100 protein-coding genes and 5 pseudogenes (1 of these 105 only partly in view) are annotated in these 115,343 nt (G+C 37.8%); 75 read left to right on the top strand and 30 right to left on the bottom strand.

Going from position 1 to position 115,343, the window contains the following annotated elements; translation table 11 throughout:
- Window positions 1–112 precede the first annotated feature (112 nt).
- On the top strand, window positions 113–1,498 hold the full coding sequence (gene glmU / locus IGK72_RS00260) for a bifunctional UDP-N-acetylglucosamine diphosphorylase/glucosamine-1-phosphate N-acetyltransferase GlmU (RefSeq protein WP_016627290.1): 1,386 nt from the start codon (window positions 113–115) through the stop codon (window positions 1,496–1,498).
- Window positions 1,499–1,938: 440 nt separating this feature from the next.
- Window positions 1,939–3,396: pseudogene (locus IGK72_RS00265) on the top strand (bifunctional metallophosphatase/5'-nucleotidase); the annotation flags it as partial.
- A 54-nt stretch (window positions 3,397–3,450) separates the two neighbouring features.
- Here IGK72_RS00265 and IGK72_RS00270 read toward each other — a convergent pair.
- Window positions 3,451–4,133 (bottom strand): IS6-like element IS1216 family transposase gene (locus IGK72_RS00270; protein ID WP_010713561.1). Its coding sequence is split into 2 segments (ribosomal slippage): window positions 3,451–4,107 and window positions 4,110–4,133, totalling 681 coding nucleotides; the frame shifts between segments, so codons are not numbered across the junction.
- Between the two features lie 141 nt (window positions 4,134–4,274).
- Between IGK72_RS00270 and bsh the strand changes: the two genes are divergently transcribed.
- Together bsh and IGK72_RS00280 are read left to right on the top strand one after the other, a co-directional pair.
- Window positions 4,275–5,249: a choloylglycine hydrolase gene (gene bsh, locus IGK72_RS00275; RefSeq protein ID WP_002355428.1), complete on the top strand. Its 975-nt coding sequence runs from the start codon at window positions 4,275–4,277 to the stop codon at window positions 5,247–5,249.
- 443 nt (window positions 5,250–5,692) lie between these two features.
- Entirely contained in the window at window positions 5,693–5,887 is a 195-nt protein-coding gene (locus tag IGK72_RS00280) for a hypothetical protein (RefSeq protein WP_002358658.1), read from the top strand.
- Between the two features lie 12 nt (window positions 5,888–5,899).
- Here the strand turns inward: IGK72_RS00280 and IGK72_RS00285 are convergent, their stop codons facing one another.
- Together IGK72_RS00285 and IGK72_RS00290 are read right to left on the bottom strand one after the other, a co-directional pair.
- Entirely contained in the window at window positions 5,900–6,529 is a 630-nt protein-coding gene (locus IGK72_RS00285) for an IS6 family transposase (protein ID WP_002358659.1), read from the bottom strand.
- Window positions 6,530–6,560: 31 nt separating this feature from the next.
- Window positions 6,561–6,746, bottom strand: coding sequence for a hypothetical protein (locus IGK72_RS00290; RefSeq protein WP_002358660.1), 186 nt, complete (start codon window positions 6,744–6,746; stop codon window positions 6,561–6,563).
- Between the two features lie 29 nt (window positions 6,747–6,775).
- Here IGK72_RS00290 and IGK72_RS00295 point away from each other — a divergent pair, with 29 nt between their 5' ends.
- The 3 genes from IGK72_RS00295 to IGK72_RS00305 all read left to right on the top strand — a co-directional run bounded on the left by IGK72_RS00295 (window position 6,776) and on the right by IGK72_RS00305 (window position 9,234).
- On the top strand, window positions 6,776–7,105 hold the full coding sequence (locus IGK72_RS00295; RefSeq protein WP_002358661.1) for an LPXTG cell wall anchor domain-containing protein: 330 nt from the start codon (window positions 6,776–6,778) through the stop codon (window positions 7,103–7,105).
- Window positions 7,106–7,232: 127 nt separating this feature from the next.
- A complete protein-coding gene (locus IGK72_RS00300; RefSeq protein WP_002335374.1) occupies window positions 7,233–8,171 on the top strand; it encodes a 2-dehydropantoate 2-reductase in 939 nt (312 codons plus the stop codon).
- A gap of 25 nt (window positions 8,172–8,196) precedes the next feature.
- A complete protein-coding gene (locus tag IGK72_RS00305) occupies window positions 8,197–9,234 on the top strand; it encodes a PTS sugar transporter subunit IIC (RefSeq protein ID WP_002362381.1) in 1,038 nt (345 codons plus the stop codon).
- A 304-nt stretch (window positions 9,235–9,538) separates the two neighbouring features.
- Here IGK72_RS00305 and IGK72_RS00310 read toward each other — a convergent pair.
- Window positions 9,539–10,424 (bottom strand): annotated as a pseudogene (locus IGK72_RS00310) (IS256 family transposase); the annotation flags it as partial.
- Window positions 10,425–10,583: 159 nt separating this feature from the next.
- Here IGK72_RS00310 and IGK72_RS00315 point away from each other — a divergent pair.
- The 4 genes from IGK72_RS00315 (at window position 10,584) to IGK72_RS00330 (ending at window position 16,180) form a co-directional block, all read left to right on the top strand.
- A complete protein-coding gene (locus IGK72_RS00315; RefSeq protein WP_002358664.1) occupies window positions 10,584–10,856 on the top strand; it encodes a DUF3892 domain-containing protein in 273 nt (90 codons plus the stop codon).
- 1,068 nt (window positions 10,857–11,924) lie between these two features.
- A complete protein-coding gene (locus tag IGK72_RS00320; protein ID WP_171903211.1) occupies window positions 11,925–12,740 on the top strand; it encodes a PRD domain-containing protein in 816 nt (271 codons plus the stop codon).
- An 86-nt stretch (window positions 12,741–12,826) separates the two neighbouring features.
- On the top strand, window positions 12,827–14,698 hold the full coding sequence (locus IGK72_RS00325) for a beta-glucoside-specific PTS transporter subunit IIABC (protein ID WP_070416031.1): 1,872 nt from the start codon (window positions 12,827–12,829) through the stop codon (window positions 14,696–14,698).
- 21 nt (window positions 14,699–14,719) lie between these two features.
- On the top strand, window positions 14,720–16,180 hold the full coding sequence (locus IGK72_RS00330; RefSeq protein WP_002358669.1) for a glycoside hydrolase family 1 protein: 1,461 nt from the start codon (window positions 14,720–14,722) through the stop codon (window positions 16,178–16,180).
- Between the two features lie 201 nt (window positions 16,181–16,381).
- Here IGK72_RS00330 and IGK72_RS00335 read toward each other — a convergent pair.
- Window positions 16,382–16,705, bottom strand: a pseudogene (locus tag IGK72_RS00335) (DUF3955 domain-containing protein); the annotation flags it as partial.
- 391 nt (window positions 16,706–17,096) lie between these two features.
- Here IGK72_RS00335 and IGK72_RS00340 point away from each other — a divergent pair.
- Window positions 17,097–18,965, top strand: coding sequence for a MucBP domain-containing protein (locus IGK72_RS00340; RefSeq protein WP_070416030.1), 1,869 nt, complete (start codon window positions 17,097–17,099; stop codon window positions 18,963–18,965).
- A gap of 187 nt (window positions 18,966–19,152) precedes the next feature.
- Here the strand turns inward: IGK72_RS00340 and IGK72_RS00345 are convergent, their stop codons facing one another.
- A complete protein-coding gene (locus IGK72_RS00345; RefSeq protein WP_002382837.1) occupies window positions 19,153–20,022 on the bottom strand; it encodes a helix-turn-helix domain-containing protein in 870 nt (289 codons plus the stop codon).
- 89 nt (window positions 20,023–20,111) lie between these two features.
- Between IGK72_RS00345 and IGK72_RS00350 the strand changes: the two genes are divergently transcribed.
- Both IGK72_RS00350 and IGK72_RS00355 read left to right on the top strand, forming a co-directional pair.
- Window positions 20,112–21,011 (top strand): MFS transporter, encoded by a 900-nt coding sequence (locus IGK72_RS00350; RefSeq protein ID WP_002397635.1) that lies wholly within the window; start codon window positions 20,112–20,114, stop codon window positions 21,009–21,011.
- 77 nt (window positions 21,012–21,088) lie between these two features.
- Window positions 21,089–21,349 (top strand): hypothetical protein, encoded by a 261-nt coding sequence (locus IGK72_RS00355; protein WP_253182198.1) that lies wholly within the window; start codon window positions 21,089–21,091, stop codon window positions 21,347–21,349.
- A gap of 222 nt (window positions 21,350–21,571) precedes the next feature.
- Here IGK72_RS00355 and IGK72_RS00360 read toward each other — a convergent pair whose 3' ends face one another.
- A complete protein-coding gene (locus tag IGK72_RS00360) occupies window positions 21,572–22,390 on the bottom strand; it encodes a MurR/RpiR family transcriptional regulator (RefSeq protein WP_002358531.1) in 819 nt (272 codons plus the stop codon).
- 156 nt (window positions 22,391–22,546) lie between these two features.
- Between IGK72_RS00360 and IGK72_RS00365 the strand changes: the two genes are divergently transcribed.
- Genes IGK72_RS00365 through IGK72_RS00375 form a run of 3 tightly spaced genes read left to right on the top strand, consistent with a single transcriptional unit; the run spans window position 22,547 to window position 25,242 of the window.
- Complete coding sequence (locus IGK72_RS00365; protein WP_002358533.1) at window positions 22,547–23,254, top strand: N-acetylmannosamine-6-phosphate 2-epimerase; 708 nt, start codon at window positions 22,547–22,549, stop codon at window positions 23,252–23,254.
- The gene (locus IGK72_RS00370; RefSeq protein WP_002382840.1) at window positions 23,247–24,749 is read left to right on the top strand and encodes a PTS transporter subunit EIIC; all 1,503 of its coding nucleotides are present in this window, start codon (window positions 23,247–23,249) and stop codon (window positions 24,747–24,749) included. The genes IGK72_RS00365 and IGK72_RS00370 overlap by 8 nt, the downstream gene beginning before the upstream one ends.
- 10 nt (window positions 24,750–24,759) lie before the next feature.
- Window positions 24,760–25,242 (top strand): PTS sugar transporter subunit IIA, encoded by a 483-nt coding sequence (locus IGK72_RS00375; protein ID WP_002397631.1) that lies wholly within the window; start codon window positions 24,760–24,762, stop codon window positions 25,240–25,242.
- A gap of 624 nt (window positions 25,243–25,866) precedes the next feature.
- On the opposite strand, the gene IGK72_RS00380 is transcribed toward IGK72_RS00375, so the two are convergent.
- A complete protein-coding gene (locus tag IGK72_RS00380) occupies window positions 25,867–26,547 on the bottom strand; it encodes an IS6-like element IS1216 family transposase (RefSeq protein ID WP_010713561.1) in 681 nt (226 codons plus the stop codon).
- Window positions 26,548–26,614: 67 nt separating this feature from the next.
- Here IGK72_RS00380 and IGK72_RS00385 point away from each other — a divergent pair.
- A pseudogene (locus tag IGK72_RS00385) lies at window positions 26,615–27,340 on the top strand (5'-nucleotidase C-terminal domain-containing protein); the annotation flags it as partial.
- Between the two features lie 135 nt (window positions 27,341–27,475).
- The gene (locus IGK72_RS00390; RefSeq protein ID WP_070415994.1) at window positions 27,476–29,155 is read left to right on the top strand and encodes a peptide ABC transporter substrate-binding protein; all 1,680 of its coding nucleotides are present in this window, start codon (window positions 27,476–27,478) and stop codon (window positions 29,153–29,155) included.
- Window positions 29,156–29,201: 46 nt separating this feature from the next.
- Here IGK72_RS00390 and IGK72_RS00395 read toward each other — a convergent pair whose 3' ends face one another.
- The gene (locus tag IGK72_RS00395; protein ID WP_002356070.1) at window positions 29,202–29,426 is read right to left on the bottom strand and encodes a DUF896 domain-containing protein; all 225 of its coding nucleotides are present in this window, start codon (window positions 29,424–29,426) and stop codon (window positions 29,202–29,204) included.
- Between the two features lie 14 nt (window positions 29,427–29,440).
- Window positions 29,441–30,427 (bottom strand): LLM class flavin-dependent oxidoreductase, encoded by a 987-nt coding sequence (locus IGK72_RS00400; protein ID WP_023895204.1) that lies wholly within the window; start codon window positions 30,425–30,427, stop codon window positions 29,441–29,443.
- A gap of 218 nt (window positions 30,428–30,645) precedes the next feature.
- Between IGK72_RS00400 and ruvA the strand changes: the two genes are divergently transcribed.
- From ruvA to IGK72_RS00425, 5 genes are all read left to right on the top strand, one after another.
- Complete coding sequence (gene ruvA, locus IGK72_RS00405; protein WP_002359241.1) at window positions 30,646–31,260, top strand: Holliday junction branch migration protein RuvA; 615 nt, start codon at window positions 30,646–30,648, stop codon at window positions 31,258–31,260.
- Window positions 31,261–31,272: 12 nt separating this feature from the next.
- Window positions 31,273–32,289 carry a Holliday junction branch migration DNA helicase RuvB gene (gene ruvB / locus IGK72_RS00410; protein ID WP_002381340.1) on the top strand — a complete coding sequence of 339 codons (1,017 nt, stop codon included), beginning with the start codon at window positions 31,273–31,275 and terminating at the stop codon, window positions 32,287–32,289.
- Between the two features lie 141 nt (window positions 32,290–32,430).
- A complete protein-coding gene (locus tag IGK72_RS00415; protein WP_023895203.1) occupies window positions 32,431–33,105 on the top strand; it encodes an N-acetylmannosamine-6-phosphate 2-epimerase in 675 nt (224 codons plus the stop codon).
- A gap of 178 nt (window positions 33,106–33,283) precedes the next feature.
- Window positions 33,284–35,623 (top strand): alpha-glucosidase, encoded by a 2,340-nt coding sequence (gene ygjK / locus IGK72_RS00420; RefSeq protein WP_023895202.1) that lies wholly within the window; start codon window positions 33,284–33,286, stop codon window positions 35,621–35,623.
- Between the two features lie 547 nt (window positions 35,624–36,170).
- Window positions 36,171–37,088: a helix-turn-helix domain-containing protein gene (locus tag IGK72_RS00425; RefSeq protein WP_023895201.1), complete on the top strand. Its 918-nt coding sequence runs from the start codon at window positions 36,171–36,173 to the stop codon at window positions 37,086–37,088.
- Window positions 37,089–37,130: 42 nt separating this feature from the next.
- On the opposite strand, the gene IGK72_RS00430 is transcribed toward IGK72_RS00425, so the two are convergent.
- Window positions 37,131–37,784 (bottom strand): Crp/Fnr family transcriptional regulator, encoded by a 654-nt coding sequence (locus IGK72_RS00430; RefSeq protein ID WP_002356081.1) that lies wholly within the window; start codon window positions 37,782–37,784, stop codon window positions 37,131–37,133.
- A 273-nt stretch (window positions 37,785–38,057) separates the two neighbouring features.
- Here IGK72_RS00430 and IGK72_RS00435 point away from each other — a divergent pair, with 273 nt between their 5' ends.
- The 8 genes from IGK72_RS00435 to IGK72_RS00470 all read left to right on the top strand — a co-directional run bounded on the left by IGK72_RS00435 (window position 38,058) and on the right by IGK72_RS00470 (window position 42,952).
- Entirely contained in the window at window positions 38,058–38,951 is an 894-nt protein-coding gene (locus IGK72_RS00435) for an SDR family oxidoreductase (RefSeq protein ID WP_002359245.1), read from the top strand.
- A 12-nt stretch (window positions 38,952–38,963) separates the two neighbouring features.
- A complete protein-coding gene (gene amaP / locus IGK72_RS00440; RefSeq protein ID WP_002381343.1) occupies window positions 38,964–39,536 on the top strand; it encodes an alkaline shock response membrane anchor protein AmaP in 573 nt (190 codons plus the stop codon).
- Window positions 39,537–39,548: 12 nt separating this feature from the next.
- Window positions 39,549–39,740 (top strand): DUF2273 domain-containing protein, encoded by a 192-nt coding sequence (locus IGK72_RS00445; RefSeq protein ID WP_002356087.1) that lies wholly within the window; start codon window positions 39,549–39,551, stop codon window positions 39,738–39,740.
- Window positions 39,741–39,752: 12 nt separating this feature from the next.
- A complete protein-coding gene (locus tag IGK72_RS00450; RefSeq protein ID WP_002396760.1) occupies window positions 39,753–40,265 on the top strand; it encodes an Asp23/Gls24 family envelope stress response protein in 513 nt (170 codons plus the stop codon).
- A gap of 58 nt (window positions 40,266–40,323) precedes the next feature.
- Window positions 40,324–40,884 carry an Asp23/Gls24 family envelope stress response protein gene (locus IGK72_RS00455; protein WP_002356090.1) on the top strand — a complete coding sequence of 187 codons (561 nt, stop codon included), beginning with the start codon at window positions 40,324–40,326 and terminating at the stop codon, window positions 40,882–40,884.
- Between the two features lie 23 nt (window positions 40,885–40,907).
- Complete coding sequence (locus tag IGK72_RS00460; protein WP_002356092.1) at window positions 40,908–41,150, top strand: GlsB/YeaQ/YmgE family stress response membrane protein; 243 nt, start codon at window positions 40,908–40,910, stop codon at window positions 41,148–41,150.
- Window positions 41,151–41,516: 366 nt separating this feature from the next.
- On the top strand, window positions 41,517–42,752 hold the full coding sequence (locus IGK72_RS00465) for an MFS transporter (RefSeq protein WP_002356101.1): 1,236 nt from the start codon (window positions 41,517–41,519) through the stop codon (window positions 42,750–42,752).
- A 20-nt stretch (window positions 42,753–42,772) separates the two neighbouring features.
- A complete protein-coding gene (locus IGK72_RS00470) occupies window positions 42,773–42,952 on the top strand; it encodes a hypothetical protein (protein ID WP_002381345.1) in 180 nt (59 codons plus the stop codon).
- Window positions 42,953–43,107: 155 nt separating this feature from the next.
- Here IGK72_RS00470 and IGK72_RS00475 read toward each other — a convergent pair whose 3' ends face one another.
- Window positions 43,108–44,592, bottom strand: a complete 1,485-nt coding sequence (locus tag IGK72_RS00475; protein ID WP_002359246.1) for a helix-turn-helix domain-containing protein — start codon at window positions 44,590–44,592, stop codon at window positions 43,108–43,110.
- Window positions 44,586–46,073, bottom strand: a complete 1,488-nt coding sequence (locus tag IGK72_RS00480) for a helix-turn-helix domain-containing protein (RefSeq protein ID WP_002396763.1) — start codon at window positions 46,071–46,073, stop codon at window positions 44,586–44,588. The genes IGK72_RS00475 and IGK72_RS00480 overlap by 7 nt, the downstream gene beginning before the upstream one ends.
- A gap of 710 nt (window positions 46,074–46,783) precedes the next feature.
- Between IGK72_RS00480 and fss1 the strand changes: the two genes are divergently transcribed.
- The 7 genes from fss1 (at window position 46,784) to IGK72_RS00515 (ending at window position 61,146) form a co-directional block, all read left to right on the top strand.
- Window positions 46,784–52,879 carry a fibrinogen-binding MSCRAMM adhesin Fss1 gene (gene fss1, locus IGK72_RS00485; RefSeq protein WP_165548390.1) on the top strand — a complete coding sequence of 2,032 codons (6,096 nt, stop codon included), beginning with the start codon at window positions 46,784–46,786 and terminating at the stop codon, window positions 52,877–52,879.
- Between the two features lie 273 nt (window positions 52,880–53,152).
- A complete protein-coding gene (locus IGK72_RS00490; RefSeq protein WP_023895197.1) occupies window positions 53,153–54,067 on the top strand; it encodes a diacylglycerol/lipid kinase family protein in 915 nt (304 codons plus the stop codon).
- 81 nt (window positions 54,068–54,148) lie between these two features.
- The gene (locus tag IGK72_RS00495; protein ID WP_002379861.1) at window positions 54,149–55,654 is read left to right on the top strand and encodes a helix-turn-helix domain-containing protein; all 1,506 of its coding nucleotides are present in this window, start codon (window positions 54,149–54,151) and stop codon (window positions 55,652–55,654) included.
- A gap of 344 nt (window positions 55,655–55,998) precedes the next feature.
- Complete coding sequence (locus IGK72_RS00500) at window positions 55,999–56,238, top strand: hypothetical protein (RefSeq protein WP_002356115.1); 240 nt, start codon at window positions 55,999–56,001, stop codon at window positions 56,236–56,238.
- Window positions 56,235–59,267: a glycosyl hydrolase family 28-related protein gene (locus tag IGK72_RS00505; protein WP_023895196.1), complete on the top strand. Its 3,033-nt coding sequence runs from the start codon at window positions 56,235–56,237 to the stop codon at window positions 59,265–59,267. The genes IGK72_RS00500 and IGK72_RS00505 overlap by 4 nt, the downstream gene beginning before the upstream one ends.
- A gap of 176 nt (window positions 59,268–59,443) precedes the next feature.
- Window positions 59,444–60,205, top strand: a complete 762-nt coding sequence (locus tag IGK72_RS00510; protein ID WP_070416002.1) for a formate/nitrite transporter family protein — start codon at window positions 59,444–59,446, stop codon at window positions 60,203–60,205.
- 155 nt (window positions 60,206–60,360) lie between these two features.
- Window positions 60,361–61,146, top strand: coding sequence for a hypothetical protein (locus tag IGK72_RS00515; protein WP_430619607.1), 786 nt, complete (start codon window positions 60,361–60,363; stop codon window positions 61,144–61,146).
- 58 nt (window positions 61,147–61,204) lie between these two features.
- Here the strand turns inward: IGK72_RS00515 and IGK72_RS00520 are convergent, their stop codons facing one another.
- Window positions 61,205–61,825, bottom strand: a complete 621-nt coding sequence (locus IGK72_RS00520; protein WP_002383467.1) for a helix-turn-helix transcriptional regulator — start codon at window positions 61,823–61,825, stop codon at window positions 61,205–61,207.
- A 316-nt stretch (window positions 61,826–62,141) separates the two neighbouring features.
- Between IGK72_RS00520 and IGK72_RS00525 the strand changes: the two genes are divergently transcribed.
- From IGK72_RS00525 to serS, 4 genes are read left to right on the top strand one after another with little or no spacing between them, the layout of a single operon-like run.
- Window positions 62,142–63,248, top strand: a complete 1,107-nt coding sequence (locus tag IGK72_RS00525; protein WP_002383466.1) for a PTS sugar transporter subunit IIC — start codon at window positions 62,142–62,144, stop codon at window positions 63,246–63,248.
- Window positions 63,235–63,930 (top strand): L-serine ammonia-lyase, iron-sulfur-dependent subunit beta, encoded by a 696-nt coding sequence (gene sdaAB, locus IGK72_RS00530; protein WP_002387470.1) that lies wholly within the window; start codon window positions 63,235–63,237, stop codon window positions 63,928–63,930. Before IGK72_RS00525 ends, sdaAB begins: the two co-directional genes overlap by 14 nt.
- A 14-nt stretch (window positions 63,931–63,944) precedes the next feature.
- On the top strand, window positions 63,945–64,838 hold the full coding sequence (gene sdaAA / locus IGK72_RS00535) for an L-serine ammonia-lyase, iron-sulfur-dependent, subunit alpha (protein ID WP_002356122.1): 894 nt from the start codon (window positions 63,945–63,947) through the stop codon (window positions 64,836–64,838).
- A 26-nt stretch (window positions 64,839–64,864) separates the two neighbouring features.
- Window positions 64,865–66,136 (top strand): serine--tRNA ligase, encoded by a 1,272-nt coding sequence (gene serS, locus IGK72_RS00540; RefSeq protein WP_002356123.1) that lies wholly within the window; start codon window positions 64,865–64,867, stop codon window positions 66,134–66,136.
- A 36-nt stretch (window positions 66,137–66,172) separates the two neighbouring features.
- Here the strand turns inward: serS and IGK72_RS00545 are convergent, their stop codons facing one another.
- Window positions 66,173–67,123, bottom strand: a complete 951-nt coding sequence (locus IGK72_RS00545) for an alpha/beta hydrolase (protein ID WP_002394609.1) — start codon at window positions 67,121–67,123, stop codon at window positions 66,173–66,175.
- A gap of 130 nt (window positions 67,124–67,253) precedes the next feature.
- Complete coding sequence (locus IGK72_RS00550; RefSeq protein ID WP_002356125.1) at window positions 67,254–67,733, bottom strand: arginine repressor; 480 nt, start codon at window positions 67,731–67,733, stop codon at window positions 67,254–67,256.
- Window positions 67,734–67,951: 218 nt separating this feature from the next.
- Between IGK72_RS00550 and IGK72_RS00555 the strand changes: the two genes are divergently transcribed.
- From IGK72_RS00555 to IGK72_RS00580, 6 genes are all read left to right on the top strand, one after another.
- Window positions 67,952–68,464 (top strand): arginine repressor, encoded by a 513-nt coding sequence (locus IGK72_RS00555; protein WP_002387472.1) that lies wholly within the window; start codon window positions 67,952–67,954, stop codon window positions 68,462–68,464.
- 296 nt (window positions 68,465–68,760) lie between these two features.
- Complete coding sequence (gene arcA, locus IGK72_RS00560; protein ID WP_002356129.1) at window positions 68,761–69,987, top strand: arginine deiminase; 1,227 nt, start codon at window positions 68,761–68,763, stop codon at window positions 69,985–69,987.
- A gap of 25 nt (window positions 69,988–70,012) precedes the next feature.
- Window positions 70,013–71,035 carry an ornithine carbamoyltransferase gene (argF, locus tag IGK72_RS00565; RefSeq protein ID WP_161299076.1) on the top strand — a complete coding sequence of 341 codons (1,023 nt, stop codon included), beginning with the start codon at window positions 70,013–70,015 and terminating at the stop codon, window positions 71,033–71,035.
- 105 nt (window positions 71,036–71,140) lie between these two features.
- Window positions 71,141–72,073: a carbamate kinase gene (gene arcC, locus IGK72_RS00570; protein ID WP_002356132.1), complete on the top strand. Its 933-nt coding sequence runs from the start codon at window positions 71,141–71,143 to the stop codon at window positions 72,071–72,073.
- 24 nt (window positions 72,074–72,097) lie between these two features.
- Window positions 72,098–72,790, top strand: a complete 693-nt coding sequence (locus IGK72_RS00575; protein ID WP_002356133.1) for a Crp/Fnr family transcriptional regulator — start codon at window positions 72,098–72,100, stop codon at window positions 72,788–72,790.
- A gap of 47 nt (window positions 72,791–72,837) precedes the next feature.
- A complete protein-coding gene (locus IGK72_RS00580) occupies window positions 72,838–74,289 on the top strand; it encodes a YfcC family protein (RefSeq protein ID WP_002356134.1) in 1,452 nt (483 codons plus the stop codon).
- 90 nt (window positions 74,290–74,379) lie between these two features.
- On the opposite strand, the gene IGK72_RS00585 is transcribed toward IGK72_RS00580, so the two are convergent.
- Both IGK72_RS00585 and IGK72_RS00590 read right to left on the bottom strand, forming a co-directional pair.
- Window positions 74,380–75,060, bottom strand: coding sequence for a type 1 glutamine amidotransferase domain-containing protein (locus IGK72_RS00585; RefSeq protein WP_002359260.1), 681 nt, complete (start codon window positions 75,058–75,060; stop codon window positions 74,380–74,382).
- On the bottom strand, window positions 75,057–75,392 hold the full coding sequence (locus IGK72_RS00590) for an ArsR/SmtB family transcription factor (RefSeq protein ID WP_002356136.1): 336 nt from the start codon (window positions 75,390–75,392) through the stop codon (window positions 75,057–75,059). Before IGK72_RS00590 ends, IGK72_RS00585 begins: the two co-directional genes overlap by 4 nt.
- A 179-nt stretch (window positions 75,393–75,571) precedes the next feature.
- On the opposite strand from IGK72_RS00590, the pseudogene IGK72_RS00595 reads away from it, so the two are divergent.
- The 3 genes and pseudogenes from IGK72_RS00595 to IGK72_RS00605 all read left to right on the top strand — a co-directional run bounded on the left by IGK72_RS00595 (window position 75,572) and on the right by IGK72_RS00605 (window position 80,858).
- Window positions 75,572–76,587, top strand: a pseudogene (locus IGK72_RS00595) (NADP-dependent oxidoreductase).
- A 210-nt stretch (window positions 76,588–76,797) separates the two neighbouring features.
- Entirely contained in the window at window positions 76,798–79,305 is a 2,508-nt protein-coding gene (locus IGK72_RS00600; protein WP_010710971.1) for an EndoS/ChiA family endoglycosidase, read from the top strand.
- 284 nt (window positions 79,306–79,589) lie between these two features.
- Window positions 79,590–80,858 carry a RidA family protein gene (locus IGK72_RS00605; RefSeq protein ID WP_070416003.1) on the top strand — a complete coding sequence of 423 codons (1,269 nt, stop codon included), beginning with the start codon at window positions 79,590–79,592 and terminating at the stop codon, window positions 80,856–80,858.
- A 49-nt stretch (window positions 80,859–80,907) separates the two neighbouring features.
- On the opposite strand, the gene IGK72_RS00610 is transcribed toward IGK72_RS00605, so the two are convergent.
- A complete protein-coding gene (locus tag IGK72_RS00610) occupies window positions 80,908–81,351 on the bottom strand; it encodes a MepB family protein (RefSeq protein ID WP_002379245.1) in 444 nt (147 codons plus the stop codon).
- A complete protein-coding gene (locus IGK72_RS00615) occupies window positions 81,348–82,760 on the bottom strand; it encodes a PLP-dependent aminotransferase family protein (protein ID WP_002370633.1) in 1,413 nt (470 codons plus the stop codon). Before IGK72_RS00615 ends, IGK72_RS00610 begins: the two co-directional genes overlap by 4 nt.
- A 97-nt stretch (window positions 82,761–82,857) precedes the next feature.
- On the opposite strand from IGK72_RS00615, the gene IGK72_RS00620 reads away from it, so the two are divergent.
- Together IGK72_RS00620 and IGK72_RS00625 are read left to right on the top strand one after the other, a co-directional pair.
- The gene (locus IGK72_RS00620) at window positions 82,858–83,823 is read left to right on the top strand and encodes an ornithine cyclodeaminase family protein (RefSeq protein WP_430608869.1); all 966 of its coding nucleotides are present in this window, start codon (window positions 82,858–82,860) and stop codon (window positions 83,821–83,823) included.
- A 1-nt stretch (window position 83,824) separates the two neighbouring features.
- Window positions 83,825–84,613, top strand: coding sequence for a PhzF family phenazine biosynthesis protein (locus IGK72_RS00625; protein WP_002389645.1), 789 nt, complete (start codon window positions 83,825–83,827; stop codon window positions 84,611–84,613).
- A gap of 47 nt (window positions 84,614–84,660) precedes the next feature.
- Here the strand turns inward: IGK72_RS00625 and IGK72_RS00630 are convergent, their stop codons facing one another.
- The 4 genes from IGK72_RS00630 to IGK72_RS00645 form a co-directional block, all read right to left on the bottom strand.
- Entirely contained in the window at window positions 84,661–85,206 is a 546-nt protein-coding gene (locus IGK72_RS00630; RefSeq protein ID WP_002385445.1) for an ATP:cob(I)alamin adenosyltransferase, read from the bottom strand.
- Between the two features lie 167 nt (window positions 85,207–85,373).
- On the bottom strand, window positions 85,374–85,751 hold the full coding sequence (locus tag IGK72_RS00635; RefSeq protein WP_002379241.1) for a hypothetical protein: 378 nt from the start codon (window positions 85,749–85,751) through the stop codon (window positions 85,374–85,376).
- Between the two features lie 9 nt (window positions 85,752–85,760).
- Window positions 85,761–88,112: a C39 family peptidase gene (locus tag IGK72_RS00640; RefSeq protein ID WP_430608872.1), complete on the bottom strand. Its 2,352-nt coding sequence runs from the start codon at window positions 88,110–88,112 to the stop codon at window positions 85,761–85,763.
- 102 nt (window positions 88,113–88,214) lie between these two features.
- On the bottom strand, window positions 88,215–88,544 hold the full coding sequence (locus tag IGK72_RS00645) for a hypothetical protein (RefSeq protein ID WP_002399673.1): 330 nt from the start codon (window positions 88,542–88,544) through the stop codon (window positions 88,215–88,217).
- Window positions 88,545–88,870: 326 nt separating this feature from the next.
- Here IGK72_RS00645 and IGK72_RS00650 point away from each other — a divergent pair, with 326 nt between their 5' ends.
- Window positions 88,871–89,005 carry a hypothetical protein gene (locus tag IGK72_RS00650; protein WP_261990867.1) on the top strand — a complete coding sequence of 45 codons (135 nt, stop codon included), beginning with the start codon at window positions 88,871–88,873 and terminating at the stop codon, window positions 89,003–89,005.
- Between the two features lie 29 nt (window positions 89,006–89,034).
- Window positions 89,035–89,487: a hypothetical protein gene (locus tag IGK72_RS00655; RefSeq protein WP_231594490.1), complete on the top strand. Its 453-nt coding sequence runs from the start codon at window positions 89,035–89,037 to the stop codon at window positions 89,485–89,487.
- An 81-nt stretch (window positions 89,488–89,568) separates the two neighbouring features.
- Here IGK72_RS00655 and guaA read toward each other — a convergent pair whose 3' ends face one another.
- Together guaA and coaA are read right to left on the bottom strand one after the other, a co-directional pair.
- Entirely contained in the window at window positions 89,569–91,131 is a 1,563-nt protein-coding gene (guaA, locus tag IGK72_RS00660; protein ID WP_002356158.1) for a glutamine-hydrolyzing GMP synthase, read from the bottom strand.
- 311 nt (window positions 91,132–91,442) lie between these two features.
- A complete protein-coding gene (gene coaA, locus IGK72_RS00665; RefSeq protein ID WP_002356160.1) occupies window positions 91,443–92,366 on the bottom strand; it encodes a type I pantothenate kinase in 924 nt (307 codons plus the stop codon).
- Window positions 92,367–92,520: 154 nt separating this feature from the next.
- Between coaA and IGK72_RS00670 the strand changes: the two genes are divergently transcribed.
- Both IGK72_RS00670 and IGK72_RS00675 read left to right on the top strand, forming a co-directional pair.
- Window positions 92,521–93,108 (top strand): SGNH/GDSL hydrolase family protein, encoded by a 588-nt coding sequence (locus tag IGK72_RS00670; RefSeq protein ID WP_002356161.1) that lies wholly within the window; start codon window positions 92,521–92,523, stop codon window positions 93,106–93,108.
- A gap of 14 nt (window positions 93,109–93,122) precedes the next feature.
- On the top strand, window positions 93,123–93,731 hold the full coding sequence (locus IGK72_RS00675; protein WP_002356162.1) for a class I SAM-dependent methyltransferase: 609 nt from the start codon (window positions 93,123–93,125) through the stop codon (window positions 93,729–93,731).
- A gap of 32 nt (window positions 93,732–93,763) precedes the next feature.
- On the opposite strand, the gene add is transcribed toward IGK72_RS00675, so the two are convergent.
- On the bottom strand, window positions 93,764–94,795 hold the full coding sequence (gene add, locus IGK72_RS00680) for an adenosine deaminase (RefSeq protein WP_430619608.1): 1,032 nt from the start codon (window positions 94,793–94,795) through the stop codon (window positions 93,764–93,766).
- A gap of 141 nt (window positions 94,796–94,936) precedes the next feature.
- Here add and IGK72_RS00685 point away from each other — a divergent pair, with 141 nt between their 5' ends.
- From IGK72_RS00685 to deoD, 13 genes are all read left to right on the top strand, one after another.
- Window positions 94,937–95,944 carry a substrate-binding domain-containing protein gene (locus IGK72_RS00685; RefSeq protein WP_002356164.1) on the top strand — a complete coding sequence of 336 codons (1,008 nt, stop codon included), beginning with the start codon at window positions 94,937–94,939 and terminating at the stop codon, window positions 95,942–95,944.
- Window positions 95,945–96,084: 140 nt separating this feature from the next.
- On the top strand, window positions 96,085–97,386 hold the full coding sequence (locus IGK72_RS00690) for a pyrimidine-nucleoside phosphorylase (RefSeq protein ID WP_002356165.1): 1,302 nt from the start codon (window positions 96,085–96,087) through the stop codon (window positions 97,384–97,386).
- A 27-nt stretch (window positions 97,387–97,413) separates the two neighbouring features.
- Window positions 97,414–98,076, top strand: a complete 663-nt coding sequence (gene deoC / locus IGK72_RS00695) for a deoxyribose-phosphate aldolase (protein ID WP_002359333.1) — start codon at window positions 97,414–97,416, stop codon at window positions 98,074–98,076.
- A complete protein-coding gene (locus IGK72_RS00700; RefSeq protein ID WP_002383839.1) occupies window positions 98,045–98,509 on the top strand; it encodes a cytidine deaminase in 465 nt (154 codons plus the stop codon). Before deoC ends, IGK72_RS00700 begins: the two co-directional genes overlap by 32 nt.
- Window positions 98,510–98,604: 95 nt before the next feature.
- The gene (locus IGK72_RS00705; RefSeq protein WP_061100545.1) at window positions 98,605–99,678 is read left to right on the top strand and encodes a BMP family lipoprotein; all 1,074 of its coding nucleotides are present in this window, start codon (window positions 98,605–98,607) and stop codon (window positions 99,676–99,678) included.
- Window positions 99,679–99,731: 53 nt separating this feature from the next.
- Complete coding sequence (locus IGK72_RS00710; protein WP_002356169.1) at window positions 99,732–100,817, top strand: BMP family lipoprotein; 1,086 nt, start codon at window positions 99,732–99,734, stop codon at window positions 100,815–100,817.
- A 205-nt stretch (window positions 100,818–101,022) separates the two neighbouring features.
- Entirely contained in the window at window positions 101,023–102,591 is a 1,569-nt protein-coding gene (locus IGK72_RS00715) for an ABC transporter ATP-binding protein (RefSeq protein ID WP_002381361.1), read from the top strand.
- Window positions 102,584–103,717 carry an ABC transporter permease gene (locus IGK72_RS00720; RefSeq protein WP_023895177.1) on the top strand — a complete coding sequence of 378 codons (1,134 nt, stop codon included), beginning with the start codon at window positions 102,584–102,586 and terminating at the stop codon, window positions 103,715–103,717. The genes IGK72_RS00715 and IGK72_RS00720 overlap by 8 nt, the downstream gene beginning before the upstream one ends.
- Entirely contained in the window at window positions 103,717–104,670 is a 954-nt protein-coding gene (locus IGK72_RS00725; protein WP_002356172.1) for an ABC transporter permease, read from the top strand. Before IGK72_RS00720 ends, IGK72_RS00725 begins: the two co-directional genes overlap by 1 nt.
- 275 nt (window positions 104,671–104,945) lie before the next feature.
- Window positions 104,946–105,539, top strand: a complete 594-nt coding sequence (locus tag IGK72_RS00730) for a TMEM175 family protein (RefSeq protein WP_002371759.1) — start codon at window positions 104,946–104,948, stop codon at window positions 105,537–105,539.
- A gap of 301 nt (window positions 105,540–105,840) precedes the next feature.
- The gene (gene deoB / locus IGK72_RS00735; RefSeq protein WP_002356179.1) at window positions 105,841–107,007 is read left to right on the top strand and encodes a phosphopentomutase; all 1,167 of its coding nucleotides are present in this window, start codon (window positions 105,841–105,843) and stop codon (window positions 107,005–107,007) included.
- A 16-nt stretch (window positions 107,008–107,023) separates the two neighbouring features.
- Complete coding sequence (locus IGK72_RS00740; protein WP_002356180.1) at window positions 107,024–107,842, top strand: purine-nucleoside phosphorylase; 819 nt, start codon at window positions 107,024–107,026, stop codon at window positions 107,840–107,842.
- A 17-nt stretch (window positions 107,843–107,859) separates the two neighbouring features.
- Entirely contained in the window at window positions 107,860–108,567 is a 708-nt protein-coding gene (gene deoD / locus IGK72_RS00745; RefSeq protein ID WP_002359338.1) for a purine-nucleoside phosphorylase, read from the top strand.
- A 37-nt stretch (window positions 108,568–108,604) separates the two neighbouring features.
- Here the strand turns inward: deoD and IGK72_RS00750 are convergent, their stop codons facing one another.
- Window positions 108,605–109,543 (bottom strand): iron-hydroxamate ABC transporter substrate-binding protein, encoded by a 939-nt coding sequence (locus tag IGK72_RS00750; RefSeq protein WP_002361532.1) that lies wholly within the window; start codon window positions 109,541–109,543, stop codon window positions 108,605–108,607.
- 231 nt (window positions 109,544–109,774) lie between these two features.
- On the opposite strand from IGK72_RS00750, the gene IGK72_RS00755 reads away from it, so the two are divergent.
- The 4 genes from IGK72_RS00755 (at window position 109,775) to IGK72_RS00770 (ending at window position 113,905) form a co-directional block, all read left to right on the top strand.
- Entirely contained in the window at window positions 109,775–110,581 is an 807-nt protein-coding gene (locus IGK72_RS00755) for an ABC transporter ATP-binding protein (RefSeq protein WP_165548396.1), read from the top strand.
- Window positions 110,578–111,588: a FecCD family ABC transporter permease gene (locus IGK72_RS00760; protein WP_002379896.1), complete on the top strand. Its 1,011-nt coding sequence runs from the start codon at window positions 110,578–110,580 to the stop codon at window positions 111,586–111,588. The genes IGK72_RS00755 and IGK72_RS00760 overlap by 4 nt, the downstream gene beginning before the upstream one ends.
- Window positions 111,585–112,589 (top strand): FecCD family ABC transporter permease, encoded by a 1,005-nt coding sequence (locus IGK72_RS00765; RefSeq protein ID WP_002392918.1) that lies wholly within the window; start codon window positions 111,585–111,587, stop codon window positions 112,587–112,589. The genes IGK72_RS00760 and IGK72_RS00765 overlap by 4 nt, the downstream gene beginning before the upstream one ends.
- Before the next feature lie 113 nt (window positions 112,590–112,702).
- On the top strand, window positions 112,703–113,905 hold the full coding sequence (locus tag IGK72_RS00770; protein ID WP_031324301.1) for an iron-containing alcohol dehydrogenase: 1,203 nt from the start codon (window positions 112,703–112,705) through the stop codon (window positions 113,903–113,905).
- A 56-nt stretch (window positions 113,906–113,961) separates the two neighbouring features.
- On the opposite strand, the gene gpmA is transcribed toward IGK72_RS00770, so the two are convergent.
- Together gpmA and IGK72_RS00780 are read right to left on the bottom strand one after the other, a co-directional pair.
- The gene (gene gpmA / locus IGK72_RS00775; protein WP_002359343.1) at window positions 113,962–114,648 is read right to left on the bottom strand and encodes a 2,3-diphosphoglycerate-dependent phosphoglycerate mutase; all 687 of its coding nucleotides are present in this window, start codon (window positions 114,646–114,648) and stop codon (window positions 113,962–113,964) included.
- A 174-nt stretch (window positions 114,649–114,822) separates the two neighbouring features.
- Window positions 114,823–115,343: the 3' portion of a recombinase family protein gene (locus IGK72_RS00780; protein ID WP_023894795.1), read on the bottom strand. 55 nt of this gene lie beyond the right edge of the window; the window shows 521 of its 576 coding nt (coding positions 56–576); its start codon lies off the right edge, out of view; it ends in the stop codon at window positions 114,823–114,825.

Raw genomic sequence — 115,343 nt, forward strand, 5'->3', positions numbered from 1 at the left:
GTCTACCTTTTAAATGCCTTATTTTGTTGAAAAAGACAAAAGAGTAAGATAAACTAGAAAAGGTATAATGAGGACGATTTAGAAGAAAATCAAACAATTTAGTTAATTTGAGGTGGCAAACGTGGAAAATAGATACGCAATTATTTTAGCAGCTGGTAAAGGAACACGCATGAAATCTAAACTTTATAAAGTATTGCATCCAGTTGCTGGTAAACCAATGGTCGAACATATTTTAGATCAGGTAGAACAAACAGAACCAACAGAAATCGTGACGATCGTTGGACACGGGGCGGAAATGATTAAAAGCCATTTAGGCGAACGTAGTCAATATGCCTTACAAGCTGAACAATTGGGAACTGGGCATGCAGTCATGCAAGCACAAGAGTTATTAGGTGGTAAACAAGGAACGACATTAGTTATTACAGGGGATACGCCGTTATTAACTGCGGAAACCTTGAAAAATTTATTCGATTACCATCAAGGTAAGAATGCAAGTGCGACTATTTTAACAGCGCATGCGGAAGACCCAACAGGCTATGGTCGAATTATTCGTGATCATGTGGGCATTGTTGAACGAATCGTGGAACAAAAAGATGCCAGTGAAGAAGAAGCACGTGTTCAAGAAATTAATACAGGAACCTTCTGTTTTGATAATGAATCATTGTTTGAAGCGTTAGCGAAAACAGATACAAACAATACACAAGGGGAATACTATTTAACAGATATCATTGAAATTTTGAAAAAAGAAGGCAAAGCTGTCGCTGCTTACCAAATGGCAGACTTTGACGAAGCAATGGGTGTAAATGATCGTGTTGCTTTATCCACTGCTAATAAAATTATGCATCGTCGTTTAAATGAAATGCATATGCGAAATGGTGTTACATTTATTGATCCAGACACAACGTATATTGATGAAGGCGTGGTAATTGGTTCAGACACAGTCATTGAAGCGGGAGTCACTATCAAAGGAAAAACAGTGATTGGCGAAGATTGCTGGATTGGCGCACATTCAGAAATCGTTGATAGTCACATCGGCAATCAAGTGGTTGTTAAACAGTCTGTGATTGAAGAAAGTGTGGTTCGCGAGGGGGCCGATGTGGGTCCGTATGCACATTTACGTCCTAAAGCAGATGTGGGGGCAAACGTACACATTGGTAACTTCGTGGAAGTAAAAAATGCAACAATCGATGAAGGAACAAAAGTGGGCCATTTAACATACGTTGGTGATGCAACATTAGGCAAAGATATTAATGTCGGTTGCGGCGTTGTTTTTGTTAATTATGATGGCAAAAATAAACACCAAACAGTCGTGGGTGATCACGCGTTTATTGGCTCTGCAACGAACATTGTTGCGCCAGTCACGATTGGTGATCATGCGGTGACTGCTGCTGGTTCAACCATCACAGAAGATGTCCCTTCAGAAGATTTGGCGATTGCCCGGGCACGTCAAGTGAATAAAGAAGGCTATGCTAAAAAGTTACCTTACATGAAGGATTAACCTCAAATAAAAAAGAACGCTCTTTTGCTTAAGCAAAAGAGCGTTCTTTTTCCTCCTTAAAGACTAGACCAATTGCTGCTAATATTTGTTTAGAAGCATTCAAGGACTAGACCAATGCTGTTTATTCGGTATTTTTAGTTATTTTTTTCAAAAAAATAGTTTTTGTTCTGCTTTTCCAATATAAAAAGACTTTCTTTTTTATAAAGTTCGTGTTTTGGTCAAAATTACTATTTTTTTCACAAACAAATCCGCTGTATTGTCCAAAAATAAAAACAATTTACAGGAAAAACATCTTATTTTAACGGAATTTACTGTTTTTTATTTAACGGATATATTATGATAGGAAAAGAAGAGCAGCGTTATGGGGGAAGGCTCTTTTTGTTGTTTGTTACTTTGACAATTGTTTGTTGCAAATGGGTTGAAACACAAGGAGGAAATTTGTGAAAAAGTTGAGCTTTAAAAAAGTGAAGTGGGGCATGCATTTTTTAATGGCTGTTGCGTTGATAGCGCCAAGCGTTACTAGTACGGCATATGCAGTAGAAACAACGAGTCAACAAAGTTCAGAAGCAGTAACAAGTACCACCGATTCAAGTAGAAAACAAGAACCAGTCATCACACAGGAAACAACAGACATCAAACAAGAAGCACCAAATCAGGCTACGAGTGACAGTGTCAAGCAGTCACAAGAAACCACGGCACCAGCAGAAACGACGAATTTAGAAACGTCAACCGCTGAAAAAGAAGAAACGAGCACGCCACAAAAAATAACAATTTTAGGTACGTCAGATGTTCATGGTCAATTATGAAATTGGTCTTATGAAGATGATAAAGAATTACCAGTTGGTTTGTCCCAAGTAAGTACAGTTGTCAACCAAGTCAGGGCACAAAACCCAGCAGGCACCGTTTTAATTGATAATGGCGACAATATTCAAGGCACTATTTTAACAGATGACTTGTATAATAAAGCGCCTTTAGTGAATGAAAAGACCCATCCAATGATTACCGCCATGAATGTGATGAAGTATGATGCAATGGTTTTGGGAAATCATGAGTTTAATTTTGGTTTACCGTTAATCAAAAAAATTCAACAAGAAGCCACTTTTCCAATCTTGTCTGCGAATACCTACAATAAGGAAGATGGTCGTCGTTTTGTTGAAGGGACTACCACGAAGGAACTTGATTTTAATCAAGATGGGCAGCCAGATTTAAAAGTTGGGATTATCGGCTTAACAATCCCGCACATTCCTTTGTGGGATGGCCCTCGTGTTACTTCGCTTAATTTTTTACCTTTGAAAGAAGAAGCAGAAAAAGCAGTTGCTGAGTTGAAAACTAACGATCAGGCTGACATTATTGTTGCTTCGATTCATGCGGGACAACAAAATAGTGATCCGGCTGCCAGTGCCGACCAAGTAATTGAAAATGTCGCGGGGATTGATGCGTATATTCTAGGTCATGACCACCTTTCTTTTACCAAACAAGGAGCAGCGCCGAATGGAAAAACTGTACCGGTAGGGGGACCGAAAGATACGGGGACAGAAGTTGTCAAAATTGATCTTTCAGTTGCTAAAAATGCCGATAAGTGGGAAGTGCAAGAAGGTACAGCAACGATTGTACCAACAACGAATGTTCCAGCAGATGAAGCAGTTAAGGCAGCGACAAAAGAATACCATGAAAAAACGCGAGCGTTTATTCAGGAGGAGATCGGCACAGCAACAGCTGATTTTTTACCAAAACAAGAAATTAAAGGAATTCCCGAAGCACAATTACAACCAACAGCGATGATTTCTTTAATTAATAACGTTCAAAAAGAAGTAACAGGCGCACAATTAAGTGCGGCAGCGCTGTTTAAATACGACAGTAAATTACCTGCGGGGAAGATTTCCTATGCTACGATTTTTGGTTCTGTTGCAAAGTTTTAAATAAAGAATAAAATCCCTTACGGTATCTATGATTTAAGCTGGGATTCCCAATAATACCTTGATTTCAGTACAGACCGAAAACCCGAAGAGAGTACCTTCTTTTCGGGTTTTCTTATATAATCCTCGAATGGCTTCCATGCCTTTAATCGTGGTAGAGGCAGTGCGTAAACTTCGATAGAATTTATTGCGTCTCTTTACTGGACGATGGTCTTGTTCAATCAAATTATTCAGGTATTTAATGGTACGATGTTCTGTCCCTTGATAAAAGCCGTATTCTTTTAGTTTCTTAAAGGCACTTGTAATAGAGGGGGCTTTATCTGTGACTACAACCTTCGGTTCATCAAACTGCTTCACTAACCGCTTAAGAAAAGCATAGGCTGCTTGTGTGTCCCGTTTTTTACGTAACCAAATATCCAAGGTTAAACCATCTGCATCGATGGCTCGATACAAATAATGCCATTTTCCTTTAATTTTGATGTACGTTTCATCCATTTTCCATGAATAAAAGGATTGTTTATTTTTCTTTTTCCAAATTTGATAGAGTAGTTTGCCATATTCTTGCACCCAACGATAAATCGTCGTATGAGAAACGTTAATGCCACGATCATATAAGATTTCTTGAACTTCACGATAGCTAAGGTTATAACGAAGATAGTAGCCCACGGCTACAATAATCACATCCTGCTGAAATTTTGCTTTCCTTTAAAATGATTCACCGTCATTCCTCCTGCTATCTTTTTCTATTATTCTACCTTATTTGATAGTAGATTTAAAACTTTGCAACAGAACCATTTGATAAAAAAGAGTATTGGGTGTACTATTTTAGTGACTGAATTAGTATATAGGAGGAATTGATTATGTGTACAGCAATTACTTATGTATCAAAAGATCATTACTTTGGAAGGAATTTTGATTATGAAATTTCTTATAATGAGGTGGTTACTATTACGCCGAGAAATTATAAGTTTTCATTTCGAGAAGTTGGAAATTTAGATCATCATTTTGCAATAATTGGAATTGCTGCTGGGATTGCTGATTATCCGCTTTATTATGATGCAATAAATGAAAAAGGATTAGGAATGGCTGGATTAAACTTTTCAGGCTATGCAGATTATAAAAAAATTGAAGAAGGAAAAGAAAATGTTTCTCCATTTGAGTTTATTCCTTGGGTATTGGGCCAATGCTCTACTGTAGATGAAGCAAAAAAATTATTGAAGAATCTTAATTTAGTAAATATTAATTTTAGTGATGAACTTCCGTTATCCCCTCTCCATTGGCTGTTGGCTGATAAAGAGCAATCTATTGTGGTTGAAAGCACGAAAGAAGGCTTACGTGTATTTGATAATCCTGTAGGCGTATTAACAAATAACCCAACATTTGATTACCAATTATTTAATTTAAACAATTATCGTGTACTTTCAACTAGAACTCCAAAAAATAATTTTTCAGATCAAATAGAGTTAGATATTTATAGTAGAGGAATGGGTGGTATTGGGTTGCCAGGAGATTTATCATCAGTATCTAGATTTGTAAAAGCAACTTTTACTAAGTTAAATTCTGTATCAAGAAGTTCAGAATATGAAAGTATTAGCCAATTTTTTCATATTTTAAGTTCTGTCGAACAACAAAAAGGATTGTGTGATGTTGGTGATGAAAAATATGAGTATACGATTTATTCTTCATGTTGTAACCTGGAAAAGGGAATTTATTACTATCGTACGTATGACAATAGTCAAATTACTGCTGTGGATATGAATAAGGAAAATTTAGAGAAGGATAGCTTAATTGTTTATCCAATGGTGGAAACACAACAAATTAACTATGCTAATTAATTTGTTGTAATTCTTGTTTTTATAAGTATTTTCGAAATGAGTTTAAATAAACGGGAATAATAGAAGAGTAGATTTAAGTTATTGATAACTACTAGGTAATTGATGATAAATTAAACAAATTAGATGCTTTAAGGAAAGATGACAAAAAAAGTACAGTATTACATGAAAAAGTGGATTTTTGAGAAAAAAAGGGTTTAACAATTAATATCAAAAACAACTATTCTTATAAAACGAATAGTTGTTTTTTTGTATTCATATTTTCTATAAAAAAATGAATAGTAAACGCTTGTAATTTTTTAATAAGAAGAATAGCTTGTTATAAGAGTAACTACGATTGTCCGCATAATTTTTTTGAAGTGTAAAAAAAATATAGAGTTATAAATGTGATAGGTGTATTAGTATTTATTTAAAAGACTAAAAAATGTGAAGGAGTTTGAATCGAAATGAAAAAAGTATGTGCTATTTTAATGATTTCTGCGTCAGTTTTAGGAATGGTGCCCAGTAATGTACCAATTTTTACAGCAGAAATAAATTATGCGCATGAAAATGAATTACAAATGAATCCGTTTGTTATAGCGTTTGTCGATAAAGTGAAGGGTTCTGTTGCAAAGTTTGAAAATCAAACGCGCCCTCTCTGAACTCCAAATATCTTAGGCTGGTATTCCCATTAATACCTTGATTTCAGTAGACACCGAAAAGCCGAAGAGCGTTCCATTTCTTCGGTTCTTTTTATATATTCCTCGAATGGTCTCCATGCCCTTAATCGTGGAAGAGGCTGTACGGAGACTTTGATAAAATTTATTCCGTCGTTTAATAGGTCGATGGTCTTGTTCTATTAAATTGTTAAGATACTTCACAGTTCGGTGCTCTGTCTTAGTATATAAACCCACACTCTGTAACTTTCTAAAGGCGGAGCCAAGAGAAGGTGCTTTATCGGTCACAATTGCTTGCGTATCCCGTTTCTTTCGTAACCAGATATCTAAGGTTAAGCCGTCCGCATCAATTGCACGATAAAGATAATGCCAACGTCCCTTAATTTTGATATAGGTTTCGTCCATTTTCCATGAATAGAAGGATTGTCTATTTTTCTTCTTCCAAAGATCATAGAGGACTTTGCTGTACTCTTGCACCCAACGATAAATCGTAGTATGACAAACATTTATTCCACGATCATATAACAATTCCTGAACTTCACGATAGCTTAGATTGTAACGCAGGTAGTAACCAACAGCGACAATAATGACGTCTTTTTTGAATTGTTTGCCTTTAAAATGATTCATTACTCTGTCTTCTCTGTCTTTTTTCTCAATTTTACACTAAAATAGATTTTTTGGAAAACTTTGCAACAGAACCTTTTTTTGCAATAGAATTACTAATGGGAAAACAAATTAATGCGATAACCAGACCGATAGCAATTTCGTGAAAAATAATTGTTATTAAGAATAAAACTATACTAGATATGAATAAACTTAAAACATGTATTTTATCTTCTTTCATAGGATCCTCCCGTTATTGTCATACAATAGTTGTTTGATTTATATTTTAAATTATCAATAAAAGAAAAGCTAGGAAAAAAGCATTCAAACGAAAACCCAGTTAATACAGATACAGGCGTTGTGATTGTCGCAGTTGAAGATAGTAAACCGATTATTCAATTAGCAGACGGAACAACAAAGAAAGTTGAAGCTAAAGAAATTGGAGCAGACGTTCAAAAAGACGGAACAGTAACGGTTAAAGGTTCAGACGGAAGAATGAAAGTTTTACCAAAAACAGGAGAAACAGAAAATATTGCATTGTCTGTCCTAGGTTCATTAATGGTATTAGGATCAGCATTCATTTTTAAAAAGAGAATCTAATTAAGTATTTATAAAAGCATGGTCGCAAGTTTTACACTCTCCTACTTGAAGTTTCCGAATGAAAACTCTATAATGAGAAATGTGAAAATGTTCACTTATTATAAATTAAGTTTGGAGGCTTTTATTTATGAAAATTGCAATTGCAGGGGCCGGCGCGATGGGTTCCCGGTTCGGACTGATGTTGAAACAAGGTGGTAACGATGTTTTGCTAATCGACGGCTGGCAGGAGCATATCAATGCCATCAAAGAAAACGGATTGAAGGCTAATTATAATGGCGAAGAAATTACTGTTAAAGTCCCAATTGTTAATCAGAATGAGGTGCCCACTGGTGAGCAATTTGATTTGATTATCTTATTCACGAAGGCAATGCAGTTGGAAAAAATGCTGCAGGATGTTAAACCATTAATTGCTGATCACACAGAAGTTTTGTGTCTTTTAAACGGTATCGGTCATGAAGACGTAATCGAAAAATTCGTACCGATGGAAAAAATCTTTATCGGCAACACCATGTGGACTGCTGGTCTAGAAGGTCCCGGCAAGGCTAAATTATTTGGCAGCGGGTCTGTTGAATTGCAAAATCTAGGTATTGGCCAAGAAGAATCAGCGAAAAAATTGGCGGAAACTTTGTCCGCGTCTGGTTTAAATGCCAAATATTCCGACAACATTCATTATTCAATTTATCGTAAAGCTTGTGTCAATGGTACGATGAATGGCTTATGCACGATTTTAGACGTCAATATGGCGGGGCTTGGTGCAACCAAACCTGCTCATGACATGGTAGTGACTATTGTTAACGAATTTGCAGCTGTTGCTGCCAAAGAAAACGTCAACTTAGACATTCCCGAAGTAATCGAACATGTAGAAACTTGTTTTGACCCGACTACGATTGGTATGCATTTCCCATCGATGCACCAAGACTTGATAAAAAATAACCGTTTGACCGAGATTGACTACATCAACGGAGCCATTTCTCGTAAAGGTAAAAAATATGGAGTAGTAACTCCTTACTGTGATTTCTTAACGCAACTGGTTCATAGTAAAGAAGAAATTCTAGGAGCAAAATAGTAATCATTAGAAAGAGGATGAGAAAATGGAAGAAAAATTAACTCCAAAAATATTTTTAAATAAAGTATTAGCGGGTACCGCAACGGGGATCATCGTAGGGTTGATTCCTAACGCGGTATTGGCAGCAATTTTGAAATTATTTGGTGAAAATACCTTAGCAGTAACGATCACACAAATGGCAGTTATTTTCCAACTAGCTACTCCACTATTGATTGGCGCTTTGATTGCGGTGCAGTTTGGCTTCAAACCAATGCAAATGTTAGTAGTTGCCGGTGCAGCTTTCGTTGGCTCCGGTGTTGTGAAATTCAATCCTGACACAGCTACTTATATCGGTGCTGGTACCGGAGACATCATCAATACCATGATTACTGCATCAATCGCTGTCGGCATGATCTTGTTGATCGGCGAAAAATTTGGGTCCGTGGCAATTGTTGCAACACCAATCGTTGTTGGTATCGGCGCTGGTCTAATCGGCTATTATTTATATCCTTACGTAACCAAGATTACTGCCGCTATCGGTGACTTAATTAATACCTTTACTACTTTGCAACCAATTTTGATGTCAATCTTGATTGCATGTTCCTTTGCTTTCTTGATTATCTCACCGATCTCTACAGTTGCCATTGGTATGGCAATTCAATTGAACGGTGTTTCTGCTGGTGCAGCCGCTATGGGTGTTGCCGCAACAACAGTTGTCTTGGTAGTTAACTCTTGGAAAGTCAACAAACCAGGGGTTACTTTGGCCATCGCATTGGGTGCTATGAAAATGATGATGCCAAACTTGTTTAGGAAACCAATTATCTTGGTGCCATGTCTATTCACCGCTATCATCTCAGCAATTCCAGTAGCGTTATTCTCAGTCTCAGGGACTCCTGCTTCTGCTGGTTTCGGTTTGGTAGGGTTGGTAGGTCCGTTGGCTTCATTGGACGCCGGTTTGAGTATTATTCTAATATTAATCAGCTGGTTTGTTGTACCAATCGTAGCTGCTTTCGTAGGTCAAATCTTATTTGAAAAAATCTTGAAATTGTATGATCGTAAAGATGTTTTCGAATTTTTAGGATAGTCAACTAGAAAAAGTGTGAGCCTTGTGCTCACGCTTTTTTGTGCAATTGAAGTTGGTGAATCTCAGCGAAAAGAGAAAGGTACCTTAAATAGTGTGTTTCTGGTCAATAGCACAATGAAATATCTAAATACATTATGAACTGCTTTTCGTTTTATGAAGAGCAGTTTGTGCTATTTGAGAAATTGCTCAATTTAATCATTAAGTAGTTTCATCAATGGTGACTATGCTACTGCAATTCTTGTTGTACCAACCGGGAGCGTCAATAATTTTGTGTAAATAACTCGTCCTTCTGCAAAATAATGGGTTACTCAGTAAACATTGAAGCTAATGTATCCGTCACTTGTTGGAAGCCTTTATGGCTTCTATTTAAGAATTTTTGATTGTATGTATCAAAGATGGATACTAGGAAACGCTCTAGTGATTCTTCATTTTGAAACTGCTCTTTTCTGCGGCTGTATTTCTTGATTTGTTTATTGAAAGATTCGATTAAATTAGTTGAGTAAATGCTTCGGCGGATACCAGGCGGAAACTCATAAAAAGTCAATAAATCTTGATTTTTTATCAGTGACTGCGTCACTTTAGGATAAGTTTTCTGCCACTTCTCAATCATACTCCCTAAAAAGGTATTTGCCTCTTCCTTTGAGCTAGCTTGATAAACAGCCTTAAAATCATCACAGATTTCTTTTCGATCTTTGACACGTACTTTATGAGCAATATTACGGGAAACGTGAACACAGCAATGTTGGTATTTAGCTTTAGGATAAATCTGGTGAATCGTATCTTTCATGCCTTTTAAGCCATCGGTAATAAACAGTAAGACATCATGAACCCCTCTGGAGTAAATGTCCTGTAACAACTCATTCCAAACGTAGGTCGATTCAGTCGGAGCAATCGCATAACTTAGTACTTCTTTAGTGCCGTCTTCTCGTATACCAATGGCAATATAGATTGCTTCTTTGGAGACGGTTTGCCGTTTTAAAGGAATATAAGTAGCATCCATGAAAATAGCGACATACTTATCATTTAGAGTTCTAACTTTAAATGCATTTACTTCTTCAGTCTGCGATTTCCGACATGGTAATACCTTTTCGGAAGAGGTGAATGACGGTCTCCTCTAAGGTATCATTCGTCCGTCTATAAGCAGGAACAGTCTGTTGCTTGAACTCGCCGTTGCGGTCGCGCGGAATTCTGTGAATGTGTTGTGGTAACTCTATTCTACAGAAGGGACTTCCTTTTTTCTATTTACACAAAATATTTTACACTCTCTTAAAATATCCACATTTTTAAACTTTGTTATTTCAATTATGTAGTGTATTATTGATATATAAAACAGGAGGGAATGTTGTATAATGGCCAGAGCTACAAGAATTAGGATGAATGATTCAAAAGGTTTTTCAAATGATGTTACAGAAATTAAAGATATTTATTTGACTGGTGTCAAAAAACCCGCATATTACTCAAAAGAATCAATTTATGATTTTATAAAAGGCGGAAATACTGTTGATGTTAACATTCCTCCATATCCTAAATTAATCCTTGCAATGAGAAATGGACAGCGATATGTTCGATCTGAACCGAATGATACACCAAATGATAATTTGCTAAAATTGCCTAGAGATTAATTTTCATGACTACGGTTAATCACGTAGTCTTTTTTCATTTTAATGATTAATAGTACTAACCTAAGAAGATTTAAATACCTTTAAAAAGCAGAAACATTAGTGGGATGTCATTTATTCAAACAATAAATAATTTGAGTGCTAATATTTTTAAAGATTCTATTATAAAATATGAGATAGCTTAATTATAATAATTTAGTTTACATAAGAGCGCTTAGCCTAAGTAGTAGTTATACCCAGCGATAGAAGTACTTGATTTGTGAAAAGGCGTTGGTATAATTAGTAGCCTTAGTTGTAGCAACACTTTTGGTCTTTAATATATTGCGAAATAGAATCAATTAAATATCAAATGATTATATAATCATTTGATATTTAATTGATAATTATAGATAAGCGATATTTATTAACCAAAGGAGTTTTCTATGAATAGAAATAAAAATCTTTTCATTTATATAGGTATAATTTTTCTACTTGGAATTTTTGGTATCATATTATTCAGAGGGACTATGTTTTCTTATCAGAAAAATGTAAGTAATTTTTCTGTAATTCATCCAAATTCTATAAATAATTTGCGTGAAGGAAGCATTATTTATATTGGTAGAAAAACTTGCCCTACTTGTGTTTCGTTTGTCCCTAAATTAACTGATACCATAGGGAAAAAAAGAATATGGCTCCTATACTAGAAATACGGACAGATTGTTCGCTATAATCTAGTAAAGGAGCCCCTGAGACATATCTAAATAAACGGTAGGAACAGACGATTTCCCATGCTTCGAGGATCGGAGTTAAACACTTCTGTCCAATCCTCACTAATCGTATACTGTCCAAAACATTTAGGTAAATACAGGTTGAATGTACTATGTTGTACCCAATATTTCCTTGTAATAGGTGGAATGTAAGGGTTGACATTTAAAAATTTATATAGTAACATGGGTTCACAGATGCAGGAGTGTTACTGATCCATAGTCAGGCACCACCAAGTTAAAAAACGAAGTGATTCTTAAGTTATTCATGAAAGAAGCTTGGTTTTAGGATTTGGTGTTTTTTTTTGTCTTTCAGGAGGTGAGAATAATGATCGTAGTAAAAACACTGAATAATAATATTGTTTTAGTTCAAGATCAAATGGGAAATGAAAAAGTTTTATTTGGTACAGGAATAGGGTTTAAAAAGAGACAAGGGGATTCAATCGATGAAAGTTTAATTAGCAAGATTTTTACTCCGAATGCAGAGGAACAAACGGATCATAAAATTGACAATTTTCAACCTGAAATTCTAAGCGTTTCTGCTAGAATTATTGAATCAGGTGAACTAATTCTAAATCAAAAATTCGGTACAGGCCTACTATTTTCTTTAGCAGATCACCTGACATTTTCAATATATTCTATCCAAGAAAATGATAATCCTATCAAGTGGGAAGTTCCTCATTTATACTATAAGGAATATCAAATAGGTAAAAAAGCATTGGAAATTGTTCAAAACGAAATGGGCGTAACCTTACTGCCAGAAGAAGCTTCTTTTATTGCTCTGCATTTTGTCAATGCACAAATCGATCAGCCAAATATGGTCGATACCTTACAAATTACTGAGGTTATCAAAAAAATTGTTAAAAGTGTGCAGACAATCTTTGACACTATTCTGGATAAAACGACTGCCGATTATTCACGATTTATTACTCATATTCGTTATTTCATTATTCGACAAAAAAATAGTCAAGAATCTTTAAAAATGGATAAACAGATTAGAGAACTTATTCAAGAAAGGTATATGAAAAGTTATGCTTGCGGACTGATTATTAAAGAGATGCTAGAGAGGGACTATCAGTGGAAAATCTCAGAAGATGAATTGGTTTACTTAGTGATTCATATTGAAAGAATTAAAACAAAATAACATAAAGGTGTGTTATCTGAACAGAGCATAAGCCTAAACGGAATTTTTTCGTTTGGGCTTTTTCTCGTTCTTAGGAGGGAAAGAATATGGAAAATCAACTGTTAGCGCAACAAATAATTACTCTCATAGGTGGGAGCGAAAATATTTCTCAAAATTGGCATTGTATTACACGTTTGAGATTTAATCTGTTGGATGATGCAAAGGTTAACATGAAAGAAATTAATCAATTAAATGGGGTGATAGGCAGTCAGTTTAGTGGAGGTCAATATCAAATAATCATCGGTGCTAAAGTAGCAGAGGTCTTTCAGGAAATTGATAAGCAATTAGCGAACTCAAATAAAGAAAAGACAACGGATAACAAGAAAAAAATGAATGTCTTAGATACTATTTTTGATGTCATTAGCGGTATTTTTACCCCTTTAATGCCCGCAATTATTGGTTCTGGTTTAATTAAAGGGTTGATGGCTCTGTTTGTCGTTTTTGGCTGGTTGTCTGTGGAAAGTTCATCATATGCAGTATTAAATGTATTATCTGATGGAGTCTTTTATTTCTTGCCATTTTTAGTAGCTATGACTGCAGCGCGTAAATTTAAGACCAAAGAATCATTAGCAGTGGCTTTAGCGGGAATGTTAATGTATCCAACATTAGTAAATGGTGCAGCAGATGGTGCAAGCCCACTATCAATGTTTGGACTATCGATTCCATTAAATAACTATTCTTCTACTGTACTGCCTATTATTTTAGGTGTTTTGTTATTGAGCGTTGTGAATAAATGGATGGATAAAATTGTTCCTAAAACGGTTAATATTGTATTTAGTCCAATGTTATCGTTATTGATTACAGCACCGATTTTATTAGCATTCGTTGCTCCGCTAGGTAATTTTTTAGGTAAATATTTGGAACAAATCTTTACAACTTTATTTAATGTCACAGGACCGTTAGCAGGACTGTTAATGGGAGGACTAATGCCTCTAATTGTTTTGACAGGAATGCACTATGCTTTTTTCCCTGGAACATTTGCCAGTCTTCAAAAGTTTGGGTATGACATTATGTTGCTACCGATGAATTTGGTCGCCAATAGTGCACAAGCTGGGGCTGTTTTAGGGGTCTCTCTCAAATCAAAAAGGGCAGAAACCAAGTCTTTGGCATTTTCAACGTTTATTCCAGCAGTCTTTGGCATTACTGAACCTGCAATTTATGGAGTTACTTTACGCTTGAAAAAACCTTTCTATGCTTCTTTAATTGGAGGCGGGGTCGGCGGAACAATTTTTGGTTTTTTAGCTGTAAAAGCAACCGCATTTTCAATTCCTGGTATTACAGCATTACCAACCTATATTATGAAAAACTCCAATAATTTTATTTATGCTGTGATCGGTTACATTGCAAGTTTTGTTGTTTCTTTCGTTTTGACTATGCTTTGGGGATTTGAAGAAGATGAAAAGGAGGAAACAACGGATAAAAAGACATCTAGTCTAAAGTCAATTCCACAAGAATCGAACCAACCTATTGAGATTTTTTCGCCTATGAAAGGGAGTTTAATTCCTTTAGAAGCTGTTTCTGATGAGACTTTTTCTAGTGGAATGATGGGAAAAGGGGTAGCAATTAAACCATTAGGGGATACGATCTATGCTCCTTTTGATGGTGAGATCACCATGACCACTCCAACAAATCATGCGATCGGGTTGCGTTCGGTTAAGGGGGCGGAAGTGTTGATTCATGTAGGGATCGATACGGTAAATTTACAAGGAAAATATTTTGAGCGATTTGTTTCAGAGGGAGAAACGATAAACAAAGGGCAACCTTTGCTTAGGTACAACCTGAAAGAAATTGTTGATAAAGGGTACGATGAAACAACAATGGTTATTGTCACTAATAGTGCAGAATTTCTAGATATTATTATTACAGGCGATGAAAATGTAGAATCAAAAACATCAAGATTAATGATGTGTATTCAATAAATAAAAAAGGAGAAATAAAGTATGAACGCAAATCAAGGATTTAAAAAGGGATTTTTATGGGGCGGCGCTACAGCGGCCAATCAAATTGAAGGAGCCTATTTAGAGGGAGGAAAAGGATTGTCTACTTCCGACTTTGCAGCATATAAAGATCCTTATGCTTCTGGGACGGTGAACAATTTTACGTTTAATGTTACGTCAAGTGAATTAGAAGAGTATACAAAGCATTCTGAGAAGTATCTATTTCCAAAACGTTGGGGGATTGATTTTTATCACCATTATAAAGAAGATATTGCGTTGTTTGCTGAGATGGGGTTTAAGTGTTTCAGACTATCGATTTCATGGGCGCGAATTTTTCCTACTGGTTTAGAAAATGAACCGAATGAAGAAGGATTAGCATTTTATGATGCGGTCTTTGATGAGTGCGCTAAGTATGGTATCGAACCTCTAGTAACAATGTCTCACTATGAAATGCCAATTGAGTTAACCAAAAAATATAATGGCTGGATTAGCCGAGAACTGGTCTCTTTATTTGAAAAATATGCAAAAGTTATTTTAGAAAGATACAAAAACAAAGTCCGTTATTGGATTACATTTAATGAAATGAATATGAATTTAAACAGTTTATACACTGGAGCTGGAGTTCTGGAAGATTTGGTGGAAAATTCGTTAGAAGCTGCTTACCAAGCATCTCATCATCAGTTTTTGGCTAGTGCATTAGCTGTAAAAGCGGCGAAAGCAATTGTCCCTAATGTTGAAATTGGCTGTATGATCAATCAAATCGAAGCATATGCTCATACGACGAAGCCAGAAGATCAGTTACAGGCAGTAAAATCTAATCAACTGAATATGTTCTATCCAGATGTTCAAGCGCGTGGCTATTATCCAAGTTATATTTACAGTTATTTTGCTGAAAATAATTTGACAATTGATATTGAACCAGAAGATGCTGAAATTTTAAAAAACGGTACAGTAGACTTTGTTGCGATCAGTTACTATATGTCTCACGTGGCTGAAGCAAGAGAGGATGCATCTAAGTTAGCGGGAACATTTGACAGTCCAATTAAAAATGAGTATTTAGAGTTATCACAGTGGGATTGGCCAATCGATCCAATTGGGTTGAGAATTTCTTTAATTAAGTTGTATGATCGTTTTCAAAAACCATTATTTGTATGTGAAAATGGATTGGGAGCAAAGGATGTATTAACCGAAGATAAGAAGATTCATGATGATTATCGAATTGACTACATGAGTAAGCATGTTCAGCAAATGCGTGAAGCAGTGAAAGAAGGCGTTGATTTGATGGGGTATACTCCTTGGGGGTGCATTGACTTAATTAGTTGTGGGACATCGCAAATGTCAAAACGATATGGGTTTATTTATGTCGATCAAGATGACACAGGAAAAGGCAGTTTAGAGCGTTATCGCAAAGATTCATTCTACTGGTATAAAGAAGTGATTGCTTCTAACGGAGAAAAAGTATAAGTCCTGAAAAGTAGCAAGAAGAAAAAGAAAAATGACTTTGAAAAAATATAGGTAGGAAAATTTTTTATCTCATACGTAAAGCGATTGGGACAAACATCCATGAGAGCGATCGATCTCATGAGTGTTTGTCCCAAATCCTTTTTGCCTATGTTTTTGATAGAAAAAATTCGATTAGATCAAACGTTTTTTCCGCTCTTTTATTTATTTTGTTTGCTCTGCCTTTATCCGAACAAGCTCTATGATAAATCTAATCCCTGTGACTAAAAAGACAATCATTCCCGCAAAAAGGAAAAGAAATCCAATCGGTAAAAGGTAAAAATTTTCGTGTAAAATGCCAGCTGCATCAACATATTCTACTGAATTCATTTTGATGAAAAAACAGGCAAAACCAAAAAATAGTAGAAAACTCCCAATCAATGTGGTAATCATATTTAGTTTTGCTCGTCTTGTCTTACTGCCATCCTGGATTAACTTTTCAGTCATATTATTCACATTACTTCCTCCTAAAATCAATTCATCAAGCGAAGTGCGTCTTCTTTTTGTTAATGGATAAACGTATGATCTAATTTATATTCATTGATCCACCCCGTTCTCTCATTTTTCACTTTTAACAGCTATTTAGAATTTCTTTCGACTTTTTTGTTCGGAGTATTGACATAGGAGCCATTTGCCATTTAACAACAAATTATTTTGCCACTTAAAAAGAAAAGTGACAGATGCATTTTCAACTAAAAACAATTGAGGTCAGAAACTTAAAAGTTTTTGACTTTTTCTTTATATATTTAGAACAATCTTTTGTAAATTATGGGTATACTTTAATTTAGGGGATAATAGTGATATTCAAATAAATTACTACTATCTTAAAGTTATTATGTCTATTGCTCTTTATGTTGTTTTTTAAGGTAGTTTTTATAATTTGAAAAAATTTCTTAATTTGTGTATATTCTATGTAATTAGGGTTAAAAACAAAATAAAATATAATTTCAAGGAGGAAGAAATGATAAAAAAAATACTTTTCGGAGTAGTATGTATTTTTGCGTTTGGGGGAATGGCAATCACTGCATTTGCAGATGATACTCTGCCTATCTATGGTTCACGTATTTGGTTTGATTTAAATGGCAATGGAATACAAGACCAAAATGAACCGTCAGCACCTGCTATTCATTTTGATAAACTAGCCTTTACAAATAAGGATTTGACGGTAGGATTTGATTATCCAGGAAATAATCATTTGAATGCTGGATCTACTACAACCCCTATTAATTCTGCTACAGCTGTTATTGAGCCTAAGTCAGCATGGGTAAAGCAGAATTTAAATAAAGATTGGTCGGAAATAACAGATAAAGCTATGGAAACAGATGATTGGACGGAGTACGAAAGTGTTTCAAAGCAATTTTCTGATGCTAATCCGCTTATGGATAATGCAGAAGTACCATACAGAACAGGTTTTGGGAACCTAAATTTAGCTAACTGGATTGCTCAAAATGTACCCGAAGATAGCTCATACATTAATTACATTTACATTAATCCTAGTCAACTACCAAAATGGTTAACTATTACTGAATCCAATAAAGCAAGTATTGTTAATAGTTCACAATTTTCAGCAGATGGTTTCTATTACTTTGATAATAAAGCTCCTCTCCAAACAGTCAGTGGTTACTACAATTTAGATGGAACATTTACTGAAAGTAATGATACTCAAAATCCGTATGTTCACAGTTATGCAATAGCAAATCTAGGATTAATTCCTCATGCTTCTATAAAACTTGATATGACAACAGAACAAAAAATAAGTAATCCAAATAAAGAAATTACTGTAACCTACACAGTTAAAAATGACGGTACGAGTGATCTTGAAAACATAACTTTATCCGATATCGATTTTCCAGCATTTAATTTGAAAAGTGGAGAAGAAAAGACTTTTAGTGTGGCACAAATACCTAATCAGCAAGGAATTATAAATACAACTGTGCAAGGAGATCTTAATTATTACTATGATCAAGTTTACTTAAACCCCGATACAGGAGAGACTTCAACCACTCCACAAAAACCCATGCATCTATTGACAGTTAATGATGATAAACAGGTAACGGTGACTTACCCGACTACAAAACAGTCAACAATAACAATTCGTTATATGGATGAAGAGGGAAATCAATTAATTGATCCTATTACTAAGACAGATATTGTAGGTAAGGAGTATTCTACTGAGCAAAAAACATTTGACGGTTATCAATTTGAAAAGTTAACAGGAAATGCTTCTGGTGTATTTACAGAGAGTGATCAAGAGATCGTTTATGTATATAAGAAAATTGTAACTCCTCCTGTAAAACAATCAACGATAACAGTTCGTTATATGGATGAAGAGGGAAATCAATTAATTGATCCTATTACTAAGACAGACATTGTAGGTAAGGAGTATTCTACTGAGCAAAAAACATTTGACGGTTATCAATTTGAAAAGTTAACGGGAAATGCTTCTGGTGTATTTACAGAGAATGATCAAGAGATAGTTTACGTATATAAAAAAATTGATGTGTTAAAAGAAGAGAATAAAGCTCAAATTAACAAAACATCGAATACTGAATTTAAAGAAGAAAATAAGGTAAATGATAGCGTTAAAATGGACAATACTTCTACAGGAAAAAAGATTGATAAATCTTTGCCTAGAACAGGATTTAATAATAATTTAGTATTAAATACATTGGGTTCGGCTTTGCTTGTAGTTAGTTTTGTTGGTTTTACTGTTGTATTTGTTATTAAAAGGCTAAAGCAAGACAAATAAGGGATTAATAATTTTTTTAATTACAAACAACGTAATAGTACCCCAAGTATTAGATACCATGTCTAATTATTTGGGGTATTTTTTTACGACTATACAAAAAAATCCAATACTAATTCTAGAACATTGAATATCAAGGTAGTGCTATACTCTTCAAAAAATTCGATTTTTTAAATTAGTTCTTATCTACTTAATTGACAATAGAGGTATGATTTTTAAAAAAAATTTCTAGTTCTGTTGCGTATTGGGACAAACCAGTAAGTGTTAAAACTTTGTAGATAGCTGTTAATTCTTCCATAGGAATCTGCTTATTTTGTCTGGCTAATAGCAATAAAGTAAAGTAGTGACCAAGAGTTTTTTGAAAAAAATTCTCTGGAAAAGAGGTTTCTCTATTGATGAATTCAAGATAGTTAGAAGCTAATTTATCTTGATTTGATTCAATACATATACTAATAAAGTTTAAGAGAATTGTTAAAATAATACATCGATTAGAAAGCGTATAAGAAGTAAGTTCTTTTTTTAAGATACTGTTAATGAATAATTGATTACTTTCAATAGTATAAACTCGGAGTGCATTTCCATAAACAGATAATTTTAATTTATTCCAAGTTGGTAGCGTGAATAAATAGTTTTGTAATAATTGTTTAGTATCAGGAGGCATAGAAATTAAACTATCGGAGAGCCCAGCAATTGATAAATCGAGGAGTGCTAAAAGTAATGCTTTTTGTTTTTTTGACATCACTTGATTATGATCAACCGATTTTTTTAAGCGGTGTAATTTAGGTATATCTTGTTTTAAGTGAGCCTCACTCCATGCTAAATGAATTAATTGTTCATAAGAGATGTCTGTGGCACCTTTTTTTTCAAGTGAAATAAAAAAATCTATTACATCGATTTTGTTTTGTTTCAAAATAGATAGTAAATCCTCAGCTGCAATCTTATGATACCCCTTTTCAACCTTGGCATAATAGGAAGTTGAAAGAATGGGTTGGCACATTTCACTTTGTGTTAGGCCCCGATTTTTTCGTTCGATTTTCAGTTGTTTTCCAATAGTGTTCATAAAGTTCCTCCTTTTTAGTCAAATACGACAATTTCCCTGTTGTTTTTTCCTTTTTTCTTATAATAACTGCTAGGAGGGGGAGAAATCAAATGAATGTTTTCAGAAAAAATAAAATTTTTCGTCAACTCTCGTTGGCAAATGTTTTATCTATTGCAGGAGATTCGTTATTTTATTTGGCACTAGTTACGTACGCTAGTCAGTTAAAACAATATTCTCTAATTATTTCAATTATTGCTTTATTAGAAACACTACCTAATTTACTAGAAAGTCTTTCAGGTTACTTTTCAGATCAGACAAAGTATCGTTTTCAATGGCTTATAGTGAGTGGGTTTATTCGTGGGATACTATATTGTTTTGTAGGTATTTTGTTTGCCAGTTCATGGCAAGCATGGCTTATTATCTGTGTGACAATTAGTATTAATTTTGTGTCTGATTGTTTTGGAACATTCAGCAACAGTTTAAGAATTCCGATTATTCGTAGAATTTGTACAAATGACGAGTTAGAGGAAGCGTTGGGCTTAACTAACAGTTTTGGTCAAATCATTCGTTTTATTGCACAATTTTTAGGGGCGGCACTGCTAGCACTTGTTTCATACTCTGGACTAGCGTATCTTAATGCAATAAGTTTTTTCTTAGTCAGTGTGATTTTTTTGTTTATTCAAAAATCTATGGATACCTCTTCTGTTGCAACAAATGAAGAAGATGGCGCAAGGAAGAAAATAGAAAGACAATCGTATTGGCATTCTTTGAAAAAGGCAATCAATCAAATCAGATATCAACCCAAGCTATTTCAAATGGTTTTTCAAGTGGGAATTATCAATGGCTTATTGGCTGCATTTTTACCGTTATTACAAATCATATTCGTAGAAAAAACAAAAATGATCATTGGTAACTATAGCTTTACCGTTGCGTTAACTGGAGCAGTACTAACACTTTCTTTAGCCATGGGAGTCTGTTTGGAGTACCTTTATTTAAAAAAGTTCAGTTAGCTACTGTTGTTTTATGCTTGAATCTTTTTATTATCATTTTTCTAATTAGTTGTTTTTATGAGAATTTTGTTGTTATTTTGAGTGGATTGGCCATTATTGGCTTTTTGGTTGGTGTAAGTACGCCCAAATTGTCTGGCTGGTTAATGACTTCTGTAGGTTCCCAACAATTAGCTATTTCTGTTGGGTTAATTAATTCTATCTTGGTGATGATGGCGCCATTGGTTATGAGTATTTTTTCTTTGATTTCTAGTTTTCATAGAATACAGGCTTTGATTATTTATTTATTGTTATTAAGTGGTGGTTGTTTAATGCTATCTTATATAACTAACAGAAAATGAACTTTCTCGGCTAACCGTATACAAAATAAAAAAACGATTCGTTTTTATGTCCATATACCCCCTATTATTAAGACAAATAGTATAGTGAGCTTATTATATTGTAGGATATCTATCAAAATAATTTGAGGAATAATGCTAAATAAATAGAGGCAACAAGATACATATTACATATTGTTTATGTAGTATAATCTTGTTGCTTTTTTAATAACTAATTCTAAATTATCACTCAATTCTTTTATCAATAATTGAACGTAAGACTTTTTCTCTTAAATCCAATGAATTAATCTTGTTATTTTGTTCATATTCATGTACTAACAGATCACAAATATAAAGTTGTGAAATTTTTCCAGCTAAAGAACCACCATTTAAAAATTCTTCGATTGCTGTTTGTAAAACTAAATCTGCAGATTTTCCTATCGGTGAATGAATATAATTCGTTATAGCAAGTATTTTTGCTCCATTATTTTTTGCAATTTTTAATGAGTCATAAGTATCTTTTGTTTTTCCAGATAAAGAAAAGATAATAACTAAATCTCTATCTGTTAACAAAGAAGCAACTTGAGCTTGATAATGAGGATCTAATACAGCTTTAGCTTGTATTCCTACCCTCAAAAACATACTTTCCAAATCAAGACTAGTATTTCCACTAGATCCTACACCAAAAATATATAGGCTGCTTGCTTGATTAATAAGTTGGATTGCTTTTGTTAATTTTTCTTCATTAATTAAACAAGAAGTAGACTGAAGTACTTCAATCAAACTTTTAGCAACTTCATCGTGGTATTTACCACTAGATGGTTGTTCTTTTTTTTTGCTAAAATCTTCTTTAGCAATTTCAATTTTTAGATCAGAAAAACCAGAAAATCCAAGTTTTTGACAAAAGCGAATGATTGTTGCATCGCCAACATTCGCTTTTGTTTTAATATCATTCATAGTACTGTAAATAATAGATTCTCCAGAGTTAAGAATAAAATCAGCAACTTTTCGTTCAGATTTTGTTAATAAGGGATAATGTTCATTAATTAAATAAATGTAATTCATAAAATCTCCTCTAGAATGTAATTTTTGTTTATTATACACTATAAAAATTAAAAAACTCCAAAATTCTCCATTTTTCTTGACAACAATGTAAGCGGATGCTAAACTTTTTTTGGAGTAAAAATCCTAAAAAAATATAAAAGTGGAGGTTTGTGGAGTTTGAACAAAGCAAAATTCTTAGAAGTAATTTCAGGCGGTTTAATTGTTTCGTGTCAGGCGCTACCTGGTGAACCATTTTATACAGAGGAAGGAGGTTTAATGCCATATTTTGCATTAGCAGCTAAAAATGCTGGAGCTGTTGGTATACGTGCAAATTCTGTTCGAGATATTAAGGAAATCAAAGAGAAAGTTTCTTTACCGATTATTGGCATAATAAAAAGAGATTATCCTCCTGAAGAGCCATTTATTACAGCAACTATGAGAGAAGTAGATGAATTAGTTGCAATTGGTGTGGAGGTAATTGCTTTGGACTGTACTTTACGTAAACGTCATGACGGATTATCTATTAATACTTTTATAGAAAAAGTAAAGAAAAAGTATCCTCAACAACTATTAATGGCTGATATTTCTACTTTTGAGGAAGGAAAGAATGCTTATCAAGCTGGTGTGGATTTTGTTGGTACAACCTTAAGTGGCTATACAAAGGAGAGCAAAAAACAAAATGGCCCAGATATGAAATTAATTAAACAATTAGTACAAGAAAATATTTGTGTTATTGCTGAAGGGAAAATTCATACACCTGAACAAGCAAGACAAATTAAAAAGCTGGGTGTTGCAGGAATTGTCGTTGGTGGTGCAATTACACGACCACAAGAAATTGCTAAAAGATTTGTCGATGCATTGAATAAGGAGGAAAAAGATGTTTAAGAAGTTTTCACAATTAGGTCGCGCATTTATGTTACCGATTGCAATCTTACCAGTAGCAGGTTTACTTTTAGGCCTTGGTGGTGCTTTAACAAATGAAAGTGCAATGAATGCGTATCCAATTTTAGAACAGCCATGGATCCATACAGTATTAAGTATTATGAGTTATGCAGGAAATGCTGTCTTTACTAATTTAGCATTGATTTTTGCTATAGGTATTGCTGTAGGGTTAGCAAACGGGGATAAAGGAACAGCAGGTCTAGCCGGTGGAGTATCTTACTTAGTGTATACAGCAACGATCAGCGGCTTTCTTGCGTTATTTTCTGCTAAAGATGCAACTCTTGATACTGGTGTTGTTGGATCTATTATAATTGGCGGAACTGTTGCATTTCTACACAATCGATATCGGAAAATTGAACTACCGCAATTTTTGGGCTTTTTTGGCGGATCGCGTTTTATTCCAATCATTTCTAGTTTAGCGGCAATTATTATCGGTTCTTTCTTTTATTTAATTTGGCCACCAATTCAAAATGGATTAGCAGTAGTTGGAGAACATATTGCACAAATGGGAAGTCTAGGTACTTTTTTGTATGGATTTTTACTTCGTTTGACTGGCGCAGTAGGATTACATCATACTATTTATCCACTTTTTTGGTATACGTCTTTAGGAGGTACAGAAAGTGTAGCTGGAGTTACTGTTTCTGGTGCACAAAATATTTTCTTTGCGCAACTAGCTGATCCAAACCATACAGGACTATTTACTTATGGTACTCGTTTCTTTGCAGGTAGATTCGCGACAATGATGTTTGGTTTACCAGCAGCTTGTTATGCTATGTATCGTGCTATACCTAAACAAAATCGTAAAAAGAATGGTGGACTTTATTTTAGTGGTGGCTTGACTTCATTTTTAACAGGGATTACTGAACCAGTTGAATATATGTTTTTATTTGTAGCCCCATGGTTATATATAATTCATGCATTCTTAGATGGTCTATCTTTTTATTTTGCTGATATTTTAAATATCCGAGTAGGAAATTCATTTTCTGGTGGATTAATTGATTTCTTATTATTTGGTGTACTCCAAGGAAACGATAAGACAAATTGGCTGAAATTAATTCCTTTCGGAATTGCTTGGGCAATTGTTTATTTCTGCGTATTTACTTTCTTCATTAAGAAATTTAAAGTAGCTATTCCTGGAATGGGAGAAGAGTTGCCAACGACTGCTGAAAATAAATTAAATAAAAAAACATCATTAAATGATGAAGCTCAAATAATCATTAAAGCTCTTGGTAGTAAAACCAATATTGAATCCGTTGAAGCTTGTGCTACTCGTTTACGTGTAGCTGTTGTAGATGGCCGAATGGTTGACAAAGAAACTATTAAACAACTAGGTGCTACTGCTGTTTTTGAAGTGAATGGTGGTATTCAGGCAGTTTTTGGCGGTAAAGCTGATTTACTTAGTCAAGAAATTAATCAAATTTTAGAAATTGAGAATTAGGAGATATCTTATGTTTAATCTATTTAAAAATAAAAAACAAGAAGGAATTTCCATTACTGCTCCTTGTTCAGGGAGGATTATTCCTATTTCAGAAGTAAATGATCCAATATTTTCAAAAAAAGTACTTGGAGAAGGATTTGCAGTTGTTCCCGAAGGTAACAAAATATATGCTCCTTTGACTGGAGGAATTGAAGCTGTTTTTCCAACAAAGCATGCAATTAGTATAAAAAGCGATGCAGATATTGAGTATTTAATTCATATTGGTATAGATACAGTTGAATTGGAGGGTAAACCTTTTTCAATTTTTGTTAATGCAGGAGAGAAGGTTACTACCGAAACATTATTAGCCGAAGTTGATTTTGATCAAATTAAACAAGCAGGAAAAGATCCATCTGTCATAGTTGTTTTTACTAAACCTGAACAAGTTAATGAAGTCATCTTAAATAGTTATACAACTATATATGGTGATTCATGTGGTAAAATTATACTTTGACGTAGAGTTAAGTATGTTATCGGATTAAATTTAAATGAATAAAAGGTGATTATAGACTGTGAGTTATAGAATTTAAGTAAATTATATTAACAAAACACCCTACTATTATATAAATCAGTAGGGTGCTTTCTACTTATCGGAACTTTAGTATATTCAAAAATATTAACATAAGAAAATCTTTTTTTGATTTTCTTGTGTTAGAATATGCAATTTTAACTTTTACGATTTTGTGATAATTTTGAATAAATCAATTAGGAATAGAAGTAAAAAATACAAATTAAGAATTATACTATTACAATAAAAGTTTAAACTTACTGTATCAGTATGCACAATTGATTTTTACTGAAAAGTCACAGTTAAGTTACTGTGACTTTTGTTGAGTATATTACATAGAATAACAGATAAATTAGTTGTGGATTCTTTTATTTAAGTATTTGGAAAAGAGCGGACTGGATTAGAGGGTGTTTTTTCACACTAATCAAGACTTACATAACAAATGGATTTAATTATTTCAATCACCAATAAATCAAAACAAAACTTGGCTGCAATTTTGTTCAATATAAGTGAACGGGTTCTGTTGCAAAGTTTTAAATAAAGAATAAAATCCCTTACGGTATCTATGATTTAAGCTGGGATTCCCAATAATACCTTGATTTCAGTACAGACCGAAAACCCGAAGAGAGTACCTTCTTTTCGGGTTTTCTTATATAATCCTCGAATGGCTTCCATGCCTTTAATCGTGGTAGAGGCAGTGCGTAAACTTCGATAGAATTTATTGCGTCTCTTTACTGGACGATGGTCTTGTTCAATCAAATTATTCAGGTATTTAATGGTACGATGTTCTGTCCCTTGATAAAAGCCGTATTCTTTTAGTTTCTTAAAGGCACTTGTAATAGAGGGGGCTTTATCTGTGACTACAACCTTCGGTTCATCAAACTGCTTCACTAACCGCTTAAGAAAAGCATAGGCTGCTTGTGTGTCCCGTTTTTTACGTAACCAAATATCCAAGGTTAAACCATCTGCATCGATGGCTCGATACAAATAATGCCATTTTCCTTTAATTTTGATGTACGTTTCATCCATTTTCCATGAATAAAAGGATTGTTTATTTTTCTTTTTCCAAATTTGATAGAGTAGTTTGCCATATTCTTGCACCCAACGATAAATCGTCGTATGAGAAACGTTAATGCCACGATCATATAAGATTTCTTGAACTTCACGATAGCTAAGGTTATAACGAAGATAGTAGCCCACGGCTACAATAATCACATCCTGCTGAAATTGCTTTCCTTTAAAATGATTCACCGTCATTCCTCCTGCTATCTTTTTCTATTATTCTACCTTATTTGATAGTAGATTTAAAACTTTGCAACAGAACCGCACAATTTTACTAGATGATGCTGGCCAACCAAAACTTGGCGCAAATGGTGGTTTCCTACATGTTTCAAGCTCCATTCGTATCCACTATGATTCCACAAAACCAGGTACTCGCTTGGCTAGTGACGAAGGCAATGAAACAGGACAAACGATTGTCGGTAGTCGCGTATTAGGAATAGAAATTAAAAATCGGCAAACACAAAAGTTTGAACCATTGGATGAGAAGAAACAATACCGGATGGCTACCAATGATTTCTTAGCTGCTGGTGGTGATGGTTACGATATGCTAGGTGGTGAACGAGAAGAAGGGATTTCACTAGATGCTGTCTTAATTGAATACTTAAAAAGTGCAACCAGCTTGCGGTTGTATCGTGCAGCAACGACGATTGATTTAGCACAATATAAAGAACCATTCCCAGGCGAACGAATTGTTTCTATTTCGGAAGAAGCTTACAAAGAGTTAATCGGTGGAGGAGAGACGCCAAAACCAGATCCAAAACCAGACCCGAAACCAACACCAGAAACACCAGTAGCAACCAATAAACAAAACCAAGCGGGAGCAAGACAGAGCAATCCATCCGTAACAGAGAAGAAAAAGTATGGCGGCTTTTTACCTAAAACGGGTACAGAAACAGAAACGCTTGCATTATATGGTTTACTGTTCGTTGGACTTTCTTCTTCTGGCTGGTATATTTATAAACGACGTAACAAAGCTAGTTAGTCATTTTTTAAGAACCGTCCTTCGGGATTGGTTCTTTTTTTATTTTAATGCTTGCCATTTGTTTTTAATTTTAGTATTATAAGAATATTCTAAAAATTAAAAAATGAAGAGTTTTTTCTGTGAAGGGAGAAAGGCATGAAAAGTAAACGTATAAAAGGACTTATCGGGTTAAGTTTAACAACGCTGTTAGTTTTAGCTGCTTGTGGTGGTGATGGGGGAGCTGGCGCCGAAAAAGCAAAGGGCGGATCAGAGAAAACTGCCGCTAAACAAGAATTTAAAGTAGTAGTTCAACAAGAAATGCCTTCTGCAGATTTATCTTTAGGAACAGATACAATTAGTTTTACGGCACTGAATAATGCGTATGAAGGAATTTATCGTTTAGATGATAAAAGCAAGCCGCAACCAGCAGGGGCTAAAGAAAAAGTGCAAGTCAGTGATGATGGTCTGACGTACACAGTGAAACTAAGAGAAGAAGCAAAATGGTCCAATGGTGATCCTGTCACAGCTGCCGATTATGTTTTTAGTTGGCAACGTACAGCAGATCCTCAGACTGGCGCTGAGTATGCTTATTTTCTAGAAATGATTGAAAACGGCGCAGATATTGTAGCTGGTAAGAAACCAGTTTCTGAATTAGGCATTAAAGCAAACGGAGGTTACGAGCTAGAAATTAAACTGGCAAAACCAACACCATATTTTGATTATTTACTGGCCTTTCCACTATTTTTCCCGCAACATCAAGCAACCGTAGAGAAATATGGCAAAGATTACGCTGCTTCCAGTGAAAAAGCAGTCTATAATGGTCCGTTTGTCTTAGCTAACTTTGAAGGGGCTGGTTCAGATACCAATTGGACTTTGGAAAAAAATGAAAACTATTGGGATAAAGACAATGTCAAATTAGATAAAATCAATTTTGATGTTGTCAAGGAGGCGCCAACTGCCTTGAACTTATTCCAAGATGGTCAAGCAGACGATGTTATTTTAAGTGGCGAATTGGCCCAGCAAATGGCGAAGGATCCAGAATTGGTTATCGAAAAAGAAGCACGAACCAGCTATTTGGAATTTAATCAGCGAGATAAAAATTCACCGTATAATAATGTGAATTTACGCAAAGCAATTTCAGCAGCGATTGATCGCAACGCATTAGTAGATAAAATTTTAGGCGACGGCTCAGTAGTCGCTACCGGCTTAATTCCAGAAGGGATGTCGTATTCGCCGACAGATGACACAGATTTTGCTGATGAAAATAAAAAAATTGTTGAATATAGCCCAGAAAAAGCAAAAGAATATTGGGCAAAAGCGAAGAAAGAATTGGGCATAACAACACTCAAAATGGATATTGTTGCCGATGATGTCGATTCTACGAAAAAGTTAGCGGAATATATTCAAGGTACGTTAAAGGATACTTTAGAGGGCATTGATGTAACAGTGAGCCCAGTGCCGTTTTCAGTTCGAATTGATCGAGGTAGTCGCGGCGATTTTGAGACAATCTTAGGTGGTTGGGCTGCGGATTACGCAGATCCAAGTAGTTTCTTAGACCTTTTTGTTACTGGTAATAACTATAATCGCGGGCGTTTTTCAAGTAAAGCCTACGATGAGTTGATCGAGGCTTCAGCTACAAGAGATGCTTCAGATCCTGAAAAACGTTGGGAAGACATGGTTAAGGCTGAGAAGTTATTGATTGGTGAAGAGACCGCTTTAGCACCACTTTATCAAAAGGCGACTGCCCATCTACGCAGTAAAGAAGTGAAAGGCGTCGTTGCCCATGGTGCGGGCGCACAATATGATTATAAGTGGACATATGTGACAGAAGAGTAGTTAAAAAGAGACACAGAATAGTCAAATCGACTGTTCTGTGTCTCTTTTAATCAAAATATTTCTGCTGTTCTTCTTTTAATTTTTCTGGGGTCACATCTTCACCAGTAGGATCATAAATAGTGACGCCCATTAATGTTTTATTGAATTGTTCACGAATGGTCCGCAAATATTCCTGTCGCAAATCGACACGAAGAGCTTGTTCTTCAGATGTTAAACCTTGTTCACGCTCTTTTTGTGCAAGCGTATTAATTCTTTTTAAAACCTCTAACATTTCTCATTTCCTTTCTATAATAATTCTTTTGCTAGGCGTTCAAACGATTGAAAGCGCATTTGTTTGTCATAACCTGGGGTGATTAGCATCGCTTCTGTCAACCCTAGTTCTTCTTGTTGGTGGAAAAACTCCGCAACTTCTTGGCTACTGCCAATGACAAAGCGTTGTTTATTTTGTTCTAAAACCAGTTTGTCCATTTCACTGTAAGGGAAAGCTAGGGCTTCTTCTGGCGATAAAAATTTATTTGGAAGCCCATGTTCGGTGGCAAAGATATAATGCTCGAAACTAGCCGCATGGTATTCTGCTTCTTCTTTCGTGTCGGCGGCGAAAGTGAAATACGCAGCGCTCACTTGCGGCTCTTGCTGTTCAGTTACTGGTCGGAAATGCTTGTAATATGCGGACAATACTTCTTTGGGCAAATGTCCATGAATAAACTGCGCAAAGGAAAAATTAATGCCATATTCACCAGCTGAACGTGCGCTTTCTTTGCTAGCACCTAGTAACCAGGGTTGTGGTAATAGAACTTCCCGCGGAACAGCTGAAATTTTAGAATATAAATGATCTTCAGGAAATTCCTCTCTTAAAAAGAGTAAAATTTCAGGTAATTTATCAAATTGGTCTAGCTGTGGTGGCTGACCATTATTTAACGCCAACGTAGTTAAAGGGCTGCCACCAGGCGAGCGGCCCATGCCTAAATCGATTCGATCAGGATATAAAGCTGCTAACGTTTTAAACGTTTCTGCGACTTTAAATGGCGCATAATGCATGGTCATGATGCCACCCGCGCCAACACGAATTTTTTCGGTGGCACTAGCAATATGTGCAACTAAAATTTCTGGCGTTGCACTGGCAAAGGCGTCTGAACCGTGATGTTCGGCATACCAAATTCTTGTGTAACCAAGTTTTTCCGCTAATTGAGCGAGCTCTTTGGCTTCTTGTAATGTGTCGCTTGCTGATTGATTTTTAGGAACCGTTAATTGATCTAAGATACTTAATTTCATGTATGTAGTCTCCTTTTTAGTTATTTTTTTGAAGCTACCGCTATTATCACGCAAGCATGTCAAAAAAAACAGTACGCACTTTTTAATTCCCTAGTGAGCGAAAAGTAACAAATAGATGTAGCCAAGGTCGATGATAAAAAATTCTCCGCTATGGCTTTTTGATGCTTTGTGTTAAAATGGAACATATGTACGCAATCAGCAATTGGAAAGGTGACAACATGTACGAATATATTATTGGAAAAGTAACGTTTGTTAGCCCATACTATATTGTCGTTGAAACAAATGGCATTGGCTATCAGATTTCAGTCGATAACCCGTACCGCTATTCAGGAAAAATGGATACGGACATTAAACTATATCTTCACCAAGTCGTGCGGGAAGATGCACAGCTATTATTTGGTTTTGGCAGTTTAGAAGAAAAACAATTGTTCTTAAAATTAATCAGTGTCTCTGGAATTGGCCCTAAAAGTGGTTTAGCTATCATGGCTTCTGTGGCTGATCATGGTGGTTTAATCAATGCAATTGAAGGGGAAGATGTTACATATTTAACGAAGTTCCCAGGTGTTGGCAAGAAAACAGCCCAACAAATGATTTTAGATTTAAAAGGAAAACTAGGCGAATTAGAGTCTTCCGAAGCAGCGGTGGCTGCCATGACCGCAACCGAAGCGGTGACAACAAGCAATCAAGCATTGGCAGAAGCGTTAGAAGCATTAAGTGCCCTAGGCTACAGTGACCGAGAGATTAAGCGTATCACTAAGCAATTGGAAGCGTTAGGTGAGACAACGACAGATGTTTATTTGAGCAATGCGTTAAAATTCATGATGAAACGCTAAGGAGGAATAACGATGACAGAAGAAGAACGGTTGCTTTCAGCTGCAAGTCAAGAAGCAGAAGCTTCAATTGAAAAATCGTTACGTCCACAATTTTTAGCACAATATATTGGTCAAGACAAAGTAAAACAAGAACTAACGATTTATATTGAAGCGGCGAAAAATCGGAATGAAGCGTTGGATCATACCCTTCTTTATGGTCCGCCAGGTTTAGGGAAAACGACAATGGCGATGGTCATCGCCAATGAAATGAATGTGAACATTCGTACCACAAGTGGACCAGCCATCGAACGGGCGGGAGATTTAGTCGCTATTTTGAACGAGTTAGAGCCTGGTGATGTGTTATTTATCGATGAAATTCATCGTTTGCCGCGAGTTGTGGAAGAAATGCTGTATTCCGCAATGGAAGATTTTTACATTGATATCATGGTTGGTCAAGGAACCACGGCACATCCCGTTCATTTTCCATTACCGCCTTTTACTTTAGTGGGCGCTACCACACGGGCAGGGATGCTTTCAGCACCATTACGAGATCGTTTTGGGATTATTTCTCACATGGAGTATTATCAAGAGCAGGATTTAAAAGAAATCGTTCTCCGTTCCGCAGATATTTTTCAAACGGAGATTTTTGAGGAAGGTGCCTTTGAAATTGCGCGCCGCTCAAGAGGAACCCCCCGAATTGCTAACCGTTTGTTAAAACGTGTCCGTGATTTTGCCCAAGTCCAATCAGATGGCAAAATCGACCGAGCGATTGCAGACAAAGCGTTAACCTTACTGCAAGTGGACCATCAAGGCTTGGATTATGTCGATCAAAAATTGTTGAAAACAATGATTGATTTATACGGCGGCGGTCCGGTTGGTTTAAGTACCTTGTCTGTAAATATCGGTGAAGAAACCGAAACGGTGGAAGATATGTATGAACCCTATCTTATTCAAAAAGGTTTCATTAAACGAACACCACGAGGACGAATTGCAACGCCATTTGCGTATGCACATTTTGGGTATGATTATTTAGAGGGTCGTAAAAATTAAAAATAAGTCAAAAGAAAGCAAGCCTTAACCGCTTGCTTTCTTTTGTTTCACGTGAAACGTTTGTTCTTATTTAGAAGAGTGGCATATTTCAGCTGTTGTAGTTATACTGTGTTTGTAATCGCTTTTAAATTGGAGGGATCAATGTTGAATAAAGAAATCAAAGGGGCATTAATTGTTTCTTGCCAAGCGTTGGCAGACGAACCGTTGCATAGTTCTTTTATCATGTCTAAGATGGCTTTGGCCGCTAAACAAGGAGGGGCTAAAGGTATTCGAGCAATCCGGAAAGAGGTTGATTTACCAATCATTGGGATTATTAAACGAGATTATCCTGATGCAGAAGTATATATTACTGCAACTATGCGTGAGGTAGATGAATTAATGGCTGTTCAGCCAGAAATTATCGCTCTCGATGCAACCCATTCGAAACGACCAAATGGCGAAACGTTAGCCACATTTTTCAAAAGAATAAAAGAAAAGTATCCTAACCAAGAATGGATGGCGGATTGTTCCACACTGGAAGAGATGATTGAAGCGGCGGAGTTAGGTTTTGATTATATTGGCACAACGTTAGTCGGCTATACGCCGCAAAGTGAAAATCAGCGGATTGAACAAAATGATTTTGAACTGTTAAGAGAAGCAAAGAAGCATTTTACTACACCAATTATTGCAGAAGGAATGATTGATACGCCAGCAAAAGTCCAACGTGTTCTGGAGCTAGGTGCTTATAGCGTGGTGGTGGGATCTGTTATTACACGACCGCAAAAAATTACTGAAAAATTTGTGGAAGCTACGAAAATAAAACAGAATCAAGCATAAACTAAATACACTATCGATACACTCGTTATTTTTTGATCAATACACTTCGATACGGTCGCTTTTTTTCTAGAGAAAGTTGAATCTTTCAATAATAAAAAGGGATACACTCCGTTTGGCATAGTCCTTGCTGATAATAAATCAGTGTATAAAGCGCTATCATTTTTATAGGAGGGGTTTTATGAAGGGTTTATCAAAAAAGAAACGGGTGTCTACTTGGTTAGCGTTAGGAATCACCGTAGTCAGCTGTTTTGCGTTAAGCGGGGAAGTGCAAGCAAGTGTTGAAAGAACAAAAGTTGATGAATTTGCAAATGTTTTAGATGTGAGTGCATCACCAACCGAACGGACGAATGGCGTATACGATACCAATTATTTTAATAATTTTTCTGATTTAGGTGCATGGCATGGCTACTATTTACCTGAAAAAAGCAATAAAGAGCTACTGGGTGGTTTTGCGGGGCCATTGATTATTGCGGAAGAATATCCAGTAAACTTGGCGGCAAGTTTAAACAAATTAACGGTCAAAAATAAAAAAACGGGAGAAACCTATGATTTAAGCCAAAGCAATCGCATGGACCTGTCTTATTATCCTGGGCGCCTAGAGCAAATCTATGAATTAGACGATCTAACGATTCATTTAGCTTTAATTTTTGTCAGCAATCGAACGGCGCTTATCCAAACGACACTTGAAAACACTGGTGAAGAGCCCTTGTCACTTGAAGCAAGCTGGACAGGTGCGGTCTTTGATAAAATTCAAGAGGGAACGGAAACCTTAGATATTGGAACTCGTTTAACTGCTAAAGACAATGACATTCAAGTGAATTTTGGTGAAGTCAGAGAAACGTGGAATTATTTTGCTACGAAAGACACAAAATATACGATTCATCATGCGGATAAAGTTTCAACAAAAATTGATAATCGGAATTATACAGCAACCGCTGAACCAATTGAATTGAAGCCTAAACAAACGTACAACACCTATACGACAGAAAGCTATACTTTTACAAAAGAAGAAGAGGCAAAGGAACAACAACAAGCACCCGAATATACCAAAAATGCGGCGCGCTATTTCAAAGAGAACAAGCAAAGATGGCAAGGATATCTAGATAAAACGTTTGATCAAAAGAAAACAGCAGAATTTCCTGAATATCAAAATGCGCTAGTCAAATCGATTGAAACGATTAATACCAATTGGCGAAGTGCGGCAGGTGCCTTTAAGCATGACGGGATTGTTCCGTCCATGTCTTATAAATGGTTTATTGGTATGTGGGCTTGGGATTCGTGGAAAGCGGATGTAGCAACGGCTGATTTTAATCCCGAGTTAGCTAAAAATAATATGCGGGCCTTGTTTGATTATCAAATTCAAAAAGATGATACCGTACGTCCACAAGATGCAGGAGCGATCATTGATGCTGTCTTTTACAATCAAGACAGTGCGCGTGGTGGTGAAGGTGGCAACTGGAATGAACGAAATTCTAAACCACCATTGGCTGCATGGGCAGTTTGGCATATTTATCAAGAAACCAAAGATAAGGAATTTTTAAAAGAAATGTATCCCAAACTTGTGGCTTATCATAATTGGTGGTATACCAACAGAGACCACAATAAAAATGGGATAGCAGAATATGGAAGCATGGTCAGTGATGCTCACTGGCAAAAAGACGACAAGGATCAAATCATTAAAGATAAAAATGGCCAACCTAAAGTGGATGATGATGCTGTTATTGAAGCAGCCGCGTGGGAAAGTGGCATGGATAACGCTACACGGTTTGACAAAGAAGGTGTGGGCAAAGGCGATGATGGAGTTAAAGTTTTTGAAAACAAAAATAAAGGAAAAGTAGTGGGGTATTCGATTAATCAAGAATCAGTGGATTTGAATGCGTATCTCTACGCTGAAAAGGGCTATTTAGCTTCGATAGCAGAAGAACTAGGCAAAAAAGAGGACTATAAGAACTATCAAAAAGAAGCGAAGAAACTAAAAAAATATATTCAAGAAAATATGTTTGATGAAAAAACGGGCTTCTTCTATGACTTACAAATAAATGAAGACGGCTCGAAAACAAAATTGTTAGTCAATCGTGGCAAAGGAACAGAAGGCTGGTTGCCGCTCTGGGCAAAAGTAGCGACCAAAGAACAGGCGGCGGCAGTTAAGAAAAACATGATGAATCAAGAAATGTTCAATACCTTTATGCCATTCCCAACGGCATCCAAAGACAATGAAAAATTTGCTGCAACGAAATATTGGCGGGGACCAGTTTGGCTTGATCAAGCCTTGTTTGGTGTAGAAGCTCTTCAAAACTATGACTATACAAAAGAAGCAAAAGAAATGACACAAAAACTCTTCTTACATGCCGAAGGATTGATGGGAGAAGGACCTATTCATGAAAATTATGATCCACTGACAGGGAAGGGGCTAAGTACGAAAAACTTTAGTTGGTCAGCGGCAGCGTACTATTTACTGTATAAAAACACCTTATTAAGTAATAACCCCACAACGCAAACCGCTTTTGAAATAAAATAGAAAAACAGCTCTTGAGAAAATATCTCTCAAGAGCTGTTTTTTTCTTCACTTGCTACAATCTGTTTCCCTCTGATTTAATTAAAGGTAATTTATTTGTTTAAATAAATATATTCCATATAATTAAATAAAACATCTAAAAATAAACGATATGTACTTTTATAAAAAATGTTATTTAATAAAAATGAAATAGATATTCAACGAAATTGATTGTACAATGGTTAATGAAGAGTGGGTTTAACGGAATAGTGTAATAAGGAATAAGCTGATATCAAAACCAAACATATGCAAAACCTCCTTCTCTGTTAGCTATATTGACTTCTATTATAGAACATTTCTTTTGGTTTTTTCAAGGGAAGTTAAGTATATAAGTTTTTATGATTATCAAAATATTACAATATTATAATTACGGAAATAATAAAAATGAATATTTTGAAATATTTATTAATGTTTTCGCTGATTTTGTTTAATTTGTACAGGTATTGTTGGATCTTTAAATTAATAAAAAAATAATATTTAATATTATTTTTATTATAAAAGGGGGGATATTATGGATGTGCTAGGTGCTCTAAAATATTTTAGAAAAAAGAAAAAAATTGCTCAGAAAGATGTTTTGCCAAAAAAGGGGAAACAAACCTATCGAAGAATCGAAATTGGTGAAGCCAAGCTAAGTTACGAGGATTTAATGACGGCATTACAGTCATTGGGGATTACTTTTAATGAATTTTTTTTTATGGTATCTGATACGAGAATCATGGCTTCTTCAGAAGTCAAACATCAAATTGAATGTTGTCAAATGGGGTTGAACAATACAAGTGAAAAAAAGAATCTGATTCATTATTTTTATCAATTAGAGCGCAATCCTCATAAAAATGCGTTGGAAATGTCTATTTACACAGATATTAAATTAACGTTTAGTAATGATTGGGAGGAAATTCCAGAATTTGATGAAACCGATCGAATGGTAATTCTCGCGCTTATCTCTAGCAAAAGCTACTATACATACTACGATTATCAAATGGTGACTAATCCTGCCGCCTTGTTTTCTGAAAATGAAGTCCTTCAGATTCTTGATCAGATGTTTCCTGTCAAAGATGCTGAATTACGTGATACCCAAACATTAAATGTCGCCTATGGTTTTTACCTAAATATCATTACTGGGGAACTTTATAAGAAAAATTATGCGAAAGCTCGGGAATATTTAGCGCTAGTGAGTGTTACCACGATTCCTGCTGAGATCTACTATATTCATTTTAACTTACGTTACTTAAAAAACCTTACGTATTATCTGTACACTGGCAAAATGAGATATTATAAAGAAGTAATCGCCGTTATTGATATGATTGAAAGCTTTGGCGATGTACGTTTGGCGGAAGGCATGAAAAAAGAAATGCTTCAGCTGACGGCTGGTCGGACATTTAATTTAGAAAAAGGTCAGTTTCCATTGAATATTGTCACTGAAAAATAAAAAGCACCCCCCGCAAGGTCAAACTTGCGGGGGGTGCTGATGTTAAACAATAATGTTATCTCTAATCATATCTAAATCTTTAATCAAAATTTTGCGGTTACGTAGTTCAATTGCCCCTAACTCTTTTAGTTGCTGCATCATCCGGTTAACGCTACTAGCAGAAGTTATCCCGCAAAAATGCGCAATTTCTTCATTGGTCACCACGAAATCAATTAAAATACCTTCCTCTGTTTCTACGCCAAATGAATCGTACATTTCATAGATTTGTGTACAAACGGCCCCAAATTTGCCATTCATCAACATTTGCTGCATCTTTTTCATGGAATGCATTAAACGGTCCCGATAGTATTCTTTGACATACATTTGCAAGTCTTTACTATTATTGATATCCCGCCAAAATTGAACACGGTCGATTTGGTAAAGTTCTGCTTGTGGAGATTCGATGCGAATATTAAAAGGTGCATCAATAAATTCTGAATATTCATCACGTAGCAATGAAACAATTTCCAAATTGTTGATATAACGTAAATTAAATTCACGACCGTCTTTGGAAATAACGCTAGTTTTGATGATGCCACTTTTTAAAATATAGGCATAACGATCTTGCAGTCCTTCATAAGTTAAATAATTTTTCTTCTTTTTTACAACGACTCGAAAGGAATGTTCATCTAAGTAGTCTTGTAAAACATTTCTCATTGGCGGTAACTCCTCAATTATCTCTAAATATTTTTGTTTTTGCCTGTTGGGCTTCTTTCTTATTTAAGCGAATTGGACATCATATGTCAATAACAAATGTTGATAAAAAAGGTCAATTAAACGCTATTTTGAAAAATAAAATCAGCTTTTAGATAATTTTGCCAAAAATTTCGCTTAATGAGTATTAAAAATATTTTTTTTATTTTATGTGCTCAAATATTTTTCAAAAAGAAAAAATTGTATTAAGGTAATAGTAGAAAGGGAGGAGATTTAATGACAGAACCAAACTTAAAAGACCCAAGAAAGTTATTTTATAGTGATGGATTTCCGCAACAAGATCAAGAAACTCCCGCATTACAGGACAAAATGGTCCCTAAACCAGATTGTGGGGAAGACAGCTATGTCGGAAATCACAAATTAGAAAATCGTCGGGTATTAATTACAGGCGGTGATTCTGGGATTGGACGAGCTGCGGCGATTGCTTTTGCTCGCGAAGGCGCAGATATCGCCTTACATTTTTTCCCAGGTGAAGAAAAAGACGCCGAAGAAGTGGCGCACTATATACGAGAAGCTGGCCGAAAAGTCGTTCTTTTGCCAGCAGATTTAAGAGATAAACAGGCACCTGAAGAATTGGTTGCACAAGCTCGTGAATCTTTAGGCGGCTTGGATACCCTCGTTTTAAATGCAGCCCAACAAATTTCCTGTGCTGCTATTGAAGAATTGCCAATGGAACAAGTGATAGACACTTTCCATGTCAATATTATTGCGATGTTTGGCATTGTCAAAGCAGCAGTGCCTCACTTGCCTGCCGGAAGTAGCATTGTGACAACGACTTCCGTCCAAGCTTTTAATCCCAGTGAGCATTTGTTGGATTATGCAGCAACGAAGGCATCAATTGCCAACTTTACCGTTGGTTTAGCAAAACAACTGGCACCAAAAGGCATTCGGGTAAATGGCGTGGCTCCAGGACCAATCTGGACACCGTTACAGTTAGATCATGGACAACCAATTGAAGAGTTGCCAGAATTTGGGCAACATTCTTTACTGGAACGTGCGGGTCAGCCTGCTGAATTAGCCCCTGTTTATGTTTTCTTGGCGTCCAATGATGCAAGTTATGTTACGGCTCAAGTTTATGGCGTAACTGGTGGAGAAGCAATTAATCTTTAGGAGGGATGTTCCGTGAATAAAGTTGTTAAAATACTTTTGCTTCTAGGTTCACTGATTTTAATGGCATTATTTGGCGCGGTGGCCATCACCACTTGGTCAGCCGATACAGCTTGGCAACCACCAGATAATGTCCAATGGTTCTTGCAAGACAACGAGTACGCACGTCAAGCAATCTTTTGGGTAGCGCTGGTTTTACTAGGAATTATGCTCTTTCTATTTTTATTCATTCTTTTATTCCCAAGAAGAAAAGGCACGTTTGAATTAAAAGAAGAGCAAGGAAAGTTAGTGTTACACCGTAAAGCAATCGAAGGATTTGTACGCTCTAGCTTGCAAGACAGTGACTTTCTGGAAGCACCAACCATTCGTGTAAAGGCGACAAAACGACGCATTAAGGTCAATGTTAAAGGCACACTGAAACGAACGGCAGATTTAATTGGACAAACAGAAGCTTGGTCAAAAACAATGGAAGAACGGCTTGCTCGTTTGGTGGGAACTGGTCACAAGATTACGATTGATGTTCATTTTGAAGATATTCAATCAATGAAACGACCACAACAACAGCAAACACAAGCACGTGTGGAGTAGGAGGGATGTACAATGGTTGAATGGATAAAACAATATGCCGTTCCGTTAATTGGTGGCCTAGTCGGCTTGGTTTTTGCAATCTTGTTTCTGTCAATCGGCTTCTTTAAAACATTGTTAGTAGTACTCCTGACAGGACTAGGTATTTGGCTAGGTTTGTATTTGGAACAGACAGGCATTGTCAAAAATTATTTTCATCATAAATAGGAGGTTTTGGCTATGGAAAATGCAAATGTATCGATTGTTAAAGGTGAGTTGACGTTTGAGGATAAAGTAATCCAAAAAATTATTGGCATTGCTTTGGAAGAAGTCGACGGTTTGTTAACTGTGGACGGCGGTTTTTTCTCGAATTTACGAGATAAAATGATTAACAGTGAAGATGTTACAACAGGCATTCACACCGAGGTCGGCAAAAAACAAGTCGCAGTGGATATGGACATTGTAGCCGAATACGGGAAAGATATCGAGACCATTTATGATCAAATGAAAGAGGTTATTACTCGCGAAGTCCAACAAATGACTCACTTGGAAGTAATCGAAGTCAATGTCAACGTAGTAGATATCAAAACACAAGCAGAGTACCAAGAAGAAAGTGAAACGGTCCAAGATAAACTTGGCAACGCCGCTGAAGCGACAGGTAGTTTTATGTCAAAACAAACCAACAAAGCCAAACATGCGGTAACTAAAGGCAAGACAAAAGTCAAAGAAAACACGGTACCTCGTGTTCAATAATGGGTTATTATTTTATTAAAAATAAAGCAATAATAGAAGAAACTAGGAGGAATGAACCATGAGTAACGAAAAATTCAATAATGTACCAAAACCAGCAGGAAACGGACCACACACACCAGAAGATCATGCAATCAAAGGTGAATTAACATTTGAAGATAAAGTCGTTCAAAAAATTATCGGTTTAGCCTTAGAAAATGTCGATGGTCTATTAACAGTCGATGGCGGCTTTTTCTCAAATATTGCTGAAAAATTAGTAAACACAGATAACGTCACAGCGGGTATTGATACCGAAGTTGGTAAAAAACAAGTCGCTGTTGATATGGATATCGTGGTAGAATACGGCAAAGATATTCAAGACATTTACGAAAAAATGAAAGAATTAATCAGCCGTGAAGTGAAAAAAATGACCCACTTAGATGTGATTGAAGTGAATGTTAACGTAGTTGATATCAAATCAAAAGAAGAATACGAAGAAGATAGCGAAACGGTTCAAGATAAAGTCACAGGCGCTGCCAAAAGTACCGGTGAATTTGCTTCTGAACAAACAGAAAAAGCAAAAAAAGCTGTGAATAAAGGAACAGAACAAGTCAAAGAAAATATGGAACCACGTGTAGAATAAACGGTTAAAGGGAGGAAACAATCATGGGCTTTATTTGGGCATTAATTGTCGGTGGTGTCATTGGGGCAATCGCTGGAGCAATTACTAAAAAAGGATCATCGATGGGCATTATTGCCAATATCATTGCAGGGTTAGTTGGTTCAACAATTGGTCAAGCCATTTTAGGCACATGGGGACCAAGCTTAGCTGGGATGGCTATTGTGCCATCGATTATCGGGGCAGTGATTTTAGTTGCCATCGTTTCATGGATTTTAGGACGAAAATAGAGAAAGTTTAAAAAAATAGGGCATAAGTCGTTTCGACTTATGCCCTATTTTTCTTTTTCTATGTATGAGGAAGTTTCGTATGAAAAGTAAATTTTGAGCAATTAGCCAAGAGCTTATTTTAATTAAAATCATTAGTCATTTTGGCTTTTCAACAAAAATCAACAACATTTGTTGAAGTTATTTGTAGATAACGTTTATCATTCACAAATTTACATTTTTTTGTAACGGATATCTCGTATAGTAATAACTGCAAATGAATTTCAGAAAATTTTTTGATAAGTCATCAAAGTGAGGGGATAGCGGTCTTTTATTGAAAAATAGCAACACAAAATAAACAGAACAAAAGAGAGAGGAATTCAAAGAATTATGACAGAACAAACACCAACAAAGCTTTTGAATAAAGGCTTTATCAGTATTACAGTGATTAATTTCATTGTCTATCTTGTTTATTATTTATTAATGGTTATTATTGCGGTGATTGCGCAAGATAGCTTACACGCTACTTTAGGTCAAGCGGGTTTGGCCTCAGGAATTTACATCATCGGGACATTGCTTGCACGACTTTTCATGGGAAAACTCCTTGAACTGATTGGGCGCAAACAAGTCTTACGTTATGGGGCTTTGTTTTATCTTTTAACGACTGTTGCGTATATGTATATGCCAAGTATGGGCATTCTTTATCTGGTCCGTTTTTTAAATGGGTTTGGTTACGGAACCGTTTCGACAGCGACCAACGCAATTGTTACCGCCTATATCCCTAAAAACAAAAAAGGGGAAGGGATCAATTATTATGGTTTGAGTACTAGTTTAGCAGCCGGCATTGGGCCATTTATTGGGATGTTATTGTTAAATGTTTCCAACTTCCATGTCATTATTAACTTTTCAATTATTTTAATTTTGTTAACAACCATTGCTTGCTTCATTTTCCCAGTGAAAAATATTGAGTTAACACCTGAACATCGTGAAGCTTTATCTAAATGGAATTTTGATAGTTTTGTTGAAAAGAAAGTTTTATTTATTACATTTATCGCCTTTTTAATGGGTCTTGCTTATTCAAGTGTCTTATCTTTCTTATCTTCTTATGTCAAAGTAATCGATTTAGTTGACGTCAGCACCTTCTTCTTTATCGTCTATGCGGTCGTGATTACCTTAACACGTCCATCGACAGGTCGGATTTTCGATGTCAAAGGGGAACGCTACGTCATGTATCCGAGCTACATTTTCTTAACACTAGGCTTATTCTTATTAAGTATGACTACGTCTGGTTGGATGTTATTAGTTTCAGGTGGGTTAATTGGCTTAGGTTATGGTACTTTCATGTCAAATGGCCAAGCGGTTTGTCTTCAAGAAAGCCCAAGTCCTCACCGTATCGGGATTGCTTTATCGACTTATTTCATCGGTTTAGACCTTGGATTAGGGGTTGGTCCGTACGTTTTAGGTGAATTACGTAACTTTATGTCATTCCAACAAATGTACTTCTTAGCAGGCTGTATCCCAATCGTTTGTACCATTTTATATATGGTCTTCCACAAAGCTAAAAATGATGCCAAAGATTTGTCTCTTGAAACGATTGAAGAGATTGAACACGGCTCAGAACTATAAATGGACAAGGAGTGATTTCAATGCCTAACGATGAACGGATTTTAAATGTTTTACAACAAACACTAACGGAAATTCAACGCATGAACACGCGTTTAGCTAAAATTGAAACAGAGTTAGCCGATGTCGATCAACATCACGCGACTTTGGATCATTACTTGCAAGAGCTAGAATTGGTGACAGAAAATAACAACGTCATGTAAAATGAGTAGTTAGTAAATGAATGTTCTACGTTTCGGTATCACTAGAGTGGAACATTGAAAATTTTCGTAAAAAACGCCAAAAGGTAGCAGAAAAGCTGCTACCTTTTGGCGTTTTTTGTAATTTTTATCACTTAAAATGTTTCACGTGAAAACTTTTAAAAGTGGCGTGGACTTTGTTTGGTGACAATTTGTGTATTTAAATTTTCTAAGCTTTGCGCTAGTTCACCAATGCTAGCGGAAAAATCAACATAATAAGTGGGAACCGTTGATTTGACACTAACTTCTGAAAAGATATCTGTAATAATTACATCGAAAGGCTTTTCTGGTGAAGCGACAAAAATTAATTTTTTATCCACGGCTTTACTTAGCTTTTCATAAAGGGTATCTAAAATTAAGTTACTTTGATTGGTCCTTACTAAGACACGAATTGGTGGTAAAGATTTCGTTTTCAGTGTACAAAAAAGAATAAACAAGCAGTCAACTAACAATTTTTCATTGCCAATCAATGTCGGAAGCATTTCAATTGTAAGGCGCTTCACATCTTTGTAGAGACTTGGATTTTTTTGAAGTGCTTCTTTTAAAAAGCTTTCTTGCACAAATGGATTGGCAATCGTGACAAAGGTCTTAAAAAAGACACTTAAATTTTGGATAGAAGTATATAGATAAAGATACTCGTGAAATGTCAATTTAATTTGATAAAAAGACGTTAGTTGATAAATGATCTCTTTAATGGGTGAGCCTAATAGCTGGACCATATGCATCCGTGCTGCTGGAATTTCCAAGACATCTTGTGTGGCGTAGCTGACACTAATCGTCAATAAGAAAAAGGCAAAAAGGCCTTCTTTTTGTATAAATTTTGTTGGAACTTGGTGTAAGGCTTCTTCTTTAAAAAACAATTCAAATTCACTCAGATTAACAAAGGGATTAACAATCGCTTCTTCCTCCACGAAAGTTTCTTTGATAAAAAAGCCCTCTTTCCAACGCGCTAAAATCACAGCAGAAAAAATTAAGTCTTTTGTAAAATCTTGTGTTGTATTGAAAGAAACAGAGTGTTTTAAACGTCGAAAGAGACTATGGACTTCTTTTTTAGTAATCGTGTGCAACGGCCAATCCCCTTCAGAGTAATTGTTCCAAAAAAGCATCATAAAGAAAATCCGGATATCTTTTTCTTTGCCCACCAACACATTGGTACGTTTTAAATTGATTTCAATCTGATATTTTTGGAGCCATTGGTTTAATTGTCCAATTTTTCGCGTAAAGGTTGATGAAGAAATTTCTAGGACTTTTTCAAAATGTTTGCTATCAATTGCATTATGGTTAAAGGCATAGGTCAGTACTTGATACGCGAAACTTTTTTTGACAAAGTAGGGCATCAAAAACGACAGTTGGAAATAGGGTGCAAACCAAAATGTGATTTCTTTGGCGTTTGCTGATAAAGAAAATAAGTTCTCCCAGCCGTTTTTTTCAATTTCTGTTTGGAGCAAAGCCACAGATTGTAGAATAGTATTTTGTTGCATTTTTAATTGAGTCGCTAAAGTAGAAATCGCCAATGTTTGTTCTTCTGCTTCACGACGTTCGAGTAACTCTTCTAAAAGAGCAAAACTTTTACGATAAGGTACATCAAGTAACCCTGTTAACATCCGATTCCCTCCAAACTGTTTTCCCCACGCAATTTGGCAAAATAAATTTTGCGAACTACTTGTTTTAGGTTATAGTATTCATCTAAATAAGGAACGGGATGCCAATAAAAAGTTTTACTGGCGTGAAAAAGCGGATTATTTTTGTCAGTAATGACTAAGTCAGGCACTTCTTGAATATGATTAACAAATTTCAAAGGAACATCGCAATAATTATTGATTTCCTTCGCTAACCAATTTTCTTGTATCTGATTAATAGATGAATGAAGTAAAATTTTAACGGGAATTTGTTTATTTAATAAAACGCTCCGAATAATTAAAAAAATGGTTTCTTTAAATAACGCATCTAGTGGATGTTGTTTGTCAAAAGGCAAACGCTTTAAGAAATAGTTGGTTGTTCGTGAAACATTTGGGTATTGTTTTTCATACAGAGAGACATTAGCAACCTCATAGCTCAATTCCTCTTCCACAGGGAAATGAATCAGTCGTTCACTGGCATTGGATAAATTAACCAACAAAAAGACCACTTCTATTGCGCTTAAATCCAACTGTAATTGCGTACATTTTTCAAAAATCCAAGTAGCGTGTGGACTGTTATCCATTCCCATGATCGCTAAGTTGGCAAAGTTGATGGTTTCCATTTGGACCAGAGAGTACATCGTTAATGTGCTGAAGAAATCATAATAAAAATGAATCTCAGCTTGCCAAGTGTCAGGTTCTTTTTGTTCATCAATAAAACAATCATTCACTAATAATTGGAATTCTGAATAAGGAAAGGCCAAATTAATAGCAGCAACTTCTGGATAATTGGTGATTGTAAAACCGGATTGATAACGGAGTAAACCTATGGACATAATTAATTTTAATTTGCGTAAATCAGTATATGTAAAGTAAGGGTAACGGTTTTTGATGATTTCAATGAAGTTCTGCAATTGTGCTTGATTAGTCTTAGATAAAAATGGTACTAGAGAAGTTCCTGAAATGAAGAATAAGGAATAAAAGAAACTGCGAAAATCTTTCTCGTTGCCACAAATTTTTTCTCGTCTTTTTAAGTTTAAATAACAATTAAATCTAGCTAGATGATTATTTAAACGGTCACTGACTTGTTTAAAAATAGAAAAGTTAATAAAGTGCTCTTCACAAAAATCTTTGGCTGAAGTGTAGCGTTTTAAAAGTAAATCTAAGGCTAACATATAGGTTAATGACCCGCGAACTACGGCTTCTTTCATTAACTCAATCGGGATATTTTCATCGGCGACTAATTCTATGGACTGTTGATTATTAATAATGCGAATATGTACATTTTCATGTGTATTGACTCGAGAAATTAATAAAGTCAATTGATTCAATAAATTGTTGATATTGTAATGGGAAAATTCATATTTTCGCCGAAGTACTTGCATGGGGACTTTTTCTTTACTGTCATACAAGTATTCAATTAGGGAAAGCAACTGAATTTCCTGTTTGGTTAATAAGTTATGCATAATAACCACCTTTCTAATTGGTTATGATTGTTTGATTTTTCAGATAATACAGATAGGGCATTCTTTTCTAAACGACATTTGACAATTGCCAGTGAAAGAACTAGTTGTTCTTATGCTACTGTATCTATTCTTAAAAATCAAGAAGAACTGAATGTGTCAAACGGAAGAAAACATGGACAAAAAATGGTAGAGCAAAAAATTATTAAGAAAAACAACCAGTTTATATAAAACATTTAAATAACAAAAATGATAATTTGAGTCTATTGATTTTTTAGCTTAAATAGCTTATACAAATAGGCTTTTTTGTCTGGTTAGTTCTTATGAAAAAAATTAAAAAAAACGGTATAGTGGAAGAAGGAATAGTAAAAATAAGAAAGGATAAGGACGTGTTTTCATAAAGATGAAAAGGGTTTCTGGGATTTCATCAACTTTTTCTATTTGGAGGAGAAGTTGTTGATAATTTTTGCTGAAAAATCTCGTTATACTCTTCTTATTCTTATAGAAGAGTCTATAGGAAAAAGCAGAAAATGAATCCGCATTCGAAGTAAGAGTGCGTTTTGAGGAGATAAAAAGAAAAGGTGTGTTGGCTGTCTGTTTTAGCAAGGAAGAAAGACAACAGAAGAGCACTCACTTATTTGGTTTAAAATAAAAAATTGGTACGAAGTGAACGTTCTCTTCTATGTGTCGTTGGTAGAGGAAGGATGAAAGAAATGAGAAAGAATGGTCCAATGGTAAACCGTTGGCTCTACGGGTTGATGTGTTTGTTACTTGTTCTAAATTATGGCACACCACTCATGGCTTTGGCGGAAGATGTTAACAGCGATGGCCAGTTAACGTTAGGAGAAGTGAAGCAAACCAGCCAACAAGAAATGACCTTAGCGCTTCAAGGAAAAGCACAACCAGTAACACAAGAGGTTGTAGTGCATTATAGTGCCAATGTGTCAATCAAAGCTGCACATTGGGCAGCGCCCAATAATACGCGCAAGATTCAAGTGGATGACCAGAAGAAACAGATTCAAATTGAATTGAATCAGCAAGCGTTAGCAGATACGTTAGTCTTAACGTTGAACCCTACAGCTACAGAAGATGTGACGTTTTCTTATGGACAACAGCAACGAGCGTTGACGTTAAATACTGGTACTGATCCGACAGAATCAACGGCAATCACGAGTTCGCCAGCCGCATCAGCGAATGAAGGTTCAACAGAAGAAGCATCTACAAACTCCTCTGTTCCTCGTTCGTCCGAAGAAACTGTCGCCAGCACGACAAAAGCGATAGAAAGTAAAACAACCGAGTCTACGACTGTCAAACCGCGCGTAGCAGGACCAACAGATATCAGTGACTATTTTACAGGTGATGAAACAACGATTATCGATAATTTTGAAGATCCGATTTATTTAAATCCTGATGGCACACCAGCAACACCGCCGTATAAAGAAGATGTGACCATTCATTGGAACTTTAACTGGTCGATTCCAGAAGATGTGCGGGAACAAATGAAAGCAGGCGATTACTTCGAGTTTCAATTACCTGGCAATTTGAAACCTAATAAACCAGGTTCAGGTGATTTAGTTGATGCAGAAGGCAATGTCTATGGAACCTACACAATTAGTGAAGATGGTACGGTTCGTTTTACCTTTAATGAGCGAATCACGTCTGAAAGTGACATTCACGGGGACTTTTCTTTAGATACTCATTTGAATGATTCAGATGGGCGGGGCCCAGGAGATTGGGTGATTGATATTCCTACACAAGAAGATTTGCCGCCTGTAGTGATTCCGATTGTCCCAGATACCGAACAACAAATTGATAAACAAGGCCATTTTGATCGAATGCCCAATCCTAGTGCGATTACTTGGACGGTAGATATCAATCAAGCGATGAAAGATCAAACAAATCCAACTGTGACGGAAACATGGCCAACAGGGAATACCTTTAAGTCAGTGAAAGTCTATGAGTTAGTGATGAATCTTGATGGAACAATTAAAGAAGTGGGTCGCGAACTTAGTCCAGATGAATATACCGTTGATAAAAATGGCAATGTGACGATTAAAGGTGACACCAATAAAGCGTATCGTCTTGAGTACCAAACGACGATTGACGAGGCGGTTATTCCAGATGGCGGCGATGTGCCTTTTAAAAATCACGCGACGTTAACAAGTGATAATAATCCAAATGGGTTAGATGCTGAAGCAACTGTTACCGCCACATATGGCAAAATGTTAGACAAGCGCAATATAGATTACGACGAAGCCAATCAAGAATTCACTTGGGAAATTAACTACAACTATGGTGAACAAACCATTCCAAAAGACCAAGCAGTCATTACAGACACAATGGGGGATAATTTAACGTTTGAACCAGATTCTTTACATTTATATTCAGTGACATTTGATGACAAAGGAAATGAAGTCGTTGGAGCAGAACTTGTGGAAGGAAAAGATTACAAAGTGGTAATCAACGGAGACGGTTCCTTTGCAATTGACTTTTTACATGATGTGAATGGCGCAGTCAAGATTGATTATAAAACCAAAGTTGATGGAATTGTCGAAGGCGATGTTGCCGTGAATAATCGTGTGGATGTTGGTACTGGTCAGCATTCAGAAGGTGATGGCACAGCCAGTCAACAAAATATTATTAAAAACACTGGTGCAGTTGATTATCAAAATTCAACGATTGGTTGGACGTTAGCTGTGAATCAAAATAATTATTTGATGGAAAATGCCGTGATTACGGATACGTACGAACCAGTTCCTGGCTTAACTATGGTACCCAATTCGTTGGTTGTCAAAGATACAACCACTGGTGCTCAGTTGACGTTAGGCAAGGATTTCATGGTAGAAATAACTCGTAATGCAGATGGTGAAACAGGCTTTAAGGTAAGTTTTATAGGGGCGTATGCCAAAACAAGTGATGCCTTCCACATAACTTATACTACCTTTTTCGATGTTACCGAGTTAGACGCTAACAATCCAGCGTTGGACCATTACCGAAATACTGCTGCCATTGATTGGACGGATGAAGCAGGAAACAATCATCATTCAGAAGATAGTAAACCGTTTAAACCTTTACCTGCTTTTGATTTAAATGCGCAAAAAAGCGGTGTTTACAATGCCGTCACCAAAGAAATCACTTGGACGATTGCGGTTAATTTAAGTAATAATCGTTTAGTCGACGCCTTTTTGACGGATCCAATTTTAACCAATCAAACCTATTTGGCTGGGAGCTTGAAAGTCTATGAAGGCAATACAAAGCCAGATGGTTCGGTTGAAAAAGTGAAACCAACGCAACCGTTGACGGATATCACAATGGAAGAACCAAGCGAGAAAAACCAAAATACTTGGCGTGTTGATTTTCCTAATGATAGTCGTACGTATGTGATTGAATTTAAGACGTCTGTTGATGAAAAAGTTATCGAAGGTTCGGCTAGTTATGACAATACCGCATCTTATACAAACCAAGGTTCTTCACGTGATGTGACAGGAAAAGTTTCTATTCAACATGGTGGCGAATCAGTGAAAAAAGGTGGCGAATACCACAAAGATGATCCAGATCATGTGTACTGGCATGTAATGATCAATGGCGCCCAATCGGTTTTAGACGATGTGGTTATTACTGATACACCCTCACCAAACCAAGTGTTAGATCCCGAGTCATTGGTGATTTACGGTACCAACGTAACAGAAGACGGAACTATTACGCCAGATAAATCTGTTATTTTAGAAGAAGGAAAAGATTACACACTGGAAGTTACCACCGATAATGAAACAGGACAACAAAAAATTGTCGTTAAAATGGCCCATATTGAAGCACCTTATTATATGGAATATCGTAGTTTAGTGACTTCTTCAGCGGCGGGGAGTACAGACACGGTATCCAACCAAGTGTCAATTACTGGAAATGGTTCAGAAGTCGTTCATGGAGATGACAATGGCGATGTGGTCGTTGACATCGATCACAGTGGCGGGCATGCCACAGGGACCAAAGGCAAAATTCAGCTGAAGAAAACAGCCATGGATGGGACGACTATTTTAGCAGGCGCCCATTTCCAAATTTGGGACCAAGCCAAAACACAAGTCCTACGTGAAGGTACAGTAGACGCCACTGGGGTTATCACATTTGGTGGGTTGCCGCAAGGACAATACATTTTGGTGGAGACGAAAGCACCAGAAGGTTATACAGTTTCGGACGAATTAGCTAAAGGCCGAGTCATTACTATTGATGAAGAAACTTCAGCAGATGGTGCACAACCAACTATTATTAAAAACGATGTCAATAAAGTAATTTTAGAAAAAACAGATGAGAAGGGCAAAAAATTAGTCAATGCACGCTTTAAATTAGAGCATGCCGTAACCACGCCGTTTACTCATTGGGAAGAAGTTCCCCTTGCGCCGGATCGAACCAACGCAAATGGCCAGTTAGAGGTGGATAGTTTAAAACCAGGGCTTTATCAGTTCACAGAAATCGAAGCACCGACAGGGTATCTTTTAGACACGACACCCAAACGGTTCATTGTGACACAAAACACGAGCGGACAAATTCATGATGTTCATGTTAAAATGCTTAATTACCAAGGTTCTGCTGAACTAATTAAAAAAGACCAAGCAGGCAATCCATTAGCAGGTGCTGAATTTTCAGTCCTTGATACTACAGGACAAGCGGTTCGAGAACACTTAGTTTCGGATGCAAACGGAAAAGTCACAGTGACGGATTTAGCCCCAGGCAAATATCAATTTGTGGAAACCAAAGCGCCAGCAGGGTACCTTTTAAACACTGAACCAAGTGCTTTCACGATTGCAGCAAGCGATCGGGGCAAACCAGCAACAGTTATAGCAACGGCTAACTTTGTTAACTATCAAGGCGCAGCTAAATTAATCAAAAAAGATGTGAATGGACACTTATTAAGTGGTGCGACATTTAAAGTGCTTGATGCGAAGGGACAAACGATTCAAACAGGCTTGACGACAAATAGTCAAGGGAAAATTATTGCAGAGCACTTAGCCCCAGGTAAATATCGCTTTGTAGAAACCAAAGCGCCAACAGGCTATTTGTTAAATACCACGCCAGTCCCATTTGAAATTGCTGAGAAAAATGCTGGTAAACCAGCGGTCGTTGTTGCTAGTGACAACTTTGTGAATTACAAAGGGGCTTTCCAAATCGTGAAAACGAATAGCGCAGACCAACCATTAGCAGGTGCTGTTTTTGAACTATATGATCACAATAAACAATCATTAGGGATTACAGCAACGAGTGGCAAAGATGGCAAAATTATCTTTAGAGACTTGGCGCCAGGTACCTATTATTACAAAGAAATCAAAGCACCAAAATTACCAGATGGCGCAGATTATATTATTTATCCTGAATTAGTAAAAGTAGAAATTCGTGGTGATTTCAAAGGCGATCCGGAGATCTTCCAATTAGGGGCCTTCGCCAATTTCAAAGGACGTGCCGTCTTTAAGAAAATTGATGCCAATGCGAACCCACTTCCAGGAACAATTTTTAAATTGTATCGAATCGAAAACGGGGAAAAAATCTTTGAAAGAGAAGTAACTTCTGAAAAAGATGGTTCATTGGCTATGGAGGATTTAGGCGCTGGTAGTTATGAATTAGATGAAATGGATGCAACGGATGGCTATATCGTCAATAAACAACCCATTTATTTTGTAGTGAAGAAGAATTCAAATGATAAACAACCACTAGATGAGTTAGAGTTTGTAAATTATCAAGCGGAAGTAACGGGACGTAAAGTCAATGAGCAAGGTCAAACCTTAGCGGGTGCAGTTTTTGCAATTTACAACGCCGATAATCAGAATCAGCCACAAGGTTCACCAATAACATTCTTGAATCGTGCAGGAGAGAAAGTTTCTGAAATAACAACGGACAAGACTGGCGAAATTTACGCTAAAGGTCTGAATGAAGGGCATTACGTTTTAGTGGAAACGAAAGCACCAACAGGCTATCTGTTAGACACAACGCCACATCCATTTGATGTAACCGCCCAATTAGGAAAAGAGCAGCCAATTGCTTTAGGCGATCTTATCAATTATCAAGGAACTGCTCAATTAACCAAAGAAAACGAAACAGGTGAAGCATTGGCAGGTGCGGTGTTTAAGGTCATTGATGAAACAGGGCAAACCGTAGCTGGACAAGCCAATCTGATGTCTGACAAGCAAGGCAAAGTCATTGCGAAAAACTTAGCACCGGGAACGTATCGTTTTGTGGAGACACAAGCGCCAACTGGCTATCTTCTTAATGAAACGCCAAGCGCAAGCTTTACGATTGCCAAAGACAACCAAGGCAAACCAGTCACTGTGGTACTTAAAGCACCTTTTATTAATTACCAAGGTGCTGCCAAGCTGGTGAAAATTGATCAGCAAAAGAATGCCTTAGCAGGTGCTGAATTTAAAGTGACAGATGCAGAGACAGGGCAAACTGTCGCTCGTTCATTACGTTCTGACAACCAAGGGTTAGTTCAAGTGAACCACTTACAACCAGGAAAATATACCTTTGTGGAAACAAAAGCACCGGATGGTTACCAACTGTCTAAGCAAGCTGTCGCATTCACTATTGCAGCAACAGCGAAAGACAAACCTGAACTCGTGGATGCGGGCACGTTTGTTAACGAGAAACAACCTTTATCCAAAAAAACAAAACCAAATCAGCCAACAACGAAACAAGCAGCTAGAGAGACAGGTTGGCTTGGTTTACCGAAAACCAACACACAAGTCAATTACTTCTTTGTCTTTATCGGCCTCCTGTTGGTCAGTTTGGCAAGTTGGCTCTTCTATAAAAAGAGCAAGAAATAAGCAAAAGCTATAAAAAAACAGGCCATCCGTTCTTTCGACGGATGGCCTGTTTTTTCATCTTAAGCTAATCAACTGAACAAAAGCAGCTCCTTCTTATTGACATTCTCAGGTAACCCTTCATCGCAGTTTAGCCTTTGAACAGAACTTACTGAGTTCTTGGAGCAAACCGCTTGTGCCTCAGCCTTTGTTTTTCGATGCTATCTTTAGGTATTTTGGCTAAAATATTGTACACTTTACATGTGCAAGAAATTTAGTTAGAGATATGAGGATAGAATGATGGAAAAGATGATGGTTTTATACAACGAAACTTCAGGAAGTAGTGAAAGTAAAGAGATTGCAGAACGCTTTAAAAAAGCTGCAGAAGCGAAAGGGGAAGCGGTTATTTTGCAACCTTCCAATCCAGACATTGATCCTGAAGAAATGCGGAAAAATGCCAAAGAAAATCAAGTGGGTGTCTTGGTCGTCATTGGTGGTGACGGGACCATTCATCATGCCGTTCAAAATTTTAAAGACACCATTCGTGACTATCAAATAGGGATTATTCCAGGTGGAACAGTCAATAATTTTGCGCGTGTGTTAAGTATTCCTTTGAAAGAAGAAGACGCCTTTGAGACCATTTTGGCAGGACAGACCACGCCAGTTGATTTTGGGATGGTAAATCAAGATGTGATGATTTCGACCTTAACGATTGGACTATTGGCGGACACAGCAGCAAATGTGACCCAACAGGAGAAACAAAAATATGGTCCTTTAGCCTTTACAAAGCAATTTTTCCGCTTATTAATGAAAAAGAAAAAATACAAACTAAAAATTGATGGCGATGAAAGACGTTGGCATGGCAAAGCCCAATTATTAACGATGACCATGACGAATTCTGCTGGCGGCTTTACCAATTTCGATGCCAATGCTACGCCAGATGACGGCGAAGTCCACATTATCATTTTACCTAAGTTAGTTTTTTACAAGTTTGTCTATTATTTACCTAAAATTATCAGAGGACAATTAAATGAAATTCCTGGTGTCGTGTATTTCTCTGGGAGTCAATTTAAAATTAGTGGCGAAAAAGACAAGAAAGTCCAAACACGAACAGATGGCGACCCTACCGATGATTTACCGATTAAAGTAACGGTGGAAGCTGGGGGACTCAACGTGTTTGTTCCTGAAACGTCCACATCTAAGAAAGAATAAAAGAAACAACTGTTATTTTTTCGTGGAATAGATTTCTCATTTTGTGTACAATAGAACAGAAGAGAGGCAGTTGAGTGAACAGTGAAATGGGATGAATATGTTGATATATTCGATACAGATGTCGTTTCTAAAATTATTATTTTAAGAAACTTGCCAATTAATGAAGGCTGGATTGACATCAATGAGTTAGCAGAAGAATTACAATTAAACAAAAAATCAGTCAAAAAATACGTAGAGCTTCTAAAAGATGACATTACGTATTATGCTGTGGATAATGATGCTTCTTTGGCTTTTGAAAAGGGGCATGGCTATCGCTTGAACTTGGCGTCTAGCCAAGCGTTCCAGAAACTTTATACAGCAATTTTTCGGGATAGTTTAACTTATCAAGTAATGGAAGATTTATTCTGGGGTCGATTTAATGGGATTGTGCCAGCGACAACAAAATATCATACCAGTGATGCCACGATTCGGCGCTTGCTTAAAGGGTTTACAGAAATTTTAGCGCCATTGGGGTTAGTGATTAATAAAAGCACCTGGAAAATTGAAGGCAATGAAGCGTATTTGCGCCATTTTGCTTACACTATTTTTATGGACTTAATCCGTGATACTTGGCCTTTTGACTATATACAAGAAACGGAAGTCGCACAAACTGTCCAAAAAATGATGGCTTTTTTCAACGTAGAAGTTGCGGAAACGGTGATACGCCGAGTTAAATATATGGTCGCTATCTCAAAAGTCCGTAGTGCGCAAGGCGCCGAATATCGACCTTCAGCCGAGCAAGAAACTTATTTAGAAGGTAATAAACATTACCAAGCCTTTATAGAAGAAATGACAGCTACAACCCTTTTCCTTAACAAAAACGATTTAACTTTTGTGTACTTTTTCTTGTTAGCCAATGACCAATTTTATCAAGACGAAGCCACTGCACAAGCAATTTTAGCGCATTTTGATGAGTCTGAAGCGCCTGTTTATATGTTGACTCATTTAGTCCAACATTTCTTATTAGAAGAAATACACATGACGCCGCAATTAGAGAAAATTCGTCCGCAAATTTTTTATTATTTGTTTGCTACACATTTATTTGCCGAACTTTACTATGTCCAAAATGTGAAAATGTACAATGTCTTTTGGAATAAAGTTAAAGAAAAATATCCAGTTCTTTTAGAAGAATTAAGCCAAGGCTTAAATCAACTTTACGAACAAACAGGCAATGAATTATTTACAAATAAAGAATTTTTGGCTTTGCGTTATTCTAGTGTTTTGGCGCTTTCTAATGATTTAATTCATCGTGAACAAAAAATTGTTTTAGGGTTAAAATCAGGCTTGCCAGTACTGGAAGAAGAACGGGTGAAACTTTCGATTGAAAATAATTTTCGTCGGTTTTATGCATTGGAAGTCTTACGATACAGTGAAGCAAGCAAAGAAGAATGGCAAAATATTGATTTACTATTAGTGACTTCTTTGGCAGATGTAGAAACGGGCCATCCAGAGATCTTTTTACTTTCAAGTGAGTTAACGTTTGAGCAATATAATCGTTTGAACCAAAAAATAGTAAAAATTAACGAGAAAAGAACCACGTCACTTTAATAAAAAATCAAAAAAATGGGTTTTTTTGAGGTATATGTCCGATAAATTGTAAAAAATTTTTTCTAAAAAGTAAAAAAAGACAAGAAGAAAACGTCAATAAGTAGGTAATCAACACCTACTTATTGACGTTTTCTCGTTGTTTTTTAATAAATACTACGTCAATTCTTCTGAAAATTATGTCAAAAAGGTACTTTTTTTGCTTTTTTTATCGTAAATAATAGATGATTAGCTATTGATAGTAAAGGAACTACTACTTTTTTTAACAGTCAGTTAAAAAATATTGAGGGTTCTCACAAGAATTTTTCTATATAATAGAAAGAGCAAGGGAAGGAAGGCGGGATAGAATGAAAAAACGGATGGAACAAATTGAAGAAATCTTAAGTTGTGAAGAAAATAGTGCCGGTGTTCGATTAAAGGAATTGGTTGAGGCCTTAGAATTAGAAGTCACAAATCAAAACTTGTTAAAGGTAACAAGTATCTTACATATGAATCCAAAATTCAAAAAAATTTATGCATACGAAGACAGTCGTGTTATTACGCTGTATCAACTTTTACAAAATAAGCCGTTGGAAGTAACGGAATGAAAAGAGGAAAACACATGAAGAAAACAATACTTATTCTTCTATTTGGTTTATTGACGGTGGTGGGTCTACCAATGGTGACTGAAGCGGCTGAACCAGTTGATGCAACAGATGCAACAATTTTTGGTGCGCAAGCGATGGTACCTAATAGCACAGAGGATCAAACAGAGAAGTTACAGACATTACTGAGTCAGACAGCAAAGGAAGGACGGGCATTATTTTTACCACAGGGAAGTTATGCTCTGTCAAAAGATATTGCGATTTCTTCAAATTATCAATTAATTGGCGATACAACAGGAGCCACTATTTTACATAATGCTACAGGTACACCGATTCAACTAACAGACACAACGTACGGGACGAAAACCAATGTACGACTTCAAAATATTGCTTTTGACGGCATCAATGTGACCTTAAAATTGACGAATCAATTAACGCTAGCAAACAATATCTTTTATAATCCATTAAAAGGATTCGTGGTCAATTTAAATGCAGATATTGGCGTTAAAATTTCAGGTAATATTTTCATGCGAGACACAGCACATATGCAGCCAGGGATTGATTTTAACCGAGCGATTTACATTGGTGGTTATTCAACACCAAGTCGCTTCCAGTATATGTCAGATGTAGACATCGTGGACAATTTATTTGGGTTAAAAGTGACGGAATTAGATGCGATTAAAAGCACCAGTCGTTCAGACTTAGCAGCAACTATTACACGTTTACAAACAGCCATTGAAGCAGGTGCTATTTCAGTACCTAATGAACAAAATTATCTATCCACCGGGGTTAATTCTTTTAATATGTTGAAGGATGTAACTGTCCAACATAATTTTTTCTATTCACCCTATGAAAATGAAAACTTAAACGGCTTAGGTGGCGATCATGCGATTTATTTCCGTGGTGCCCAAAATATCACGGTGGTGGGGAATCACTTACGTGGACTACAAAATGGTCCAGCTGGCGGATTTAAGTTTAAATCAGGCCGTAATATTACGATTATGAATAATTATTTGCGAAATACAGGCCTCATTATGTATGGAACACCAGAGATTGGTTTGGCAGAAACGCAAGCAGAGGGTGCTATCTCAGAACTCTCTAACTGGTTAGTGGCTAATAACATTTTTGATTGGAAGTATTGGAACAATCAATATGCAATTGGAATGGAATACAATCGACATACAGGAAATAACAATGTGTTCAATGGCGTATTTATCAACAATCAGTTTGTTAACTACCACAATATTCCGCAAAATCGACGTCGGGAATTGTTAATCGCTAGTGGCGGTGGTTTCCGACCAGAAACGAGTTTTGTGAAAGACAATACTCGAGATGATGGCCTTAAAAACGGCCAATTATTGGTAGAAAATTGGACAGAGGCGGACTATCGCTTAATGCCAGCAACATGGGAATCATTAATTTCACCAACACTTTATGAGCAATATAAAAATACGCCAATTCCGGTTAGAAATACTTTAGCAACCCCTGTGGCTACAACGATTGTGCAAGGACAATCAATCGATCCGCAGCAACTGGTTGCTAATACAAATGACGCGGATGAAGCAGTCCCAGCCGCTAAAATCGTCAATCCAGAGGTCTTAAATGAAATCGGCCAACAAAAAGTGACTGTTCAATTAACTTATGAAACAGGGTCATTGGTAACAGTGAACGTACCGGTGACGGTAGAGGCCCCTGCAAAAAAGCTTGATTTGTCCCAGCTACAAACCGTTTATGCTTCGATTGGTGAAGCAAACCAATATACAGTTTACTCTTGGCAGCTATTCACTGCCATTGGGCCTAAAACAATTGTTCCTTCCTATTATCAGCAGGCGACACAATTGTTAGCAGAAGGTCAGGAGAGTCAGGACAAAACCCAAGAGCAAGTGGATCAGTTAACAAGTAATTTGCAATCTGCAATGAAAGTATTAGTCAAAAAAGCCGATATCACGCTAGAGCGTACAGAAGCAGAAAATGAACTTGCAAGCGTTCATAAATTAGACGAATCTGTATATACCAAAGACTCTTGGCAAGCCATGCAAGAAGCCTTAATAGATACAACAACTGGCGAAGGAAGCTCTAAGCAGTTACAACAACTGCTTGCTTGGTCAGATGAAGAATTATTAGAGCCAACACTTGGTGGCTTTAAAACGCCTGCAGATGCACAAAAGCGTATTAACCAATTAACACAAACCATAAAAACGGCGTTACTTCTGTTAGTTGAAAAATCAACAGAGACAACTAGTAACACAAGCGAAAGCAGCACCTCAAGCACAACCAGTGAAACCAGTAATACCAGCGAAAGCAGCACGCCAAGCACGACAAATGAAAGCAGTAGTACAAGCGAAAGCAGCACCTCAAGCACGACAAGTGAAAGCAGTAGTACCAGCGAAAGCAGCACGCCAAGCACGACAAGTGAGAGTAGTAATACCAGCGAAAGTAGTACCTCAAGCACGACAAGTGAAAGCAGTAGTACCAGCGAAAGCAGCACGCCAAGCACGACAAGTGAGAGCAGTAGTACGAGTGAAAGCAACACGCCAAGCACAACCAGCGAAAGTAGTACCTCAAGTACGACAAGTGAAACAAGCAATACAAATGAAAGCAACACACCAAGTACAACCAGTAAAACCAGTAGTACCAGCGAAAGTAGTGCTTCAAGTACGACCAGCGCAACCAACAGTACAAGTGAGAGTAGCACCCCAAGCACTTTAAACGAAAACAGTCAAAGCAAAGGCCAGAATTCTGTCATTTACGCGGTAGAGTCTAATCAAGATCCTAATGACGCTCAAAGTAATTCAAAGCCCTCTGCCAAGGCTAGTCAAACAAAGGAATCAGTAGCAGAAAACCAAGCAACTAAACAGATACAGACAAATCAAGAATCGTCAGGAACAGTCAAAAAAGCGGATAATACGACCAAAATTGCCAAGAAAAAATTCCCCAAAACAGGGGAACAATCTTCAGCAGTTGGGAGCTTCCTAGGCCTGAGCTTTTTATCGTTAGCCATAGCAACCTATTGTTTTAAAGTGAAAAGATAACTCTTTAAAAACGGATAAGTAAACATCCTGAAACAAGAAATAGGACTTGTTTCAGGATGTTTTCATATAAAATTAAAAGAACTACAGTTTTTAGTGAAAAAATACACAAAAGTACTTGAAATTCTGTGATATAAGGGTAAAGTAAAGGAGGACAAAAAACAAAGGAAGTGAAATGTTTGTATACACCAGATGAAATTTTAAGTATTAGTATTGAAAATGGTCAGAAAAAAATTAAAAAGCCTTTGGTAGCAAAACTCATTTTAGGATTTATCGGCGGTGCCATGATTTCCCTCGGCTATTTGGCTTATGTGCGTGTTTCCGCCTCTATTCCAGCAGATTTAGCCAGTGTTCAAGCTTTAGTGGGAGCTGCGGTTTTCCCAATTGGTCTAATTGTTATTTTAATGGCTGGTGGTGAGTTAATCACAGGAAATATGATGGCAGTGAGTACGGCTTGGTTTGCTAAAAAGGTCTCTTTCAGAGAATTACTCGTGAACTGGGTCACAATTACATTGGCAAATATGGTTGGCGCCTTATTTGTTGCCTATTTTTTTGGTCATTATTTAGGTTTAACCAGTAGCGGCGCCTATTTAAATCAGGTTCTTTCTCTTGCAGAACATAAAGTTGCAGCAACTTGGCTTCAAGCAATTATTTCAGGTATTGGCTGTAACTGGTTCGTAGGTCTGGCCTTATGGCTTTGTTATGGTGCGAAAGATGCAGCGGGGAAACTATTAGGCATCTGGTTTCCAGTAATGATTTTTGTTGCAATTGGCTTTCAGCATAGTGTGGCGAATGCATTCATCATTCCAGCCGCAATTTTTGAAGGCGGCGTTCAGTGGGGAGACTTTTTCCGTAATTTTATTTTTGTTTATTTAGGTAATATCATTGGTGGTGCCATTTTTGTTTCTGGCTTTTACTATTTAAGCTATCGCAAACATTAAATCCATTTAGCAGATAAAAACCTACACAAAGGCTAAATGCCTTTGTGCAGGTTTTTTCTTTTTAAACAAAAAGGAAAACGGTTGAAAAATTATTGCTAGATTTTTAAAAAAATGTTACATTAATGTTACAAAAAGATTTCTGGAGGTAACGAAAAATGAAAAAAATTGCTTTGTTCAGTATGTTAACGTTCAGTGTATTGTCTTTAAGTCTAGCAGGATGTGGAAACAAAAAAACAGCAAGCACAAATGATTCTAAGCCAAAGCAAGAAACAAAGAAAGCCACGCAGAAATCCTCTAGCCAACAAGAAATGAAAAGTAGTCATTCGTCTGTCACGGGTCAAAATTCTAATGTGACAGGGGAAAATCCGTCAGAAAATGCCACGCAGCCTTCTGCAGGAACTGATGAAACGAATGAAGTCCCTCAAAACCAAGCACCTGATACAAACATTACAATTACCAATGTTGTTTTCAATCCTGAAAGAAATGAAATTAATGGTACTACATTACCTAATGCAACCATTACAGCAACGGTAGTCGGTGATGCTTCTGCACAAGCAGGTGTTTTTTATGCGGATGCCAATGGCAATTTTACAGTAATTAGTCCCAGAGCGGGAGCGACTACTCAATTAATCGCAACCGTTGATCAACGGAATAGTGCACCTGTCCAAATTGATATTCCAAGTTCAGGACAAGAAGCAGCGCTTTCTTTTAGCAATATTACGATTGATCCGAAACAAGGGACAATTTCTGGTAAAACAGCACCGAATGCAACTATTTTAGTGTCACGTGCAGATGATGCGCGGGTGATTTTAGCAAGTTTTACTGCGGATGCCCAAGGAAATTTCACAGCCAGTAATTTAGTTACCGGCACAAAAAATCGCTTAGACGTTACGTTAAATGGAGAAATAGGGACACCTTACTTGTTTGATTTACCAAATTAAAATAGAAGAGAAGTGATCAAAGCCACCAACGCTAGTTAGCGTTGGTGGCTTTGATGTTTTAAGCTTCTTCTTTTTTATGATTGCGGATATGTAAATAGATGGTATTTTTTGAAATACCTAATCGATCGGCAATCTTTATGACAGAATCTTTGAGATTAAAAATTCCTTGATCATATAAACGAATAACAATTTCTTTATTTTGATTCAAATGTGATACATTTGGATCGCTTTCTACTGCTTGTTTTACTTTTGTCAGTGAAGTAGTGATTAATTCGTCAATATTGTCAGAAAAATGTTCAGAATTTTTAAGCTCTTGGGACATATCATTTTGTTGTCCTGAAGGTAATAAGTCTTGCAAGTAATCAATTAATGGCATTTCTAAATGCATATTGATACAGATCAATCCAATAATACGATCATTTTCACCGATAACTGGAATGGTGGAAGATTTTAAAATAACCCCTTTTTGATTTTTATTGTAGTAGGGTTTCACAGCGTAATCATGTTCCGACTCTACTTGACTTAACATTTTTAACGCCATATCAGTAATGGGGGCACCTTCCTTGCGGTTACTGAAATGGCCATTGATGACTTTGATAGCTGAACTTTCCAAATTTTCTAAACTATGAAGAATGACTTCATGGGTACTACCAAAGAAGTTCCCTAATCCATCAAGCATTAAGGCATGTGAATGTAAGATTTGTTTATCTACTTCACTTAAACGTAAATATGACTCCAAGTGATATCCTCCCCTACACTGAAATTAATTTTAGTGTAATACTTTTTTAATGGAAAAGCAATAAGATTCTTTATGTTAAAAAAATACATTGACTAAACTTTTGTTTAGTCGTATACTCTGAATGTGGAATGAAATTTTTGTTACTCATTGTACTTTAGTTCATCGGAATGCTCGCTCATTCTTTCACTTGTTGAGCAATAAAAATTTTATTCAGGAGTACCATCCGTTATAAAAAAATATAGTTGGAGGCAAAGAAATGAAAACGTTATCAGGAATCTTGATGTTAGTCTTAGTTTTATGTGGCATGTCCCTATTCTCTTTTAAAGCACCGCGAGGGAAAAAATCTTTAAGTGCTTTGTCTGGTGCAGCTTGTGCCACCTTTCTACCAGAGGCGTTTTTGCGGTATGCAGTAGGCGGCGTTTTTCATTTAGATTATGTGTCGCAAATTGGTGAAACTATGGGTAGTCTAGGTGGTTTAGCAGCTGGAGCTCTTGTGCCGCTTGCTTTCGGGATTAGTCCAGTTTTTTCAATTATTTTAGGTCTGTCATTGATTAAAGTCAGCTTGTTACCAGCCTTTATTACCGCATATCTTTTATCTTTTGTTGTTGAGCAGATGCAAAAACGTATTCCAGAAGGGATTGACTTATTAGTCGTTATTTTAGTCATTCCAGTCGCTGCTTCGTTAGTTGCTGGTTTTATTCAACCCGTTGTATTAGGTGTCCTAGAAGTTATTGGGGGCACGATTTTAAGTGCAGTAGACGGCAATCCATATGTGATGGGCGCAATTTTAGGTGCTATTATCCCGATTGTTGGTATGACACCGTTAAGTTCAATGGTTTTAACTGCCTTGATTGGTTTGACTGGTGTACCAATGGCTGTCGGTGCGTTGACTTGTTACGGCAGTTCCATTGTCAATGCGGCGCTATTTAAAAAGTTAAAACTAGGCACAGCTTCAACCCCGTTAGCTGTGGCAATTGAGCCATTAACACAAGTCGATATCATCAGCTCCAATCCAATACCTATTTACGCAACGAATTTATTTTCAGGAATGGTTAGTGGTATTGTAGTGACTTTCTTTGGCTTAAAAGTACCTGTGACAGGAATGGCAACGCCGTGGGCTGGTTTACTTGTGACATTAGGTAACAATGCCATTCAAACGACTTTACTAGCAGTAGCGATTATCACAGTGGTCAGTCTGATGTTTGGATTTTTAGGTGCGCTGGTCTTTAAACGTTACAGAATTGAAGCGGTGGATAATACACCAGAATTTGAAGGAACGACGGAAGTAACCAGTGAAAAAGAAAAAGAAGCAGTAAAAACCAAAGGAGGAGTTACGTATGAACACAGCTATGGCCATCAATAAACCTAAAAAAGTGAACAAAGTAATGAACTACAAAAGTTGTTTTGACATTATTGGTCCTATTATGATTGGTCCTTCTAGTTCGCATACAGCTGGGGCCTTAGCAATTGGCTTAGCGGCAAGAAAGTTATTCGGCGGAACACCAGAAAAAATTGTGATTAAATACTATGAATCTTTTGCAGACACGCATAAAGGACATGGGACTGATTTTGCAATTATTGGCGGAATTCTTGGACTAGCAGCAGATGATGCCAACGTAACACAATCCATTGAACTTGCGGAAGAACAAGGAATTGAGATTCAATTTTTAGAAATGAGTGAAGAAAGTCCAGTGAAGCATGCTAATACAGCATGTGTGACACTCAGTGATGCAACGCACGAAATTCATTTAACAGGAATTTCTGTAGGTGGCGGCACTATCGAGGTGAAATACATTGAATTAGACGGTTTCAATGTCCAACTACATGGTCCTTTACCTATTTTGTTAGTCATTAATCAAGAAGAGCAGGCGATGCAAGCTTTTAAAGATACGTTACAAAAAAATAATATTCAAGTGAATGCGGTGTCTCGTTATGTGGAAGGGAATCAAATTTTATTCATCTTTGACTTAGATTCGGCACCAATTTCCTCGGTGAAAGAACAACTGTTTTCACTAGATGACACATCGAAAATAATCTTATTATGATAGGAGTTTGACATATGTACCTTTCGATTGAAGAATTTATCGATAAAGCTGAAAAAACAGGAAAAAAAATCTCTGATTTGATGATTGAGCAAGAAATGGAGCGTAGCCAAAAAAGCTATGAAGAAATTTGGACACAGATGGGTCAAAATTTGGATGTCATGGATGCTGCTGTCAAACGCTCGCAAGAAGGAGCAGGCGTTTTTTCTCCTACTGGGTTAACGGGCGGTGATGCGGCTCGTTTAAAAAAATACCGCGCAGCTGGCAAAACGTTATCAGGTGATTTAATGATGTCTGCAGTTCAAGCCGCACTAGGTACGAATGAAGTCAATGCAGCAATGGGCGTTGTTTGCGCAACGCCAACCGCTGGTGCAAGTGGCACCTTACCAGGGGTTTTAACAGCGATTAAAAATACCTTGAATTTAACGCGTGATCAACAAATTCGTTTCTTGTTTACCAGTTCTTTATTTGGAATGGTCACAGCCAACAATGCGATGATTGCTGGTGCTGTTGGTGGATGTCAAGCCGAAGTAGGCAGTGCTTCAGCGATGGCCGCCGCTGCAGCTGTTGAAGCGGCTGGCGGAACACCACGCCAATCTTCTGAAGCTTTTGCTATGGCTTTAGGGAATTTATTAGGTTTAGTTTGTGACCCAGTGGCTGGGTTAGTCGAAATTCCTTGTGTCAAACGAAATACAGTAGGTGCAGGCAATGCGTTAATCGCTGCAGATATGGCTTTAGCTGGAATTGTAAATAAAATACCAGCAGATGAAGTGGTGGAAGCCATGAATAAAGTCGGCCGTCAATTACCACGAGAATTGAGAGAAACGGGTTTAGGTGGCTTAGCTGGCACAGCGACTGGCCAACGAATGAAGAATGAAATTTTTGAAAAAGTAAAATTCACCATTGTTTAAAATTTAATCATGAAGAGGTAAATAAGATGCTGGATATGAAAAAAATTCGCCAAAATGTAGAAGTGGTACAGAAAAAGTTAAAAACACGTGGTGTGGACGAGGAAGTTTTATTACGCTTTTTGGCTTTAGATGAAGAACGGAGAGCGTTACTTGTTAAAGTTGAAGAACTGAAAAAACACCGTAATCAGGTATCAGGAGAAATTGCACAATTAAAGCGTGCACAAAAAGATGCTTCACAACAGTTGCTAAATATGCAAGAAGTTAGCGAGCAAATTAAAGTTTTAGACCAAGAAGTTGTTCATTTGCAAGAACAATGCACAGCAATTGCAGAACGTCTGCCTAACTTACCTCATGAGAGCGTGCCTGTTGGCGCAGACGAAGCCGCCAACGTAGAAGTTCGGCGGTGGAGTACGCCGAAAACTTTTTCATTTGAACCAAAACCACATTGGGAAATCGGTGAAGCCTTAGGAATTTTAGATTTTGAAAGAGGCGCGAAAGTATCTGGTAGCCGTTTTCTTTATTACAAAGGCTTAGGGGCTCGTTTAGAACGAGCGGTCTATAATTTTATGTTAGATCAACATGTTAATGAACATGGTTATACCGAGGTGATTCCTCCTTATTTGGTCAATAGCAAAGCAATGTTTGGCACCGGTCAGTTTCCTAAGTTCAAAGAAGATGTCTTCCAAGTTGCAGAAAGTGATTTGACGCTGATCCCCACAGCGGAAGTCCCATTAACTAACTACTATAATAATGAAATTTTAGATGCGCAAGAGTTACCGATTTATTTTACTGCTTTAAGTCCTTCTTTTCGCTCGGAAGCGGGTAGCGCAGGCCGTGATACCCGAGGATTAATTCGTTTACACCAGTTCCATAAAGTAGAAATGGTTAAATTTAGTGATGCAGAACACTCTTATGAAGAATTAGAAAAAATGACCAACAATGCTGGAGACATTTTAGAAAAATTGGGTCTCCCTTATCGAGTGATTACTCTTTCGACAGGTGATATGGGCTTCTCGGCAGCGAAAACCTATGATTTAGAAGTTTGGATTCCGGCACAGAAAACGTATCGAGAAATTAGTTCTTGTTCAAACTGTGAAGACTTCCAAGCACGTCGGGCGTTGATTCGTTATCGTGATAAAACGGGTCATGTTCAATATGCCCATACTCTTAATGGGTCAGGACTTGCTGTTGGTCGAACAGTGGCTGCCATTTTGGAAAATTATCAAAATGAAGATGGCACCGTAACGATTCCAGAAGTTCTACGTCCTTATATGGGCGGTTTAACGAAAATAGATTAAAAAAGAAGGTTGATGTTATGACATCAACCTTCTTTTTTAATTCGTTAAATCCGTTAACCAATGCCCAATTTCTTGAAAAACTGTTGCTTTTTCCGTTTCTAATAAAATTTCATGACGCAATGTGGGAAATAGTCGTAACGTCACGTGCTGAAAACCAGCATGCTTTAATTGCTTTTGAATTTTCGCTGGCCCCTTGCTGAAATCACCAACTGGGTCTTCAGCGCCACTAATGATTAAAATAGGCAATTCTTTTGGGATCGCTTGGTACCAATTCCTTTGATTGGCTCGTTTAACAAGCGAAAAAAGGGTAGCAAAACCATTATTGGTAAATACGAAGCCCATTAATGGGTCATTTTCATAGTCAGCGACATTGGCTTGATTTTTAGAAAGCCAATTAAAGGAACTTGCTTCAGGAAATTTTTTACTAAAAGAACCAAATGCCAGCTTATCAATGAACGGAGCTGGTTTTTTCGGCTGTTTCTCGGCCATTTTTTTAATAAAAGGCAATGCTGCGGTTAAAGGTAACGGACTTGTTCCAGTGCCCATGAAAATGACTCCTTGCACAGTCACAGGATAGTCTTGCAGATAGTTGCGCAAGGCGAAAGACCCCATGCTGTGACCCATCATAAAATAGGGCAATTGTGGATAGCGATTCACAGCCCATTGTTTCACTTGATGAATATCTGTAACGACATTTTCAGGCCCTTGTTCTCCAAAAAAACCATAGATTGGTGCGCTTGGTTGTACAGATTCGCCATGACCTAGATGATCATGACCAATTACGGCAAACCCTAATTGATTTAAAAAACGAGCAAATTCATCATAACGTTGGATATGCTCTGCCATGCCGTGAATCAATTGAACTACGGCTTTGGGTGAAGGACAGGGCCAATGACGTACATTGAGCTGAGTTTGTTGATCGTTTGAAGTGAGTATGAATTGTTCAGTCATAAGAAACCCTTTCTTTGCTTTTTGATTATTATACAAAAAAAAGACGGTGTTCAAAAGAAAAACTCATGAGAAAACGCCTCAGCTTTCACTGAGACGCCTTTTTTTATTTATCTTTAATAAAAATAGCAATGATGTCAAAAAATAGTCGATTTTACTAAGTGATGAATTATGGGTGGTACAAATACTGCTGGAAATAGTTGTTAACTTCAAGGGCATCTTCTTTATTTTTTGAAAGAATTAAGATGGTATCATCCCCAGCGATGCAGCCCAAGATATGAGGGTTGTGGATACGTATGCGATCAATTAAAACCCCAATGGCTTGCCCGTTGCCAGGTAAGACGGTTAAAAGATTTGTGAACTCTATTTGTGTTAAAGAAACACCAGTTTCAATAATAATGTCAACAAGACGTTCTTCATCTGTTTTATATTTTGGACGAAGGGCAGAATTATTCAAGATACGATAATAGGCTTCTCCTTGACCATTGTCTACTTTGTTTAAATTCAGCTCACGAATGTCACGAGAAATAGTTGCTTGCGTGGTGTGAATATTTTCTTTTTCCAATAATGCTAGTAATTCACTTTGTGTATGGATTTCATTTTCTGTGACCAATCGCTTAATCATCGTTTGGCGTTTTAATCGGTTCATTACTTTCCTCCAGTTCAGTTAATCATGCAAAAAAACATCATTGCTGTTATTTAAAACGGTGCCAGTAATTCCCTAAAATCACTGTACAACGTTTTACTAAATTGTGCAAGTCTCACTTTTTTAAATGCGAAATATCCGACAAAATCAATGAGAATCTTTTGGCTAAACGACCCTTTTTCTATTCTAATTAGAGAGATTCTGCTAGTATTGCTTTGTAAATGTCTGGAGGAAGGGTGTTATTTGTGAATAAGCAAACACGCCAAAGTTTGATTAAAGAAATCATTCAAACAACCGTAATTCATAGTCAAAATGAGTTGTTAAGAGAATTAAAAAAGCGCGAGATAAATGTCGCACAAGCAACGATTTCACGGGATTTATGGGAATTAAAAGTCGTCAAAGCATTAGATGAGTCTGGCGAGATGCGGTTAACGATTTTTGAACAATTCACTTCTTTAGAAGAACGAAAAAAAGAACAGTTGATACAAGCAATTCGTGAGGTAGTGACCAAAGTTGAACGTGTCGCCTTTTTACTAGTGGTTCATACATTACCAGACAACGCAACATTGTTTTCAGCTGTACTTGATGAAGTGTCTTTGTGTGAAAAGAAATGTTCTGTCGCTGGCTTCGACACTGTTATTATTGTTTCATCATCCGAAGAAAAAGCACAAGAACTAGAGCAGTATTTTCAACAATTTATTCAGCCAACACCTTTGTCAAAAAGTAACGCATAAAAGGAAGTGAGCCAGAAGTCAAAACGACTTCTGGCTCACTTCCTTTTACCTCTATAAGATTATAACTTTATGAAGTGTGTGGAGAAATAATTTTTTTTGAATAAATGCATTTTTTTTTATTTAATTATGCATTATTTTTTTAGAATATCTATGAAAGCGCATTCTTTTAGGCTAGAAATATGCATAAGAAAGAATACCGTTGTATATTTGGTATTTTGTTTGGCAAATGGCTCACGTCCTAGGTTAATCAGGTCTGTTATTCTGTGTTTGTAATTAAGTTGAGGAGGTTATTTCACATGAGTCATCCAATTAATGTATTTTCTGAAATCGGGAAATTGAAAACAGTGATGTTACATCGTCCAGGTAAGGAACTAGAAAATTTAATGCCAGATTATCTGGAGAGATTGTTGTTTGATGATATTCCGTTTTTAGAAAAAGCACAAGCAGAACATGATGCATTTGCAGAGTTGTTACGATCAAAAGATATCGAAGTGGTCTATTTAGAGGACTTAGCTGCTGAAGCGTTGATTAATGAAGAGGTCCGCCGACAATTTATTGACCAATTCTTAGAAGAAGCCAATATTCGCAGTGAATCAGCAAAAGAAAAAGTTAGAGAGTTAATGTTAGAAATTGACGACAACGAAGAACTGATTCAAAAAGCGATTGCTGGTATTCAAAAACAAGAATTACCTAAATATGAGCAAGAATTTTTAACAGATATGGTTGAAGCGGATTATCCATTCATTATTGATCCAATGCCTAACTTATACTTCACGCGTGATAACTTTGCGACAATGGGGCACGGGATTTCTTTAAATCATATGTATTCAGTAACTCGACAACGGGAAACCATTTTTGGGCAATACATTTTTGATTATCATCCTCGTTTTGCTGGAAAAGAGGTTCCTAGAGTCTATGATCGTTCAGAATCAACCAGAATTGAAGGTGGCGATGAATTAATTCTTTCAAAAGAAGTAGTGGCCATTGGGATTTCTCAAAGAACGGATGCCGCGTCAATTGAAAAAATTGCGAGAAATATTTTTGAACAAAAATTAGGATTCAAAAATATCTTGGCTTTTGATATCGGTGAACATCGTAAATTCATGCATTTAGATACCGTTTTTACCATGATTGACTATGATAAATTTACAATTCATCCAGAAATCGAAGGCGGCTTGGTTGTTTACTCGATCACGGAAAAAGCAGATGGAGACATCCAAATTACAAAAGAAAAAGATACATTAGATAACATTTTATGCAAATACTTGCATTTAGACAATGTTCAATTAATTCGTTGCGGCGCTGGAAATTTAACAGCAGCAGCCCGTGAACAATGGAACGACGGTTCAAATACATTAGCAATTGCCCCTGGGGAAGTTGTTGTTTACGATCGGAATACGATTACGAATAAAGCGCTAGAAGAAGCAGGCGTGAAATTGAATTACATTCCAGGAAGTGAACTAGTACGTGGCCGTGGTGGCCCTCGTTGTATGAGTATGCCACTTTACCGTGAAGATCTTTAAAAAACACCCAAAAATAGGAGGAATCATCATGAATTCAGTATTTCAAGGACGTAGTTTATTAGCAGAAAAAGATTTTTCAAGAGCAGAATTAGAGTATTTGGTAGACTTCAGTATTCACTTAAAAGAATTGAAGAAAAAAGGGATTCCACATCACTATTTAGAAGGAAAAAATATCGCTCTTTTATTTGAAAAAACTTCGACACGGACACGCTCTGCGTTTACGACAGCAGCGATTGATTTAGGGGCACATCCTGAGTATTTAGGCGCCAACGATATTCAATTAGGTAAAAAAGAATCTGTTGAAGATACAGCGATTGTTTTAGGTAGTATGTTTGACGGGATTGAGTTCCGTGGGTTTAGTCAAGAAGTAGTGGAAGATTTAGCGAAATATTCTGGTGTTCCTGTTTGGAATGGTTTAACGGATCAATGGCATCCAACACAAATGATTGCGGACTTTATGACAGTGAAAGAAAACTTTGGTCGTTTAGAAGGAATCACTTTAGTATATGTCGGCGATGGCCGTAACAACATGGCAAACAGCTTGTTAGTGACAGGTGCTATTTTAGGCGTAAATGTTCGCATTTGTGCACCAAAAGAATTGTTCCCTTCTGATGAAGTCGTTAATTATGCAAAAGAATTTGCGAAAGAATCTGGTGCAGAATTAATGATTACAGACGACGTTGCTAAAGGTGTTAAAGGAGCCAACGTGTTATATACAGACGTTTGGGTGTCCATGGGTGAAGAAGATAAATTTGAAGAACGTGTCAATCTGTTGAAACCTTATCAAATTAATATGGCTATGTTAGAAAAAACCGAAAACATGGATGGCGATTTAATCGTATTACACTGTTTGCCAGCCTTTCATGATACGAAAACACAATACGGAGAAATGGTTGCTGAAAAATTCGGCATTACTGAAATGGAAATCACGGATGAAGTCTTCCGTAGTAAATATGGTCGTCAATTTGAAGAAGCAGAAAACAGAATGCATTCTATTAAAGCAATCATGGCAGCTACTTTAGGCAACTTATTCATTCCTCGTGTGTAGGAAGCAACTGAAAAAACATTGAAAAAAGAATAGTTGTTTCGCCCTTTAAGAGTTTCTTTTGAAGGGCGGCCTATTCTTTATTATGATAGGAAAGAAGGATTTGTAATGGGGAAAAAAATGGTCGTTGCACTAGGCGGAAATGCCATCCTTTCAAATGATGCTAGCGCACACGCACAACAGCAAGCATTAGTTCAAACATCTGCCTATTTAGTTCATTTAATTAAACAAGGGCATCGGTTGATTGTTTCACATGGCAATGGTCCACAAGTTGGTAATCTATTATTGCAACAACAAGCAGCTGATTCTGAAAAAAATCCAGCAATGCCTCTAGATACGTGTGTTGCTATGACACAAGGAAGTATCGGCTACTGGTTGTCCAATGCGCTTAATCAAGAATTAAACAAAGCAGGAATCAAGAAACAAGTGGCTACTGTTTTAACACAGGTGGTCGTAGATCCAGCAGATGAGGCATTCAAAAATCCAACAAAACCGATCGGTCCATTTTTAACAGAAGCTGAAGCCAAAGAAGCAATGCAAGCAGGTGCTATTTTTAAAGAAGATGCAGGACGTGGCTGGCGCAAAGTCGTTCCAAGTCCTAAGCCAATTGACATCCACGAGGCTGAGACTATTAATACCTTAATAAAAAATGATATAATTACCATTTCATGTGGTGGTGGTGGCATCCCTGTCGTAGGACAAGAATTAAAAGGTGTCGAAGCAGTAATCGATAAAGATTTTGCTTCTGAAAAACTAGCAGAATTAGTAGATGCGGATGCACTAGTTATTTTAACTGGCGTGGATTATGTGTGCATTAATTATGGCAAACCAGATGAAAAACAATTAACCAATGTCACTGTAGCAGAGTTGGAAGAATACAAACAAGCGGGTCATTTTGCACCAGGTAGTATGTTACCGAAAATTGAAGCCGCCATTCAGTTTGTAGAAAGCCAACCCAATAAACAAGCAATTATCACTTCTTTGGAAAACTTAGGAAGTATGAGCGGCGATGAAATCGTAGGAACGGTTGTGACAAAATAAAGTATAGTATTTAGGAGAATTAAGATGATGATAGAGAAAATAATCACTAAAAATAATCAAGATTTTCAATACTTTTCTGAATCAGAACTAACAGAATTGCGCAACGAGAGTTTCGTTCGCTCCTATAAAAAAGGCCAAGTCCTTTTTTATCCAGGTGATCCGAGAAATCATTTGATTTTACTGGTTTCAGGTGTCATTAAAATTGAAAAAAATGATCGCAGTGGTAATTTTTCCTATCTGCATTTTATGAAAAAGCAGGCTCTTTTTCCGAGAATCGGACTGTTTCAAGATGAGGTTCATTACGACTCCGCGATTGCCTATACGGATATTGAGGTTGTGTTTGTGCCAGTTAAACTGTTTGAGCGTTTTCTCCAAAATAATCCCCAGCAATTGATTCATTGGATTCAAGAACAATCGGTCCTTTTAAAAGAAAGCATGATCAAAATCCAAAAAGGAACAACCAATGATGCATGTGAACGGATTGTGACATCACTGGCGATGTTATTAAATGATTTAGGAGAACGAATTGACAACAGAGAACGCGTTGCAATTACTTGTCCAATTACCATTAATGACATTGCACGAATGAGTGGAACTACGCGGGAAACAGCAAGCAGTGTTATGAAAAAATTAGTCCAAATGAACCGTATTAGCTACAGTCATAAATTCTTAACTTTTCTAGATACACCATTCTTTATTGATCGATTGAGTAATTAATCATAGAGAAGGGAGATACAGGAAAGTAGGTTCCTGTATAAAAGGATATGGCAGAAAAAAAGAAGAAAAACAAAAAACAGCTTTCGTCTTTTAGTATTTTATTTATTATTTTAATTGTTTTAGGTATCGTAACGGTCTTGCTAAATGGCCAGCCATTTACCCCAAGAGAAATTGATGGCAAAATGGTTGACCACGTGGTAGGGGCCAAATTATCGGATATTATCATGGCTCCATTCAATGGGTTTAAAGATGCCATTGAAATTAATATTTTTATTTTAGTACTCGGTGGCTTTTTAAATATTGTGACGCAAACTGGGGCTCTTGAAGCAGGGATTCAATCAGTCGTTAAAAAGTTAAAAGGGAACGAATTGAAAATCATTCCGATTTTAATGATTTTATTTTCTATTGGTGGTTCGACTTATGGAATGGCAGAAGAAACAATTCCTTTTTATGGTTTATTGAGTGCCACCATGGTCGCCGCTGGTTTTGATACGTTTGTCGCAGTGGGTACTGTGCTATTGGGTGCAGGATCAGGTGTTATCGGTTCAACGGTTAACCCTTTCTCCACAGGGGTAGCGATGGATGCGTTGCGAGGTATTGGCATTCAGCCGAATACAGGAATTATTTTAATTGTCGGTGCTATTTTGTGGGCGGCCTCTACTAGCTATTCTATTTTCATTGTGATGCGTTATGCGAAAAAAGTGAAGGCTGACAAAGGTTCAACAATTTTATCTTTACAAGAACAAGAGGATATGGAAAAAACGTATGGACAAGCAGCGTCGAAAGAAATGCCATTTACGAATCGTCATAAAAAAATCTTAATGGTATTCGCTTTCTGTTTTGTCATTATGATTGTTTCCTTAATTCCATGGAACGACTTTGGAGTGACGATTTTCAAAGGCTGGACGTCTGTTTTAACAGGCAACAGTTTCGGTGACTGGTACTTTGGCGACTTAGCGATGTGGTTCTTCCTTTTAGGGATCATTGCTGCCTTGATTGGTCGCTTTACTGAAAAAGAAACCATTGAAGCATTTATCGACGGTGCCAAAGATATGTTATCCGTTGTTTTAATTATCGTAGTTGCTCGCGGGGCATCTGTTTTGATGTCTAAAACGTATTTAGATTCATTTATCCTTGATAAAGCGGCAGGCTTATTACAAGGACTCTCCCCAGTCTTATTTGTCATCGGTGCCTTTGTTTTATACTTAGGTTTATCTTTCCTAATTCCTTCAACTTCTGGTTTAGCGTACGTTTCTATTCCTGTAATGGGTGCGTTAGCTAAAAACATTGGTTTAAGTCCAGAAGTGATGGTTATGATTTTTGCTTCAGGTTGTGGCTTGATTAATTTGATCACGCCAACATCTGGTGTCGTAATGGGTGGTTTGGAAATTTCCAAAGTTCAATATGCCACTTGGACAAAATTCATGGCCAAACCAATGATTGTCTTAGGCTTAATTAACCTAATTATCTTAATTGGCGCGATGTTACTCTTTAGCTAATCAAAAATTTTTTATGTTAGGGCTTCGGCTTTCGGAAAAAAGAAGAAGCAATGAAACAACAGCGACTACCTAAAAGTAGTCGCTGTTGTTTCATTTTGATAGTTGTTGAATTAACAATCTTGCGACAGCGCGGACAGAAAAAGGATTTTGCCCAGTGATTATACGGCCATCTTGATACGCAAATTCTTTATAGGGACGCTTTTTCGCAAAAGTAGCACCATGTTCTTTGGCAATTGTTTCGTTTAAGAAAGGAACAACTGCTTTTTTCATGGCTAAAATTTCTTCTGCAGTAGTGAAGCCAGTAATGGTTTTATCTGCAATCAAATAATTTCCTGACGCATCTTTGACATTTAAAAGACCAGCAATTCCGTGACAAACAGAAGTTAGGTATTTGCCCTGTTCGTAAAGGCTACGAGTGATTGCTTGCAACTGAGGATTATCAGGAAAGTCCCACATAACGCCATGGCCTCCTGTAAAGTAAATTGCTGCGTATTCATCTGGCTCAATTTCTTCAAGAGAGAGGGAATGCGCTAGCGCTCGTTCTTGAAAATCAGCACTTTCATAAACTGCCATAATGGATGAATCTACATATTTCATACTCCGGGGATCCAAAGGGACATAGCCTCCTTGGGGACTAACATAGTCAACTGAAAATCCTGCTTTGGTTACTTCTTCCACGAACTCCGTGGCTTCACCTAGCCAGAGGCCCGTTGGTTCTTCGGTGCCGTGATAACGGGAAACGTTTGTGAGGACCACGAGAATTTTTTTCATGCTTGCTTCCTCCCTGGCATAATCGACGTAATGTGGGTCAATAGTTGTTGGAGTTGCTCAATTTTGGTGGTATCGTGAGAAAGTGAGTAATAATTTTTAGTTCCTTCACTGCGACAATCAATTAATTTGGCTTGTTTCAAAATTTTTAAGTGGTGAGAAACAGCGGGACGTGAGAGTTGTGTCGCCTCTGTTAACTCAGTGACACGACGGCCAACACAGGCCTGGTCTTCTAACAGTGCAATAATAATTGCTTGGCGTTTTTCATCACCCAATGCGATTAAAAAATCACTAAGCGCAGTAAATTCTGTTTGAATTTCTTCTAATTCTTTCATATTCTTTCGCCTCTTTGGTTCGTATTTTTAAACGATTAAACCATTTTTCGTGTTTTTTGTCAATAAAATACGCTGAGGGCTGAAACTTGACGTGGATTCCATTTTTCGTTAAGATACTAATTGATTAAAGGTTTAAACTTTTAAACCAATAAAAGGGATAGAAAGAGAGGAAAGATTCAATGATGAAAGCCGCTTTAATTCATAAATACGGACAAAAAGAATTAGCAATCGAGGAGGTGCCCTTACCCACCATTCATGACAATGATGTTTTGGTCAAAATTATCGCTGCCAGTATCAACCCGATTGATTTAAAAACAAAAGATGGCAAAGTAAAGATGCTTTTAAATTATCAAATGCCACTGATTTTAGGCAGTGATTTTGCTGGGATTGTTGTCTCTGTTGGAAAAAAAGTTCAAAATTTTAGGCTGGGCGATGCAGTTTACGGGCGAGTACCCAAAAATCGCGTGGGAACTTTTGCTGAATATATTGCAGTGGATCAAGCGGCTGTAGCTATGAAGCCGAAAAATTTAACGTTTGAAGAAGCTGCGGCCATTCCGTTAGTCGGTTTGACAAGTTATCAAGCGCTACATGATATTATGAATGTACAGCCAGGCCAGAAAGTCCTGATTCAAGCAGGTTCAGGAGGGATTGGAACCATTGCGATTCAATTAGCAAAACTAGCGGGCGCTTACGTTGCCACCACAACGAGTAGTAAAAATAAAGAATGGGTTCAAGCGTTGGGAGCAGATGAAGTGATTGACTATCGGACACAAAATTTTGAAGAAGTTTTATCCGACTACGATTATGTGTTTGATACAATGGGGGGACAATCTTAGAAAAAGCTTTCTCAGTGGTTAAACCTCAGGGAAAAGTCGTTACATTGTCAGGCATTCCCAACGAACGTTTTGCTAAAGAGTATGGCTTGCCGCTTTGGAAACAATGGGCCTTTAAAATAGCTACTCGCAAGATTCATCGATTGGAGCAAGCCACAGATGTTAGTTATCATTTTTTGTTTATGCGTCCAGATGGCGAGCAATTAGCTTTACTCACTGAGCTCATTGAACAGGGAAAATTACAGCCGATAATTGACCGAGTCGTACCTTTTAGCCAAATTCAAGAAGCAGTGGACTATTCACTGACAGGGCGAGCACAAGGGAAAATTGTTGTGAAAATCGCCGATGTTGATCACGACTAAGTAAAGGAGACTTGCAAGAAAAATAGGCCTGTTTTTCTTGCAAGTCTCAAAGTTTACCATTTAAACGCCGTCTAACAAAAGTGATTTTAGGCGGGAAAAGATTTTTATAGAAAATCCTCATTTTTCCAGTTTCTATTTTGCAAATTCGTTATTTTTTGTTATTCTATTGATGGTTGTGTATGCGCTTTCTTTTTAGGTGGATACACAAAAATGAACGGAGTGCAGAAAGGAATGGTGTTCAAAGTGGGGAACAATTTATCGACAAGAAAAGGAGAAAACAGAGAAACAATTGTCAGTTGGCTGGGTCTTTCGTTATTGGTTGGCTTGGCGTTTATCTTATTTAGTCTGTTTCATCAACCAATGATCAGCCAAGCCAATGAGCCGACCCAAGAGAAACATTTTATGGTTTATTATCGGGCCTGGCGTGACAAAACGATGCAAGGGGTTAATACAACATTGCCAGATGAAAATTGGCTAACAATGCACGATATTCCTTATGGTATTGACATTGTGAATGTCTTTAGTTATGTGCCAAAAGGACAAGAAGCACTTGCACAGCCATTTTATGATACGTTAAAAAATGAGTATGCGCCAGCACTGCATGCACGAGGTGTTCGTTTAGTTCGTGGGATTGATTACAGCGAGCTATTAAAAGTTCCTTATGCAGGAACAACGCCTACAGAAGCAGAATTTGATGCTTATGCGAAAGAGTTGTTAACCAAATTTGTCGATGATTTAGGAATTGATGGGTTAGATATTGACATGGAAACTCGTCCAAGTGAAAAAGATATTGTTCTATCTAATGGGGTCATTCGTGCATTATCAAAATACATTGGACCGAAGTCGGGAACGGATCGTCCATTTTTGTATGATACCAATGCAGAATATTTACCACCTTTACAAGATGTCAGTGACTGTTTCGATTTTCTCGCGTATCAACAGTATGGCAGCGATGACCAACGCACGCAACGAGCATTAAATAATTTAAGTCCGGTTCTCAATGGGGAACGATTTGTTCCAGGATTAACTTTCCCAGAAGAGCAAGATCGCAACCGCTGGTATGACACAAAAGAGCCGTATATGGAAAGTAACATGTATAAAGTAGCTCGTTATTCTTATGAAAATAATTTAGGGGGCATGTTCCTCTATGCCTTAGATCGCGATGGTCGCACCTATAATGAAGACGATTTAAATCAGATAAAACCTTCTAATTTGCTTTGGACAAAAACGGCCATTGCAGAGAGTAAAGGCGTTTCACTTGCAGAGATGAAAGCGGCTGCGCAACACTATTTAAAACGAATTAGCTACGCCAACACAGACCTTGAAGCACAAAATAAAGCCGCAGAAGCAGTGACACAAGCAACAACGCTTTATGATGTGAATAAAGCTATTTTAGGTGGCGATTATGGCCAAGGGATTTCAAACATCTATGATGCTGAATTAGAAAAAGGCCTGTTAGCCATTGACTTAACCACTTTATATCGTGCGTTGGATCAAGCAGTTACAGCCATTGAAAAGGCAGAAAGCTATACACCAGAAACGATTCAAGCACTACAAACAACAAAAGAGACAGTCGCAACAGAACTTGCGGGAAAAACGTATACATCCGCGCAAGTGACTACTTGGCAAACGGAGGTCCAAACAGCTTTGGATAATTTAAAAGAGAAACAAACACAACCTTTAAAAAGTGTCTTTTCCATTGATGCGGGAAGAAAATATTTTTCCGTGGAACAACTGGAAGAATTAGTGGCCAAAGCCAGTCAAAATGGGTACACAGATGTCCAATTAATTTTAGGAAATGATGGCTTACGGTTTATCTTGGATGATATGTCGGTCAATGTGAATGGTAAAAAATACAACCACAACCGGGTTTCAAAAGCAATCCAACGAGGCAACAACGCGTATTACAATGACCCTAATGGCAACGCGTTAACACAAAAAGAAATGGATCGGTTGTTGGCTTTTGCGAAAGCGCGCAACATCAACATCATTCCCGTGATTAACAGTCCAGGACATATGGATGCCTTGTTAGTGGCCATGGAAAAACTAGCGATTAAAAATCCCGCTTTTGATGGCTCAAAACGAACAGTAGATTTAGGGAACCAAAAGGCAGTGAATTTCACAAAGGCGATTATCAGTAAGTACGTGGCTTATTTTTCCACGCATAGTGAAATTTTCAATTTTGGCGGCGATGAGTATGCAAATGATGTCGACACGGGCGGTTGGGCGAAACTGCAATCTTCTGGGCGCTACAAGGATTTTGTCGCTTATGCGAATGATTTAGCTAAAATAATTAAAGATGCGGGCATGCAGCCAATGAGCTTCAATGATGGCATTTATTACAACAGCGACGATTCTTTCGGTACATTTGACCCAGAGATTATTATTTCTTATTGGACAGCCGGTTGGAGTGGGTATGACGTAGCCAAACCTGAGTACTTTGTTCAAAAAGGACACAAAATTTTTAATACCAATGATGCGTGGTATTGGGTAGCTGGCAATGTTGATTCTGGCATTTATCAATATGATGATGCTTTAGCAAATATGTCGAAAAAAGCATTTACAGATGTGCCAGCAGGTAGCCCAAATCTTACAATTATTGGAAGTATTCAATGTGTTTGGTATGATGACCCTCGTCGTGACTATGATTTTGAACGAATTTATACGCTAATGGATACGTTCTCGGAAAATTATCGTGAGTATATGGTGGTTAAATAAAACTAGTTAAAGCTAACGAGTTATCTATAAAGACTGGCACGAATCAAGCTTGATTCGTGCCAATCTTCTTTAACGGAAGAAGATTTGTTTGAGGGCCAACAATCAATTTAGGAATGCCTTATTGAAATGTTCCTGTTCTTATTGTAGACTGAAAGAAGTGGTGGTGGAAAGCTATCACCATTAATAGAAAAGCAGGAAAATAAAAAGGATCTTGTTGGAAGTTTAATGCTTGTAAATGTAAGCGGAATCATTTTTGTTGGAATGCTAAAAAAGGGAGTAGAGTTATGAGTAATGAAAATATCGTCTTAGCAAGAAATACAGAGCGTGCACCAAAGCATCCTCTCGCAGCCCAAACAGTCGCATTTTCCCACTATAATCATTTGTCGGCACAGTTACCTATTGAGCCAACCTCTGGACAATTGGTAGAAGGTGGCATTCGGGCCCAAGCGACACAATGTTTGAAAAATATCCAAGCGGTTGTTGAAAGTATCAACCATGTGATGAGTGACATTGTCAGAATGACCATTTTTGTCAAAGATATGCGGGATGCTGCCGCAGTTGAGGAGGTCTATGCGGCCTTTTTTACCCATTATTATCCAGCTAAAACAGTGGTCGCCGTCGCAGATTTGCCGTTAGGCGCTTCTGTTCAAATGGAGGCACTTGTTTCAAATGGGGAAGGAACTATCCCTAATGCACCTCAAGCTGGGGATTTAATTAAATTAACAAATCAGACTGTTCAGGCACCAATTGATGCTCTAGCCAGTCAAACGGTCGCGTTTTCTCACTATAACAATCTGTCTGCACAATTGCCTATAGATCCTCAAACGGGCAGAGTTGTGGCTGGCTGTGTTAAAACGCAAACAAAACAATGTTTGAAAAACATAAAAGCCATTTTAACCAGTATTGATGTGCCTTTTGATGATATTGTGAAGGTCAATATTTATTTAAAAGATTTATCTAAGCTAGAAGCTGTCAATCAAGTATATGCCGCTTTTTTCCCAGATTCAGGAATTGCGCGTACGGTCAATTACATGCCAGCACGAACAGTGATTGCTGTTGCTGATTTACCAATGGGGGCGGCGGTGCAAGTAGAAGCGGTGGTTTCTCATGGGGATGGTACGCCACCACAAGCGATTGAAGATCGACATGGATTAATTATTGAAGCAAATAATACAGATCACGCACCGAAGTGTCCATTTTCGACACAAACTGTTGCTTTTTCTCATTACAACCATCTATCAGCTCAGCTACCATTGGCCCCTAAAACAAATGCGTTAGTCGCTGGCGGAATCAAGGAACAAACGACGCAATGTTTAGAAAACATCAAAGCGATTATTGAAAGTGTGGATCACAGCTTAGCTGATCTGGTGAAAGTGAATATTTTTGTGAAAGAGATTGAAGAGCTGGCGGTAGTAGATGACGTCTACCAAACGTACTTCCCTGAAGGCACGCCTGCCAGAAGAGTGATTGGTGTGACGGATTTACCAAAAGGTGCCCAGATTCAAATCGAAGCGATTGCTGGGAACGCAGAAGGTACGCCACCAATTGGCTAAACAGTAAAATAAACAAACGTCAGCTGGCTTCTGAAGCCAGCTGACGTTTTTAGTATTTAGATAAATCAGTAAAGTAAGTTAGTTGCCATTTTTGTGTTTTTTTGGCGGTTTGATTAAGGTTTTGGCACCAAGAAGGATAAAAACGGGCCGCCATTTTGCCTTTTTGTTGATGCGTTTTGAGAATTTTTTGTTGGATTAAACATTCTTTTGGCAGAAGAAAGAGACCTTGCTTTTCTTGATCAGCAATGACAATTGCTAACATTTCAGGGGCTTCCGTTGCATCAAAGGCTTCGTTCTGATTTTGTTGATTTTTTTCCCAGAAGGCTACAAAATAGCCTTCTTTTTTCGGCGTTTTTTTGGCTAAGCGACTGCGGATAAGTTGTTGCGATTCATTAACTTGGCATAAAAAGCCTTCATATTCGGCATTTTGTTTTTCTTCGGAAAGCAGGGTAATCGTGCCCACTGCTTTTTCAAGTATTGGCAATGAATTCATAGGGAATGTCCTTTCTTTTCGTTTAATGTCGGTAAGAGTTCTTGGATAATGGTTAATCCTTTCGCCAATACCTCAAGCTGATTGGAGGCCAAGGAAATTCGTAAAAAAGCATCTGGCTGATTTTGCACAGTAAAGCGGCTCGAGTGAAAAAGACGTACCCCATTTTGGAGAAATTCTTGTTCAATTTGCGGCGCCGTTTTTTCGGTAGAAAGGGGAATAGTTCGGTAGTACGGCAAGGGATTGCTAGGTCTAGCTAACCCAAAAATGGTATCAAATAAGTCATTGGCTTGTTTTGTTAAAGCCAATTTTTCTATCACTAATTCTTTTGCAACTGGTGAGCGTAAGACTTGGGTGACAATTTCAGCATCAAAGCCAGAAGTTTTAACGTTAATGTTAAAAATCGCACGCTCTATTTCTTGGCGAAGAAGCGGAGGGAAAACAAGGTACGCAATGCGTAAGCCTGTACAGACAAATTTTGTCATCCCCGCTAAGTAAATCGTTTGTTGAGGTAAGAGTTCTTGAAACGTTGGTAAAACTGCTTGCTGTGCATAAGTTGTTAAAAAAGAATGAATGTCATCTTCAATTACCCATAAGTGTTCTTGCTGAATGATTTCAGCTAAAGTCATTCGGCGGGCGCTAGACATTTGGAAACCAATCGGGTTATTACATGCGGGCATTAAGAAAATACCGTGTATTTTTTTCTTTTTGCATTCTTGCAGTAAATGCTCTGGGTCCATCCCCTCGGAATCATAGCCAATCGGGACGATTTCTAAATGATAAAGCTGGGCGAGTTCAATAAAATTTGAATACGTGTATCGATCTACGGCAATCCGCTGACCTGGAGAAAAAGCGGCGGCTAACGTCACGGCCAGTCCATTCTGGACACCAGATACAATGGCAACTTCTTCGGCATTGGTCCGAACGCCTTGTGTCTGAAGCCATTCGGCAGCGGTTGCTCGTTGAAAGTGCGTACCTAAAGGATCGCGATAATTTAGCAAACTGTTAAGGGCCGCATTTTTACTAACGGATTCAATAAAAGGTAAAATCCGCTGATTACACATATCAAAGGAACTAACCAGCCCTAAATCAATTAGATGGTCCGCTACTTGGTTGGTAGAGATTGTAATTGAGTGAAACGCGTTGGGAGAAACGAAAGTGCCGCTACCGATGTTGGTATAAAGTAAGCCCTTTTCCATAGCGTGTTTATAGGCTTGACCAATCGTCGTGAAATTCAGATCCAAGTAATCAGCTAATTCTCTTTGCGAAGGCAATTTCACATTTTTTTGAAGTGCACCAGATAAGATATCCGCTTCTAATTGTTGAACCAATGATTGGTAATAAGGTCTTGTTAAACGTTCTTTAACAGGGCGCCATGACAACACATAGTTCTCATAGGAATTAATCGGCATGAGGGGAACTTCCTTTCTATAAAATTGTATTCCATACAATTATAGCATTGAGTGTATTGTTTGTCTGGTTTATGATAGCGCAAAGGGAGGAATTCAGATGGACATTATTTCTTATGAGAGGGTTATTCAACAATTGTCGCTTTCCGAAGCAATTCAAGTGATGAAACGTTGCTTTGCAGAGTTGCAAAAAGGAAAAATTTCGCAAAGTGAGCGCCATGTAGAGGTTTTACCAGATGGGGAAAATCAGAATCTTTTTGCATTAATGCCTGCTTACTTAGGAAAAAATCGCTTTTTTGGGGCAAAAATCATTACAGCTTTTCCAGAAAATCCACAAAAAAATTTGGCCTCACATCTTGGTCAAATTTTATTGTTTGATAGTTCTACTGGAAGACCAGTTGCGATGATGGATGCCAATGCGATTACGTGGCTTCGCACAGCAGCTGTTTCTGCTTTGGCAACCGATTATTTAGCAGCTCCAAAGGCAAAAAGTATCGCTTTGATTGGTGCGGGTCAACAAGCTTCGTCTCATCTCGCAGCGCTACAAAGCGTTCGGGCGATTGAAAAGGTTTTTATATATGACCGCACAGCAGAACGCGCACGAAAATTAATCGCTAAGCAACAGCACAATTACCCCGAATGTACCTTTATTGGTTGTTCTTCTGTCCAAGAAGCCGTCCAGGAAGCGGAAATTATCTGTACACTAACTTCCAGTCAGGACGCATTTTTAGAAGAAAAAGACGTTTTGCCGAATGCCCATATCAATGCAATTGGTACATTCACGCCGACTTCCAGAGAATTAACAAGCGACCTTGCTAAAAACAGTCAAGTGTTTGTAGATGAGTACGCGGCTGCATTAAAAGAAAGCGGGGATCTTTTAATTCCGATTTCAGAAGGTGCCTTTTCAGCTGAAAAAATTGTAGGTTCTCTCGGCGAATTAGTCACTGGCAAAGTTAAACTAAAGGCGGAGCAGAAAGACCGCACGATTTTTGATGCGGTTGGCTTAGCAGTTGAGGATTTGTGTTGCGCGGAATACATTTATCAAAAAATACAAGGAGAGAAATAAAATGAGTTACCCCTATTATATTGTCGATGCTTTTGCGGAGGAAGTTTTTAAAGGCAATCCCGCCGCTGTTTATGTTTTGGAAAAGTGGTTGCCAGAAGCGGTGATGCAAAACATTGCGATTGAAAATAATTTGTCAGAGACTGCTTTTACGGTCAAGGAGGGACAAAGTTACGCCCTGCGCTGGTTTACGCCGGAACGAGAAATCGATCTCTGCGGGCATGCTACATTAGCGACGGCTTTTGTGTTATTTAACTATTATTCCGTTGCGGAAGAAACGCTTCATTTTACTAGTCAAAGTGGACCGCTCGCAGTGACCAAAAAAGAGGAATACTATTATCTAGATTTTCCTTATATCCTACCGGAAAGGATTCCAATTTTGCCAGAGTATGAAGCCGCTTTAGGCACGAAAATTTATGAAGCTTATTTGGGTCGCGATTTATTTTTTGTCTTAAAAGACGAAGAGACAGTGGCAAAAATCACACCAGATTTTTCTGCATTAAAAGCATTGGATTTAGGAGTAGGAGTCATTGTAACGGCATCAGGAGACTCGGTGGATTTTGTTTCACGAACTTTTTTCCCGAAACTAAGAATTAACGAAGATCCAGTTTGTGGTTCTGCGCACGCCAATTTAATTCCTTATTGGGGAAAACGGCTCAATCAAACGACCCTTTCGGCCTATCAAGTGTCCCCAAGAGGCGGCTTTTTAACTTGTGAAGTGAAAGAAGATCGAGTCATTATTGGTGGTACTGCTAAACTATTTGCAAAAGGGGAAGCGTACTTGCCTGTATAAAAGTACACCGACCGCTAGCAATTCATCGTTAGCGGTCGGTGTACTTTTTAAATAGAATAGTTGCGAGAAACAAAGGGGACTTCTTCACCATTTTCGAGCTGATTTAGATACAAAGCTAACATGAAAAAGTAACCTGAGAGTAAGTTGACTACATCATACAGCTGCGGATCAATTTTTTTACCACCATAGTCCATGCGATAAAGTAAACGAACAATATCTTTGGCTTTGGCTCTTAAAATGTGTGCATAAGAGGAACAGATTGTGCCCATCGGTAAAACAAAAGGACGATTTTCTTCGTATGTCAGTTCATTCATAGCATTGACACGTTCCAAAAGCCAGGCTATTTCTTCCTCTGTGACTGTTAATTTTGTTCGGGTCGTTGGATTGACATGGTAGATTAACTCGCAAATTTTGGCTAGTTCTTCTGTTAGTGCAGGCTGTTCAGGGACGTCTAATTGTTGCACATATCCTCGTAGAAGACCTGTCATCGAGGCCAATTCATCAGTCATTAATTCAAAATCACATCGTAAATCTTCTGGTTTAGAAGATAGATACGGGTACGCTTCATACGGACTGCGGTACATTTTTTCCATTCAATTTCCCTACTTTCTAAAAATAAAAAGCGCTCAAAAAGAATGCACGAAAGCCAATCTTTTTGAGCGCCGTTGCTCGACTGTTCACAGTACACCATTGTACTTGCTAAGGTAATCATAGCCAAGAGTGAAGGGAGAGTCAAGGGGGGAATGAATATGAGATAACTTTATTGATTTATTTTTTGCTTAATATAATCAATCACATCTTTCTTTTGTTCTTTAGCCTCTGATATATATTCCTTTAGTTCTTTATCCGTAATTGTTGAACTGTTAATTCCTTGTTCATACAATTGTCGTCTAGTTTTTGAAACATCATCTGTTGGATTCAATTCTCTATTCTTTAAATTCTCGGTTGTTTCAATTGTTATAGATGATGTAGAAGTTGGTGTTGTGTCCGGATTACTACTATCTTTTTTAGAAGACTGGGTAGTTTGCTGCTTAGTTGATACTTCAGTAGATGAAGCGTCGCTATTTTTTCCCCCAGTATTATTACTACATGCCGTTAAAAATAAGGCTAACAATAGTACAATAAGTTTTTTTTTCATTATATCCTCCTATAAAATAACGAAACATGGTCGGCCTTCTGTCCAATCAATTGGATCATTTGACGGAGTATTCCAAAGTGCTTGTGTTGACACCCAACCTGAGTAAAACTGGCGGCCGTATGGATCATAGGTTAAAGTGTAACCATTTTTGTACTCATGAACGACAATAGCATGTCCAATCCCAACATTTTGATATAAAATAACAGGATATCCTTCAGAAAGATAGGCGTTCAATGTAGCTACATCATTAATAACTTTGATCGAACGGCCATATGATTGAGCTGTTATCACTAAATCAGTTGCAGAAGCGCCAAAGTATCTTTGATTTAACCCGCCATAAGATGCCATTCTTGTTGCAACACTGACAGGATTTACATTATAACCGTAAGAGCCTCTTAAAATCATAGATAAACTTGTTGGAACACATCCTGCTGCGCCAATGGTATAGTTTCCGATATAAGTATTAATCCATTGTGGGTCACGTTGAGAATAATAATAAGGTTTTTTCTTTAATCTTTCTGCACGTAATCTGTTTGCTATCTCTGCTGGTGTGCGAGCTTCATCGCCAACTAAAAAGGCTTTTCCAGATCCTTTAGGAGCAGTTTCACCTTTTCTAACTATTTTGATTTGAATAGCTTCCAAATGTTTAGAGGCAGCTTGACTTCCAGCTGAGGCACCATTAGCTGCCCAATTCAACCAACCTTTATCTTGGATATGGACACGGTAATAGACATCATAATATCTTGAAACATCACCGGCCAGTTTAATTTTAATGGCTTCTAATTGTAAATTTTTTCCAGTTGTGCCAGACAATGCCCCATTAGCTTTATAAGCTTGCCATCCGATATTTTGGATGTGCGTAGAGTATTCTATATTTCCAGCTAGAGCAGCATCACTCAGGTTGATTTTGATTGCTTCCAGTTGTAAATTTTTCCCACTTGTACCAGCTATTTCACCATTCTTGACAACCCCTTGCCAACCAATATTTTGCACGTGTGTTTGATAGTTGACATTTGGTTTGATTTCATCTGGACGTTTTGCTTCATTTCCAACTAAAAAGGCTTTTCCATTTCCTTTAGGAGCAGTTTCGCCCTTTCTAACTACTTTGATTTGGATGGCTTCTAAATGTTTAGATGCAGCTTGACTTCCAGCTGGGGCGCCATTAGCTGCCCAATTTAACCAACCTTTATCTTGGATATGCACTCGATAATAGACATCATAATATCTTGAAACATCACCGGACAGTTTAATTTTAATGGCTTCTGATTGTAAATTTTTTCCAGTTGTGCCAGATAATGCCCCATTGGCTTTATAATCTTGCCATCCGATATTTTGGATGTGCGTAGAGTATTCTATATTTCCATCTAGAGCACCATCACTCAGGTTGATTTTGATTGCTTCCAGTTGTAAATTTTTCCCACTTGTACCAGCTATTTCACCATTCTTGACAACCCCTTGCCAACCAATATTTTGCACGTGTGTTTGATAATTGACAGTTGGTTTGATTTCATCTGGACGTTTTGCTTCATTTCCAATTAAAAAGGCTTTTCCAGATCCTTCAGGTGCCGCTTCGCCCTTCTTCACTAATTTAATTTGAATGGCTTCTAATCTTTTAGCGGCGCTTTGACTACCTGCGGACTCACTGTTTTTTGCCCAATTCAACCAACCTTTATCTTCTATATGCACACGATAATAAACATCATATGCGTTAGCTATTTCTCCAGTTAAGCGAATTTGAATCGCTTCGAGCCGCAAAGACTTTCCGCTTGTACCAGACAATTGATTATCTTTCACATATCCTTGCCACCCAATTTCTTGGACATGTGTTCTATATTCTACAGATCCAGCCAAATCTGAATTTGAAATATTCATTTTAATTCCTTCAAGACGTAAAGAGCGTCTGCTAGTCCCAGAAATTTCCCCGTTTTTGACAACCCCTTGCCATCCGATGTCTTGGATATGTGTCTGATAATTAATATCAGGAACTTTTTCTTCTGCTTTTGCCGGTGCTACAGGTGTGTCCTCATTACTTTGTGATGTTTCCAAAGTAGTTTCAGTATCGTCGCTACTATTTTTTGTATCATTAACAGTTGTTACTTCTGATGTAGAAACTTCAGTGGTGGAATCGGAGGTTGAGGAAGTGGAAGTTGTTTCTGTTTCCTCTTGAGAATTTATGATGCTTGGATTCATTTCTTCAGTGACACCGCTACTCATTTGTTGCTCCGTTAGAGATGTTTCTGAAGCCACCGTTTCTTCAGTAGTTCCCTTAGAGCGTTCCAAAGCGTAAGCAGAAATAGGGGTAACGAGAAATCCCGACAACAAAACCGCTAACATAGAACTAGTTATAACACTTTTTTTCATTAATTTACTCCTTCATAGCTTATTTATTATTTATAGTATACGACAACGTCAAAGGCCAAACAAGAACGTCTTGTTTTTATAAGAACAATAGTGAAAAAGTGTCTATAAAATGACTGAAAAAATTACCAGAAGTAAACCAATCAATAAACTGACAAGACCAGAAAGTTGACCTAATCGTTGTTGGGTAGAAGAAGGCTGGTCGGTAACAGTGAGCAAACTTGAGAAAAAGTTCATTTTTTTCACGAGTATTAAATACGCAACAACAAGCAAAAGAATACCCGAAAAAAGGTACGAAAGGGGCTCAGAAATAAATTTTTGGGCACGAAGTAAAAAAATTCCTATGAAGAGGACAACAAAACCATACTTAAGAAAAGTTTCTTTTGACATGTTGAAATCGCTTCCTTTTAATTGATGAATTTTATTAATAGTCACTATCAAAAGGATTAAGACATAGCCATGCAAGTTTATTGATTAATGAGTTGAATGCTAATCCTTTAGCAGTTCAAAAAAGGCTTGGACACTCTGATATACAAATAACATTAGGAAACGTACCCACATTTATATCCAACTATTGATAGAGAAGTTGCAGATAATTTAAAAAATGTAATTAATATTAAAACATCCAATAAATCATTGGTAAATTGGAATGGAAATCAATATATTAAAAATAAGAGATAATACAAACTAGCTTATTTTTCGTTTATTTTTTATAATTAATGTTACAGGAAATTTACCATTAATTATAAGGAGAGGAAAAAATGTTTGAATTGTTAAAAAATAATTGGTTTGAGTTACTTATTTTAATTTTTATTTATCCTGGCTATAAAGGGATAAAAAAGGCTATCGAAAATGGCTTATCTGAATTGCCACAAAGGCTACATGAAAAAAACTAGAAGAGATAAGAAATGAAAATAGTAATATAATGCAAGACAAGGAACATCAAACAACTAGGGAATTGCAAGTTGATAACTATTATCGTTCAATTTCAGGTAAAAAAATAGAAGACCTTTTCTCTCGTTGGATGGATATGATAGCGGATACTGAAAAAATTGAAAATTTGAAGCCAGCTGTTTTAAATAAGATGATTAAGGAATTAATGATGTATGGTTCAGCGAGAACAGTTTATATTGGCTCTCTTTTTCAACAATATAATTATAAAAGACCGTCTACATCAGATGAATTTAATGCTTTCGAATTACTTTATCTAGGAGCTAGTCTAGTGGCTTCTATGAAGCAAGATTTTACAGGATATGAGGTTGACCCTGAGGTACTGCTAAGAATGAAAATTACAGATATCGATTCTGAAATAAACAAAGAAAGATTTAAACTTGCAAAAGAGAACGCAAGCAAGATAATAGAAGACGGTTTTATATAGATAGCTACCGAAAAGGGTACCAGAAACCAAATTAAAAGCCTAGAAACGTTGGAAAATCAACGTCTAGGCTTTGTTTTTAGACTATTCCCACTCCACAGTTGCAGGTGGTTTTGAAGTAATATCGTACACGATACGGTTTACATGTGCAACTTCGTTCACGATGCGCACAGAGATTTTTTGTAAAACATCCCAAGGGATACGGGCAAAGTCAGCGGTCATGCCGTCGATAGAAGTCACAGCACGGATACCGACTGTGTAATCGTAGGTACGGCCATCGCCCATAACGCCTACTGAGCGGATGCCAGGTAAGACAGTAAAGTACTGCCAAATGTCACGATCTAAGCCAGCTGCTGCGATTTCTTCACGTAGGATAGCATCTGAATCACGAACGATTTGTAATTTATCTTCTGTAATTTCACCAAGCACACGAATACCTAATCCTGGTCCTGGGAATGGTTGGCGCCAAACGATTGCATCAGGCATGCCAAGTTCAGTTCCTAAGGCACGAACTTCGTCTTTGAATAATGTATTTAAAGGTTCAATTAATTCAAATTGCATGTCTTCAGGAAGACCACCAACGTTGTGATGTGATTTAATTGTTTGCGCAGTTTCTGTACCAGATTCGATGACGTCTGTGTAAAGAGTTCCTTGTGCTAGGAATGAAACGCCTTCTTCCCCAGCAAGTTTAGTTGCTTCGTCATCAAAAACATACACAAATTCGTTACCGATGATTTTACGTTTTTGTTCAGGGTCAGAAACGCCTGCTAATTTACTTAAGAAGCGTTCTTTCGCATCTACTTTAATAATGTTTAAGCCAAATTTACCGCCTAAACTTTCCATTACTTGTTCTGCTTCACCTTTACGTAATAATCCATGGTCAACGAAGATACAAGTTAATTGGTCGCCAATGGCTTTTTGTAAAAGCACGCCGACAACACTTGAGTCAACGCCACCTGATAAACCAAGTAAGACTTTTTTATCGCCTACTTGTTCACGGATTTTAGCGACTTCCATATCGATGAAGTTTTCCATGCTCCAGTCACCAGTACAGCCACACACATCAAAAGCAAAGTGACGTAATAAGTCGTTACCATATTCTGAATGACGAACTTCTGGGTGAAATTGTACGCCGTAGAATTTGCGGTTGGCATCTTCGATAGAAGCGATTGGACAATCATTGCTTGTCCCAACTTTTTCGAATCCAGGAGCGATTTCTGTTACTAAATCACCGTGGCTCATCCAAACGGTTTGTTTCGCAGGTGTTCCTTGGAATAATGTCGCATCACCAAGGATTTCTAATTCTGCTTTTCCGTATTCACGGTTTGCGGCAGGTTCTACTTTTCCGCCTAAGTTATGAGTCATTAATTGCATACCGTAGCAGATGCCAAGAATGGGAATTCCTAACTCATAAATTTCTGGATCAATGCTAAAAGCATCTTTGTCATACACGCTGTTTGGTCCACCTGAGAAGATGATTCCTTTAGGCGCGATTTTGCGAATTTCTTCTGCCGTAGTTCGGTGGCTTAATAACTCAGAGAATACGCCAAATTCACGAATACGACGAGTAATCAATTGGTTAAACTGACTACCAAAGTCTAAAACAATAATTTTTTCGACAGATGTCAAATCGGCAACGTTAGTCACGTCTATTACCCCTTATCCATTTAAATTTATCTAAAGAAAAGGCGGTTAAAAAGTGGTCAGCACCAAGAATTAAGAAAGGATTTTCAAAAATTGTTTTACGATTTTTAGAAAATTTTGGCTTAATTCCGCAGGGGCTACTTTTAAACAGCCGAGAATCAGGCGGTTAAAAAGTGGTTCACTTTTGTTCCGTACTCTTCTTTGTCTAGCTATACTTATTAAAACATTTTACTCCTTGAAAGTCATGCATTCTGCTGAAAATTTTCAAGGATATTTCTACAAAAGATACAGGATATTTCTTAGCTCGTCAACCCTTAATATTTACGTAGATAGATTTGGTCAATCAAATGATTTTCCGTTTTATGCAAAATAATGTCCGCACGTCCGCGCGTTGGCAAGATATATTCCTCCAAGTTCGGCAAGTTCACGGTTTTCCAAACATTCCGTGCCATGGCGAAAGCATCTTCTCGTTTGCCAATTGCATATTGGTAATAATAATTATTAGGATCTAAGAAAGCCGTATCTAATAAGGCCCCAAAACGTTCTAGGTACCATTTTTCAATTAAGGCTGGATCGGCATCCACAAAAATAGAAAAATCAAAAAAATCACTCACATAAATTTGTTGATTGGCGGGTAACTGTAAGGTGTTAATGCCTTCAACAATCAAAATATCTGGTTGTTGAATCAACTCATATTCGCCTTCGATAACATCGTAGACACTGTGAGAATAGACGGGTGCTTTAATTTCGTCTTTGCCGCTTTTGACTTCGTTTAAGAAATTAATTAGCTTCTCCATGTCATAACTTTCAGGAAACCCTTTTCGGTCCATAATTCCTTGTTCTTCTAACACTTTATTGGGATACAAAAATCCATCCGTTGTAATGAGTTGAACGTTTCTTCGTTTAAACGTTCGGGCCAGAATTCTTTGCAAAAGACGAGCGGTGGTGCTTTTACCAACGGCGACACTGCCGGCAATTCCAATGATGAATGGTGGTACAGAGACATATTCATGTAGGAATAATCCTTTGCTAAGTGTTAGCGATTCAAATTCTTTCATGTATAAATGAATAAGATGCGTTAAGGGTACATAAATTTCTTGTACATCTTTTAGTGAAATTTGGTCGTTCACACTTTTAATGTTATCCAATTCTGCTTCGGTTAACGGTGCTTTGCCGTCATGATAAAACCCATGCCATTCTTCTCTGGAAATTGGGTAGTAATTCATTTTATCGTCCATTGTTCCTCCACCAAACCCTGTTCAATCTTTGTACATTTTACCATAATTTCACAAGGGAAACACAGGATTTTACAAAAGAATTCCCTTCTTCGCCAATTTATGATGAAAATGGTATCATGAAAAGAGAAAACTGTTAGAAAAGAGGGGAAAAGCCATGAGAAAAATTGTATTATTTGGTGATAGCATTACTGCTGGTTATTTAGACGAAGCTGTCTCACCTGTTCTTGTTGACTTAGTAAAACGGGATATTGCTGCGATGGGTCTAGAAGAAGTGGCTGTCATTAATGCTGGAATGCCTGGCGATACAACAGAAGATGGTTTAAAACGATTAAATAAAGAAGTACTAATTGAGAAACCTGATGAGGTGGTGATTTTCTTTGGCGCCAATGATGCGTCACTGGATCGAAATATAACAGTAGCCACGTTTAGAGAAAACCTTGAAACAATGATTCACGAAATTGGTTCAGAAAAGGTGATTTTAATTACGCCACCATATGCGGATAGTGGCAGACGTCCAGAACGTCCACAGACGCGTATCAAGGAATTGGTCAAGGTTGCACAAGAAGTCGGAGCGGCACATAACTTGCCAGTTATTGATTTGTATAAAGCGATGACTGTTTATCCTGGAACGGATGAATTTTTACAAGCGGATGGTTTGCATTTTTCACAAGTGGGCTATGAATTATTAGGTGCCTTGATTGTTCGAGAAATAAAAGGTAGACTAAAACCAAAACAAGCATAGATAGGAAGAACAAAATGGCGAATCATTATTATACAGAAAATCCAGAATTAGCACATGATTTAGAAAGCTGGTCTTTTCCATTACGTGGTCGGACCTTTCAGTTTACGACCGATAGCGGGGTCTTCTCAAGAGGAACAGTGGATTATGGTTCTCGTGTGTTGATTGATGCCTTTGAATGGGAAAACTTACCAGCAGGCCGTTTGTTAGATGTTGGTTGTGGCTATGGACCAATTGGGTTGTCCTTAGCAGCGGCGACTGGTCGACTGGTGGAAATGGTGGATGTCAACCAACGGGCAGTTGGGCTAGCTCAAATGAACGCCCAACGTAACCAAATTACTACTGTGGATATCCATTCTTCCAATGTGTATGAAACCTTAAACGAAACGACCTACGCGGCGATTGTTAGCAACCCGCCCATTCGTGCAGGCAAAAAAGTTGTCCATGGCATTTTAACAGGGGCTTTTCCGTTGTTGAAAGTTGGTGGCACACTAACGGTGGTTATTCAAAAGAAACAAGGTGCACCTAGTGCAGAAAAGAAAATGGCTGAAGTATTTGGCAATGTTGAAATTGTGACAAAAGACAAAGGCTATTATATTTTACGAAGTGTTAAAGAAGCAGAGTAAAAAAGAACCGCCACTTTAGTGGAGGTTCTTTTTTAGAATAGATATGCTTGATCAATTTTTTGGTTCAACAGTTTTTTTTCGTCTGGCGATAAAAAAGCACCTGCAAGCGCATTTTTAGTGAGTTGCTTCATTTCGTCATAACTTAATTGATACCAAGTGGCCAATTTCATGAATTCTTTCGTTAACGTAGTATCTGAAACAGTGCGATTATCGGTATTGATGCAGACGGCTAAGCCAGCCTCTATAAATTGTTGAAAAGGGTATTCAGCCAATGTTTTGACGGTGCCTGTTTGGAAGTTGCTAGTTGGACACATTTCTAAAAGAACCTTTTTTTCTTTTAAGAGCGCCAAGTATTCGGGTGTATCTTTCAAAGCAATACCGTGGCCAATCCGAGTGGCACCTAAAGTGACAGCATCAGCGACATTTTTGCCACAGCCGCATTCCCCAGCGTGGAGTGTTAATGGAATTGACAATCGGATGGCTAAAGCTAATACGTCTTCAAATGTGTATGGAGGGAAATCGACTTCATTGCCAGCTAAATCAAAGCCGACAACGCCTGTCTTTCTGAAATCATGCGCTAAGTGAACGATTTTTTCTATGGCTTGTTGTTGATCATGCCGCATGCCGCATAACAGTGCATTGCTTTTTACACCAAAATCTTCTTCGCCTTGTTTTAAGCCAGTTAAAACAGCAGTCACGATTTCAGGTAACCGCAAGCCTTTTTCTGTATGTTGGGAAGGCGCAAAACGCACCTCTATGTAAGCTACGCCATCTTCGGCAGCTTGGCTAATCACGTCATACGCCGCTGCTTGCAAAGCTTCGGCCGTTTGTAGACAGGTGAGCACGAAGTCGAACCGAGTTAAATAATCATTCAAATCGGTGCATTTTTCAGGGGCAACCACTAACTCTTTCAAGGCTTGTTCGTCTTGGGGTAATGGAATGTTTTGTTTTTCAGCAATGGTGCGTAAAGTGGTTGGTCGAATCGACCCATCTAAGTGACAGTGCAGCTCGATTTTTGGTAATTGACGGACACGGGATTCTTCCATGAAAAAAATAGCCTCCATTTTCTTTTGTTTTTTAATCTTTTTAGTCTATTTCTTTTGTCTTTTTTTTGTTAAAATGTAAAAGATTCGATAAGTATTTTGAAGACTGTAACACGTCTACAAATGTCTGTCAATGCAAAAGGAGACGTTGGGAGGGGCGCAATGAAACTAACGATTAAAGAAATTGCTGATATGGCTGGTGTTTCTGTCACAACCGTCTCACAAATTCTGAATAATAAAGGGAGTCGTTTCAGTGAAAAAACCCGCAACAAGGTGTTGGCGGTAGTCGCTGAAAATCATTACAAACCAGATTACTTTGCTTCGAATGTAATCAACCGTCATTCCAAAACCATTGGTATGATTGTGCCAGATGTGACGGATTTCTTTTTCTCAAAAGTGATTGAAGGTGTAGAAACATATTTAAATTCGTTAGGCTACATGATTTTGTTATGCAATTCAAAGCATGATTCCGAGCAAGCGATGCAATATGTTAGCGAGTTGATTCATCGGTCGGTGGATGGCATTATTTTTGCCACGCCGAATGTTTTGCCAGAAAATCATATTTTAAAAGACCGACGAGAACATCCGATTCCTGTCATTCTTGTCGATCGTGGGATTAATCCACGAGATAGTGGACGATTAATCGTTAAAGAGTACGAAGGTGCTTATCAAGCGGTCCATCATTTGATTCAACAAGGGCATCAGCATATTGGCATGTTGCGTGAAAGTGCCGGCTATTATCGTTTAACGGAACGAGTGACGGCGTATCAGCATGCGTTACAGGACAACAATTTACCTTTTCGTCCGCATTATGTTTGTGCTGGGGAATTGAACTTGCATGGCGGCTATGCTGCGGCGAAAGAAGTTTTGAAAAATGAAGAAATCACAGCAATTTTTTGTGGCAATGATGAAATGGCGATGGGAGCTTATCAAGCCATTGAAGAAGCGGGCAAGAAAATTCCAGACGATATTTCGGTGGTTGGTTTTGATGGCTTGGAAATTTCCGAATATTTGGTGCCGAGTTTAACAACCGTCTATCAGCCGAGTTTTGATATTGGCTATTATGCAGCAAAATTTTTGGTGGAAGCTATTGCAGATCCAACAGGGAAAGTTCCAAATAAAGTTTTTGATGCGACGTTTATTGCTAGAAAAAGCACAAAACCGATTTAAAAAACAGCTTAGAAATAGAACGTTCGTGTTGTTTGCGTTTTCACAAGAAAAAAATAATAGTAAACTGGTTTACTAAATGGTTTAAAGCTGAACGATTTTGTTGTATAATACATTATCGGGAAATCGGAGGGAACGAATTCATGAGAATGGTAGACATTATTGAAAAGAAACGTGACGGGCATCAACTAACAAGCGAAGAAATTCAATTTATTATCAACGGATACACAGATGGTTCAATTCCAGATTATCAGGTAAGTGCCTTTTTAATGGCTGTTTTTTACCAAGATATGACAGACGAAGAAATTACACAAATGACGTTAGCAATGGTCCATTCAGGCGAAATTGTGGATCTTTCTTCTATAGAAGGAATCAAAGTCGACAAGCATTCTACAGGTGGCGTAGGCGACACTACGACGCTTATTTTAGCGCCATTAGTTGCTAGTGTCGGGGTCAATGTAGCAAAAATGTCTGGTCGTGGCTTAGGCTACACAGGCGGTACGTTGGATAAATTAGAAGCGATTCCTGGTTTTAAAGTTGAATTGACAGAAGAACGTTTTATTCAATTGGTGAACGATACAAAAGTGGCAGTGATTGGTCAGTCAGGTGACCTAGCACCAGCAGACAAAAAACTTTATGCGTTACGTGATGTGACCGCCACTGTTGACTCAATTCCATTAATTGCAAGTTCCATTATGAGTAAAAAAATTGCCGCAGGGGCAGATGCGATTGTCTTAGACGTGACTACTGGTGAAGGGGCCTTTATGAAAGACCTAGCAAGTGCTCGTCGATTAGCGGAAACAATGGTTCGCATTGGGAAACTGGCAAATCGCCAAACGATGGCAGTAATTTCAGACATGTCACAACCTTTAGGGGAGGCTATCGGAAATAGTTTAGAAATCGTTGAAGCAATCGAGACCTTGCAAGGAAATGGGCCAGAAGATTTAGTGGAGATGTGCTATGTCTTAGGAAGTCAGATGGTCGTTTTAGCTAAAAAAGCCGAGACGTTAGACGAAGCACGGGCTTTATTAGAAGAAGCATTAACAAGCGGTCGAGCGCTCGCAAAATTTAAAGAAATGATTGAAAATCAAGGCGGCGACAGTTCCGTTGTTGACCAGCCAGAAAAATTATTAACCGCAACTTATCAATTTGATTTACCTGCCAAAGAAACAGGCGTGGTACAAAAAATCGTTGCCAATGAAATTGGCGTTGCCGCAATGTTGCTGGGCGCTGGTCGGGCTACGAAAGAAGATACGATTGATTTTGCAGTTGGCTTGAAACTTCACAAAAAAGTAGGGAGCCCAGTTGAAAAAGGCGAATCATTATTAACCATTTATGCCAATCGTGAAGACGTGACAGAAGTCGAACAATTGCTTTATAAAAATATTGAAATTGGACCAACCGGCGAAGAGCCTATTTTGATTCACGATATTATTACGGAATAAAACAAAAAGAAAAGAGGAATTCTCATCATGGAATTAAACCGCATGATTGATCACACTATTTTGAAACCAGAAGCGACAGAAGCCGCTGTCCAAAAAATTATTGACGAAGCTAAGGAGTACAACTTTTTCTCTGTATGTATCAATCCTTGTTGGGTCGCTTTTGCTAGCGAGCAATTAGCAGATACCGACGTCGCTGTCTGTACCGTTATTGGCTTTCCTTTGGGGGCAAATACACCAGAAGTTAAAGCATACGAAGCAGCTGATGCGATTAAAAATGGTGCGAATGAAGTGGATATGGTGATTAATATTGGTGCATTAAAATCACAACAATACGATCACGTACGTCAAGACATTCAAGGCGTAGTAGATGCAGCCAAAGGAAAAGCGTTAGTCAAAGTGATTATTGAAACAGCATTATTAACAGACGAAGAAAAAGTTAAAGCTTGTGAGTTAGCCAAAGAAGCAGGTGCCGATTTCGTTAAAACATCTACTGGCTTCTCAACAGGCGGCGCTAAAGTAGCAGACATTCGTTTAATGCGTGAGACAGTTGGTCCTGACATGGGCGTTAAGGCTTCTGGTGGCGTGCATAATGCAGAAGAAGCGCTAGCAATGATTGAAGCTGGGGCAACACGCATCGGTGCAAGTACGGGTGTAGCAATTGTTTCTGGCGCAACTGGCGAAGGGTATTAATTCGTATTTCAAATTAAACGAAGGTGTGGCGAAAAAGATGACAGTAAAACAAGAATGGCTTGATTGTGCCGTAGAAGCATTGGCACACGCCTATGTACCGTATTCTAACTTTCCTGTGGGCGCTTGCTTAGTGACTACAGACGGGAAAATGTATCAAGGAGTCAACATTGAAAATGCCTCCTTTGGTTTAACAAATTGTGCAGAAAGAACGGCGATTTTTAAAGCCATTTCAGAAGATGAACGGACCTTCCAACATTTAGTTGTAGCAGGTAATACAGAGGCACCCATTTCTCCATGTGGCGCTTGTCGTCAAGTAATGGCTGAATTCTTTGATCCACAAATGCCGGTCACGCTAGTTGGTAAAGATGGCGCGACTAAAACAATGACAGTTGAGGCATTATTGCCCTATTCATTTACAGATAAAGATTTTTAAAAAAAGGACATAAGGTTTCGTTGGGCTCAAAGTAGATTTCAATAGCATAAATGCGAATGAAATAATAGATAAAATAGTAGGGGGCTTTTCGGAAAGTGAAACAAGCAAAATTTTTAGGTCTAGGATTGGCAGCAGTTGCCTTAATCATTGGGTTAGCTGCATGTGGCGGCAATAGCAAAAAGAATGCCAACACAAAAGGTGATCCACAACATAGTGTCGTAATGGTCACAGATACAGCCGGCATTGATGACAAATCTTTTAACCAATCTGCGTGGGAAGGAATGCAAGAGTGGGGCAAAGAGCACAAACTTCCAGAAGGACCTCAAGGGTATGCGTATATTCAATCAAATGAAGCATCTGATTATACATCAAACATTGACCAAGCCATTTCAAGTCAATTTAAAACGATTTTTGGCATTGGCTATTTACTAAAAAATGCAGTAGTAGATGCAGCGGACGCCAACCCAGAAACGAATTTCGTTCTAATCGACGATACAGTTAATGGGAAAAACAACGTCGCTTCTGCAACATTTAGAGATAATGAATCTGCGTATTTAGCAGGTGTGGCAGCAGCTAACACTACGAAAACCAACAAAGTAGGATTTATCGGCGGGGTTGAAGGACCTGTTATTGGCCGCTTCCAAGCTGGTTTTGAAAAAGGTGTAGCAGACGCTGGCAAAAAATTAGGCAAAGATATTCAAATTACGTCTACTTATGCAGGGACATTTGCAGACGCTTCAAAAGGACGGGCCTTAGCTTCTTCTATGTATCAAGCAGGTGCCGACATTATTTATCACGCAGCGGCGACTACAGGACAAGGAATCTTCCAAGAAGCCAAAGCGCTAAATGAAACAGGTTCAAAAGATAAAGTTTGGGTGATTGGTGTTGACCGTGACCAAAACGAAGACGGTAAATATACAACCAAAGATGGCAAGGATGATAACTTAACGTTAGCTTCAACCATTAAAGGGGTAAATATTGCTGTGAAAAAAATCTCTGATCTTGCATTAGAAGATAAATTCCCTGGCGGCGAACATTTAACTTATGGATTGAAAGATGGCGGTGTTGATTTAACAACAGAAGCCCTAAGCGATCAAGCCAAAACGGCAGTTAAAGAAGCCAAAGAACAAATCATCTCTGGTGACGTAAAAGTCCCAGACCAACCTTAGAAACAACTTAGTTGTTTAAATACATTAAACTATTTTTAGGAGGCTTTACAGAAATGAAAAAAGCAAAATTATTCGGTTTTAGTTTGATTGCATTAGGTTTATCAGTTTCACTTGCAGCATGTGGTGGTGGCAAAGGAAAAACCGCTGAAAGCGGCGGTGGCAAAGGGGATGCAGCGCATAGTGCTGTAATCATTACAGATACAGGCGGCGTGGATGACAAGTCGTTCAACCAATCTTCTTGGGAAGGATTGCAAGCTTGGGGTAAAGAACATGATTTACCAGAAGGTTCAAAAGGGTATGCATATATTCAATCGAATGATGCAGCTGACTATACAACAAATATTGACCAAGCGGTATCAAGTAAATTCAACACAATCTTTGGTATTGGCTACTTGCTAAAAGATGCAATTTCTTCTGCAGCAGATGCCAACCCTGATACAAACTTTGTTTTAATCGATGATCAAATCGATGGCAAAAAGAATGTCGTTTCTGCAACATTTAGAGATAATGAAGCAGCTTACTTAGCCGGTGTTGCTGCTGCAAACGAAACAAAAACGAACAAAGTCGGTTTTGTTGGTGGTGAAGAAGGGGTCGTAATTGACCGTTTCCAAGCTGGTTTTGAAAAAGGTGTGGCTGATGCTGCGAAAGAATTAGGTAAAGAAATTACTGTTGATACAAAATATGCGGCTTCATTTGCTGATCCTGCCAAAGGGAAAGCTTTAGCTGCTGCAATGTACCAAAACGGCGTTGATATCATCTTCCATGCTTCTGGTGCGACTGGACAAGGGGTCTTCCAAGAAGCAAAAGACTTGAATGAATCAGGTTCTGGCGACAAAGTTTGGGTAATCGGTGTTGACCGTGATCAAGATGCTGATGGCAAGTACAAAACAAAAGACGGCAAAGAAGACAACTTCACGTTAACTTCAACACTTAAAGGTGTCGGCACAGCGGTTCAAGATATTGCCAACCGTGCGTTAGAAGACAAATTCCCTGGTGGCGAACATTTAGTTTATGGATTAAAAGATGGTGGCGTTGACTTAACAGACGGCTATTTAAACGACAAAACAAAAGAAGCTGTTAAAACAGCAAAAGATAAAGTAATCTCAGGTGACGTAAAAGTCCCAGAAAAACCAGAATAATTTAAGCTCCTAAATGAAAAAAGAAGGGCTCATTATTGTTCCTTCTAAAAATAAAGTGGTCCTTGGCAGCGACGGCTGCCAAGGAAACCCTTTATGATGTTTGGATTTTTAACTAAATAGTTGAGGTTCTTCAACTACTTAGTTAAGGGTCAAAATTACCCTCTAAAGTATTGCCAATATAATTTTGTTAGGAAGTGAATAGACCTTGTCTCAAGAAGAAAACGTAATTGAGATGCGTAAAATCACCAAAGAATTTGGGACGTTCAAAGCCAACGACCAAATTGATTTACAAGTAAAACCTGGTGAAATCCACGCACTGCTAGGTGAAAATGGTGCAGGCAAGTCGACCTTGATGAATATCTTATCAGGGCTATTGGAACCGACCTCAGGTGAGATTTATATGAATGGCGAAAAAGTCAACATTACAAGTCCTACTGCAGCCAATCGTTTAGGAATCGGAATGGTCCATCAGCATTTTATGTTAGTTGAAGCCTTTACTGTGACTGAAAATATTATCTTAGGTAGTGAACCTACCCATGGCGGTATTTTAGACCGGAAAAAAGCGAAAAAAGAGATTGAAGAAGTGTCTAAGCAATACGGGCTGGATGTAAATCCCAATGCCTATATTCGCGATATTTCTGTGGGTATGCAACAACGGGTTGAAATTTTAAAGACCTTATATCGTGGTGCGAACGTTTTAATTTTTGACGAACCAACCGCAGTATTAACGCCACAAGAAATTGATGAATTAATGATTATTTTGAAAGAACTAACCGATGAAGGCAAATCGATCATTTTAATTACACATAAGTTAGATGAAATTAAAAAAGTGGCGGACCGTTGTACGGTTATTCGCCGGGGGCAAAGTATTGGCACCGTCAATGTGAAAGACGTTTCTTCGCAACAGTTAGCCGATATGATGGTGGGTCGTTCTGTTTCCTTCAAAACAGAGAAAAAACCAGCGCAACCGAAAGAAACAATTTTATCAATTAAAGATTTAGTAGTGAAAGAAAGCCGCGGCTTAGATGCAGTGAAAAATCTTAGCTTAGATGTCCGAGCAGGGGAAGTTGTTGGAATTGCGGGGATTGATGGCAATGGACAAACAGAATTAATCCAAGCCTTAGCAGGATTAACCAAAGTCGAAAACGGGTCCATTCATTTGAATGAAAAAGAGATTACTAATCGCAAACCTCGGGAAATTACGGAAATGGGTGTCGCCCACGTTCCTGAAGACCGACATAAATATGGCTTGGTATTAGAGATGACATTGGCTGAAAATATTGGCCTACAAACGTATTACCAAAAACCATACAGTTCAACAGGTATTTTAAACTATCGAATGATTAACAAACACGCCCGTGAATTAATTGAAGAATATGATGTACGGACTCCTAATGAACTAGTACCAGCTCGGGCGCTTTCAGGTGGGAATCAGCAAAAAGCAATTATTGCCCGAGAAGTTGACCGCGATCCAGATTTGTTGATTGTTTCTCAACCAACACGCGGTTTAGATGTCGGAGCTATTGAATACATTCATCGTCGACTAATTGAACAAAGAGATAAAAATAAAGCTGTTTTATTAGTAAGTTTTGAATTAGACGAAATTTTAAATGTTTCTGATCGTATCGCTGTTATTCATGCGGGGGAAATTGTCGGAATTGTTGATCCGAAAGAAACGACAGAAAATGAATTGGGCTTGTTAATGGCTGGCTACTCATTGGAAGAAGCCCGTGCTGAGTTATCAAAAGTAGAGGCAGGTGAAACTGTTGAATAATCGTTCTGAAAAAATAAGAAATATTTTAGTCCCTGTGTTATCTGTTATTATGGGTTTCCTCTTAGGGGCAATTATTATGGTTATCTTTGGCTATGACCCAGTGGCTGGGTATCAAGCGATGTTTGAAACAGCTTTCCAAGGAAAGAAAAGTATTGGTGAGATTTTTGTCACCGCAGCACCGTTGATTTTTACCGCTTTAGGATTCTCGGTGGCAAATTCGGCTGGATTCTTTAATATCGGGCTTTCTGGACAAGCCTTATGTGGTTGGGTGGCTAGTATTTGGGTCGCTTTATCCATGCCTGATACACCCCGGATGATTGCGTTGCCGGTGGCGATTATTGTTGGGGCAGTTGCAGGAGCTTTAGCAGCAGCCATTCCAGGTTTCTTGCGTGCCTATTTTGGGACGAGTGAAGTTATTGTTACGATTATGTTGAATTATATTTTATTATACACAGGAAATCATATTGCTAATAATGTCATGAAACCAAGTATTATGGCGAATAAAGGGATTACCAAAATGATTGGTGCGAATGCATCATTACGCTCACCGTTTTTAACAAGTATCAGTGATGGCTCTCGTTTGAACATCGGCATTTTCTTGGCCTTCATTTTCCTTATTCTTGTGTGGTTCTTGATGAAAAAAACAACGCTTGGTTTTGAAATTCGGTCGGTGGGGTTAAACCCATTTGCTTCTGAATATGCTGGAATGAGCAGCAAGCGAACGATTATTTTATCCATGATGATTTCAGGAACGCTGGCTGGTTTAGGTGGTGCGATCCAAGGATTGGGGACTTTCCAAAACTTCTTTATTCAAAACACATCGTTGAGCATTGGGTTCGATGGTATGGCCGTGTCTCTATTAGGAGCAGGTAGCTCAATCGGGATTTTACTTTCCGCATTACTGTTTGGAATGTTAAAACTTGGTGGACAAGGAATGCCGTTGATAGCTGGTGTACCAACCGAATTAGTTGATGTTGTTATTGCAGCAATTATTTTCTTTGTGGGAATTAGTTATTTAATTCGTTTCTTGTTAGCAAAAGCGTCTGGTAGTAAAAAAGAAGTAGCGATTGTAGAAACAATTGAAGCGGCGCCAGACAAAAACAATCAAGAGGGGGGAGACATCTAATGGATTTAGCAACAATTTCCTCAATCATCACGCAAACATTAGTGTATGCAACTCCGCTCATCTTGACAGCATTAGGCGGAACGTTCTCAGAACGAAGTGGTGTGGTTAACGTTGGTTTGGAAGGTATTATGGTAATGGGCGCTTTCAGTTCGGTCGTTTTTAACTTGACGTTTGCTGATACATTTGGCGCGGCGACACCATGGATTGCTTGTTTAGTAGGAGGCGTTGTTGGGATTGTCTTTTCTCTCTTACATGCCGTTGCAACTATTAACTTACGAGCAGATCATATTATCAGTGGTACTGTCATTAACTTGATGGCACCGGCGCTAGGGGTTTTCCTAGTAAAAGTTATTTATCAAAAAGGACAAACAGATATGATTACACAATCATTTGGCTATTTTTCTTTCCCAGGATTGTCAAAAATTCCAGTGATTGGTGAACTATTCTTTGCAAAAACCTCTTTGCCAGCTTTCGTAGCAATTTTGATTGCGATTTTAGCTTGGTTTGTCATTTATAAAACACGTTTTGGCTTACGGTTACGTTCTGTGGGGGAACATCCACAAGCGGCAGATACATTGGGAATTAATGTCTACTTAATGCGTTATTCTGGCGTCTTGCTATCCGGCTTCTTAGGCGGTATGGGCGGAGCTGTCTTTGCTCAAAGTATTGCGGGTCGTTTTGGGATTACCACAATTGCAGGACAAGGGTTTATTTCAATGGCCGCAATGATCTTTGGTAAATGGAATCCACTTGGGGCAATGGGCGCAGCCTTATTCTTTGGTTTTGCACAAAACTTGAGTATTGCTGGGGAAAACCTACCAATTATTTCAGAAATTCCAAAAGTTTATCTACAAGCAGCACCATACGTATTGACCATTTTAGTCCTAGTTGTGTTCTTCGGAAAATCATCGGGACCAAAAGCGAACGGGAAAAATTACGTCAAAACGAAATAAGAAAAGAAATAGGCCCTCCGTCAAAGCGACGGGGGGCCATTTCTTTTCTTAGGATAATCAGTTGAACACAAGCGACATTAGGCACTGCTTCACTGCAAAAAAGCGAGTTGATAAAGGAGACTTAACTTTTTTCCTTTGGCTGTTTTTTACAATTCGAAGGAAGTGTCGAAATTTTGAAAAAAACCAAACAGCTCTAGCAGCTTTTTTTCAAAAATCGTTGGTTTTTCTGCTATACTTTTGTTTGTAGTAAGCATAGGAAAAGTGGAGGACGTTCAATGAATAAAACACGTGTAGAAGCATTTAGTGATGCAGTCATTGCCATCATCATGACCATCATGATTTTAGAAATTAAAACCCCTCAAGTGGGTGTTTTGGCAGGTTTGATAGAAAATATCCCATATTTTTTATCGTTTATTGTCAGTTTTATTTTTATCTGTATCGCATGGTACAATCATCATTACATAATGTCCGTAACTCATTGGTTTTCTAAAAAAGCGTTTTGGGCAAATAATTTTTGGTTATTCTCCATGGCCTTCATTCCGGTAGCAACTGCTTGGGTGAGTGAATTTTGGTGGATGCGGGCACCCGTTTATTTTTATCTTGTTGTGTATACGATTTGGGATTTTGCCTACTTCTTGCTAACAAGGATCATTTATGAAGACAATGTAGTGAAAGATCCACAAGGTGCAGCTAAGTTAAGAAAATCGAAATCTTATAGTAAGGCAACAAAAATCATTCATCTTTGTCTTTTCGCAATCGGATATATCGGCATTTATTTTTATCCGCCCATTGGCATTGGTGTGATTTTATCAGAAGCGGTTATCTGGTATTTAAATGTGCCAAAAGAGGGAGACCGCTTGGAGTGTTAAAAGTTTTGATTGTATAAAGAGTCGTGTTCTTTTTAAGGAGCAGGCTATTCGAAAAAAACAATAAAAAAGTTTCCTAATTACGGTGGGAGACTTTTTTTCTTTCAGTTTTTAAGCCCTGCTAAAATCGAAGGAATCATTGAAAATTTTAATGCTCTTTCAGGCAATAATAGCGGATTCATGGTATAATTGAAGAGCTGAGAATAAATAGATTATTCTGTTTGATTCTCGAGACTATTTAAAAGGCTAGCGTAAAATAATTGTCATTCTTGACGTATTTACGACCTTAGAGGAGGAAGCAAGTGTGTTTAAACGTGTTCATTTAATCGTACTAGATTCAGTCGGTATTGGTGAAGCACCAGATGCTGAAAAATTTGGAGATGTCGGCAGTGATACACTGGGTCATATTGCCAAAGAAGCGGGACTAACCATTCCTCATTTAGAAAAACTTGGATTGGGAACTATTGCTCCTTTAACAGGTGTCAAAGCAGTGGCAGACCACGATGGCTATGCCACCAAATTAGAAGAAATTTCTGTTGGAAAAGATACTATGACCGGTCATTGGGAAATTATGGGCTTGAACATCAAAAAACCTTTTCGGGTATTCCCAAACGGCTTTCCTGAAGAATTACTGAAACAAATTGAAGATTTTTCTGGGCGAAAAGTTGTTTGTAACAAACCATATAGCGGGACAGCAGTCATTGATGATTACGGCGAACATCAAATGAAAACAGGGGATTTAATCGTTTATACTTCAGCGGACCCTGTTTTACAAATTGCGGCGCATGAAGACATTATTCCATTAGAAGAATTGTATAAAATTTGTCAATATGTTCGTGACATTACGAAAGACGAACCTTATATGATTGGTCGGATTATCGCTCGCCCGTATGTTGGTGAACCAGGTAATTTCACTCGAACCAGTAACCGTCATGACTATGCTCTAGATCCTTTTGGCCATACTGTTTTAGATTCGTTGAAAGAAAACGGCAATGATGTGATCGCTGTTGGGAAAATTAACGACATCTTTAATGGGCAAGGAATTACTGAAGCTATCCGCACGAAGAGCAATATGGATGGGGTGGATCAATTATTAACGGTCATGAACAAAGATTTCACAGGTTTAAGTTTTACTAACTTAGTGGATTTCGATGCGCTGTATGGCCACCGTCGTGATGTAAAGGGCTATGCAAAAGCCATCGAAGATTTTGATGGTCGTTTGCCAGAGATTATGGCAGCTATGGCCGAAGATGATTTGCTTTTAATTACAGCAGATCACGGGAATGACCCAACTTTCCCAGGAACAGACCACACACGTGAATATGTACCTTTATTGGCTTATAGTAAAAAAATGACAAAACAAGGCAGCTTGCCACAAGGATTTTATTCAGATATTTCAGCAACGATTGCTGAAAACTTTGAAGTTCCTGCAACGGAAAACGGTCAAAGCTTTTTAAATCAATTACAATAATTCGAGGAGGCAACACATGACAACGTTAACGAACCATTTAAACGAAACAACTGAGTTTTTGAAAGAAAAAGGGGTGCAACAAGCAGACTTCGGTCTAATCTTAGGTTCTGGGTTAGGTGAATTAGCTAATGAAATAACCGATGCGATTGCTATTCCTTTCTCTGAAATTCCCCATTTTTCTGTTTCAACAGTCGTTGGACATGCTGGACAATTAGTTTACGGAACGCTTTCTGGAAAAAAAGTTTTGGCGATGCAAGGACGTTTTCATTATTATGAAGGACATTCGATGCAAACGGTCACTTATCCCGTTCGTGTGATGGCTGCTTTAGGCATTCATTCAATGATTGTAACCAACGCAGCTGGTGGTGTAAATGAAACATATACACCGGGGAATTTGATGTTAATCAATGACCACATTAATTTTACAGGCGATAATCCGTTAATTGGTGAAAATGATGAAGAAATCGGGCCGCGTTTTCCAGATATGAGTCATGCTTACACGCAAGAATATCGGGAAGTGGCAAAAAAAGTGGCTGCGGAACAAAATATTGATTTAAAAGAAGGCGTGTATATGGGCTTTTCTGGCCCGACATATGAAACGCCTGCAGAAATTCGGATGTCACGGACGATGGGTGCAGATGCAGTTGGCATGTCAACTGTTTCGGAGGTCATTGTAGCTGTGCATAGTGGCATGAAAGTACTAGGCATCTCTTGTATTACGAATTTAGCAGCTGGTATGCAAAGTAGTTTAAATCATGCAGAAGTAGTTGAAACAACTGAACGCGTTAAAGGACAATTCAAAGAGTTAGTGAAAGCAACACTAGCAGCTTTATAAAAAAGGAGTAAACCAGAATGAGTGTGCATATCGAAGCAAAACCAGGTGAAATTGCCGATAAAATTTTACTACCAGGGGATCCCCTCCGAGCAAAATATATTGCGGAAACTTTTTTAGAGAATCCTGTCTGCTATAATCAAGTTCGTGGAATGTTAGGTTACACAGGAACGTATAAGGGACAGCGTGTTTCGGTCCAAGGAACAGGGATGGGGATGCCTTCAGCAGGTATTTATGCCCATGAGTTAATTAACTCTTACGATGTGAAGAAGTTAATTCGTGTTGGTACGTGTGGTTCTATTTCAGAAAAAGTCAACGTTCGTGAATTAGTTATCGCACAAGCAGCAGCGACGCCTTCTTCCGCGATTCGCAATGATTTTCCTAAATATGATTTTCCACAAATTGCGAGCTTCGACCTTTTACTCAAATCTTACGAAATTGCTAAAGCAAAAGGCTTTACTACCCATGTTGGTAACGTATTGTCAGATGATGTTTTTTACAAAGATAGCTTAGATGATGTCTTTCGTTTAGGTCGATACGGGGTATTAGCGATTGAAATGGAAGCGGCAATGTTATATTATTTAGCAGCAAAATTTGATGTAGAAGCATTGGCGATTATGACGGTGAGTGATAGCTTGGTGACAGGCGAAGAAACAACGGCAGAAGAACGCCAAACGACGTTTAATGAAATGATTGAAGTTGGTTTAGAAACGGCAATTGCTAATTAAAAAATGCTTGGATGATTATTTTCATCCAAGCATTTTTTTAATTTAAGAGCGCTTTTTTTACATCTTCAACAATTTGAGTATTCGCAATAGGTCCGTTGTATAACCAACTACTTTTTTTATCATAGGTATGAACTTGGTTATTTTTCACAGCAGGTAAGTTCTTCCAAATTGCTTCTTGGAAAAGAGGTGCTGATTCATCGCTGTTTACAAGGAAAATGTGGTCTGCGTCAAGCTCAGCTAATTTTTCTAAAGAAACTTGATTCCAATCCGCAGTAGCGTTTTTAGAAATTTCTTCCACTAATTTTGGAACTTGGAGGCCTAAGTCCTGATAGAGCACGGTTCCGCTTGAGCGATTATCGCTAACCATAAAGACTTGGTTGTTGGTTACCCATAAGACTGCCGCAGATTTGCCAGCATCTTTTTTGCCAAGGTCTTCTTGGACGCCTTTGGTTAAGGTATCATAATCTTCTAACACTTTTTTCGCTTGTTCTTTTTTATCTAAAACAGTGGCAATATCTTCCAATTGATCACGCCAGGTGACATTTTCGCCGTTTTTGACTACATAAGTTGGCGCAATTTTACTGTATTCTTTGTATTTACCGCCTTCAACTAGAGCAGATGAACTGATTAATAATAAGTCAGGTTCAAATTTTAGAACCGCTTCATATGGCAAGTCATAGGAGATAGTGGGGACATCTTTCAATTCTTTCGCTAAATAATCTTGAATGCTGCCTTGTCCAACTGTCCATTGTGCCACTGGTTTTTCTCCTAATGCAACTAGATAATCTTCTAAATAACTCGCAATAATCCGTTTGGGTTTCGCGGGGACGGTTACTTTATTGCCTAAGGTATCTGTTACTTCATGTGTTTTGTCAGCGTTGTTGGCTTCTTTATTCGTATTACCACAAGCTGCGAGTAAGAATGAACCAAGAAGAAGGGTTGTACCAATTAGGACCGTCTTTTTTAAAAGTTTCATTGTGTAACTCCTTTATTTTTAGTTGATAACGATTCTCATTATCAGTTAAAAACGACCGTTTGTCAATCATCGCTTGCTTTTTTGAGCAAATAAGTTGCATTTTTTAGATAATTCGTTTTTTTTGATTGGAAGAAACATTGCTTTTTAAGGAAGGGTCTTTTATAATCAAGGAACAATGAGTGAGAACGATTCTCAATAAATGTAAAATAACGACAGAAAAATTAAAGAGGAATGGTTATGAATTATTTAGAGGCAGAGGACTTAACTACAGGATATGGTCGTCAAGTGATTAGTGAAGCGCTGAACTGTTCATTTGAAGCGGGAACTATTACAAGTATTATTGGACCAAATGGTTGTGGCAAATCGACCTTGTTAAAAACACTTGCGCGTATTTTGCCAGCTGAGAAAGGCAAGGTGTTCATTAAGAACCAAGAACTTCAACATTTTTCTTCAAAAGAAGTGGCGCAAGAACTAGCGATCTTATCACAAACGCCAGAAAATACAATCGATTTATCTGTTTTTGACCTCGTCTCTTTCGGGCGGTATCCATATCAATCGGGCTGGAAAAGTGTCACCGCAGAAGATCAAGAGTACATACAATGGGCATTAGAATTAACAGGCTTAACTGAGTTAGCTAGAGAGTCTGTGGCGATTTTATCAGGTGGACAACGTCAACGGGTTTGGATTGCTATGGCGCTAGTGCAGGATACAGATATTTTAATTTTAGATGAACCGACCACCTATTTGGATCCAGCGCATCAGCTAGAAATTTTAAATGTGTTAAAACGAATTAATCAAGAACATCAGAAAACTATCGTGATGACGATTCATGATATTAATTTAGCTTCTCGTTTTTCTGATCGCGTGATTGCGATGAAAGAGGGAAAGATTATCAATGAGGGAACACCGCAAGAAGTGATTACTGTTACTGGCTTAGCAGATGTTTTCGCTATTCAAGCAGAAATTAGTTATCATAGTCAGATACAGCGGCCACTAGTGCTTTCTTATGAGTTGATGGAAATGGAGCTGGATGGATGAAGGGCATAAGCGGATTTTGTAGACACCAATGGCAAGTGTTGCTTGTCTGTCTTTTTTTGCTACTGGGGACAATGCTTCTGTCATTGATGTTTGGTGCGACGTCGGTTTCGATTCAAACGATTATTGAATCATTTACGCACTTCGATGCGACCAATCAAGCGCATCAAGTCATCCAAACGGTTCGGTTGCCGCGGATTTTAGGGGCCGCTTTTGTGGGGGCAAGTTTAGCGGTGAGTGGGGCGTTAGCGCAAGGGATTACGCAAAACCCATTGGCAGATTCTGGCTTGCTGGGTATCAATGCTGGGGCTGGCTTGGGCTTAGCGCTTGTTTTTGCTTTCCTCCCTCAGGCAAGTTATTGGTGGCTTTTAGTTGTTTCTTTTCTTGGTGCCGGCGTGAGTGTGGCACTGATTTATTATCTTTCTAATCATTCAATTCGAGGAGCAAGCCCCATGCGTCTGACCTTAGTGGGAGCTGGTATTAGTGCCCTTTTTTTATCATTTAGTCAATTCTTAGCCATTCAGTTCAATTTGAGTCAAGAGTTAACGTTTTGGTTTCTTGGCGGTGTCAGCGTTATTTCTTGGGCACAATTAAAAATAGTCGTCCCGATCTTTCTGGGCGCATTTGCATTAGCAATTCTGATTAGTCCGTCGGTGACTATTTTACGGTTTGGCGATGATGCAACAATTGGTTTGGGGCGAAATCCGCAGCGTATTCGGTTGTTTGCCAGTATAACGATTTTGCTTTTATCAGGATTGTCTGTGGCGCTGGTTGGCTCGGTCAGTTTTGTTGGTTTGGTGGTGCCTCATGTGATGCGAACAGTTTCTGGAGAAAATTACCGGCGCTTGATTCCGTTCTCGGCGTTAGGCGGTGCGCTCCTCGTTTTGGTGGCAGATTTAATCGCTCGAATGGTGAATCCGCCTTTTGAAACACCATTTGGGATTATCACGGCCTTAATTGGCATCCCATTCTTTCTTTATTTATTTCGTAAAGGAGGGCAACTAGGATGACACAGAAAAAAGTGTCCCGTTGGGTGGCTATCTTAATAGTTGGGATTATCCTAACTGCTTGTATCAGTTTAACGCAAGGGGAATTATCTGTTTCCTTCATGGATTTAAAAGCCCTTCTTTTGGGACAGGGAAGTCAGGCCAAACAACTGTTAGTTTGGGATTTTCGGTTACCACGGATTGTGCTTGCGGTCCTAGCGGGCGCAGCTTTAGGCTTAAGCGGCGCTATTCTTCAAGGGATTACTCGGAATCCGTTAGCAGATACTGGGATTTTAGGCATTAATGCGGGTGCGGGTTTGGCAGTGATTTTGTTTATTAGTTTTGTTGAGACGACAAGTATCACGACGTTTGCACTTCCGCTCGTGGCCTTAGTTGGCGGCTTGCTAGCGGCTGTTGGGATTTTGGTAATCGCGTATCATCATCGTTTAGGATTGACGCCAGTTCGAATGGTCTTAGCGGGTGTCATTTTGAGTACGGGTATTTCAGCACTCACCTTATTAATTACATCAAAAATTGACACTGAAAAGTACCGTTTTGTTACAATGTGGCAAGCAGGCAGTATCTGGGGCAGTAATTGGTTCTTTGTGGGCGCTTTGTTGCCTTGGCTAGTCATTGGGTTCTTTTTTGCGATGAAGCGTCATCGTCTGTTGGATATTTTACAATTGGGGGACGAAACAGCTATTTCTGTAGGTATTGCTGTGAAAAAAGAACGAATCGTTTCGTTGCTGTTAGCGGTGATGCTGGCGGCATCAGCGATTTCCGTTACAGGGGGAATTAATTTTTTAGGTTTACTTGCGCCACATATTGCTCGCAAATGTGGTTTTACGCAACAAAAACAGGTATTGCCATTGGCGGCGTTGTTTGGGAGTTTACTTTTATTGGTTAGTGATACGATTGGTCGGCTATTGCCTGGCAATGGAGAAATGCCTGCAGGGATTATTGTTGCGATCATCGGTGCGCCTTATTTTCTTTATTTGTTAATCAAAACAAGCGATTCGTTATAAAAAAGAATCAAAAGCTGGGTCAAGCGATCGTTGTGAAAGCAACTGTCATTTGCTCGGCTTTTTTATTGGCGGATTTTTGAAAAAATAGTATGATAAATGCGTAAGAGGATTGAATGGAGGATGAAAGAATGGAAAACTTTAATTTTTATGTACCAACAGACATCCGTTTTGGGAAAGATTGTTTAGACGAATTACCTGCTGTGTTAGATCAATTTGGCAAAAATGTCTTACTTGTTTATGGTGGCGGTAGTATCAAACGTAATGGCTTGTACCAACAAATTACTGATTTGGCCCAAAAAAACGGGCATACACTGATTGAGTTGAGCGGTGTCGAACCAAACCCGCGCATTGAAACCGTTAGAAAAGGAATTGAGTTGTGTAAAGAAAACCAAGTCGATGTTATTTTAGCAGTTGGCGGTGGTTCAACCATTGACTGTTCCAAAGCAATAGCTGCGGGCTTTTATTCGGAAGAAGATATCTGGACAGTTATTGCAGCCAGAAAAGGGTATACTGGTCCTGCTTTACCAATCGTGACCATCTTGACTTTAGCAGCAACAGGTAGTGAAATGAACGCAGGTGCTGTCATTTCTAACTTAGAAACCAATCAAAAATTAGGCTTTGGTGGTCCGAATATGATTCCAAAAGTTTCGTTCTTGGATCCAACGAATACTTTTACGGTTCCTCAAAATCAAACAGCAGCTGGCTCAGCGGATATTTTCAGTCATTTGATTGAAAACTATTTTAGTATTTCGACAGGCACGGACGTCCAAGATTTTGTGTCAGAAGGCTTAATGCGAACGGTTATCAAAAATTGTCCTATTGCTTTAGAAAATCCAGAAGATTATGATGCACGTGCTAATTTAATGTGGGCAAGTAGTTTAGCCTTAAATGGGTTAACAGGGCGCGGCAAACAAGGTGTTTGGTCTTGTCACCCAATGGAACATGAATTAAGTGCGTTTTATGACATTACGCATGGGATTGGCTTAGCAATTTTAACGCCTCGTTGGATGAATTACGTTTTGTCTGAACAAACCGTAGGCAAGTTTGCACAGTTTGCTCGAAATGTTTGGGGAATAGTCGAACAAGAAGAGGAAGTAGCAGCGAAAAAAGGTATTCAAGCATTGTATGATTACTTTGTGGCTTGTGGCATTCCAATGACATTACCAGAAGTTGGCATCGAAGCAGATAAATTTGAAGAAATGGCACAACAAGCTGTGGCCCATAGTGCAATTGCTGAAAAGGCTTATGTACCATTGGATGTAGCGGACATAGTAGCGATTTATAAAGATTGTTTAACCGAAAGTCAATTTATTTAATCCATAAAAAAGCGGTTTGCCTTGGCAAACCGCTTTTGTTAATAAGAAACAAGTTCTTATAAGTAGTATTTTTCTTTCACAGTTAAATCATCGTTTAATTCATAAACTAATGGTTTACCTGTTGGGATTTCAAGATCCATAATATCTTCATCAGAAATGCCTTCGATGTGTTTAGCTAAAGCACGTAATGAATTACCATGAGCCGCTACTAAGACAGTTTTGTTGTCTTTTAAAGCTGGCGCAATTTCATCTTGCCAGAATGGTAATGCACGTTCCAAAGTAACTTTCAAGTTTTCGCCACCAGGAATATCGCGTTGGTCTAACATTGCATAACGACGGTCGTTTGCTGCAGAACCTTCATCTGTTGCTTCCATTAATGGAGGAAGAGTATCGTAAGAACGACGCCAGATGTGGACTTGTTCGTCTCCGTATTTTTCAGCAGTTTCTTTTTTGTTTAGTCCTTGTAATTTACCATAATGACGTTCGTTTAAGCGCCAAGATTTGATTTGAGGTACCCATAATTGATCTGAGTATTCTAGTAAATAGTTACAAGTTTTGATGGCACGAGTTAAAACAGAAGTATAAGCAACGTCGAATTCGATGCCTGCTTCTTTAATTTTACGGCCGCCTTCTTTTGCTTCTTCAACACCTTCAGGTGCTAAATCTACGTCAGCCCATCCAGTAAATTGGTTTAAGGCATTCCATTCGCTAAGTCCATGACGAGAAAAAACTAATTTTGGCATGTATAAGCTCTCCTTTGAGTTTAGTTTTCTGAAAATAAGATTTCCACGTTTATTGTACACCGTTTTGCGCAAGATTTCCAATGGAAAATAGTAAAAAAACGTGAAAGTTGCTGAAAAATTAGAGTGAAATCGAATCAAAAAAGAAGCCCCATCTGAAGGACTTCTTTTTTATTCTTAGGAATACAGCCGTTCGACATCTGTCTCAGGTAAATTGATGTACTTATAACAAGTGCCCACCGAAACGCCGCATTTATTAGAAATAAACTGGATGGTTTCTTTGTTTTCGTAATATAATGCACGGATTTTGCGGACGGTGCGTCCATCGATTTTTGGACGTCCACCTACTTTTCCGTTTTCACGAGCTTTGTGGAGCCCAACGAGTGTTCGTTCTTTAATTAGTGCACATTCCATCGCAGATAAGCTCTCCATTAATTGGAAATAGGCTTCACCTGTTGGAAGGTAAGTATCAATTCCTTCTGAAATGCTGACAAAATCAACTTGTTTTTCCTTTAACATTTTCATAAAGTCTGTTAATTGGCGGGTTGTTTTACCTAAATGGTGCAATTTACAAACAATAAGTGTATCCCCAGCAGAAAGAAGTTTTTCGACTTCGTCTAAGACACTGATCTCCGCTTGAGGATCAAATGTCTCTTGGAAAATATCATCACAACCAAACGATTGGAGAGTGGTTAGTT

Source organism: Enterococcus sp. DIV0183, from assembly GCF_050541505.1.
Classification (GTDB): Bacteria; Bacillota; Bacilli; order Lactobacillales; family Enterococcaceae; genus Enterococcus; species Enterococcus faecalis.

Coding starts and splice junctions, on each gene's coding strand:
- IGK72_RS00490 (WP_023895197.1), top strand. CDS start 53,153: ATGATGGAAAAGATGATGGTTTTATACAACGAAACTTCAGGAAGTAGT.
- IGK72_RS00425 (WP_023895201.1), top strand. CDS start 36,171: ATGGATGTGCTAGGTGCTCTAAAATATTTTAGAAAAAAGAAAAAAATT.
- deoD (WP_002359338.1), top strand. CDS start 107,860: ATGAGTGTGCATATCGAAGCAAAACCAGGTGAAATTGCCGATAAAATT.
- IGK72_RS00620 (WP_430608869.1), top strand. CDS start 82,858: ATGGACATTATTTCTTATGAGAGGGTTATTCAACAATTGTCGCTTTCC.
- deoC (WP_002359333.1), top strand. CDS start 97,414: ATGGAATTAAACCGCATGATTGATCACACTATTTTGAAACCAGAAGCG.
- IGK72_RS00630 (WP_002385445.1), bottom strand. CDS start 85,206: ATGGAAAAAATGTACCGCAGTCCGTATGAAGCGTACCCGTATCTATCT.
- IGK72_RS00475 (WP_002359246.1), bottom strand. CDS start 44,592: ATGTTAACAGGGTTACTTGATGTACCTTATCGTAAAAGTTTTGCTCTT.
- IGK72_RS00280 (WP_002358658.1), top strand. CDS start 5,693: ATGAAAAAAGTATGTGCTATTTTAATGATTTCTGCGTCAGTTTTAGGA.
- IGK72_RS00690 (WP_002356165.1), top strand. CDS start 96,085: ATGAGAATGGTAGACATTATTGAAAAGAAACGTGACGGGCATCAACTA.
- IGK72_RS00285 (WP_002358659.1), bottom strand. CDS start 6,529: ATGAATCATTTTAAAGGCAAACAATTCAAAAAAGACGTCATTATTGTC.
- IGK72_RS00500 (WP_002356115.1), top strand. CDS start 55,999: ATGAAAAAACGGATGGAACAAATTGAAGAAATCTTAAGTTGTGAAGAA.
- IGK72_RS00575 (WP_002356133.1), top strand. CDS start 72,098: ATGATGATAGAGAAAATAATCACTAAAAATAATCAAGATTTTCAATAC.
- IGK72_RS00710 (WP_002356169.1), top strand. CDS start 99,732: ATGAAAAAAGCAAAATTATTCGGTTTTAGTTTGATTGCATTAGGTTTA.
- IGK72_RS00350 (WP_002397635.1), top strand. CDS start 20,112: ATGAATGTTTTCAGAAAAAATAAAATTTTTCGTCAACTCTCGTTGGCA.
- sdaAB (WP_002387470.1), top strand. CDS start 63,235: ATGGCCATCAATAAACCTAAAAAAGTGAACAAAGTAATGAACTACAAA.
- IGK72_RS00765 (WP_002392918.1), top strand. CDS start 111,585: ATGACACAGAAAAAAGTGTCCCGTTGGGTGGCTATCTTAATAGTTGGG.
- add (WP_430619608.1), bottom strand. CDS start 94,795: ATGGAGGCTATTTTTTTCATGGAAGAATCCCGTGTCCGTCAATTACCA.
- serS (WP_002356123.1), top strand. CDS start 64,865: ATGCTGGATATGAAAAAAATTCGCCAAAATGTAGAAGTGGTACAGAAA.
- IGK72_RS00770 (WP_031324301.1), top strand. CDS start 112,703: ATGGAGGATGAAAGAATGGAAAACTTTAATTTTTATGTACCAACAGAC.
- IGK72_RS00290 (WP_002358660.1), bottom strand. CDS start 6,746: ATGAAAGAAGATAAAATACATGTTTTAAGTTTATTCATATCTAGTATA.
- IGK72_RS00395 (WP_002356070.1), bottom strand. CDS start 29,426: ATGTTAGAGGTTTTAAAAAGAATTAATACGCTTGCACAAAAAGAGCGT.
- IGK72_RS00400 (WP_023895204.1), bottom strand. CDS start 30,427: ATGAAATTAAGTATCTTAGATCAATTAACGGTTCCTAAAAATCAATCA.
- IGK72_RS00315 (WP_002358664.1), top strand. CDS start 10,584: ATGGCCAGAGCTACAAGAATTAGGATGAATGATTCAAAAGGTTTTTCA.
- bsh (WP_002355428.1), top strand. CDS start 4,275: ATGTGTACAGCAATTACTTATGTATCAAAAGATCATTACTTTGGAAGG.
- IGK72_RS00740 (WP_002356180.1), top strand. CDS start 107,024: ATGACAACGTTAACGAACCATTTAAACGAAACAACTGAGTTTTTGAAA.
- IGK72_RS00685 (WP_002356164.1), top strand. CDS start 94,937: ATGAAACTAACGATTAAAGAAATTGCTGATATGGCTGGTGTTTCTGTC.
- IGK72_RS00515 (WP_430619607.1), top strand. CDS start 60,361: ATGAAAAAAATTGCTTTGTTCAGTATGTTAACGTTCAGTGTATTGTCT.
- IGK72_RS00465 (WP_002356101.1), top strand. CDS start 41,517: ATGACAGAACAAACACCAACAAAGCTTTTGAATAAAGGCTTTATCAGT.
- IGK72_RS00470 (WP_002381345.1), top strand. CDS start 42,773: ATGCCTAACGATGAACGGATTTTAAATGTTTTACAACAAACACTAACG.
- IGK72_RS00750 (WP_002361532.1), bottom strand. CDS start 109,543: ATGAAACTTTTAAAAAAGACGGTCCTAATTGGTACAACCCTTCTTCTT.
- IGK72_RS00580 (WP_002356134.1), top strand. CDS start 72,838: ATGGCAGAAAAAAAGAAGAAAAACAAAAAACAGCTTTCGTCTTTTAGT.
- IGK72_RS00625 (WP_002389645.1), top strand. CDS start 83,825: ATGAGTTACCCCTATTATATTGTCGATGCTTTTGCGGAGGAAGTTTTT.
- IGK72_RS00325 (WP_070416031.1), top strand. CDS start 12,827: ATGGAAAATCAACTGTTAGCGCAACAAATAATTACTCTCATAGGTGGG.
- IGK72_RS00730 (WP_002371759.1), top strand. CDS start 104,946: ATGAATAAAACACGTGTAGAAGCATTTAGTGATGCAGTCATTGCCATC.
- IGK72_RS00670 (WP_002356161.1), top strand. CDS start 92,521: ATGAGAAAAATTGTATTATTTGGTGATAGCATTACTGCTGGTTATTTA.
- IGK72_RS00585 (WP_002359260.1), bottom strand. CDS start 75,060: ATGAAAAAAATTCTCGTGGTCCTCACAAACGTTTCCCGTTATCACGGC.
- IGK72_RS00360 (WP_002358531.1), bottom strand. CDS start 22,390: ATGAATTACATTTATTTAATTAATGAACATTATCCCTTATTAACAAAA.
- IGK72_RS00305 (WP_002362381.1), top strand. CDS start 8,197: ATGGAAGAAAAATTAACTCCAAAAATATTTTTAAATAAAGTATTAGCG.
- IGK72_RS00615 (WP_002370633.1), bottom strand. CDS start 82,760: ATGCCGATTAATTCCTATGAGAACTATGTGTTGTCATGGCGCCCTGTT.
- IGK72_RS00345 (WP_002382837.1), bottom strand. CDS start 20,022: ATGAACACTATTGGAAAACAACTGAAAATCGAACGAAAAAATCGGGGC.
- IGK72_RS00600 (WP_010710971.1), top strand. CDS start 76,798: ATGAACGGAGTGCAGAAAGGAATGGTGTTCAAAGTGGGGAACAATTTA.
- IGK72_RS00755 (WP_165548396.1), top strand. CDS start 109,775: ATGGTTATGAATTATTTAGAGGCAGAGGACTTAACTACAGGATATGGT.
- arcA (WP_002356129.1), top strand. CDS start 68,761: ATGAGTCATCCAATTAATGTATTTTCTGAAATCGGGAAATTGAAAACA.
- IGK72_RS00760 (WP_002379896.1), top strand. CDS start 110,578: ATGAAGGGCATAAGCGGATTTTGTAGACACCAATGGCAAGTGTTGCTT.
- IGK72_RS00480 (WP_002396763.1), bottom strand. CDS start 46,073: ATGCATAACTTATTAACCAAACAGGAAATTCAGTTGCTTTCCCTAATT.
- gpmA (WP_002359343.1), bottom strand. CDS start 114,648: ATGCCAAAATTAGTTTTTTCTCGTCATGGACTTAGCGAATGGAATGCC.
- IGK72_RS00675 (WP_002356162.1), top strand. CDS start 93,123: ATGGCGAATCATTATTATACAGAAAATCCAGAATTAGCACATGATTTA.
- ygjK (WP_023895202.1), top strand. CDS start 33,284: ATGAAGGGTTTATCAAAAAAGAAACGGGTGTCTACTTGGTTAGCGTTA.
- IGK72_RS00610 (WP_002379245.1), bottom strand. CDS start 81,351: ATGAATTCATTGCCAATACTTGAAAAAGCAGTGGGCACGATTACCCTG.
- IGK72_RS00320 (WP_171903211.1), top strand. CDS start 11,925: ATGATCGTAGTAAAAACACTGAATAATAATATTGTTTTAGTTCAAGAT.
- IGK72_RS00455 (WP_002356090.1), top strand. CDS start 40,324: ATGAGTAACGAAAAATTCAATAATGTACCAAAACCAGCAGGAAACGGA.
- IGK72_RS00415 (WP_023895203.1), top strand. CDS start 32,431: ATGTTGAATAAAGAAATCAAAGGGGCATTAATTGTTTCTTGCCAAGCG.
- IGK72_RS00640 (WP_430608872.1), bottom strand. CDS start 88,112: ATGAAAAAAAGTGTTATAACTAGTTCTATGTTAGCGGTTTTGTTGTCG.
- IGK72_RS00430 (WP_002356081.1), bottom strand. CDS start 37,784: ATGAGAAATGTTTTACAAGACTACTTAGATGAACATTCCTTTCGAGTC.
- IGK72_RS00505 (WP_023895196.1), top strand. CDS start 56,235: ATGAAAAGAGGAAAACACATGAAGAAAACAATACTTATTCTTCTATTT.
- coaA (WP_002356160.1), bottom strand. CDS start 92,366: ATGGACGATAAAATGAATTACTACCCAATTTCCAGAGAAGAATGGCAT.
- IGK72_RS00550 (WP_002356125.1), bottom strand. CDS start 67,733: ATGAACCGATTAAAACGCCAAACGATGATTAAGCGATTGGTCACAGAA.
- IGK72_RS00390 (WP_070415994.1), top strand. CDS start 27,476: ATGAAAAGTAAACGTATAAAAGGACTTATCGGGTTAAGTTTAACAACG.
- IGK72_RS00635 (WP_002379241.1), bottom strand. CDS start 85,751: ATGAAAAAAAAACTTATTGTACTATTGTTAGCCTTATTTTTAACGGCA.
- IGK72_RS00450 (WP_002396760.1), top strand. CDS start 39,753: ATGGAAAATGCAAATGTATCGATTGTTAAAGGTGAGTTGACGTTTGAG.
- ruvB (WP_002381340.1), top strand. CDS start 31,273: ATGACAGAAGAAGAACGGTTGCTTTCAGCTGCAAGTCAAGAAGCAGAA.
- fss1 (WP_165548390.1), top strand. CDS start 46,784: ATGAGAAAGAATGGTCCAATGGTAAACCGTTGGCTCTACGGGTTGATG.
- IGK72_RS00330 (WP_002358669.1), top strand. CDS start 14,720: ATGAACGCAAATCAAGGATTTAAAAAGGGATTTTTATGGGGCGGCGCT.
- IGK72_RS00300 (WP_002335374.1), top strand. CDS start 7,233: ATGAAAATTGCAATTGCAGGGGCCGGCGCGATGGGTTCCCGGTTCGGA.
- IGK72_RS00725 (WP_002356172.1), top strand. CDS start 103,717: ATGGATTTAGCAACAATTTCCTCAATCATCACGCAAACATTAGTGTAT.
- IGK72_RS00375 (WP_002397631.1), top strand. CDS start 24,760: ATGTTTAATCTATTTAAAAATAAAAAACAAGAAGGAATTTCCATTACT.
- IGK72_RS00605 (WP_070416003.1), top strand. CDS start 79,590: ATGAGTAATGAAAATATCGTCTTAGCAAGAAATACAGAGCGTGCACCA.
- IGK72_RS00650 (WP_261990867.1), top strand. CDS start 88,871: ATGTTTGAATTGTTAAAAAATAATTGGTTTGAGTTACTTATTTTAATT.
- IGK72_RS00555 (WP_002387472.1), top strand. CDS start 67,952: ATGTCTGGAGGAAGGGTGTTATTTGTGAATAAGCAAACACGCCAAAGT.
- arcC (WP_002356132.1), top strand. CDS start 71,141: ATGGGGAAAAAAATGGTCGTTGCACTAGGCGGAAATGCCATCCTTTCA.
- IGK72_RS00435 (WP_002359245.1), top strand. CDS start 38,058: ATGACAGAACCAAACTTAAAAGACCCAAGAAAGTTATTTTATAGTGAT.
- IGK72_RS00445 (WP_002356087.1), top strand. CDS start 39,549: ATGGTTGAATGGATAAAACAATATGCCGTTCCGTTAATTGGTGGCCTA.
- IGK72_RS00370 (WP_002382840.1), top strand. CDS start 23,247: ATGTTTAAGAAGTTTTCACAATTAGGTCGCGCATTTATGTTACCGATT.
- IGK72_RS00520 (WP_002383467.1), bottom strand. CDS start 61,825: ATGCTTGATGGATTAGGGAACTTCTTTGGTAGTACCCATGAAGTCATT.
- sdaAA (WP_002356122.1), top strand. CDS start 63,945: ATGTACCTTTCGATTGAAGAATTTATCGATAAAGCTGAAAAAACAGGA.
- IGK72_RS00655 (WP_231594490.1), top strand. CDS start 89,035: ATGCAAGACAAGGAACATCAAACAACTAGGGAATTGCAAGTTGATAAC.
- IGK72_RS00525 (WP_002383466.1), top strand. CDS start 62,142: ATGAAAACGTTATCAGGAATCTTGATGTTAGTCTTAGTTTTATGTGGC.
- ruvA (WP_002359241.1), top strand. CDS start 30,646: ATGTACGAATATATTATTGGAAAAGTAACGTTTGTTAGCCCATACTAT.
- IGK72_RS00460 (WP_002356092.1), top strand. CDS start 40,908: ATGGGCTTTATTTGGGCATTAATTGTCGGTGGTGTCATTGGGGCAATC.
- IGK72_RS00590 (WP_002356136.1), bottom strand. CDS start 75,392: ATGAAAGAATTAGAAGAAATTCAAACAGAATTTACTGCGCTTAGTGAT.